The sequence below is a fragment of the Bacteroides gallinaceum genome (assembly GCF_030373775.1).
GTDB classification, from domain to species: Bacteria; Bacteroidota; Bacteroidia; order Bacteroidales; family Bacteroidaceae; genus Phocaeicola; species Phocaeicola excrementipullorum.
Window position 1 is genome coordinate 173,015 of the sequence record NZ_JAUDEN010000001.1, and the last position, 115,343, is coordinate 288,357.

The following is a 115,343-nucleotide window of genomic DNA, read 5'->3' on the forward strand; positions in this document are numbered from 1 at the left end:
AACCGTTTCCGAAAGCGATGACCGCAAGACCTACACACGTAATGCCCAAGAACAAAGGCAGGTTAGATACAGGCGTCGGCGTAGGAATGGCAATGATCAGATAACCGAAAGCCATCAGAACCAGTCCGGCAAGAATGGTACCCTTGAAATTTTTCGTCTTGTCGGCGATGATTCCCCCTACCAGAGCCAGAATGTAAATAGACGCGTAGAACGCAGAATAAATATATCCGGTTGTCGTTTCCGACAAGCCGAACTTAGCAGAAATAAACAGGGTCAGGATTGCCATCATGATGTAAAAGCCGAAACGCTCGCCCATATTTGCCAGCGCAGCGGCAACCAACCCCTTTGGATGTTTGTTGAACATAAGTTAATGAAGATTTTAATAATTAATTTAATAATACACTTGTCGCAAAGATACAATAAATCTACGAACATCCAAACAGAATGTATCATTCTGCCAGCTTCGGAATCCTTCTTCGTGCTCCGCGCTCCATCACCCGCTCAAAATCGCGGACAATTGCCTGCCCCATATTCACCCGCGTGCTGTCGACCTTCCGGATAGCCACCGGCGTTACGGCATCCTTGTATTTCGCTCTGCCGATACGGATCTTCATCTTGTCCAGGTTTCCGGAAATATTCACTCCTGCCTTGAAAGGAAGCGGAGATCTCAGGATGGATATGTGATACTGGAAATTCATGTCCAGCCCCTGAGTGCCTCCGACAGCCGCCTTGTACCGGTCGATCTGAACAACAAACGGATAAACAGTGACGTTACCGTCCTTTACTGTCAGATCTACGGATATGCTGTCGAACACATTCCGCTTCTTGTTTTTGAACATAAGCTTCTTGGATATCTCAGCAAAAGTTTCTCCGTCCATCAGCACCAGACTGTCGCCCCTGATATGGACAGCCGCACGCAAAGAAGGAACCTTTATGTTCAGGTTCGAATCGAGAACTGCTTCGGCTGCCGCATCGAAATCAACCATCCCCTTGAACGAACGGAGCATCGGCACGATCGAATCGAGGGAAGGAACAAAATCAACCAGCTTGCCGATATTGACTTTCCTGAGCTTAAAGTCGAATCCGGCATAGCCGCGTTCCCTGCGGCTCGCATGATAAACCACAGTCGTGTTCAGGTCCGCATCCAGCCCGCGCATGGAAAGGTGTTTCAAGTGAACGGCCTGGTTGCGGATATCAACCGCTCCCCGCACATTCTCGAACTTCATTTTGCCGTAGGTAACCTTTTTCAGACTGGTCTGAAGCTCAAAGTCCACATTCCTGGGGATGACAAACAACCTGAGAGCCGCCGCTGTATCTTCTTTTTCTTCACTCGCCTCCAGCAAAGTGTCTTCGGGAAAATTCAAGGCACTTATCAGCTGATTGCTGTCAAGATTATAAGAAGAGATGTCCAGATTAGCTTTCAGCATCCCGCCTTTCTTCAGCACTTCGTAAAGCCTGTGAACCTCTCCCGAAGCGGTCAGATCAGAATGCCCGATACGTACGCTCGCATTCTTCAGTGCAATGCGCCGGTTTCCTACCGTAACAGCCGTCTTTCTCATATACACCGGCAAAGCAAACTGCGGGACATTCAGTTTCAGACGATTGAACCCGATGATTCCATGCGGATTCCACACCGAATCTCTTACTTTTTCGGCATCAACGGCAAAACCTCCTTTATCCATTCCCATACGCATATTACCCATCCGGCAGAACAGCGTATCCGTTTCCAACGAAAGATTAATCCGAGGCATCGACGGGTTCTTCTTCCCCGGCTGCAAGCGGACCGTGGCTTGCGTATGTTTGCTGAACACGTTCAAAGAATCCCCCATGGCACCTTTCAAACGGTTCATCTCCAGTTTGCATTCCAAGTCGACTATGCGGGTAGAATCCTGAGGATTCGTTGATCTGACTGTCGCTTTCAGCTGCTTCATATCGGCATACAGACCTGAAGCACGCAGCAGCATGCTGCTGATCTCCGCCCGTGCCGACAGCGAATTGTCACCGACAAAAGCCAGCGACGCATCACCCGTAAAGTCAAAGTTCTTCTTCGCATCACGCAAAAACACTTTCTCAAGTTCCAGACGGCCACCCAGCAGGATCCTGCCCAGATCCTGTTTCTTGAGGGACGACAAGCGGCACCTCACACCGATATCAGCGTCAAGCTTTCCGCCCATCGACACGCCTTCCTGCAAAGGAAATGTCTGTGCCAGCGCAGTAAGGTCTACTTCAGACCTGGTCTTGAACGAAATGTTCGGATCACCCAGCAGATCGCTGACCTTTCCTTCTGCATAAATATCGGTATGCGCTCCCTGGAAACGAAGAATCTTCAGATCGGCAAACGAAAGATTGTTGCGCATCAAATCGACATAAGCGTCAAGTTCCGCCGTAAAATGATCCACCCCATACGGCAACTTGTCGTATTTGGCCGAGGCGTCCGTTATCCCCATGTGCAAGGTCACTTCCGGCATATTTTTCTTGCCATACTTGCCTTTCACCGTACCTCCAAGCTCCACCTTTCCAGCCACCGAAACACTCTCACGTTTCAGGACACTTTCCGGAACCATCCGAAGAACAGTTTCGAGCGACGGCGCATGCAGCCCATACTTCAAGTCAACGAGAGCCGCATGCTCCAGCGTGTCACGCGTCAACGTGCCGTGCAAATCAAGAGCCACGCCATTGACCGCCAAACGGGTATCTTCCAACGTCAGCGTATGAGAGGCACGGTCGAGAGCAACGTCTGTATTTATTTCAGCTGCGATGTGGTTCAACAGCAATTGACCGTCCTGCCAGAACAGAATGTTCTCATTCTTAAAATTCAAAGACAGCACCGAATGCCCTTTGCGGAGCCTTGCCCTCAGATCCAGATCTGCATTTTTCAGACTGGCATAAACACGGGTATCGCGGTCATCAAAAACAACATTCGCATGTTTCAAAGACACGCGGTTGATCTCTATTTCACCGATTGAAGGAGAAGCAGAGGCTGCTGTATCAGCCTGTACCGCCGCAGTATCGGCAAGGGCTATATCCCAATTCGCCCTGCCGTCTGCACTTTTAAACGCATAGACAGATGCCCCTTCTATCCCCAGATAGCGGAGATTGATTTTCTGCTTTCTCAGGTAATCAAGGGGATTTACTACGACCACACATTTCCGAAACGAAAGCAGCGAGTCCGTATGCTGCCACAGCGTGTCGCGTACAGCCTTCGACACCAGCGAACCGTCAGTCAGTTCAAGTCCAAAACGGGGAAATGTAGAGAAAAAAGTGAGTTCAACTCTCTTCATGTCCAGACGTGCGTCAAGCGAACGGTTCGCCACATCCAGCACAACCGGAGTTAGCTTTTCGGGAGTAAAAACAAAATGAATGGCGACTGCTATTACCGCCAGAACAAGCGCCGCCGCCGAAACAATGGTAACGGCAGCCACTTTCAATGTCTTACGCAATTTCATATTTTCCATAATCACCTTCTGTCTGCAGAACGGACGCAATAGGTACAAACAAAATCCGGATGAACAAAATAATGGATCAGGCACGAAGTTCCGTCAGCAGAGCAAAATTCTTCACCCACAAATTCACCCTCGGGAGAAAGTTTGAAAGGACGTATGCGCAAATGGGTACGGAAGTCAACATCAAGACAACCAAGCAACTTATACAAGGTTTCTTTTGCCGACCAATGCAGCAGAAGCTGAAAAAGACTTTCTTCACCGGTCATCTGTTCCCGACCGGGCATTTCATCCGCACGTATAAAGCGGGAAGCCACTCTTCTCACCTTCTCGCCCACCTGCTCGATATCCATGCCTGGAACCGCTTCGCCATGAATGCCCACAGCCACATAGCCCTTGGTATGAGATATCGTAATCCGACGCGGATCGCCTTCAAGAAACGGCTTGCCCGAGTCTTCATGCAAGATACGCTTCTCTTCTCCCAGCAAGTCCTTCAGCAAGACACAGACTCCTAAAATCTCCAGCCTCCTTTTCGGCACCTTTATACCTGCAAGCCTGCCGGCAAACAGCGACTTGTCTGCCAGCAAAGCCATAAGGCCATCTTCTGTTTCCGTAACATGCCAGATACCCCACAAGCCTCCATCCTTTTCCCAACGACGCAGCAACGGCATAATCAATTCTTTTCTTCAGGATCGGCTTCACCGTCTTCGGAAGACGAAACCGTAACCTTGACCTTTAAAATCCGCCGGCTGTTCATCTCAAGCACTTCAAACCTGAAATTCCTGTATTCAAGCGTTTCATGCAAGACAGGAAATTCTCCCTTCAGTTCCAACAGAAGTCCGGCAAGTGTGTCCGAATCGCCCGCCGCCTCTTCAAAATCATCGGGATCTACCTTCAGAATCTTATAAAAATCAGAAAGAAGCGTCTTTGCTTCAAACACATAGACATTTTCAGCCAGTTTCACATACGAACGTTCGTCTTCGTCGTATTCGTCATTGATCTCACCTACGATTTCTTCAATCAGATCTTCCATAGTCACAATGCCCGACGTCCCTCCGAACTCGTCTACGACAATAGCGATGTGAATCTTGTTTGCCTGAAAATCACGGAGCAGGTCATCAATCATCTTTGTTTCGGGAACAAACAAGGCAGGCCGCACCAGATTCTGCCAGTGAAACTCATCTCCCTTCCCGAGAAAAGGAAGCAAATCCTTGATATACAGTATGCCTTTGATGTTATCACGCGAATCTTCATAAACAGGTATGCGGGAATATCCGTTATCAACCACACATTGAAGCACTTGCGTAAACGGTGTCTTTATCTCAAGATCCACCATGTCAAGACGCGGGGTCATCACTTCCTTTGCCGTTTCTTCGCCAAAACGGATAATCCCTTCAAGCATGTTGCTTTCCTCAGGCGTATCGTTGATATCAGTCAGTTCAAGGGCTTGCGAAAGCTCGTCTACAGACAGGTTGCGCGACACCCTGTTATGCTGAGCCACCTTGTTGATGACAAAAGAAGAACGGACAAGAACAGACGACAGCGGACGGAAAAGCGACCGCAACACACACATCATAGGAGCCGCCCTCCGGACAAACGCAAGCGAATGCTGGGTTGAATATATTTTCGGCATGATCTCGCCGAAAAGCAAAAGCAGAAAAACAAGCACAACGGCCACCGCCACAAATTCAAGCGCTTTGGCCGAGCCGAAATCAACAACCGTAACGAAAAAGTAGTTCAGCAGTACGGCTACAGCCACATTTGCAAAATTATTGGAGATGAGAATAGTGGCAAACAGACGCTCGGAATCATCCAACAATGATCTGACGCGCCTGTCCGACGGATGATCTTCCTCTTCTACCTCCTCTTTTTCAGAAGGGGTAAGCGAGAAGAAAGCGATTTCCGATGCAGACACAAGGCCAGAAATATACAGAAGCACAAGCGCAGAAAGCAATGCAATCAAAGCACCTGCAGAAAGTGGAGCGAAAGTCACTCCGTCAAAACAATCCGCCCAGCGGCATAAAAACGAGTCAGGGTCCATTCAATAATTTATTGTTAAACAATGCGAGGACATGTCCGGTTCATTGAAAACCGCAACACATCCTCTCTTATCATTCTCTCAAAACGGCAAAACGTCCGAAGCGGGTGATTCCTGCTGCTGCACCGGCGACTGCATCTGCTGGCTTTGAACATTAGCAGCAGCCTGCTGCGGTGCGGATGCCTGAACCGTACGCGGAGTAAGCATCTCCATATTATCACCGAAGATCTCTACGACATAACGCTTCACGCCGTTCTGGTCGTCATAGGAGCGCGAACGGATTTTGCCTTCGATATACAGTTTGTCACCTTTATGCACATACTTTTCGGCTGTTTCAGCAAGCCCTCTCCAAAGAACGATGTTGTGCCACTCCGTGCGTTCGGGAACCTGCGTTCCGTTAGGAAGAGTATAAGCCCGGTCGGTCGTGGCCAAAGAAAATGTTGCAACCGCCACTCCACTGTCCAGATACCTCACTTCAGGCTCTTTGCCTACATTACCTATCAATTGTACTTTATTCAATGACATAAAATATACTTTTTTTAAATTTCAGACCCCAAAACTAAAGAAAAAAAACGAGAAATCAAACGTGGAACAGGGAATTTATCAAAATCACCGGCCAATATGCGGATAAATCCGGGCAATTCCGCCGCAGAATCTGACAATCTTATTTCAAAACAAGAAGCATGGATCACCTGATGCGACAGCACATGCTTCACACCCGGCTTGACGAGGCGGACAGATTCCACCTGCAAGCCGCCAAACAAAGAACGGAATTCCGGACAGGACGGCAGATCCTCCTCACGCAACTCACCGGAAGTTTCGAGCAGGGGAAATTCATACAGGTTGCGCCAAATGTCTTTCCCCTCGCGGCGGCGAATAAAAGTGTACGCACCTGCGCGCACATACATATAAGAAAAATAACGGGAAGACACCTTTGTCTTATGCTTCTTCAAAGGCAGAACATCCACCGTTCCTTTCTGCAAGGCAGCGCAGCTCCCGGAAAAGATACACGCGCTGCAATCGGGCGATGAAGGCACGCACTGCATGGCTCCGAAATCCATGATGGCCTGATTGTATTCGGCCGGGCGGTTCTTGTCGATCAGCTCGTCTGCCAAAGACGCGAACGTTTTCTTTCCGGCCGCCGTATCCACAAATTCATCCAGGCCAAAATACCGGGACAAAACCCGGTAAACATTCCCGTCGACCACCGCGCAGGGAAGGCCGTAGGCAAACGAACAGATGGCCGCAGCCGTATAGTCGCCCACCCCCTTCAGGGTCTTCACCTCCTCCGGCAGTACAGGAAAGCATCCGCGCGCAACGATATCCTTTGCCGCCGCATGGAGATTCCGGGCCCGCGAATAATAGCCCAGCCCCTGCCAAAGCCTCATAACCTCATCTTCTTCCGCACGGGCCAGCGCACCGACATCAGGAAAACGGGAGATGAAGCGCAAGTAATAGGCATATCCCTGCGCCACACGTGTCTGCTGAAGTATCGTTTCAGACACCCATATTTTATAAGGATCCTTCGTTTCGCGCCACGGAAGGCTGCGTCCGTTTTTGCGATACCAGGCGATCAGCTTTTCTGAAAAGTCATTCATAATGTCCGTTATTTTCCCGCAAAAATAATGCTTTCGACCGACAATCACCAGCCTTTTGCACACGTCAAGCCACAAAATAGTGGCGGCGCAGAGCATAAAAACGCATAAAACTAGGACTTTCCACAAAAAATGTAGCTGATAAATTTTCTAGAGAGCGAGAAAAGCTATATATTTGCAATCCAAAAAATTAAGAACTAGGTATAACAATAATTATTAGCGAAATGACAAAAGCAGATATTGTAAACGAAATTGCCAAAAATACAGGAATTGACAAGGCAACAGTATTGGCTACCCTGGAAGCGTTCATGGAATCAGTAAAGGAATCTTTGTCAAAAGATGAAAATGTCTATCTCCGCGGTTTCGGTAGTTTCATCGTGAAGAAAAGAGCGCAGAAAACTGCTCGCAACATTTCTAAAAATACAACGATCATCATTCCGGAACACAATATTCCGGCATTCAAGCCAGCAAAGACGTTTACTCTTTCAGTGAAAAAATAATTAACTTTAGTATTAACCCATAAAAAATTTGAAGCTATGCCAAGCGGAAAGAAAAGAAAAAGACATAAAATGTCTACTCACAAACGTAAAAAAAGACTGAGAAAGAACAGACATAAAAGTAAAAAATAATTGTTAGTCTGTCCGACTTCAATAAAGAACAAACTTGCAAAGTGCTTCCAAATAGTCTTTCAGGTTTGTTCTTTGTGTATTGTGCATAACGCAGAAACTACACAGCTGCGTTTCAACTGATTTTATAAACCCAATAAAACCAAGTGATCAAGTGACAAGCGAATTAGTAGTAGACGTACAGCCCAAAGAAATATCCATCGCTCTCATGGAAGACAAGAACCTGGTGGAGTTTCAGAAAGAAGAAAGAAACCTTTCTTTTACGGTGGGCAACATGTATGTGGGAAGGGTGAAAAAACTCATGCCCGGACTCAACGCCTGCTTCGTTGACGTAGGCTTTGAAAAAGACGCTTTCCTTCACTACTTAGACTTGGGACCACAATTTCATTCGTACGAGAAATACCTGAAACAAGTAACCAGCGACCGAAAAAAGCTTTTTCCCATGTCGAAGGCTTCAATGCTTCCCGACATCGAAAAAGAAGGCGCCATATCAAACGTACTCAAGCAGGGACAAGAGGTCATCGTGCAGATTGTAAAAGAGCCGATTTCTACCAAAGGACCGCGTCTGACCTGTGAACTGTCGTTTGCCGGACGCTATCTGGTCCTTATCCCGTTCAACGACAAGGTATCGGTTTCACAGAAAATAAAATCGAGCGAAGAGCGCGCACGGCTCAAACAACTCCTGCAAAGCATAAAGCCGAAGAACTTCGGCGTAATCGTACGGACTGTAGCCGAAGGAAAAAGAGTCGCGGAACTCGATACCGAACTGAAGGTATTGCTGAAACACTGGGAAGAAACCATCGCCAAAGTACAGAAGGCAACCAAACTGCCTTCACTGGTTTATGAAGAAACAAGCCGCACGGTTGCAATGCTGCGGGACCTGTTTAACCCTTCATACGAAAACATTTACGTGAACGACGAAGAGGTCTACAACGAAGTAAGAAATTATGTGGCTCTTATTGCTCCCGAACGGGTAGGAATAGTAAAGCGCTACATCGGCAAACTTCCCATCTTCGACAATTTCGGCATTACCAAACAAATCAAGTCGTCGTTCGGACGGACCGTTTCCTACAAAAGCGGGGCTTACCTGATTATAGAACATACGGAAGCGCTGCATGTGGTTGACGTGAACAGCGGAAACCGCTCGAAATCGGCTAACGGACAGGAAGCCAATGCGCTGGATGTCAATCTGGGAGCAGCTGACGAGCTGGCACGCCAGTTAAGACTGAGGGATATGGGAGGCATCATTGTGGTTGACTTCATCGACATGAATCTGGCAGAAAACCGGCAGAAACTCTATGAGCGGATGTGCCAGAACATGCAGAAAGACCGCGCCAAACACAACATCCTTCCGCTAAGCAAATTCGGGCTGATGCAGATCACGCGCCAGCGTGTACGCCCGGCCATTGATGTGACAACGGACGAAGACTGCCCCACTTGTTTCGGTAAAGGAAAAATAAAGCCGTCAATCTTGTTCACCGACTCGCTGGAAAGCAAGATCGACTATATGGTCAACAAGTTGAGAGTGAAGAAATTTACCCTACACATACATCCTTATGTTGCCGCATACATCAACCAGGGCATTGTTTCTCTGAAGAGAAAATGGCAGATGAAATACGGATTCGGCATCCGGATCATTCCGGACCAAAGTCTGGCCTTCCTGCAATACAAGTTCTTCGACACCCACGGACAAGAACTCGACATGAAAGAGGAACTGGAAATGAAATAAAACGGCAACAAACAACCGGATTGCAAAAAGAGATGCTTATCTTTGCAGTGGATAAGCATCTCTTTTTTACACTATGAAAGCTGAACATTATATTCCGATTCTGGAAGACGCAGGCATTCGCCCTACCTCCACCCGCCTCCTTATATATGACGCCATCTGCAAGAAAAGCGACACCTTCAGCCTTACCTCGCTTGAAGATGAACTGCAAAGCATCGACAAGTCCGTCATATTCCGGACTCTTTCGCTCTTCCACGAGCGGCATCTCATCCATAGCGTCGACGATGGAAGCGGACTTCACAAGTACTGCCTGTGCCACAACCACGGACATTGCAGTTCGGAGGAAGCACACTGCCACTTTTTCTGCGAGAAATGCCGGAAGACCTATTGCCTCAGCGAAGACTCCATTCCTCCCGTCCATATCCCGGAAGGTTTCATCGCCAACAAGACAAACTATATCGTCAAAGGAATCTGCGCACAATGTGCAAAAAAAACATCCCAACATCTGAAGTAAAATGTCCCGTCATCTTCATCAGGATGTTGGGACATTTTAATCAAGATGACGGGACATTTTTTTCAAGCCATCCAATGGCATCATTTATCCCCCACCAGCTGCATCACATAACTGTAAGCATACTTTTTCTCCAACAGGCGGTACTCGTTATGGGGAAGCATCCCCCAACTGTTATCGCCTCCCAGTCCGCGCTGTTTCAAGTCAACATGCAAGAAAACATTTTTCCGGGGAACCACGTCTACCTGATGCTGCATCTTGCGTGTCAGCCCCGGATCAAGGTCCTCAGGAGCAAAGTGCAGAGCAGAGAACGACAAAGGCTGCATTCCGGTAATTTTCAAGCCGAAACCGTCCTTGTCCAACAGAGAAAGCCAACGCACGTCCGTTTTGTTGCCCGTTTCCTGCGGACGTATGTAAGGATAATACTGCTCCGCCACTTTACTTTCATAACACCCTATCAGAGTGTTGGCGCATCGGTCTATGTAGTTTTCCTGCGGCCCCCTGCCATAATAAGCCAAGTTATCATAACCACTCTTCAGCTCTACGCGCATCCCAAAGCGGGGCAGTTCCGGAAGTTTCTTCCCTTCCATGTTGATACTTCCCGTCACCTTGACCGAACCGTCGTTCCGAATCAGATATTCCACAGTGTAGGGTACCTGAATGTCCGTCAGCATCCACTCTACCGTTACGCAAACCCCATCAGCAGTCTTCTCTCCCACCGAAACGTTTCGCACTTCCCGATTTACATGGGCCGTGCGCCATACATTAGAGCGCAAAGGCAGCTTGTTTCCGAAATCATTGTCCGTCGGGGCACGCCAGAAAGACGGCTCCGGATATTGCACGAACGGTGATTTTCCATCCAATGCATAGTCGCACAACACACCTCTTTTCAAATCAATTTTGCCCGACACCTTGCCGGATGTAAACAAGAACATGTTTCCCTCTACCTGACAAGCCAGTTGTCCGGAAACACCTTCTTGAGAAATAAAGAAATCACTCTTTCCTATCTTCAGCTGCTCTTTCGCCACTTCATACCGGGCCGGAACCAAATCTGTAGCAGTACGCGTATAAGCATACAGATTAAGAAAATATTCATTCCCGTCTTCAGGCACATCCGGCAGACTCAGCTTTACATCTTTCGACTGATGCGGTTTCAGATTTACCGAGAAACGGCCCGAATCAGCAGGCTCTCCGTTCTTCACCAACACCCAACGAAAATCATAGTCTGCAAGATCCGTAAAGTCATACAGGTTGCGAACCGTAACGATGCCTTCCGGCAAATCCTTTTCTTTAAAATGAATGTACTGATAGACTTTTTTCACTTCGTATGCCTGAGGCTTGGGAGTACCGTCCGCCGAAATGATTCCATCCGTTCCGGTATTCAGTTCGCCTTCCTTATCTTCCAGCCACCGGTGCGCTCCCAGTTTTCCGTTGTACATCCAGTACGTCCTTCCGTCCTGCGCATCGGCACGCATTTTAATGCCTTGATCCATAAAATCCCAAATGAATCCTCCCTGCAGGTTAGGGCTGTCATAAATCAAATCCCATAAGTCCTTGAAATTTCCGTTGCTGTTTCCTTGGGCATGGGCATATTCGCACATGATGAACGGGCGTGTCTTTCCCGAATTACGATACTCTTCCATCCAACTCACACGCGGATACATCGGACATACAATATCAGTATTCCAATCCTCCCATGCCTGCTCAAACTGAACAAAACGGTCGGGATCATATGCCTTCAGCCGTCTATACTCGTCATGAAACACCTTCCCGTTCCCGCATTCATTGCCCAACGACCATCCTATGACGCATGCATGGTTCTTGTCGCGTTCAACCATCCGCGAGATACGGTCGACATGCGCATCGTACCATTCCGGACGGTAAGCCGGATGAGGTATCGTATCTTTGAAATAAGGAACAGATCCCATCCCATGATTTTCAATGTTCGCCTCATCCACCACATAAATGCCATATTTGTCACAAAGCTTGTAGAACATCGGATGGTTGGGATAATGGCATGTGCGCACCGCATTCATGTTCAGACGCTTTATCATTTTCAAATCATGCTCGATGATTTCCCGTGTCTGCACATGCCCCAGCGTGTCGTTGTGTTCGTGACGGTTTACACCTTTTATATATACAGGAACTCCGTTCACGTGAAGTTTCGAGTCCTTGATTTCTATTTTGCGGAAACCAACCTTGCACGATGTCAATGCAAGCTCGCGGCCCGAAGAATCAGACAAAGACAATACACAATCGTACAGATAAGGCCGTTCAGCATTCCATTTCTCCACGTTCTTCACCATACCTGAGAACGCCACATTTGCTTCCTCTTCCAGATCAAACGGCTCTGTTCGGGAAAAAACTGTTTTTCCGTTTGCATCCAGCAAATCCAACCTTGCTTGCCCGCGCTTCATCTCATTGCCGCTGAATTCACGCAAATTCACTGTTCCATGAAACACACCGTGACGGTAATCTCTGTCCAAGCCAGGCCTCAAGAAAAAGTCCCAAATGGTCAGTTTCGGATAAGCCTGAAGATAAACATCACGCTCAATACCGGTCAACCTCCAGAAGTCCTGATCCTCCATGTAGCTTCCGTCATGCCAGCGGTATACCTGCACAGCCAGCAGATTCTCTCCTTCCTTCACACAGGAAGTGACGTTAAACTCTGCGGGAGTTTTCGAAGCCTTGGTCATTCCCACCTGTTTTCCGTTTACATAGACACGTGCATAACCTGTTATCGATCCGAAATGAAGCATCACCTCCCTGCCTTTCCACTCCGAAGGAACGGTGAAACGAGTGCGGTAAGTCCCCACCGGATTGTCCACATCTATGTAAGGCGGATTCGGCGAAAAGACATACTGGATGTTGCGGATAATCGGTTCGCCATAACCTTGCAGTTCCCAGTTGGAGGGCACTCGAATCTCATCCCAGTCCCTGTCGGACAAGTCCGTGCGATAGAAATCTTTCACACTCGCCTCTATCGAAGGAGCGTAACGGAACTTCCACGTCCCGTTGAGCGACTTGTACCAGGGAGAACGGCTGTAATCCTCAGTCCGCGCATCTCCAACCGACTCGTAGAGCGCAAAGCACGCATGAGGCTTCTCCTTGTTCCATTCAAACCGTGTGGGGTCTTCCCATTCGTTCTGCTGGGCGAGTGCTATGACCGGCACACATAACAACATTCCCAATATCGCAATTCTATTCATCTTAAAATCATGCTTTTACTGTATTCAAACGATGTCTGAAAATTACCCCGCAGCAGTTGTCTGATTACTACGGGGTAAACTGCCATCTGCTCAGGGGTAGTTTCACATTTATCCTTAAGTAGTTTCTCAATCCAAATCATTGAACAGCAGCGGACCAAAGCTCGGATGACCGCCGTCATACTCGTCTTCCACGTATGTTTCCAGCAACTCCGCCGTATAGGGCATACTCAATCCTCTGCGGTTCACATAATGATTATATGCCATATAGAATACGGGCTGCCAGCATTGTCCGCGTTCCGTGTCCACCCCATCGTTTTCACCTTTCGTCACAGCAGAAATTTCTGTCCAGTTGGAATACTTCCCCGTAACGTCCGTCCATGTCTTGAACGGTACATCGTAACCGAGGTTGTATTTCACCGTATACTCATACCCTTTCAGCACACGGTTGTCGTAAGCCGAATAGAGATCGTTCCCCTGCTTCCACGCAATTTCACAAATGGCCGACAAAGCCCCGATTCCCAATACAGTATGCTGCTGGTCACGCCCTGATTCCTGGCATTGTCCGGTATCTCCGTCAATATAGTGCGCAATAGTACCGTTGTCATAAGCATAAAGATAAAAGTTCACGCACTTCCGGTACATCTCCACATCATCCCACAAAATGGCAGCCGCCATATATGACTTCGTAACATGAAGCCCCCAGTTTCCATTCGTATTGGGATCGCTTGCGTAAAACTCTTCCCACACAGGCAGGAAGACGTTGCGGAGCATTGTGCTGATCCGCTCAATCTGTTCGTCAGTTATTCCGTCAGGATACTTTTCCGACTGATGATAAGTGTGCGACAGCATTTCAAGCCCGTATACAATCTTGATACCTTCCAGCCCGGCCATCAACGCCGTATCATTCCCGTCAATGTCTTTCAGCGTACCGGCATAGGCAAGCATGATTTCGAGTGCCTTCCTCGCATGTGCCTCATCCTGAGTTATCATCCACATCACCGAGTTAAGATAAATCGCATCGAAGTCCCGTTCTGCATTTACCTTATTGGCCGCATAAGCCCCGTCACGGGCAATCACTTCGTAAGGGCCGTTCATCGAATAGTCTGACTTGGCTTTCCAGTCTTCTCTCATTTTGAGAAAGATGCCGTAGGCCGGCTCTTTCTGCCGGTCCACCAGGTCACGGATATGCTCTATATCCTCCTGCGTATGAAGTACACCCGGATGAACCAGACTTGGTGTATATTCCGCACCCACTTCCCAAGAGTCGATATCGTTCACCCCGTTCTCAAATTCCGCCTTGCATCCCATTGTCAGAACGGACAGGGCGCAGGCCGCAAACATTTGTATATAATTCAGTTTCATACTACTTATCTTTTATTCCGTTTCAAATAAATCCTGAAAACAATCGATTACCTTTATTATAAACTTGCCACATCCATTACCGGATACCGCTTTCCGAAGCTATAAGCGCATCCAACTCTTCTTCCGACCTGAATGTTTTCACCCAGTCGATTTTGATCGTTCCATCCAGCGGAACACCGGCATCATACCACAGCTTCCACCACTGGAATTCTACATTCTCCATATTAATAGCCGATGAAGGAAGAAACTCATTGGACGCCCCAAGTCCCTTTCTCGTAAAATCAGCCACATACACCTTATAGTCGCCACAATCTTTTACTTCCATCTGATTCTTGCCCTTGTCTGTATTTTCACCATACTTTCCGGCAGGTGTTTGTCCTTTGGTCCAGATATCAAGATAATATTCCATCTTATCAGACTCCGCTACAACATCACCTGGCATCCATACTTTGACAGCAAGAATAGGATAATTTCCTGCATGAAAATTGACTCCCCCGGTTCTTGCTATGCGAACCGCCTTATAGTTCTTATCATCTCCCGGGGTGAGCACAAGTTCACTGTCTTCAATCCCTACAACCATTCCAACATTGTTAAAAATAGCCCAGGGGGCTGTATAGTCGAACGTATCATTCACCTTGCCTTCCACAACCTGTGCATCCAGCGCAGCAGAAACTGAACTGCCTCCATATTCTGCCGATGCGGTAATGGTCACAGAGCCATAATCATGCACGGTCATCACACCGTCTTCGTCAAAACTCACAACTGAAGGGTTCGAACTTTCCCAAACCAAAGTAGAAACCGTAGCGTTCTCCGGAGTCACTTTCACGTTCAATTTCGACACCTCACCGATGGCCAGCTCGCTTTGAGATTCATCTATTTCGAGCGACTCTATCGGTATCACAGGCATCACAGCTATTTCAAACACCTTCGAGAAATGCCGGCTGTCAGTAGCCGTTGCCCGGATCTGCGCCGTTCCTGCTGCAACGCCTCTCACAAGCCCCGATTCTGAAACGGTAGCGACTTCCGGAGTAAGGCTTTCCCACTTCAGTCCCGGATAGGTAGGTTCCTCAGGAAGAGTTCTCCACGCCAACTGAAGAGATGCCGTCGCATAAACCGACAGCTCGTCTTCCGGATTTGTCAGAACGATATCATCTATAAATACGATGTGATCTATAACCTCTACCGTAACGGATGCTGCCGTGGCATATCCCCACTCAGGCGAAACCGTGACAACAGCAGTGCCGAGTGCATGAGCTGATATACGTCCATCCTCCGAAACGCTGGCAATTTCCGGATTGGCAGAAGTCCATATCACATTCTTGTTTGTCGCTTCTTCCGGCAAGACCTCCCATGTCATCAGCGAATCCGTATTAATCAGCAACGGGAGATTTGGAGTTACTCCTACATTTATTTCTGAGATGAGCACCTTTTCGTCTAATGCGGGAGAAACAGTTTCGTCATCACAAGAGCAAAATCCCATGGACATTCCTCCACATACGAGAAACATCCCGATTATATTCGCAAATATGTTTCGTTTCATCATTTCCTTAACTTTAATATTCTGTTCGTCATTCGTCCCAACCCGGATTCTGCTTCAGATTCGGATTCAATTGCAACTGGTCGACCGGCAGCGGATACAAATAATTTTTTTCCTGCCATACACGCCCAGACTCCATGAGCAAGCAGCCTTCGGCATCCTTACTTGCCGATGCAGCAGACGACCATGTAGTTTCGTATTCAGTGCCCGTCCATTTGATGCCAGTCAGATTCATCGGCATCTCAGTTTCCGCCGTTTTCCAACGCTTCAGGTCATCCAACCGGAAACATTCGTCAAACAGCTCCACTGTACGTTCTCTGCGGATTTCAGTCCGCATGTTCAAGCCATTCGAAGAAACAAAATCATTTGTAAGATCAGGCATATCCGGGTTAACGCGCTTGCGCACCAGGTTGAGCGATTTTGCCAGATCCTGATCTTCTATCTTGTCGTCGCGTTCAAACACCGCTTCCGCATAGTTCAGAAGCACTTCCGCGTAGCGGATAACCGGATAGTCGTATCCTTCACTGCGGTTAGCCACCCCGTCACGCTCACAACACCATTTGTGCATGGAATACCCTGTTCCGTGCCCCGGAACAAATTCACGGATTGTTGCGTTCGCCACTTCTTCCGCACTTCCACTCCAGTCAATCCGGCCTCCCCCGTTGCTCCAGTAAGTTTCTCCCGGAACCATCAGCGTATTCTTCATACGGTTGTCACGGTTCTGATATTCGGAAGCCATCGTACTGTAATCCCATGCGGACGGATCGACAGGCAAGCCATTGCTCTGAAGATACATGTTCGCCAGCTTACGGGTTATACGAGTGACATCATTGTTAAAGCGCCCCTCCGTTATGTTAGTTCCGACGGGATTAATCACGCCGTCATGCCTTTTTGCAAAAATATATTCCCGGTTCGCGCTTTTGTTGATGCCTGCCGGATTAGACTTCTCGTTTTCCAGAACAAACAGATACTTGTATGCGAAATCCCCCAATTCCGCCGGCTTGAAAAGTTCAAAATTCCGGCTCATTATCACTTCATCAGCAGCCTTGGCAGCAATATCCAGCAGTTGGCGAGAACGTTCCGTATTTTGGCCGTTTCCATCATGAAACTTCTGCCAAGTCCCTTCATAAAGAGCAACTCTTGAGAGAAACGCATAAGCAGCCTCGCTTGACACTCTCCCTTCGTCCGAAGAAGCTATTTCGTTGAAACCGGGAAGCGCTTCCGCCGCTTCCTGCAAGTCCTGCACTATAAAGTCAATCACCTCCCCACGCGGATCGCGTCCCTGCTGCATCTCCGGATCATCCACATCCAGCGGCCTGTCCACAATGATTACATCTCCATAAAGCTGCACCAGATCAAAGAAACAATAAGCTCTGAAGAATTTGGCCTCGCCCACATAAACAGCAATATCCTCAGGAGTACCATAGGATTCCGCCCGTTGCAGAAGAATATTTGCCTGACGAATCCGATTATAGTTGTCCGTATAGTTATTGTCTGATGTAGGAACGGTATTCGTTCCGTTACTGTAAAGGTCCAGTGTTGTGCTTGTCTTCAGATCCGAACGTCCGTCGCTATGCGGACTACTATCCAGGCGCCGGAAATCAAGCGGCCACCCGTAAAACTGCGTAGCAAATAACTTGAACTGGTCGGGAGTAGACCAATAGTTCGTATCGGCAAGCTGTGTCTTCGGATCAAAGTCCAGACAAGAAGGAAAAGCCAGTGCTGCCGCCAATCCCAAAATGATATGTAGTTTAAGCTTTTTCATTGTATCAATTGTTTAGAATGTTGCGTTTATACCTACCGTAAATGTTCTGTTGAACGGATAGCGGTCTTTGTCATCAACCTCTCTCGTCGCTTCCGGATCCCATCCGTCATGAATATAAGTCTTCTCCCAAATATCGGCTCCGGCTACATAAATTCTCAAATTCGTCATGAAGTTGCCCATCTTTTTCAGCACCGACTTGGGCAGTGTATATCCCAGCACAATGTCCTTCAAGCGCAGATAAGCACCGTTATCAACGGACCATGTAGACGAAATGTAGTTGTAATTGTTGATAGAGCCGGTATTCGAATAGCTCGGATAATAGTTATCAGGCGTTTCCGGACTCCACACATTGCCCACAGACTGGTTGGAAGTATTCAGCCAAATGGCTGAGAATGGCACTTTCCACGCGTCAATGCCACGATAGATGGTACGTTTGCCGACTCCCTGGAATACTGCAGAGAAATCAAGACCTTTCCATTCAAACCCGAAATTGAACGAGAATGAAAGTTTCGGATCGTCAGAACCCAAGAAGACCAAGTCGTCCTGCGTCAGCCTGCCATCCTTATTCACGTCCTCATACATATGATCACCCAGACGCAGCAGATTGCTCGGCATGTCTATCGTATTGTTTCCTCCATACCTCTGTGTGTACTTCATCAACTGTTCTTCGTTCTGGATTTTTCCGATATAGCGGTAACCGAAAATTGAATTCAACGGATATCCGTTCAAAGCTGCATTATATCCGGCAACCTTCACTGTTTCACCTCCATCAATCAATTCGTTGGTCATATAGGTCAACGTACCTCCGACATGATAGCTGAAATCCTTAATCCGGTCACGCCATGTCAGACTTCCGTCATAACCCTTCGCCTCGAACTTTCCGCTGTTCATATCAGGCGCGCTTCCTCCCAATATGCCCGGATAAAGCCTTTCAACCAGCATATTGTTGTTCTTTTTCATAAAAAGTTCGAAACTGCCGGAAAGACGTCCGTTCAAGAAGCCGAAATCCAAACCGACATTATAATTATAGATGCGTTCCCAGGTACGTTCCGTACTGACCAGACCGGCAGACTCCACATAAGTCGCATTCGAACTTCCCAGATATGCACCCGAACCTGCCCGATAGTTATACAATTGAATACCGTCATAACGCCCGATACCGCTTTGGTTGCCGACCTCGCCGTACGAAACCCTCAGTTTCAGTTCATTGACATAATCCTTTATATTTTCCATGAACGCCTCCTCTGTTATTCGCCATCCTCCAGAGAAACCATAGAAAAAAGCCCAACGATTTTCAGGAAGGAATTTGGAAGAACCGTCATAGCGCGCATTCGCTTCGAGCAGGTATTTTTCTTTGAAATTGTAGTTTACACGACCGAAATAAGAAAGGATGGCCTCCTCCCATTTATCGACTTTATCAATGTAAACTTCACCCTGTCCGTTCAACGCATCCAAGGAAGGCTCCACATTCTCTGCCTTTGTCGCGCTGTAATCGTATGCCCCATAATCATACTGGACACCTGCCATAACCGTCAAATCATGCTTCTGACCAAACAACTTCGAATAAGTAAGGAATGCAGATGCTGTGGCATTGTCTGTACGAGATGAGCTTCTCATATACGAAGAGTCTTCCTGCCTGGGATAAGGACTGTTTTCGTTGCGAATCAGCGTTCCGTCATAAGAATACCAGTCGATAGGCAGATACTCTTCATCACGGAAAGCAGTATTCGTGCTGTATCCCAAGGTTGCATTGAAGTTCAATCCGTCAATGATTTTCCACTTCAGCACCTCATTGATGCTCATGGAAGTGACCACCAGTCTATTGTCACCTCCCAGTTCACATAACCAGTTCGGCGTATGTATTCCTCCCCATGCGTACGGTTTTCCGTCAATTGTGGAAACAGGCAAGCCCGGCTGGGGAACGCTTCTCCCCAATGCTCCTCCAATCTGTGTCGGAGCGACTTGATGCTGACGGCTGGCAGAAATGTTCGAGTCAACACTGAAGTTGTCTGTTATATTAAAGGTATTTGAAAGGCGTACATTAAAACGTTCGTTCGAATTGTTTCCCCACTGCAAGGTTCCCTGATCATACAAATATCCGAGCGACAAACGGTAAGTGGCCTTATCCGAACCTCCTGAAATACTCAAGTCGTGCTGAGTGGAATTAGCGTTCCCCCACAACACATCCGTCCAGTTCATGTCGTGAAATACGAAATCTGCTACACCCGTATATGCTCCCGGTATCGGAGCGACTCCGCCTCCCCCGTCCGCTTTAAACCAACTGCCTTTCATCTGTTTGGCCATTGTGGCATAACGTATCCATTGGTCATCTTCCGGACGTCCGTCATTCCGGCGCGCCTGAATCACTCCGTCCGCCCATTCGTCCAGACTCATCAGACGAGGCTGAAGCCCGACTATCTTGCGGGTATACGAACCGTTGTATTCTACCCTGGTCTTTCCCTTTTCCGCACGCTTCGTTGTGACAAGAATCACACCGCCCGCAGCTTTCGAACCATAGATGGCTGCAGAGGCATCCTTCAGAAAGTTAATCGACTCAATATCGGCGGCATTCAGCTGCGCCATCTCGCTTACTCCGCTTGCCGGCACACCGTCGATAATCAGCAAAGGTTCTGTCGTGTTTCTGGAAACGGCTCCACGAATCGAGATGCCCCATCCTTCTTCACCCGGAGCTGCGGAAGAACGAGTGATGCGAAGTCCCGGCACCTGTCCCTGCATAGCCTGCAAAGGATTGGCCACCGTGCCCTTGTCCTTGAACATTTCCGGTCCCACAACTGCCACAGAACCGGTCAGCGTTTCCTTTTTCTGTGCGCCGTATCCAACAACGACCACCTCTTCCAGCATCTCCGAATCTTCTTTTAAAGTTACCGACAACACCTTCTTCTCTGCAGAAACTTCCGTCGTTCTGTAACCTATATAAGAAATGACAATCACCGACCGAGGCGAAGCCACATTCAATGAAAATTTGCCGTCCAAATCGGTAACCGATCCGTTGGACGTGCCTTTTTCCATTACGGTTGCACCGATAACCGGCTCACCGTTCGGGTCGAGCACCACGCCCGACACCTTTGTTTTCTGCATCACCGAACGTATCTCCGCCACATCTGCACGCAAGGGCAAAACGCTCTCTCCCAACAGGGCGGCAGATACAAAGAACGCAGAAAACAAAATTCTTTTGGAAGGGAATTTCAAGAATTCATTCTTCATAACCTACAAATTTTAAAATTAACAATCACTCATTTTTGCATCCGTTTTCTTTCCTCACCAGCCAAAAGAGGCATCGGACACATTGCAAATGTAGATTAAAAGGAACAAGAAGAAGAATCTTTTCACCCTTGAGATGTCTATCTTCGCCCGATAAGACCGCGCACAAGACAACATTCTATAAAACAGCGGTTTAACAACAAAAAAGTCAGTCTTATTTAATTGAATAAGACTCTTTGGAAGGCTTTTGTTTTCCTTTTTCACGCAACAGGGGGAATTATAGCAAGTGTCCGCACGCTTCAACCGAAACGTACGGACACTTGCAAAGGAAAGCCTAGCGGATCAGCTCACTGATTAGACTGTTTTATGTATTCATTCGGAGTAATACCCGTCTTATTCTTAAAGCAACGGAAGAAAGAAGCGCGTGAACCGAATCCGCATTTCTCTATCAAAGTATTCAGCGTATATTTTGCATGTGCTTTCCGAGCTATCAGCTCCTTGAACTCTTCTATCCGCCAATCATTGACATAATCATAATAACTTTTCTTCAGATATTGATTGAACAGATAAGACAAGGTATGTGAGGAAACACCGATAATCTCCGCCAGATCCATAAGCTTCAGGTCAGGACTCGCGTAAAGCTTCTTCTCTGACATCGCATTCTCCAGCTTGCGGACAAGCTGTCTGCATTCGGAATCCGACAAGTTGCTGGTCCGGTATTTTTCTTTCGGTGCCTCGAGCTTCTTCCGCTCCTTTCTTTTTCTCCCAACATAAACGAAGAAAGAACACACCATTGCAATACAGCACAAGACTATTCCTATAGTCCAGGCCTTCCAGTTCGTCGGCGAAAGCACTTTGACGGCCATGCCGGTTTCCGTATCCGGCTCACCCATACGGCGGACCTTGAATACATATGCACCCGGCTCAAGATTATAGTATACCGCTTCCGATTTCCCCACCAATCTCTTCCAATCGTTCTCCAAGCCTTCCAGCTTATATTCATATGCCGCATAAGCCGGATCGGTAAAGGCAAATCCGGAAAAACGGAAAGTCACATTATTCTGCTCGGGATCCAATATGACCTTACCGTATGTTCCAGCACCGCCTTTCATCGGAAACGGAACGGATTTCCCGTTTACATAAACTTCTGTCACATGCATCGTATAAGGCAAGCCGCGCCTTTGCCGCTTCCAATTCTCCGGAAGATAAAGCAGGCCCTCATTATTAGCGAACCATATTCTCCCGTCCTTGCCTCTAACCGGCTCACAAGGGAGAAAGTTCGGATCGGGAATGCCGCTCACAAAATTATAGGGAACAAAACTGTTTTTCTTATCATAATAGAACAGACCGCTCCCCGTACCAATCCAAAGACAGCTGTCTTTGTCTTCCGTAACGAATCTGATTTCCTTTCCTTCCAGCGGAGTGCCCGGCCCTATTTCATAGACCTTGCTCATTGCCAGATCTGAAACGAAAAGATTTCCTTTATACGGAACAAAGTAAAGCTTATGCTCCGAATCCTCAAACATGGAACCGACCTTTGCCTTGTCCGGAAAATGTTCCGGAAAAACATTCTTCTTGATCGTTTTTGAGGCCGGATCCCAAATGGCTATTCCTGTTTCCGTACAGATCCATCCCTTGCGCATGGAATCAAAAAACACAACATAGACATTCCCCTCCGGCAGCGGAGAGTTTTTATGATCAAAATGATGCAAGAGCGAATTTCCTTTATAGCAATACACACCCGTTGATGCACCTATCCACAAACGCCCCTCTTCATCTGAGGAAAAACAAAAAACGCTGTTATGCCTGAACGCCTCAGAACCGTCGGCATCAAAATCTAGAATTTTCCCGGAATCAAGCTCAAACACATACATTCCTCCTCCGTATGTACCGATATAAACTTTGCCGAGAAAAGCATAACACGTGAGAATTATGTTGGACCGCAGCGAAGGAGTTCCGAAACGCACAACCGACTGCTTCTGCTCATCAATGCAATACAGTCCGTTACGCGAACCGATCAGTTTTTTCCCGGAACCAATGTAAATGCTGCGCACCGGAATGTGTTCGGAAGTGAAATACGGAGTCTTATAAACAGCAAATAACGGTTCCTGATGCACAGTATAGTCAACCCCCGTCTGATAAAGCCCTACCCATACCAAACTGTCCCTGTCGACCAAAAGTGAATAGACGGAATTGGAACGCAGCCCCGGCTCTTCCTTTCTCTCCGGATCATTCCGGAAAGAGCGCACGATCCTCCGTTCGCGTACAGACACGAAATGCACGCCGTTGCCGTCTGTCCCCACATAGAGCATATCGTTCCCATCATCCGACAAGGACATTATTACATCGCATCCCACATCAACATACCGGGAGAAAGCTGCTGTTTTCATATCAAACCGCAGGATTCCGTGATTCATTGTCCCGATATACAAAACAGAATCAAGGCACGTCATCGTCCGATAGGAGCATTCGCTTTCCTCTTTGAAAAGGCTGTTCGGATAGTGAGTTGTCTTTCCATTCTTCAGATTCATGGCATACAGACCGTTGCGCGTGATCATCCACAGACTGCCGCCCGCCTTGTCCAGATAAAGGCTGATGACAAAATTACCGGAAGAAAGGATGTTTGAGTCAACCTGACGGAATTCAAAAGCCCCGTCCCGGCAAATGTACAATCCTGTTTCGCTGCCTATATATAATGTTCCGTCATCACCCTGGCAAATAGACCGCACGCCGTGAGCAATTACATCCGGAGCGACCCGCCGCAACGAATCACCGTCCACCTGCCAGAGTCCCATGTCATTTCCCATCCAAATCCGATTGTCCGAGGTTTCTACAATCGTATTCACCCATTTCAGCTTTTCATTTTCACCGGGTATCGGATAATGCTTCAAGTGTATTCCGTCAAAACGCTCCACAGAAGTGGAAGTTCCCATCCACATATATCCGCACGAATCCTTATACAAAGCGCAGACCGTCAGGTCGGAAAGGCCGTCTGAACCCGTCAGCCCACGAAATGTGAAGGGAGCGGACATTGCAGAAAGAAAAGAAAGGAAAAGAAGGCATACAGCCAGGTATATAGTTCTCATAGTCAGTCGTCATTACGGTATGATACCGCAAAGATAGCAAAAAAACTCATAAACAAAAGCAGAAACCGACCAACCGCATCCGAAATTGCGGCCGCCTCAGAATTCGCATCCATCCGCTTCTCCTTTTCACCCCGACAAAGAGTCATGTCTGCCGCGGCATTTTTTATATTCCACAACGTGGAATATACGGTCCACAATCTGGAATGTACATTCCAAAGGCTGGAATGTACGTTCCACGACGTGGAATATAGAACCGTTCACGGCATTCGGAAAATACATGCACAAACAAGCAACAAACATTTTCACAGAAACTGCTTCATATATGTACGTATTTCCTTGCGTCCGGCCAACAAATGATTCTCTACCGTTCTTTTGGAGAGATTCATCTTTTCCGCAATATCCGCAGAACTTCTCCCCCGGAAGTGACTCTGCATGTATACTTCACGACGGCGTACGGGCAGCTCCGAAAGTTTGCGCCACAGCAGACACCTCAACTCATCCATAATAACACGGCTTTCTGTCCCCGCACAGAAGCTCTCTTCCGCCCCGCCTACATATTCCATCACCTCCTGCCACCTGTAAAACCTCCTCAGATAGTCTGTAACCAGATTCCGGGCTATCGTATAAAGCAATCGCTTGAGCGTGTCTTCACTCAAAGGCCTGCCAGCACTCCAAAGGCGGAGAAAAGTGTCTTGCACCAAGTCTTCCGCATCCTCTTTCCTGCCTATCCTGCCATAAACGTAAAAGAAAACATCATGTCTGTATTTCCGATAAGCATCGCCCACCAAACCACTAAATTCTGTCATTGTATCATTCATGGATTTATCTTTGAATATTTATATATGCTCCACAAATATAAACCTCAAGGTTATTTACAGAAAAGAATAAAAATCCTGATTGATACAACTACACGTAACAAAACTCAAACCGTGGAACTCTGCTGAAAATCAAACAGATAATTCAAAATTAATCTGTATCATTCAATAATATAAGACTCAAACCGGGCCCGACAGGCACAACAAACTTCAAGGGCATCGGAAACATCTTAAAAACAAGATCTCCCGATGCCCTTGAAACCGGCCGCTGAAAAACAGCTTGTTTATTCAGCCTTTTCTTCGCTTTCTTCTTCTACAAACTCCGTTTCTCCGTTGGCTACAAGCAGATTGTACCACTGTACAAGTTTCTTGATGTCACTTGTATGCACACGGTCACGGTCGTAATTCGGAAGCACCTCTGCCATGAAAGCATGGAGTTCTTCGTTGGAAGCCTTCTTGTAATTGAAAGAGATCTCGCCTCCATTTTCCTTTTTCTTGATCGACTCAAGAACTGTACCCAGCGGAACTTCGTCCGCATCGGTATACATGGCGATATCTCCCAACGAAATCACCTTGTCGCTGCCATAAATAGGCATTCTTTTCTTCTCAGCACTCACCGACTCAACAATCAGCATATTTTTTGCCTGTGATACCAACTTATACAAACCGGGCTTGCCGGAAATTGCCAAAATAGTCTTTAACATAGCTCGTCTAAATAATGTCTTAAAAAAATTAGTTGTCTTTCGGTTGACAAAAATACAATCCTCAGACGAAATACACAAACTATCCGATATCTTTTCTGCCGATGAGCGCAATAAGAAGGTTGTCAATCTGGGGTTCAAGAGAAGAAATCCCGTCATTCAAGATAACAAAGTCCGATTTCTTCCTTTTCTCCTCATCTCCCATCTGCGCCTTCATCCGCGAAAGCACCTGGCGTTCGCTCATTCCGTCACGCTGCATAACGCGGCGGATACGCAAGGCTTCCGGAGCGTATACCATCACGGTCTTGTCGACTCCTTTGTTGAATCCGGACTCAAACAGTATGGCACTTTCCATACCCACCAGACGGCATCCCTCGCTTCGCATTCTCTCCGCCCACAAAAGGAAATCATCAAACACGCAGGGATGAATGATCGAATTGACTCTCCGGGCATTTTCTTCACCGGCAAACAGATAGGAGGCAAGCAACGGCTTGTTGAGGGATCCGTCCGGAGCATAGACACCGGCTCCCAGCAGTGCCGTCAGTCCGTCACGTATTTCCGGCGAATCTACAGTCAGCATCTTTGCCCTGCTGTCTGTGTCATACAACGGCACTCCCCGCTTTTCAAGCAGAGAAGACACATACGACTTTCCGCTGCCTATCCCTCCCGTTATTCCCAGTTTAATCATCTATAGAATCTGCTTTAAGATCTTCGGGCTGCTGCTCTATCAGATAATCCACCGCAGCCGGAACAATGCGGATATGATTGACGAAATCCGGCGACTTCTTTACCGACAATTCAATCTTGTCCGACTTGTTTTTTACAAGCTCTTCGTAAGAAACTCCAATAAAGAAATCGTTTTCCGAGACAAGCTTGAAGTTTTTCAGGCCCACTTGAAATGTCACGCGGACTTTCGAAGGAAAGGTGCGCAACACCTTTCCCGGAGGAAAGTTCAAGCCAACGACCGGTATTTCAATCGTTTTTTCTGAATACATGTCTGTGCATACCGTCAGATCGGCCGATGCAGGCACGAACTTGACACCGCGGATCTTCTGCAACGGAAGATGACGCCTCACGGTATCCGTGATATTCTCTATCGTGAAAGGAGCGGTGTAGGCAACAGAAAGAGTTTCAAGCAAGTTTTTCGGCGCGTAGACCGTTACGGAATCCGGAGAAAGATACATATTGTTCACATAATACTGCATCCCGGCCAGCACGGTTCCGTTTATAGCGACAGGCACCTGCTTAGCCTCCCCCTGCGAATAAATAAAGTCGATCGTATCGGGATGCACAGAAACGATCCGCGTGGTATTGTTCAGTTGCGAGGATATTCTTTTCATGACTTCAGCCGTCGGGATATGCACGCAGCCTCCCTTATCCTTATAATCGTCGAAATTGAACACCACAGGAAAGAACGTGCGCCCCAGCATGTAGTTCAAAAGCACAGTTCCCCTGTCCTCCACCTTCACTCTAAGCTGTCCGGGGATTTCGGAAGTCATTACAACATCTTCCGGAATCCCTTTCAGGCGCAAGGGTATTTTGAATTCGGCACGATATTCGTCGTTCATTGTCTGCAGAAGCCAGAAGCAGAATGACACGAACACAAAAAACAAAAAAATCAGAAACTCCCTGCTCTTGTCGCTTAGCAGGAAGTTTCTGATCCTTCTGTAAACAATTGGAATATATCTTCTTATGTTCTTCTTGGCGAACATCTTAAGTCAGACTTAATTTATTTGGAAGCCTGCGACTGCGCGTCAGGGTAAATCGAGTTCTTGTCGATTTTAATTTTTACGCTCGGAGCGATTTCAACGATCACAGCGTTGTCTTCTATTTCTTTAATCTTGCCATAAATGCCGCCGGCCGTAATTACAGACTGACCCACCTCAAGACCTTTGCGGAACTTCTGTATTTCCTTCTGCTTCTTGTTCTGCGGACGAATCATAAAGAAATACATGATTACGAAGATGGCTACCATCATAATGAGGAAAGAGTAGTCGGCTCCCCCCTGTGCCTGCAACATAACAGTTAACAAATTCATACTTTTTCTTGATTTAGATTTTGATTAATACTATTCTCAGTTCTTTGTCAGTTTATTGTCCTTCTTCAACTGCTTCACGATGCCGTCGAGCGTACCGTTGATGAAAGCCCCGCTTTTAGGCGTGCTGTACAGTTTGGCAATCTCAACGTATTCGTTCAACGAAACACTGATCGGTATGTTCGGGAAGCTGAGTATTTCTGCCAGAGCGATCTGCATGATCACCATATCCATCACCGCCACACGGTTCAAATCCCAGTTCCGCGAATTTTCGCTTATCAGATGGCGATAGTAATCCGCATTCAGAATCGAACGGCGGAAAAGACGGCGGGCAAAGTCCTGATCCTCCTCATCCTTGAATTCCGGAAGCAGCTCCTGCTTTTCCCCGTTCTTCGGATCAAAGCGCTTGATGGTTTTCAGCACAAACGTATCCACAATTTCCTTGTCATCGTTCCAATACAGACTCTGGTCTTCAAGCACATCATCCAAAGCCTGATTGTTGAACACCATCTTCTTGTAAAGCTTTCTCCACAGTTCGCGGTCTTCATCATACGAAGAAGTTTCGCTGGCCATATATTCCTTATATATATCGCTCTGCATAATCTGTTCGCAGAGGCCTTTAACGAATTCACTTTCATTCTCCCATGTCCGTTTTTGGGAAGCCATAAACTCATTCAGCTGAACATTTGATTCGAGCTGCGCGATAAAACGGTTTTCAACGAATTTCATGTTGGGCGACAAGTCTTCCTTCGTAGGAGCCAGTTTGTGTTTGGCTGCATCAATTCGTTTTGCAGCATACCGCGTCACCTCAACCATCAACAAGAGAAGATAGTTGTACAGATCATACGCTTTCGACAAGCTGAAAAACAATTCTTTCTCAGCCGTATCCAAGTTTTTACCACCATTCTGATAATATGCGTATATTATCTGAACTATCTTAAGACGAATAAGAACTCTATTAATCATATTAATTATACAAATTTCAGGTTTGCAAAAGTAATCAAATTTCTCAAACCAGACATCACTGCAGGGCATATTTTTTCTTTTTTTTAGAGATTTGTTTTTTTTATCCTGCCAGCCCTTTGCAATTTACAAAAAAATCAGCAATTTTGAAGCGGTTTTATAAGTATTGTGAACTATGGAAGAACTGAAAAAGAAAACAACAGCTAGTGAAGCAGACAAAGAAATCGTCTTCTCCAAAGCAATCAAAGCGGGGAAACGCATTTATTATCTTGATGTCAAGAGAAACAGAAAAGATGAAATGTTTTTAGCCATAACCGAAAGCAAAAAAATCGTACTCGGCGAAGGAAACGATTCTCAAGTGAACTTTGAAAAGCATAAGATCTTTCTTTACAAAGAAGATTTCGAGAAATTCATGGACGGATTAAAGCAGGCCATTCAGTTCATCGAACAGGAACAGGGTCCGGTTTACGGACAGACACACATAGCCGACACAAACAATTTGGGAAAGAATGCGCTTACGCCAGACGCCAATGAAATAAAAATAGACATTGATTTCTAATTTTTCGGGGAAAAGTTGGTCAAAAAGGAGAAAAAGGCTATCTTTGCACCGCTTTTAAAAAATCATCGTGTGCAAACACACAGTGTGATGGTGAATTAAGCAGCAAATCAACTTAATTTAGAGTAACACAAAAATTTTAAGTAATGAAATCAATTGAAGTAAAAGGTTCTTTAAGAACAGAAACAGGAAAGAAAGCAACTCACGAACTGCGCAAGAACGATTCTATCCCATGCGTGCTTTACGGATCACAGAAAGATGAAAACGGGAATATCATCGACACACACTTCGCCGTAACAAACGAAGCCGTAAGAAAACTGGTTTATACTCCGCATATTTATGTTGTAGACCTGAACATCGATGGCAAAATCGTCAATGCGGTCATGAAAGACATTCAGTTCCACCCGGTAACTGACAAGATTCTTCACATCGACTTTTATCAGATTGACGAATCCAACCCGATCGTAATGGAAGTTCCCGTTCAGCTTGAAGGATTGGCTGAAGGTGTGAAAGCCGGCGGTAAATTGTCACTTCAGATGCGCAAGCTGAAAGTTAAAGCACTTTATAACGTCATTCCGGAACGTCTGGTTATCAACGTTTCTAACTTGGGACTGGGCAAAACAATCAAAGTTGGCGAACTGAGCTACGAAGGTCTGGAACTGCTGAACGCAAAAGACGCTGTTGTCTGCGCAGTTAAACTGACTCGTGCGGCTCGTGGTGCACAAGCTAACGCTGGCAAATAATAAAAACTGACAATCCTTTTCAATGAAATACTTGATAGCCGGACTGGGGAATATCGGTGAAGAATACCGGAATACCCGTCACAATATAGGATTTATGGTATTGGACGCCCTTGCTAAGGCGTCCAATATTGTTTTTAGCGACAAGCGATACGGTGCAGTGGCAAACATGTCAGTCAAAGGACAACAACTGGTCCTGCTCAAACCTTCCACCTACATGAACCTGAGCGGAAATGCTGTGCGCTATTGGATGCAGCAGGAAAAGATTCCGCTGGAAAACCTGCTGGTAGTAGTGGACGATCTGGCACTTCCCTTCGGAACGCTGAGGCTGAAAGGAAAAGGAAGCGATGCCGGACACAACGGACTGAAGCACATCGCCGCTACATTAGGGACTCAGAATTACGCCCGCCTGCGCTTCGGCATCGGAAACGACTTTCCGAGAGGAGGACAGATAGACTATGTGCTCGGACATTTCAGCGAAGAAGACATGAAACTCATGCCCGAACGGCTGGAAATGGCTGGCGAAGCCGTCAAAATGTTTTGCCTGGCAGGACTGAACAATGCAATGAACCAATTCAACAACAAATGATTTTGTAAGAAAACTATGCCTGAAGCTAGAATAGACAAATGGATGTGGGCTGCACGAATTTTCAAGACACGGACAATAGCGGCGGAAGCATGCAAAAAAGGACGTGTATCCATAAACGGAGCCCAAGCAAAACCGGCAAGGATGATCAAGCCTGGCGATGTAATACAGGTAAGGAAACCGCCGGTAACCTACTCTTTTAAAGTGCTGCAGGCTATCGAAAAAAGGGTAGGTGCCAAACTGGTACCTGAAATCATGGAGAATGTAACCACTCCAGACCAGTACGAACTGCTGGAAATGAACAGAATCAGCGGATTCGTAAACAGAGCCAAAGGGACAGGACGCCCGACAAAAAAAGACAGGCGCGACCTCGACGAGTTCTTCACTCCCGAATACAGCGACAATTTCGATTTTGACTTCGACTTTGAGGACGAAGAAGACGAATGATCAGATATTGAAGCAGAAGGGCCGTATCATTTTCTCTGCCTGAAAATGATACGGCTCTTTTGTTATCGATAGAGATACCCCTCTTTCAATTTAGTCAAAATAGGACCGGGAAAAACAAGCGCAGGCACTCATTCTTCGTCCACATCATTCTTTCGCTCCTCCGGCTGGTTTACAGCGAAGAGCGCCGCCAGATTATCTTTTTCTCCCACAACCCAAAGAATATCACCTTCATTAAGCGGAAGGTTCACATCGGGCTTATGAAGGGAATCTCCGGTGGTCAGCTCGATACCGACAACAAGGCAGTGATACTTGTTGCGCACGCCGCACTCTCTTATCGTACGCTTGCAGAATGGAGAACCCGCCACTATGACAAACTGCTTCAGATACATTTCACGCTTCTCAAAATCATCATCCGAATGATAGTCTGAAACCTTTTCTGCCTGAGTCGTAAAAACAGACAACTGATCATCTGTCCCTATGACCTGCAACGTATCGCCCGGATAAATCCGGTTTTCTCCTCCCGGTATATTCAACCGGTGCTTTCCGCGGATAATAGAAGCCACATGCACCCCGTATTTCTTCCCTAAATCCAGCTCCTTCAACGTCTTGCCGCCCCACAGCGAATCTGCCGGAACAGTGAAGTCAGACAAGTGCAAGTCCCTGTCGAGCAGACGGCCCGCATATTCCGGACGCTTCTCTCCCAAATAGACCTTATGGACATCTTTCGAACGAAGGTTCTGCACAAAAGTCCGCTCCAACCCGATCGACTGCTTTTTCAGGAAACGCGAAAAGATCATCAGCACAACCAGCACCAGCGCTATGCCGACAACCAAGGCCGTCGAAGTCTGGAAAAGATACTCTACGATATATACAACAAACCCGATGCCAAGGATGATGCGAAGCAATATTACCGAAATCAGCGGCGCATGATTGTAACGGTTGTCAGCCCACAATGCCTTGAACTCGATGGAGTGGTTCTTCTTCATGATCATGGCCCGCAAAAACGGAGCCACCAGCACGATTGTCACGGCAGCCCCCGCCACCTTTCCCCAAAAGTCGCCCAAGGCGGAAACAAGCAGGGGAAGGAACAGATTGAACGACAAGACCATAACAGCCACACACAAGACCGAATAGACCAATACGATACGAAGAATAGCCGTCAGCAGCTTCTTCCAGTTGTTCTGATGGTTTATGGTGCTGGTTCCTGCGGAATAACGGCGGAGAAGCTCTTTCCAGAACCGGGGCAGATGAGCGTCCACCAGGCGATAGGCAGGACCGGAAAGCCGTATCATATAAGGAGTGAAGAAAGTGGTGATGACCGAAACGGCAACCACGATGGGGTAAAGGAAATGGCTCGTCACATTCAGGCTCACTCCAAGCGACGCGATGATGAATGCAAACTCACCGATCTGGGTCAGACTGAACCCGCACTGAACGGCAATCTTCAACGGCTGTCCGGAAAGCAGCACGCCGCCCGTACCGAAAACAGTCTGGCCGACCAGAATCGCCAGCACGATTACAATAATCGGGCCGATATACTCTACAATCATAGCCGGGTCTACCATCATCCCTACCGATACAAAGAAGATGGCTCCAAACAAATCCTTGACCGGATTGACCAGATGCTCAATACGCTCCGAATCGATGGTTTCAGACAAGATAGAGCCCATCACAAAGGCACCGAAAGCCGGCGAGAAGCCTACCTTGGCCGCAAGAACCACCATACCGAAACACAGCGCCAAAGACACGATGAGCAATGTTTCGTTACTCATCAGCCTGCGTACCCGGCGGAGGAACAGCGGAATCAGATAAATGCCTACCACAAACCACAGCACCAGAAAGAAAACCAGCTTGACAATGCTGTAGGCCATCTCCCCTCCTTCAAAATTCTTGCTAACCGCCAGCGTGGTCAGCATCACCATCAGCACGATCGCCAGAATGTCCTCAAGCACCAGAATGCTTAACACGATGCCCGCAAAACGCTGTTGCCTCAGGCCCATGTCGTCGAACGCCTTGTAAATGATGGTGGTCGACGACATCGCGAGCATACCCCCCAGAAACATACAGTCCATCTGCTTCCAGCCGAACAGCCATCCCACAAACATCCCGATCAGAATCATGCAGAAAATGATGGTACAGGCGGCGATTACCGTTGACGAACCTGATTTAAGCATCTTCTTGAAACTGAAATCCAGCCCCAGCGCAAACAGAAGAAAGATGACGCCGATTTCAGACCATATCTGCATGTTCACCTCATCCGCAACCGAAGGCGTAAACTGGAAATGCGGACTGCAAAGGAAGCCGGCCACGATGTAGCCCAACACCAAAGGCTGCTTCAGTTTCTTGAATATGAGGGTGGTAATTCCGGCACAAATCAGTATCAATGCCAGATCGCTGATAAGAGGAGTCAGATGGGACATAATTTCTGCAAGGTTTTATTTTTGCAAAAGTAACGATTTACGGCCAAAACCTTTACAGATATTTTGTATTTTTGCGGCAATGCAGAAAAAGAATCAAAATGGATAAACAGCAAACGATAAAAAAGACATTTCCCGTACTGGAAATGAGCTGCGCCGCCTGTGCAGCAAGGGTGGACAAAACACTGAACAGGCAGCCGGGCGTATGCCGGGCAAGCGTAAACTATGCGGCCGCTACCGCAACCGTCGAATACGAGCCGGACCTCTGTTCGCCGGAGAAGCTGAAAGAGGCTGTCGTTGCCGCAGGATATGACCTGGTCATTGAAACAAACGAAGACAAGCGCAAGCAAGAGGTGGAAGATGCCCACGAAAGCAAATACAGAAAACTGAAGTTCCGCACCATGTGGGCCGTCATCCTGTCGGTTCCGCTGATGATTATCGGAATATTCTTTGCAGGAAAGCCTTATACAGACTACATCATGTGGCTGCTTGCCACGCCGGTTGTATGCTGGCTGGGAAGAGATTTCTACATCAATGCATGGAAACAACTGAAACACCGCACGTCAAACATGGATACGCTGGTAGCGAACAGCACGGGAATAGCCTACCTGTTCAGCCTGTTCAACCTGTTTTTCCCTGAGTTCTGGCTGGAAAGAGGAATCGAACCGCACGTCTATTTCGATGCTTCCAGCGGCATCATTGCCTTTATCCTGCTCGGACGGCTGCTGGAAGAACGGGCCAAAGGAAGCACGTCGGCAGCAATCAGGAAGCTGATGGGGCTGCAGCCGCAAACAGTTACCCTGCTCTGTGCCGACGGAACGCAAAAGAAAGTGAAGGTGGAACAGGTGAGCATCGGCGACCGCCTGCTGGTAAAGCCCGGAGAAAGGATTGCCGTTGACGGAACTGTAACCGAAGGCACCTCGTATGTAGACGAAAGCATGCTGAGCGGAGAGCCGGTGGCAGTGCTGAAGAACGAAGGAGCCAAGGTATTTGCCGGCACCATCAACCAGAAGGGCAGCTTCCGGTTTACGGCTGAGAAAGTGGGAACGGAAACCGTACTGGCGCACATCATCCGCATGGTGCAGGATGCTCAAGGGAGCAAGGCCCCCGTACAAAAGCTGGTCGACCGCATCGCAGCCGTTTTCGTGCCGACAATCATAGGCATTGCACTTCTTTCATTTGCAGGCTGGCTCATATTCGCTCCTTCCAACGGATTCACGCACGGACTTCTGGCCGCCGTGACCGTACTCATCATCGCCTGCCCCTGTGCTTTGGGACTGGCAACCCCGACGGCCATCATGGTGGGAATAGGAAAAGGAGCCGAACTCGGGATTCTGATAAAAGATGCGGAAAGTCTTGAAACGGCCCGCAAGGTGAATGCCATCGTACTTGACAAGACCGGCACCGTGACCGAAGGAAAACCGACCGTGACAGACTTGTCCGGAAGTCTGGAGGAGGACGGCCTGAAAAACATTTTCTACAGCCTCGAGAAGATGTCCGAACATCCCTTGGCCGAAGCGATCGCCGAACGGCTTCAGGGACAAAGCCTTCCGATCGAGAACTTCAAGAGCATCACCGGAAAAGGAATAAGCGGAACCGTAAACGGGACGGTCTATTTTGCCGGAAACTCCCGCCTGCTCGCAGAAAACCACATCGCCGTTTCCGGCGAACTGAAGAAAGAAGCCGAAAGGCTGGAAAGCGAAGCGAAAACAGTCATCTGGTTTGCCGATGAGAAACAAGCTTACGGACTGGCTGCCATCACCGACCGCATCAAGACAACGTCACAGGCGGCCGTCCGACAATTAAAGGATATGGGCATTGATGTCTATATGCTGACAGGCGACAATGAAGGAACCGCACGCTACATAGCCCGACAGGCAGGCATCACTCACTTCAAGGCAGGCGTACTCCCCGAACAGAAGGCTGCATTCATCAAATCGCTTCAAGCAGAAGGGAAAATCGCGGCAATGGTGGGCGACGGAATCAATGACAGTGCCGCCCTGGCGCAATCCGACCTCAGCATCGCCATGGGACGCGGAAGCGACATCGCCATGGACGTGGCCAAGATGACCATCATTTCGTCCGACCTGAACAAGATCGCCGATGCCATCCGGCTTTCAAGAATGACGGTGCTCACCATCCGCGAAAATCTGTTCTGGGCATTCATATACAACCTGATAGGCGTTCCGATAGCAGCCGGCCTGCTCTACCCCGTCAACGGCTTCCTGCTCAACCCGATGATAGCCGGAGCGGCCATGGCAATGAGCAGCGTGAGCGTGGTGACCAACAGCCTGCGCCTGCGCAAGAAAAAATTAGGCAGCACGGCCGCAAGGCCCGCAGCCGGGGCAAGACACATTGCGCCCGAAAAAGAAAAGGAGGATGCAGAACCTACAGCCGGGAAAATAAGGCAAGTCTACTCGGTAGACGGAATGATGTGCAACCATTGCCGCACCCGTGTGGAAAAAGTGCTGAATTCAATCGAAGGAATCTCGGCCGAGGTAACTCTCACTCCGCCCGAAGCAACGGTAACATTTGCGAACGAGAAACTTCCGCTGGAGCAGATTCAGAGAACAATTACAGAAAAAGCAGGCGACTATACACTGAAAGAGATATGACCAAACTGATGCTGATGGTTTTTCTGGGAGGCGGCATCGGCAGCATGCTGCGGTATGCCGTCCAACTGCTGTTTGCCGGACGCATCACGCCCGGTTCGTTCCCATGGAGCACATTCGCCGTAAACCTGGCAGGCAGCTTCCTTATCGGACTGTTCTATGCCCTGGCCGGGCGTTTCAATCTTTCCGCCGAATCGAAGCTTTTCCTTACAACCGGCATATGCGGAGGCTTCACCACATTCTCCACCTTCAGCTACGAGGGAGTCAGCCTGCTCAGACAGGGACTCTACGGCACATTCTTTGCCTATGTCGCGGGCAGCGTAATTTTCGGGCTGGGCACGGCCTTTGCCGGAGCGTACTGCGGCAAACTTTTCATGGGCAAATAAACCGCCGAAAACTTGTTGGGAAAAACTCATCGACTTGTTGGGAAAGATTGATTGACTTGTTGGGATATTTTAAATGACTTAACGGGACATTTTTCGCGCCATACGAGAAACAACTTTTTACGGCGTTCCTTTTGATTTTGGACAAAAAATTGTACTTTTGAAAACTAACATTATATCAGACACAAATGAGCAACAAACAAACTTTTATCCTTGCCGCCTTTTCGGCTGCGGCCATCTCACTTGCATCATGCAGCAGCGACGACTATAATCCCATCTATCTGGTTGAAGCGGAAACTCAAACCGCGCTCGAAGGGAACCAGCTGCAAATCAGCATATTCAACAATGAAGGAGAGAAATACCTCATCCGCGGAGGGAAAGGAAACTATACGGTTTCCATAACCGACAAGAGCATCGCCGACTTCCGCTATGACGGGGACACGCTGACTTACCTGCCCGTAAGCGCGGGAACAACCGAATCCATCATTGCCGACCGGTCGGGAAACAGTTATCAGTTGAGCGTAAACGTAGGGAATCCGCAGAGCATATTCACCGTAACAGGCATCGACGCCACTGTAATCGGAGGGGAACTGACACAGAACCAGACACAGGCACTGCAGAACGAAATCACCCAGAACAGTCCCGTAAAAATCGGCGGACGCTTTGAACTGACCTATGCCGACAAGGAACTGTCTTCGGGGGACATCAAAATCTATCCCGAAGCGACAGGGGGATACAGCGTGGGAATCTTTGAGCAGAGCAGAAAGTACAACGAGAATACGGGTGCCGGACAGGTCTGCATCGAAGCGACCATGGCAGGAACCTCGGCACAAACCTACACTTTCTTCGTGACTTATCTCCAACAGAAAACATACAGATTCCAGGAAGACGTAACCAACCAATACAAGGGAACTTATCCTGCGCTGGAAGAGGCATACCGGATTTATGAACTGAAGGTGGAACAATAAGAAAGAAACGACTTTGGAGAGCCACCGCATCAAACTGCAATCTTTCGACCTGTTCGACCGTATCGAACGTATCCACCGCCAACCGACTGCAAGCCCGGAGAATATCCGGGCTAAATATATCCTGCTCTACAAGGTGCTGGAAGAAGCCGCCTATGAACTGACGGCTGCTTCTACCCTGAACTTCGCCAACCTTTTCTCACGGATCGACTATATCGGAAAGGAAAAGAAGATGACCCCTTCCGACCGTTACGCGATCCAGACCATGAGGCGCAACTGCAACAAGGCGATGGGCGACCGTTTCCAGCCGGACATGAAAGAGTATCTCTATGACCTCCGCGCGCTGGTACGCTTCGTGTCGCTGGGATTCGAAGAAGATATTCCCGCATCACTGCTGCCCGAAATCCCCCACTCCAACCGTCCCTATCCGGGAACAAGGCTTTCGCTCGTTCCCTACATACGAGCGTATGTGACCAGCTGGAACGATTCGCAGATCTTCGCTTCCTGCGACAGCGAGGAAGAGCCTTTCATCATCATCAATTACGAAAAAGCGGGATACGAAGGCGACCAGCTTTATATCCGGGAACTCCTGAGGGAAAACCTGCCGCTGAACCTGCTTGACGTAAAGGTGGACGAGGAAAACCATTATATACCGAAACTCATAGTCGCTTATCCCGACTACCTCATCGATGTCAGCGCACTGTCAAGATGCTTCCGCGAATACGGACACCATCCGCTGAACTACTTCATGGACAAGATTCTGCCGAGAGCCAACTCGGCTCCCATTCTGATGGGTAACCTGGCCAGCCAGCTGCTGGACGACTTCATAAACGAAAACCCGGACATGCCTGTCAGCTATGCCGGCTCGGTAAACAAGTTTTTCTCTTCCGCCGCGCTCGACTTCTGCACATGCAGCCTGCCTGCTGATTTTCACGCCCAGGCACAAAGCCAGATGATGAACATCCGCTCATTTATACATGACATGCTTCCGCGCAACATCTCCGGCTTCGACAGACAGAACACACTGCTCGAGGCTTCGTTCATCTGCGAACGCCTCGGACTGCAGGGACGTGTCGACATGCTTCAGAAGGACTTCAAGATTCTCATCGAACAGAAGGCCGGAAAACGTGACGAACGGAAGAACCGGCATAAGGAAGAACACTTCGTCCAGATGATGCTGTATCAGGGCGTGCTGATGTATAACTTCGGACAGCAGGCAAAAGACATGCAGACTTTCCTGCTCTATTCAAAGTACAAGGACGGACTGATCCTGGAGCATTTCTCTGAAAAACTGTTCCGCGAAAGCATACGCCTCAGAAACTGCATCGCAGCGCAGGAAATGAACTTCGCGGAAGGAGGAGTCACCAAAGCCATCGAGGACCTGAACACCGACCTGCTCAATGAAATGCAGACGCACGAAAGGCTCTGGACTGACTTCCAGGAGCCTCAGCTACAGGCTGCCATCAACACGCTGAAACGCTGCACTCCCCTTGAAAGGGCGTACTTCGACCGCTTCTTCACGTTCGTGTCGAAGGAAATGCTGCTCAACAAGACGGGAGGGAACGACGACCCGTCCAGGGGATTCGCAGCTACATGGCACAATCCGACAAAAGAAAAGATGGAGGCAGGAAACATCCTGACAGGACTTACCGTGGCGGACAAGAAGAAAAGCAGCCCGGAAAAAGGATATGACTGGCTGGAGCTGAACATACCACAGCAGGAGGATGACTTCCTGCCGAACTTCAGAGCCGGCGACATGGTGATTCTTTACTCCTGTCAGGGTGAACCGGATGTGCGCAGCCAGATTCTGATGAAAGGAAACATCGTAGACCTGTCGCACGACAAGCTGACATTGCAGCTGCGCAACGGACAGCAGAACAAGGACATCATCGGAAACGAAAACGAAACGTACTGCATCGAGCACGACTCTTCCGACATGTCGCCGGCCAACGCACTGAAAGGCCTTTTCCAGTTTCTGAATGCTACCGACTTGCGCAAGCAGCTGCTGCTGGGCAGAAGAATGCCAACATCTGACCCGACAAAAAAGCTGAACGGGCATTATGGGGCTTTCGACAGCCTGGTGCTGCAGGAAAAGCAGGCCAACGACTACTTTCTGCTCGTAGGTCCTCCGGGCACGGGAAAGACATCGTGCGCTCTCAGATACATGGTCGAAGAGGCACTGACGGAACCGGAAGCTTCTATCCTGCTTCTCTCATACACGAACAGGGCTGTAGACGAAATATGCAGCATGCTCACCGAATCGGGCATCTCCGGAAAAACGCCCTTTATCCGGATAGGCCATGAGCTTTCATGCGACAAGCGTTTCAGGACTTATCTGCTGAAGAACAGCCTGACTGACTGCCCCAAACTGGCGGACATCAAACGGAAAATAGCGGAAACGCGGATTTTCGTCGGCACAACAACTGCTTTCGCAAGCCGTCCGCATTTCTTCAACATCAAACGCTTTGAAACCGCTTTCATCGACGAGGCCTCACAGATTCTGGAACCGGACCTTATCGGCCTGCTTTCGGCACGCCACAACGGGAAAAATGCCATCGAAAAGTTTGTACTGATAGGCGACTACAAGCAACTGCCTGCCATAGCGCTTCAGAACGGAACGGAAGCTGCAGTCACAAACCCGCTGCTGAACGGAATCGGACTATATGACTGCCGCAACTCTCTGTTTGAAAGGCTGTACGGCCAATGCCCTGCGGACTTCAAGAATGTGCTGCAAAAACAAGGGCGGATGCATCCGGCCGTTTCTGAATTTCCCAATCATGCGTTTTACTTCCACGAACACCTGGAGCCCGTCCCGCTGGAACATCAGAAGGAAGCATATCCCTATAATCCGTCAGCTGGAACCGACAGCGCCACCGAGCGTCTGCTGATGAACCGGCGCATGATATTCATTCCGGCCGGCACTCCCGAAGAATCGGCCACGCTTTCAGACAAGACAAATATCAACGAAGCACGCATTGTGGCTTCTGTGCTTGAACACGTATATCGGCTTACGGCAGACTCGTTCAATCCCGACAAAACAGTCGGCGTAATCGTTCCTTACCGGAATCAGATTGCCATGATCCGGAAAGAAATCAGCAAGCTCAACATACCGGCATTGTCCGGCATATCAATCGATACGGTAGAACGTTACCAGGGAAGCCAACGTGACGTCATCATCTATTCGTTCACTGTCCGAAACTTCAGCCAGTTGAATTTCTTGACCTCAAATACGTTCAGCGAAAACGGTTTTCTGATCGACAGGAAACTGAACGTAGCCATCACGAGAGCCAGAAAGCAGCTCATCCTCACGGGAAACCCGCAAATACTCGGAGCAAACGTCACTTTCTATAAGCTGATGGAATATATCCGGATGCATAACGGATACATCGAAGCTTCGGTCAGCGAATTTCTCGAAGGCAGGTTTCTGCTGCCGGAATACGACCGGCAATGGGATTTGAAAGACTCCGCCTATAATCTGCCGGAAGAAATGAGCCGCCTCTATGCAGAATACATCGGAAACGGACAGGGACAGGAAACCACGGAAACGGATACGGAATGCAGAGAATCTACTGCCTACGGACGCATAGACTTCCGAAAGGTGCCGCAAGAAAGAATACACGACTGCATACAGACCTACAACCGCTATTATATGCGCAAACAATACATGGCGGCAAGGACTGCCTTTGAGATTTGCGGAAACTGGCTGCGGCAGGCCATCAGAAACGTATCCGGACGGACTGTGTTCTGCGACTTCTCGTTCGAAGCGGGTTCTTCTGCCCTCGCCTTCGCCGAAACCTGCCGGAACATCCGGCACTGCGACCTGAACATGCTTTGCATTTATCCGGCGGATGAACTGACACAAACGGCAAGACTTTTCCTTCAGAAGCTATTTCCGGAAGCAAACGCAAGTTTTCCTCCCAGCCTGTCAGCCGTAAAGAATGAGTTCTGGACAACCCACTCAAGGCTTTCCGAACTGATAATCTTCCACTTCGGGAATGTCTTCGACAGGATATCCGAGGACGAAGCCAGAGGTCTTGCACTGCAAATAAACCAGCTGGTACATTCCAGGCCGCTTAATCACTATGCGGTATTCTACAGAGATGATGCAGGAAAGCGTGCTCATACGCATCCGTACAGAACATTCTGCAAGCATCTGACCAAAGAACTGCATCCGCTTCAACCGCAAATGCCTTTCTACGGCAGACTGATTTATCCGCAGAACAAAGACATACGGACTCCAGCCTGCGAGGATTTCTTATACGAAGTCAGAACAAACATACAATAACTTGCCACATGAAACAGATGCAAAACAAACGTGCCGTCATCATCGGCGCCACTTCCGGAATCGGATATGAAACAGCCGTTCGCCTGGTAGAGAAGGGATGGACTGTAGGTGTAGCCGGAAGAAGAACCGAAAAGTTGACAGAAATACAGAACATGGCTCCGGAGAAGATTCATACAAGAAGGATTGACATCCGGAATCACAATGCAGGCGATGAACTGCTGGCATTGGTCAATGAGATGGGAGGAATGGAACTGTTTATCCAATGTGCCGGAATCGGGTTTCAGAACAGGGAACTGAAAGCTGAAACCGAACTGGAAACGGTAGGGACCAATGCCGAAGGATTCGTCCGCATGATGGATGCGGCCTTCCGCTACTTCACGGAAAAAGGCGGCGGACACATCTGCGCAGTCAGCTCAATAGCAGGCACCAAAGGACTGGGAGCAGCACCGGCTTATTCGGCAACAAAACGTTTTCAGAACATTTACATCGACTGCCTGGAACAACTGGCATATATGCAAAGATGTCCGATAAAGTTCACGGATATCAGACCTGGCTTCGTTGCTACCAGCCTGCTGAATGACGGAAAACATTATCCGCTGCTAATGGACGCGAAAACGGTGGCCCGGAAAATCGTATCTGCAATCGAACGCCGGCGCCGCGTGGAAATCATCGACTGGCGGTATAAAATACTGGTATTCTTCTGGCGGATGATTCCCCGCCAAGTGTGGAAAAGGCTTCCTGTCAGCAACTGATTTCATGACAAAACACGTTCTTTGGCGACAATGAGGTGCAGGCGACGGTAAACATAGATAAAAGCCGGAACCAGAAACAGGTTGGCAAACAGCCAGGCGGTCGGATCGCCGAAACATACGCCCCAGAAGCCCCAAAGAGGAACAACCACCACACTGACCAATACGCGGGCTACCATCTCGGATACGCCGGAAAACATGGCCAGCTTCGTATAGCCGGCTCCCTGAATGGAATAGCGCAAGATACTCAACGAACCCAAAAGAATAAAGAATGACACATTAATGTGCAGAAACAATGCCGTATCGGCGATAATCTCTGTTTCATCGGGAGATATGAAAAGAAGTGCAAACTTCTCGGCAGCCAGCCAGATTACTAAAGCCACAGCCAGCGAATAGACAACCATCATCAGTGCAGCCGACTTGATTCCTGCCCAAATGCGGTCAGGCTTGCCGGCACCATAGTTCTGCCCCGAATAAGTTGCCATAGCCATACCCAGACTGTCAAGCGGACACATCACAAACATCTTGATACGCATGGCCGCAGTAAATGCAGCCACACAAGCTGTTCCCAACGCATTGTTCGCACTTTGCAGCATGATGCTTCCAATGGCGGTGATAGAAAACTGAAGTCCCATGGGAACTCCGATATAAAGCAACTGCTGCGCCAGCTCCGGGCGGAAACGGCGGTCGGAGCCTTGGGGCTTGAGCACATCAAACTTGCGGTACATATAAAAATAACAAAGCACAGCTGAAACGCCCTGAGAGAAAACAGTAGCAATGGCAGCTCCTGCCACTCCCCATTCAAGCACCAGAATGCAGAACAAATCAAGCAAGATATTCAGTACGGCTGAAAAAAGCAGAAACCAAAATGGAGTCTTGCTGTCGCCAAGCGCACGTATGATGCTGGAAAGAAGATTATAGAAGAATGTGCAGGGTACACCGGCAAAAGTTATCAGCAGATAGATATAGGCTCCGTCAAATATATTGGCAGGAGTACGCATGGTACGCAGAATCAAAGCACACAACAGGCTGGTAATTACGGCTATCAGCACAGACATCACAGCCGCCAGCTTCAGACTGACAGACACGTAACGGCGAAGAGTGACATAGTCGCGTGCGCCGAACTTCTGGGCAACAGGAATGCTGAATCCGCCGCAGCATCCGTTGCAAAAGCCAAGAATGAGAAAAACGACCGAAGTGCTTGCACCCACAGAAGCTAAAGCATCGATGCCAAGAAACTTGCCGACAATAGCAGCATCAGCCAGCGAATAGGTTTGCTGCAAAACATTTCCTAACAGCAAGGGAAAAGTGAAATTCAGAATCAAAGGCAGGCTGGGGCCTGAAGTCATTTCTTTTGTAGTCTGTGTCATAACATTACCCGTTAAAGTCGGGCAAAGTTACAGCAAAGCTTTAAAACGGCAGGATGAACAGCATGTTAATTCGTGCTACAGCAAATATTTTCTTGCTTTATGTCAAGAACAAAAAAACTGTTCCCCGACTCACGTCGAAGAACAGCCACAACACAAACACAAAATAAAACACGACAAAACTACTATGCATTCGTACTATTCTCTCCCCTTGCGGGAAAAGACGACGCATCATATATATTCACACACCTATAATCCGCCATAAGTACGCCGCATTCATAAAACGTGTAAAACACGTCTTATGTTTTACCAATTTACAAAATATAAATTACATAATACCTTTTTCACGCAGATGAACCTGCCACTTCCATGCAGAACGCAACGTGTCTTCCAGTGTAGCCTCAGCCTTCCATCCCAACTCCGTGTTGGCATAAGCCGGATCAGCCCACACTTTCACGATATCCCCTGCACGGCGGCCCGTTATCTGATAGTTCAATTTCACGCCAGTAGCTTCTTCGAACTTATTGATCAGTTCGAGCACAGAAACTCCGCGTCCGGTACCTACATTGAACACCTCAACTTTGTCTTTCTGCTTGTCTTCCAGGATACGGTTCATGGCAATCACATGAGCCTTGGCCAGATCCACTACATAAATATAGTCGCGGATGCAGGAGCCGTCAGGAGTATCATAGTCATCACCGAACACGCTCAACTTTTCGCGGATGCCCATTGCGGTTTGAGTAAGATACGGAATCAGGTTCTGCGGTACGCCGTTAGGCAATTCGCCGATCAAAGCTGTAGGATGCGCACCGATCGGGTTAAAGTAACGAAGCATGATAGCATGGATCGGAGAACCCGAAGCAACCGTATCACGGATAATTTCTTCGTTAATCTGCTTCGTGTTGCCATAAGGAGATTCAGCTTTCTTGATCGGAGCATCTTCAGTTACAGGCAGCTTGTCGGGCTGGCCATAAACCGTGCATGAAGAAGAGAATATGATTCCCTTTACGTTGTGCTTGGGCATCAGCTCAAGTATATTAATCAAAGATACCAGGTTGTTGCGGTAATATAACAGCGGTTTCTGAACAGACTCGCCGACAGCTTTGCTGGCTGCAAAATGGATGATGCCCTGAATGCCCGGATATTTGGCGAAAACGTTGTCAAGCCCTTCATAATCCAGACAGTCAACTTTTTCAAAAGCCGGACGAATACCGGTAATCTGTTCGATACTGTCTACGACATCCGCACGCGAATTAGACAAGTTATCCACGATTACTACATCGTATCCGCTATTTTGCAGTTCAACTACAGTATGCGAACCGATATATCCAGTTCCGCCAGTTACAAGAATTCTTTTTTTCATGACCAAAGTTTTTTTTGTATATTGTGTATTATAATGAGTTTTTTATTTATGTTAGAGCAAATATAAGAAAAAGGATTGAGAAAACCGCCTGATTAATAAAAAAAGTGAGTTGAATATAGTTTATTTAAGTTTCAGACAGCGTTTCAATCCTCCCTCTGTTTTTCAGGCCATTCAGCCAAGCCCGAACAATACGGCAAGCCCCTTGTCTACACCGGAGAACCCCATAAAGGCCATAGCCAGCAATCCCGCGGTTATCAATGCGATAGACATGCCTTGCATTCCTTTCGGTATGTTCACCAGACTGAGCTGCTCGCGGATACCGGCAAACACAATCAGTGCAAGAGCAAAGCCCAAGGCCGTGGAGAAAGCATAGACAACACCTGTAAGCAGATCAAAGTCCTTTTGAATGACCAGAATCGCCACGCCCAGGATGCAGCAGTTCGTAGTGATCAGCGGCAGAAAGACTCCCAAAGCCTGATACAGCGCAGGGGACACTTTCTTGAGAATAATCTCCACCATCTGCACCAGTGCGGCTATCACAAGAATAAAGGCTATCGTCTGCATATAAGCAAGTCCGAACGGATCGAGCACAAACTTCTGTATCACATACGTGACGATAGTCGACAGGGTAAGCACGAAAGCCACCGCCGCTCCCATTCCCATTGCCGTCTGCACTTTCTTCGATACGCCCAGAAACGGACAAATGCCAAGAAACTGCGACAGGACAATGTTGTTTACAAATATTGCGGTAATAAATATCAGTACGTATTCCATAATGCAACGTTTTTAAGTCAGGATTTTCTCAAACGGTTCACGATGGCTATCAGATAGCCCAAAGCAATGAAAGCACCCGGAGCCAGCACAAAAATCAGCATTCCATAACTTTCGGGAACAATCGCCAGGCCGAACACTTTGCCCGTGCCGAGAAATTCACGCACGCTTCCAAGAAGAGTCAGAGCGACGGTAAAGCCCAGGCCTATGCCCAGCCCGTCGAAGAAAGAAGCCACCGGACCATTCTTGCAGGCAAAAGCTTCGGCACGTCCCAGCAGGATGCAGTTGACCACAATCAGGGGAATGAACAAGCCAAGCGTAGCATACAGTCCGGGCACATAGGCCTGCATCACCATCTGCAGTATCGTTACAAATGCGGCTATCACCACCACGAAAATAGGAATGCGGACCATATCCGGCACCAGATTCTTGATGGCAGATATCACCACATTCGAGCAGATAAGCACAAACATCGTGGCCAGTCCCATCCCCATGCCATTAAGAGCAGACGATGTGGTTCCCAGCGTAGGACACATACCCAGTAAAAGGACGAATGTAGGATTCTCCTTAATCATCCCATTGAGCAAGACTTTCAGATTATTCATGGCTGCCTCCTTTCTGTTCTGAAGTTATCGGATCATGGCCTTCCGACGGCTCGGCATACAAAGTTGCTCCGCTCGAAGCATCCGCTCCCTTGCCGGTTCCGGCACCGCCTTCCGCCTGCTGCGTCGCTCCGCTCGAAGCGTCTGTATCTGCTTCCGTTTCTACAGGCTCCTCAACCTGGCCCGAAGCTCCGCTTGAGGCATCCACCTCTCCTTTCATATACACAGTGTATGCGTTGTTTACAGCCTGAAGAAAGGCACGCGAAGTAATGGTAGAAGCAGTTATGGCATCAACATCTCCGCCATCCTTTGTTACCTTGAGCGGAGATTCTCCCGGATTCTTCCCCGTGATGTCACCCTTTCCACCTTTCTTGAACCAGTCGGCAGCTTTCGATCCCAGCCCCGGAGTTTCCGAATGAGCCAGCAGCGAATAGTCGATGATGTTTCCTTCGGCATCAAACCCGACTAGCACCGTCAGGGCACCTCCGAAACCGCCGGCCGACGCTTCTACCGCCGCACCGATAAAGTTTCCGTCTTTCGTAGCGCGGTATATCTTATACATTGTCCCTCCGACTTCCACCTCTTCAGGCGATTCGGCAGGGTTATTGTCAAAGCCTGGCACAACCAGAGCGATGGCATCGCTCAGTGCCTTGGCATTGGCCTGGGCAATAGGACCTGCGGTCACATTGTTGACCCAGCCCAGCAACGCCCCCGCGACCACAGAAAAACCGGTCAGCGACAGGAGCATGTTTTTCAGTGAGGAATCAAGCTTTTTCATTTTTTCACTACCTCCCCAAAACGTTTAGGTTTACAGAATGTATTGATCAGCGGAGTGAAAGCGTTCATGATAAAGATCGCGAACGACATTCCTTCCGGATAAGAGCCGAACAAACGGATAACCACGGTAAGAAAGCCGATGGCTATGCCATAGATTACCATCCCCTTACGGGTCATGGGAGAAGTCACATAGTCGGTTGCCATGAAGATGGCTCCCAGCATCAGTCCTCCGGTAAACAGATGAGCCCAGGGCGAGGCGTAAGTCGTCGGGTCAGCCAAATGCATCAGCCCCGTAAAGACAAACACCGTTGCCAGAATCGACACCGGAATGTGCCAGGTGATAATCTTCTTCCAAAGCATATAGGCCAGGCCCAGCAGCAGGGCAAGCGCGCTTATCTCGCCGATGCATCCCGGATTGTTTCCCAAGAACAGATCCAAGCTGTCCGGCAGCTGGGCCAACGCGCCGGCATTGCCATGAACCGCCTGCTTCATCAGCGAAAGCGGAGTGGCGGCAGTTTCGGCGTCGGTATAGCTGGCAAGCTGGCCGGGCACAGGCCACGACGTCATCTGCACGGGGAACGAAATAAGCAGAAAGATACGTCCCGCCAGAGCCGGATTGAAAGGATTGCAGCCCAGTCCGCCGAACGTCATCTTGGCTATGCCGATAGCCACCAAAGCACCGACAACAATGATCCACAAAGGGATGTTTGAAGGAAGATTGAATGCCAGCAGGATTCCTGTCACCGCAGCCGACCCGTCCATTATCGTGGTCCGCTCACGCTTCAGAATGAACTTCGTTATTGCCCACTCAAAGAATATGCACGCCATGACTGATGTCAGCGTAACGATTACAGCTCCCAGCCCGAACATATAGAATGACACCAGCAAGGCAGGCACCAAGGCTATGAGCACGCCGTACATATTTTTCTGTACGCTGTCGCCGCCATGCACGTGGGGAGATAAAGATACGATCAATTTATTTGCCATAAGATTCTTCTATTATTTTTTCGCATTGCGTGCGCGGATGATTCCGCCCACCTTTCCTTTTCCCAGCCGGATATAGTCGAGCATCGGACGGTGGGAAGGACAAGTAAACTGACACGACCCGCACTCGATGCACGACATTATCATTTCGTGTTCCACACGCTCCCAGTCGCCATGCGCCGAACACGTAGCCAGCAAATAAGGCTCCAGCCCCATCGGGCACGCGCTGACACACTTGGCGCACCGTATGCAAGGCTGCGGAGCCGTCCGTCCGGCCTCTTTCCGGTTCATTATCAAAACGCCCGAACTGCCCTTACATACAGGGACTTCAATTGTGGCAAGCGCCTTTCCCATCATCGGACCGCCTCCGATAACCTTTCCCGTATCTTCCGGAAGTCCGCCTGCCGCATCAATCAGCAGGCTCATCGGCGTGCCGAGCCGCGTCAGGAAGTTAGAAGGTTCGGCCAGCGATTTGCCGGTCACCGTCACAACACGTTCGATCAGCGGCTTGTTCTTCTGCACCGCTTCATACACGGCGAAAGCCGTACCCACATTCTGCACCACCGCCCCGACATTGACGGGAATTGCAGGAGGTGCAGGAACCTGCCGGCGGATGACGGCATCTATCAGCTGCTTCTCTCCTCCCTGAGGATACTTCACTTTCAAGGGAACAACCTCTATGCCCGGATAGCCGGCCGCCTTTTCAGTCATAATCCGGATTGCGTCGGGCTTGTTGCCTTCAATCCCTATATAAGCCTTGTCCACTTTCACGGCCTTCATCAGGATGCTCACCCCTACCAGCACTTCGTCTGTCTTTTCGAGCATCAGCCGATGGTCGGCGGTGAGATACGGTTCGCATTCAACGCCATTGATTATCACATACTCTGCCTTGCATCCCGGAGGAGGAGTGAGCTTGACATGAGTCGGGAAGCATGCGCCGCCCATACCGACCACTCCCGCATTCTTTATCTTTGCAACGATTTCTTCAGCCGAAAGGCTGCATTCCCTGACCAGCGCAGAGCTTCGGTCGATGCCTTCCTCCCATTCGTCGCCTTCCACATCAATGACAATGGCAGGCTTGCGGTAACCGCTCGCGTCAACCACATTATCGATTCTGTTCACTTTTCCGGAAACCGACGAAAAGATTGCAGCCGAAACAAAGCCTCCCGCTTCGGCTATCTTCGTGCCTACCTTCACCGCATCGCCTTTCTTCACGACGGGCACAGCCGGAGCGCCGATGTGCTGCGACAGAGGAAAGACAGCCTGTCCGGGAAGCCCTGCCTCACGGATGGCCTTGCCTGCCGACAGCTTGTTTTCCGCCGGATGAACTCCGCCTATTCTAAATGTTTTCACAGTTATTCTTGTTTAAATTCTTGATTCAGTTTACTTGCGCTTTTTCTGCCTGGCCGGGCGCGTCTTCTGCCGCAGCCTTCGCTTTGCGCGGAGGGAAATTAACAGCAACAATCGCTCCCTGCGGACATTCCATCTCGCACTTGCGGCACGACTTGCACTTGGCCGGATCGATGTACGCCAGGTTGTTCTCCAGCGTAATGGCCTCAAAAGGACAAACCTTGACACATTTTCCGCAACCGATACAAGCCGCCGCACAAGCCTTTCTGGCTACAGCCCCTTTGTCTTTGTTGACACAACGGACATACACCCGCCGGCTGTTCTTCCCCTTCGGCCGAAGCTCGATGATGCTGCGCGGGCAAGCCTTGACACAGGCTCCGCAAGCGGTGCACTTCGCTTCGTCCACTTCGGGCAAGCCCGTTTCAGCGTTCATCCGGATGGCTCCGAACTGGCATGCCGCAACGCAATCGCCGCATCCCAAACAGCCGAACGTGCATCCGGTTTCCCCGCCGTAAGTCGAGCTGGCCACCGCACACGAGCGCACACCGTCATATACCGTCAGCCTGGGACGGTTGGCACATGTCCCGTTACACCTCACTACAGCCACCTTGGCTTCTGCGGCCACAGCTTCCAGTCCGAGGATAGCCGCAACCTTCTCCATTGTAGCCTGCCCTCCGACCGGACACAGTTTTCCCTCCAGCGAACCGGCCTTCACACAAGCTGAAGCGAATCCGGAACATCCCGGATAGCCGCATCCGCCACAATTGGCCTGCGGCAACACTTCAGCAACCTTGCCTATTCGAGGATCTTCATACACGGCAAACTTCTTGGAAGCCACATACAAGACGACCGCAGAAACCAGTCCTATAGCGCCCAATGAAATCACTGCCACCAAAATCAGATTCATAGATAGTTAGTTTATTAATTGATTATTGACTCTAAGGTAAAAACGAAAGTCCGCTTCAGACGGTTCCGGAAGAAATAAAGCCCTGCATAATAAGGTGCAAGCATCCCCAAAGCCACCAAAGCCGACAACGGCTCATTGCCTCCACTGAAATTCATGGCCGCAAACAGCGAAACAAGCATAACCAGAAAAGGACAGACAAAAGCCCATGCCACAGCCTTCAGTCCCAGCGACGACGCTCCTTCAATCATAACCTGCTGGCCTACACGACATTCCATCTGCTTGTCATTGATAACGTCGACCGACTTCTCTTTCGCATCGGCCGCGCTGCAATGCCCTCTCACGCCGCATGATCCGCACGCAGATGTATGCACGATTCTTACCTTCAGGCAAGAGCCATTTATGTTTTCCACAATACCGAGATGTTTTATCTTGTCAGCCATTTTGCAAACCGTACATTACAATGCAGGAGCAAATGTAACATAAAAATTGTTTCGTTGGTAACGTTCACGGAGAAAATCGAATTAAAAACTGCTAAAACAAGCGGAACACGATGGACAATATGCCAAACAGCAGATTACTTAAATATGGAATCGGCAGAAATACAGGCCCCGCTTAATACGCCGGCAGTTCCAAGCAGAAACCGGACAAAAGCCAGACAGAATCTCTGCCTTTCCGGCGCAAAGCCGGTCCTTGCACAAACGAAACTGGAAACCACAATGTGGAATGCAGAAACCACGATGCCGTTTATACAAACCACACCGCGGAATGCAGAAACCGCATTGCAAAACATATTGTCCAACAAGAAAAAACAAACAAAACACCATGGCAGCGAAGTATACGATGCAGGAGATGAAGAATCTCAGGAAAGAAGGAGAAACCTTGCTTTATCCGAAAATGGTCATGCAGGATTGCTGCGGAACCGACGAACTGGCCAGAATGATAGCCGGAGAAACCACGTTCAGCACGGGAGAGATACGGGGAATCATCGGCCAGCTTGCCCAGAGAATGGCCAGAGAAATGGCTGGCGGACACGCGGTGAAACTCGAAGGAATCGGCACGTTCACTCCCTCGCTGACTCTGAAAAAAGGCAAGGAAAGGGAAACGCCCGATGGAGAAGGGACACGAAGAAATGCGGAAAGCATTGAAATAAGGTCGGTAAACTTCAGGCCGGCAAAAGAACTGGTTCAAGAAACAAGCCTGCACTGCCGACTGGAACGGGCGCCGAAGAAGTCGAAGCTCCATGTTTCTGAATATACGCCCGAGCAACGGCTGGATATGGCGAAGCGGTTTCTCTCCGAACATGCCATGATGACCGTAAGCGACTATGCCAGACTGGTGGGGCTGAGCCGGACCACAGCCAGCAAGGAACTGCGCAAATGGCTCGAAACAAACAGAAAAGACATCGGAACCAAAGGGAAAGGCTCCCACCGGATTTATGTAAAGGCTCCCGGAGCAGAAGGAAAGCAGGCATAAAAAAGGGAGCGGCGGCATTCAAAAAGCCAGGCGCGGGGACACAGCGTTCATGCACAAAAGCTGAACACACGGTTCCCGGACCTGGCCTTTCAACTACGTCGCTCCCCTAAAAAGACTTGTACGGCTCTTCAGCGGAAAGACATTCAGTTCTGAAGTCCCGGATTGGCATCGATGGCGTCTTGGGGAATGCGCAGCGTATAGCGCGAGTCGTTCTCCTCCAGCACATACGATTTGCCGCCGATTTCCTTTTCAATCCTCGGGCGCGAAGTGCGTCGCAGGTCAAACCAATAATGGCCTTCGAAAGCGAGTTCACGCATGCGCTCGTCCAGTATTTCCTGAACCAGCTCCTCCTGGCCCATCGCTTCTGCCGCCTTCGCTTTCTCTTCATAGCCGGCCTGCGTGTAGCGGTTCTTCACCAGCTGGAGCAAGCGTTCGCGGGCTTCGGGCAACTTGCCAAGGCGCGCAGCCGCTTCAGCCGCATTCAGATAAAGCTCGCCGGTGCGGAAAGAGCATTTGTACTGCGATTTTCCTCCCCTCACCGAGATGTAATTGCCGTTATCGTTTTGCGAGAAGTACGTTGCCCGGCGGAGATCCTTCCCGTTTTCATACCGCTCCACAAAAGCAGGAGCCACCTTTATTGAAGGAGCATTCGATTCGCCGCAGATAATCTCGTAGGCGTTGATCATTTCGGCCGAATCAAATTCGCCGGGAAGCTTCGGCGTTTCTCCGCCCGAAGCGTTCAGGTCAACCAGGTCAGCCTTCACTTTCAGCACCTGTTCCGCAGCCTGGTATGCTTTTTCCCATTCGCCCATATAAAGGTATACCCTCGATTCAAGAGCCTCGGCCGCCAGCGAAGAAAAGCGGTAAATATACTGGGTTTCCCATATATCCTTGCTCATCAGCGTCTTCGCGCGCGCTATGTCCGAAAGCACCGCATCATAGATTTCTTTCACCGTGACACGTCCGGGCGTTCCCTCCAGATCCATGTCCCACTTCAAGGGAACGGCCTTGCTTTCGGGTCCTCCCGCTTTCGTATAAGGCTCTCCGTAAAGATTGACCAGCAGGAAATGCATGTATCCGCGCATCATATAGGCTTCTCCCACCAGCTGGTTCACGTCTTCAGGGCTTCCGTCAGCAATTTCGTCCTGCTTGGAAATGATTGCATTCGCATAATAGATGTTGCTGTAATAATCCGACCAGCCGAACTGGCGGGTGCTTGCTCCCGGATTCACATCGTTCCAAATTTCGATATCCTGGTAGATATTGACATCATAACTGCTGCTGGCAGATACGAAAGCGGCATCAGTGCGCAGCTCACAAACGCCCCGGTCGCTCATTTTCTTGTCGTAAGCCGTGGCAAGCAGCGCACGGTAATCTTCGAGCGTGCTCGGAATGACCTTCCCTACCGGCTGTATATCAAGATAAGAGTCGCAGGCAGGCAATGAAAACAGGCATCCGGCCAAGAATGCTGTCTGGTATAGTTTCTTCATCATAATGATCATACGTTAAAAGTTAAGATTCAAATTAAAAGTCACAGACTTCGGTATCGGTGTGGAATACAGGTTGCCCATCGATTCCGGATCCATATAATTGCTGTAGTCACTGCTGATGACAAACAGGTTGCGCGCCTCGATCGCAACGGTTGCATCGCCGATGCGCAGCTTGTGAGTCCATTCGGAAGGAAGGCGGTAAGCCAGGCGCAGGTTCTGCAAGCGGGCGTAGTTCAGTTTCTTCACCCAGATATCCAGCGAATTATAGATGTCCCTTCTCGAATTGAACAGGTAATAGTCGGCCGGATTCGTTCTTTGTGTTGCCAGCGCAGGCAGCGTGCCGTTCGGATTTTCCGGCGTCCAGCGGTCGAGAATATCCCGGTTTACGTTGCGCCCCAGGTCAAAGTCTGTGATGGAATAGCTGGGAGAAGTGCGTACATGCGCCCCGAAGTTGAACGAGAAGTTGATGTTCAGCTCCCAGTTCTTGTACGACAATGTATTCAGGAATCCGCCCGTATACGGCGCGTCTGTCGTTCCTGCATAGGTATACATATCCCTCTGCTCTTCCACGGTAGCTCCAATGTTGTATGAAGCGTCACCCGCTCCGGTATCCGTCATCTTGAACATTTCTTCCACGGTCACGGCATTTCCCTGCTTGTCTTCCAGCAGAATCTGCCCTGTTTCCTTGTCGATTCCTTTCGTTTTCAAGGCAAAAATCGCTCCTACCGGATAGCCTTCCAGACTCGGCGTTGTCTGATCTTTCTCCGTAATCACTTTCAGCACCTCGTTCTGGTTGTATGCGAAGTTGAAGGTCGTGTACCATGAGAAGTCTTTCGTTGCAATGTTCCGTGTCTGCAGGTTCACTTCCACACCTTCGTTGCGCATACTTGCCCAGTTTATGGTCATGGTGCTGAACCCGTTTTCAAGAGGCAGCATTTTCGATCCGATCAGATCCGTTCCTTTCCGGTGATAATAGTCTACGCTCAGGTTGATCGCCTGGTTCAGCACAGAGAAGTCCAGCCCCACATTATACGTGGCGGTCTTTTCCCATCTCAGCTTGCTGTTCGGCGCACTGTTGATGGCAATGGACTGCTCGCTTCCAAATCCGGGCAGCAGACTCACATTGTCGTAAATGCCCACAAGGAAAGGCGACGTGTTCTTGTCGATGTTTCCCTGCAGACCGTATGAAAAGCGCAGGGCCAGATTGTCCAGCCATTTCGCTTCCTGCATGAAAGTTTCGTTGGAGATTCTCCACAGAGCACTGGCCGAATAGATGGGAAGGAAGCGATACTTCTTGTCCACCCCGAAGAGGTCAGAGCCATCCAGACGGACGCTGGCCCCGAACGTATAGCGGTTCATGAGCGTATACGAACCATTGGCGTAGAACGAAGCGAAAGCATTCTCCTGATAGCTTTTGCTTTTCAGCTTCCAGTCGTTTGCACGGCTCTCGTCGGGGAACACGATGTTCTGGAACGTCAACGTCTTCGGATCATAGCCATACCCGGTTGATGCCGTGTTCTCCAGCCAGTTCTTGCGGATTTCCGAACCGGCCATCACCTGCACGTCATGAATGTTTCCGAACGTATTCTTGTATTCTCCCTGAAGCTTCCAGGTAATCTGCGAAGTCGTGCTGGATGTATTCCGCAGCATTCCTCCTTCCGGTATGAGGTAGATGCGCGTCCCGTTCTTATAGTAAGTGTTGTTTTCACGCTGGTTGCGCATGTTGTATGTATTTTTGCCCACATACTCCTCTTTCGCAAGCTGGTCCCACTGAACGCCTACCTGCGACGACACCTTCCACTGGTCATTGAAGCGCAAGTCTACATTGAAGATCGAGTTGATGGCAGTAGTCACCGACTCGTTTCCGGTATTGGCCCGCTCCTCAAAGATATTGAATCCTTGCTTCTCGTCACGCTCGCTGCCCTCCAGCACATCGTAGTCGTACAGATAATTTCCTTCCTTGTCGAACGGCTGGAAATAAGGGCTGGCTATACGCGAATAATACACCGGATTGATCAGTCCGTACGTATCCGACACGAAAGAAGTGTTTTTCCGCCGGTTGGCAAACACCGAGATTCCCAGCCTCAAGATCTTGTTCACCTGATAGGAAGTCTTGCTGGTCAGATTGAAACGCTTCATGCTCACGCCCGGCACATTTCCGTTCTCTATGGTATATCCCAGCGAGTTATAATACGTCACCTTTTCGGTTCCGCCCGAAATGCTGAAGTTATATTCCTGCGTAACGGCATCACGGAAAAGGATGTCGTTCCAGTCTGTGTTTATTCCCCTCAGCCGGTTGATCGCCTCCTGCGTTTCAGGGCTCAGCGCGTCCCATCCCTGTTCGCGGTAGAGCGCAAGCTCGTCGTTCGCCTTCAGGATAGCGGCCACCTCGCCCTTTTCCCTGAATACGGGATATTCTATAATGTCCCACATCAGGAAAGGTTTTTCTTTCATAAGCTGCAGCTCCAGATTTACCTTTTCATCGGCATTCAGCAGATTCAATCGCGAAGTGTCGAGATTCGGCGTATAGGTCAGCTTGGTATTGAAGTTGACGACAGGCTTGCCGGTCCGTCCTCTCTTCGTCGTGATTATGATGACACCGTTTGCCGCACGCGCTCCATAAATGGCCGTAGCGGCTGCATCTTTCAAGATAGTGATGTTCTCGATGTCGTTCGGGCTCAAGCCGGCAACAGACGACTGGCCGATATTGACAATATCGTTGGCATTGTTCGCGTCCATGGCCGGGATGTCCGTTCCTTCCAGCGGAATGCCGTCCAACACCCAAAGCGGGTCTTGGGTTCCGTTCAGCGAGGCCGTACCGCGGATACGTATGCGGGCCGGCGCTCCCGGAGCGCCCGAAACGCTGGTCACCGACACACCGGCAATCTGACCGGCCAGTGCCTGGTCAATGCTTGTAGAAGCTCCCACCATCGACTCGGTCACTTCCACCTTTGAAATGGCGGCCGTCAGTTTGCGCCGTTCCAACTCTTGGTATCCCGTAACCACAACGTCTTCCAACATGTGCGACATTGGCTGCAAGATTACCCGATAATCGTTTTTGTCTTCCTTCAGCTTTATATGCAGATCTTCAAATCCGATATACTTGAAACCTAATCCAGTCACCTTATCCGGCACAGACAGAGAAAACTTTCCGTCAATATCGGTTATAGTAGCTACAACCGTCCGGTTATCACCCACTCTCTTCAGCTCCTCTGCAGGCACATAAACAGATGCACCTACCAGCGGCTGGTCATCCTCACCGGAAATCACCACTCCGGTCACAATACGGTCGCCGGCATACGCCCTGGCGAACAAGTTGATCAGAAGGCATAATGAAATGCCAAAAAGTTTTTTAGTCATAAATTTATCAAGCAGTTAAAGAAAAAAAATAATCAGTTGATACCCAACGCCGTATTGATGCGCAGAATCATATCCTCATAATGATAGCGCACCGCCATATCCGATGTTCCAAGGCGTTTCTGCAACAGTTTCCTGATGCGCAGCAATTCTCCGCGCTTCACCGATATCGCATCCGAGATCCGCGTAAGCTGGCTTCCGTAGAAATTAAGCACGCGGGGAGCACCCATCCGTTCATCGCTCTCTCCATTTGAACACTCTGCTTCACCGCAAGCAAACAGGCAGTGGCCTCCAGCCAGCTTCTTGTTGATTTTCACGGCCTCCGGTTCGGCGGCGGCAGTCATCAGGGCATCGAGGAAATTCTTCTGCAACGAACGTTCCATCACATCCGGATTTCCCCCTCTCTCAGTCACTCCAAACAAGCTTCTATGAAGTTCATCCATCATTTCAACCACGGTAAACGCATCCTTTCCGTTTTCATACTCATTCTCAATCATACGCATCAGCCTGTTATTCCCCAGCAAGTCCCAAAGAATATATGCCTGGGCATTCTTCAGAATCTGTGCGGGCGCGTTTTCCTGCACTCCGTTCGGCGTGTCACGAAGCAGGTAGGTATATTGCCCCACTTCCGTGTCAAAGAGCCATGCCGGATAAGTCAGCACCTGATCAATCAGAAAACGAAGCGCCTCTTTCTGACGGCTTTTCTCCACAAACGTATACGTCTTCACTCCGTCGCCTACCGTCGTGTTCTCGATATAGATGCCGCCGATATTGGCCAGCACATGATACAAATAATTGTTCCATTGGTTTATGACGGCATAATAAAGCCGGGAAGCATCCTCGTATGTCTGGCCCTTCTCTCCGGTAGTCGTCCATTTCAATATCTCCGGAACGATTCGTTTCAGGTTAGCGATTCCATACAAAGAAGAACGCACCGGATCATCTCCCAAGTCTTCATTCTGCGCACGGGGATCTACTGCATCCCTCACGTCCTGTGCTTCGCTGTATTTGTAGAGTTTTCCACTATATTTGCCCAACAGGTCATACAAGAGGTCTTTTTCCTCTTCCGGAGAGTTCTTCCCGTACCAGCGGTAACCATACTCTATCGCAAACTTGTCATAAGGACCGATATGAGGCGAAAGCACCTTTACGCCATCTCCCGGCTGCGCCACATAATTGAAACGGGCGTAGTCCATGATGGAAGAAGATGTTGAGTTCATCCGCGAAGTGAATGTGGCAGACCGCAAAGAATCGGTCGGGAAGGCAGCCGACGCCATCATGTTATGACGCAGTCCCAAAGAGTGGCCCACTTCATGACAAGCCACAAAACGGATAGCGTCGCCCATCAGCGAGTCCGGCAACTGTACGTTTCTCGCTGCCGGACAAACGGCTCCTGTCTGCACCGTTATCCATTCGCGCACCATCGACAACACATTATGCCACCACATAATGTCAGCTTCAAGAATCTCTCCCGAACGCGGGTCCAGTATCGACGGTCCCATCGCATTCTTCTTTTCAGATGCCGCGTATGTCACCACAGAGTAGTTCACATCATCTGCGTCAATAGCAATGCTGTCTGACATCTCCCTGGCCTGAATCGCATTCTTGAATCCTGCCTGCTCAAAAGCAGCCTGCCACTCCTCGATTCCTTTCTTTATATAAGGACGCCACTGATAAGGCGTAGAATTGTCAATATAAAAAACAATCGGTCTGGCCGGCTCCACCAACTGGCCGGAAAGATAAGCCTCGCGGTCTTCCGGCTTCGGCTCCAGCCGCCAGCGAGTGATGAAATGCTTTTTGTCCGTTCCCTGCTGGCGGTCGCTGAAACTCAACAGCGGATTTGTGAAATACCCCACCTTCTGATTGTCAAAACGTCCCTGCATCGGCACATCCGGCAATAACATCAACGACGAACTTACCTCAACCGTCACATAAACACTGGTTGTCCCCTCGGTCACCTTGGTTGTCAGTTCGGATGTGGCGACCACATTGTTCGCAAACGACTTGATCGACAAGATCCGCGAAAGATTCTTGATGGCAGAAGTTCCCAGATTAATATTGGTAAACACATTGTTGATGCTGGTTTCCGTGCCGTCGTAAATATCATTCACCTTAATGACCACCGCTGTAGAATCTTCATTGACAGCTTCAACCTTAAAGCCCGCAATCAGCGGAGAAATAAAATTGTCTTTCACAGACTGGCTGATCGCATCTTCGGGAGAAACAAGAGGAAGCGGACGGCGCTGGCGAAACATAAGCTTATTGTCCGCCTTATTCCACTCGATACTTACCATTTGATTTTCATAGTTCACTCCACGATTCACACCCGCCTCATTCAACTCAGAAGGCACACGCTGCAATTTGTTCACCACCAGCATTTCTTTTCCGAGCAAGGAAACCGGGACTTCAAAATAATAGTCATTCCCTTTCTGGTACACCGAAAACATTCCTTTTGAAACCTTGCTGCCTTTCACAAGATCCTCGTAGGGAGATGCCTTCTGTACCTGTTCCGTCGACTCCTTCTTTTTCTTCTTAAACCATCCCAACTGACCGGCTGCAACTGTGGAAGGAAATGCAAATCCTTCCGCCATGCCAACGACCAGCATTAAAATTACTACCTTACAAACTCTCATATCTTTAGTTTTATTAAAAAGTCCACAAAAATATAACATAGGAAGCAGACAATTTTCATTGTGAACAACAACAAAGAAATATTAATATATTTTACGAAAATACAATTTATGCCCAAACAGGCGGCAGAATGTTTAAAAAAGGGAAACAGCATCCTCATGCTGAGCTAATTCCACCGAAGTTCTCCACGAAGAGAAAAGCCGGAGCGCTACTCTTCCAAAAGGGCAGAGGCGCAACACTCTACCCGCAATTCCTCACAGCACACCGCTGCCCATAAAGACAGCAACCTCAATGCTGCAATGATTGTGCGCATCCTGAATTATCTGCATTGATTCAAAGCCAACAAGATTCCGTACCAGACATTGAAAAACAAGAAACCCGCCGGCAGAGTTAAATACGCATTCATTTAACTCCACCAACGGGCAACCCTGTATTTTATGCCTTTTACGCTTAAGAAGCGTTTCACGCACTTTTTTATCAAACGACTAATCCAGCTTCAGCACCGCCAAGAACGCCTTTTGAGGCACCTCCACCGTACCGATCTGCTTCATGCGCTTCTTTCCGCGCTTCTGCTTTTCGAGCAACTTGCGCTTGCGGCTTACGTCGCCTCCGTAACATTTGGCCGTCACGTCCTTACGCACAGCCTTGATGGTTTCGCGGGCAATGATTTTCGAGCCGATGGCCGCCTGAATAGCAATCTCAAACTGCTGGCGCGGTATCAGTTCTTTCAGTTTTTCACACATCTTGCGTCCCAAATCATAGGCATTGTCAAAATGAGTAAGCGTAGAAAGCGCATCTACCGATTCGCCGTTGAGCAGGATATCGAGCTTGACCAGCTTCGACGGACGGAAACCAGCCTGATGATAGTCGAATGAGGCGTATCCCTTTGAGATGCTTTTCAGCTTGTCGTAGAAGTCAATGACAATTTCTCCCAGCGGCATCTTATAGTGCAGTTCCACACGGTTGCCCGAAATATAGTCCTGACGGACCAGTTCGCCGCGTTTGCCCAGACACAGCGTCATGATAGGCCCGATGTAGTCGGTAGTCGTGATGATGGAAGCGTCGATATAAGGTTCCTCGATACGGTCTATCAATGTCGGGTCTGGCATTCCGCCCGGATTATGCACTTCCTGCACGCCGCCCTGCTTGTCATACACCATATACGACACGTTCGGCACGGTAGTAATGACACTCATGTCGAATTCACGGTCAAGACGCTCCTGAATGATCTCCATATGAAGCAGTCCCAAAAAGCCGCAGCGGAAACCGAATCCCAAAGCCAAGGACGATTCCGGCTGGAAAGTCAATGAAGCATCGTTCAACTGGAGTTTCTCAAGCGAAGCCCGAAGATTCTCGTAATCATCCGCCTCTATCGGATAAAGACCGGCAAACACCATCGGCTTCACCTCTTCAAATCCGGCGATTGCTTCCGCACACGGACGGTCGACGTGCGTAATCGTATCGCCCACCTTCACTTCCCTCGAGCTTTTGATACCCGAAATGATATAACCTACGTCCCCCGTACGCAACTCCTTCCGCGGAACCATGTCCATCTTTAGCACGCCCACCTCATCAGCATCATATTCCTTGCCCGTGTTGAAAAACTTCACATGGTCGCCTGTGCGGATGACTCCGTTTTCTACCTTAAAATATGCGATGATTCCGCGGAACGAATTGAAGACCGAATCAAAGATCAATGCCTGTAACGGAGCATTCTCGTCCCCCGTCGGACAAGGGATGCGTTCCACAACAGCTTTCAATATGTCTTCCACCCCCATTCCTGTCTTTCCGGAAGCACGGATAATGTCTTCCCTCTTGCAGCCCAGCAAGTCGATGATTTCGTCCTCCACCTCATCGGGCATCGCACTGTCCATGTCACACTTGTTCATCACCGGAATGATTTCCAGATCGTGCTCAAGTGCCATATAAAGATTCGAGATGGTCTGAGCCTGCACACCCTGCGAAGCATCAACCACAAGCAATGCGCCTTCACAGGCCGCTATCGAGCGTGAAACCTCATACGAAAAGTCCACATGCCCCGGAGTATCGATCAGATTCAGAATGTACTTTTCACCGTTGTAGGTATATTCCATCTGAATGGCATGACTTTTGATTGTGATGCCTCGCTCGCGCTCCAGATCCATGTCGTCGAGCATCTGACCTTCGGTTATCTTAATCGTTTTCGTGTACTCCAGCAAACGGTCGGCCAACGTCGACTTGCCATGATCAATATGGGCAATAATGCAAAAATTCCTTATATTCTTCATATATAGTATAGCAACATTCTAATTTTAGCGGCAAAGGTATGAAAAAAATGAGATTTTTATGTATGTTTGCCAACGAAACTAATATTCATACATATGAAAAAGAAATGGATTACCCCTATCATTATCGCAGCAGTCCTCATCATGCTGGTTGCGTGGTGTGCGTCTGCCTATAATTCGCTCGTCACCCAGGAAGAGGTTGTCAACACGGCATGGAGCAACGTGGAAAATCAGTACCAGCGGCGTTCTGACCTTATTCCCAACCTGGTGAACACAGTAAAGGGATATGCCGCACACGAAAAGGAAACGCTTGACGCTGTGGTGTCTGCGCGTGCCAAAGCCACACAGACACACATCGACATAGACAATCTCACGCCTGAAAGCATGGCAGCCTACCAACAAGCGCAAGGCGCGGTAGGAAGTGCGCTGAGCCGTCTGCTCGTCACCGTGGAGAAGTATCCGGACCTGAAAGCGAACGAAAACTTCAAGGAACTTCAGGCGCAACTGGAAGGAACTGAAAACCGCATCAGTGTAGAACGTCGGAAATTCAACGAAGCGGCACGCGGATTCAACACCACCATCAGACACTTCCCCAAAAACATCATTGCAGGCATGTTCGGATTTGAAAAGCATCCTTATTTTGAAGCAGAAGAAGGAAGCGAGAAAGCCCCCGAAGTGAAGTTCTAACCAGCAGGGATTATGAAACGGTTGACATTCATCGGACTGTGGTGCTGCCTGTGCGTGTGGTGCTGCCTTCCTCTTGCCGCAAAAGAATATACGGTAAAGGAGATACCGATGGTGCATCTGCAGAACAAGATGCGCTACGTCAGCAACCCCGACCGCGTATTGTCGGATCATGCTGTGGCCGTCATGGACACCATGCTCTATGCCCTGGAACAACAGACAGGCATCCAAGTGCTTGCAGTGGCCGTAGAACAGATAGCGGGAGGCGACTGCTTTGAGTTCGCCTACCAATTAGGACGCACCAACGGTGTAGGACAAAAAGGAAAAGACAACGGACTGGTGGTGCTCCTGGTCACCGGCGAACGCTGCATCCAGTTCGCCACCGGCTACGGACTGGAAGGAATTCTCCCTGATGCTCTCTGCAAACGCATCCAAGACCGCTACATGCTGCCGGCATTCGGCAAAGGCGACTGGGACGAAGGAATGGTTGCAGGCATACAGGCCGTGAGGCAGGTGCTGCCAGACGAAGAAGGCGCACCGACTCCTGCCGAAGAAAATTCTGACAACGTGCTGCTGCTTGTCGCTTTAGCATTCTGCTTTGCCGGCGTTCCCATCCTGCTGTGGTTTACTATCCGCCAGCGCAGGAAATGTCCGAAATGCCGTCATTACAAGCTGCGCCAGGTGTCTTCGCGCACCGTTTCGCGCATCGCCGGAATAAGGACAGTAGAAACAGTATACCGCTGCGCCCACTGCGGATACATACACCGGGTACAGGAGCAGAAAGACGACAATGACCTCGGCCACCGTGGAGGCGGGGGCGGTCCGTTTATCGGAGGCCCGTTCTTCGGAGGTTTCGGAGGCGGACGCGGCAGCGGAGGAAGCTTTGGAGGAGGAAGTTTCGGAGGAGGCGACTTCGGAGGAGGAGGAGCCGGAAGCCGGTTCTGAAAGGAAAGCAGATAAACATTATTACTACAAACAACTTTAAAAACGTGAATACATTTGGAAATATATTCCGTCTGACCAGCTTCGGCGAATCACACGGAAAAGCAATAGGAGGCGTTATCGACGGATTCCCCGCGGGAATAGCCATTGACATGGATTTTATCCAAAACGAACTGGCGCGCCGGCGTCCGGGACAATCAGCCATCACCACGGCACGCAAGGAAGCAGATGCCGTAGAGTTTCTTTCCGGCATATACGAGGGCGTATCTACAGGATGCCCCATCGGTTTCGTGGTATGGAACACAAACCAGCACTCAAACGACTACGACAACATGAAGGAGGTGTTCCGCCCTTCGCATTCCGACTATACCTATACGCAGAAATATGGAATCCGTGACCATCGGGGCGGAGGACGCTCGTCGGCACGCGAAACCATCGCGAGGGTCGTTGGCGGAGCGTTGGCCAAACTTGCCCTCAGGCAGTTGGGCATCCGCATTACAGCATTCACCTCACAAGTGGGTCCGTTCAAGCTCGACAAAGACTACACGGCCTACGACCTCGAACGGATTGAAGACAATCCGGTGCGCTGCCCTGACCAGGAGCTGGCGAAAGAAATGGCAGACTATATCTTCAAGATCAAAGGGGAAGGAAACACCATTGGAGGAGTTGTCAGCTGTGTAGTGAAAGGATGTCCCATAGGACTGGGCGAACCGGTGTTCGGAAAACTCCACGCCGCTCTGGGACAAGCCATGCTGAGCATCAATGCGGTCAAGGGATTCGAGTATGGCCGGGGATTCGGCGACATGGAGATGAAGGGCAGCGAACAGAACGACATATTCTATAACGACAACGGGCATATCAGGCTGCGCACCAACCGCTCGGGAGGTATCCAGGGAGGCATCAGCAACGGAGAAGACATCTATTTCCGCGTAGCATTCAAGCCCGTGGCAACCGTACTGATGGAACAGCCAACAGTAGACATCAACGGAAACGAAACCATACTGAAGGCCCGCGGACGCCATGACCCGTGCGTGCTGCCACGCGCAGTGCCCATCGTGGAAGCCATGACTGCCATGACTCTGCTCGACTTCTACCTGCTGAACAAGACCACACATCTATAATTACCATGGACATCAAAGAATACATCAGAGAAAACGAAAGCCGGTTTCTGGACGAGCTTTTCAGCCTCATCCGCATTCCGAGCGTCAGTGCCGAACCCAAACACAAAGAAGATATGCTGGCGTGCGCCGAGCGCTGGCGCCAACTCTTGCTTGAAGCCGGAGCGGACGAGGCGATGGTCATGCCTTCGCAAGGAAATCCGCTGGTATATGCCGAAAAGCGGGTAAGCCCCGACGCGCCGACCGTACTCATCTACGGACATTACGACGTGATGCCCGCCGAACCGCTGGAACTTTGGAAGAGCCGGCCTTTTGAACCGGAAGTGCGTGACGGGCATATATGGGCGCGGGGAGCCGATGACGACAAGGGGCAGTCGATGATACAGGCAAAGGCGTTCGAATACCTGGTCCGCGAAAACCTGCTCAGACACAATGTGAAATTCATCCTTGAAGGAGAAGAAGAAATCGGATCGCCGAGCCTCAACGCTTTTCTGCATGAACATAAGGACATGCTGAAGGCCGACGTAATCCTGGTATCAGACACAAGCATGCTGGGAGCCGACCTGCCGTCGCTGACCACAGGGCTTCGCGGACTCGCCTACTGGGAGATTGAAGTGACAGGGCCGAACCGCGACCTGCACTCGGGACATTTCGGAGGCGCCGTAGCCAACCCCATCAATGTACTGTGCGGACTGATAGATCAGATTACGGACGAAGACGGACGCATCACTGTCCCTCATTTTTACGACGATGTGGAGGAAGTGTCCGAAGCCGAACGCGAAATGATTGCCAGCATTCCCTTCGATGAGCAGAAATACATGGACGCTATCGGAGTAAAGGCTCTGAAAGGTGAAAAAGGCTATTCCACGCTGGAACGGAACAGCTGCCGCCCGTCGTTCGACGTGTGCGGAATATGGGGAGGATACACGGGAGAAGGTTCCAAGACCGTGCTTCCCTCGAAGGCGTATGCCAAAGTATCGTGCCGGCTGGTTCCCCATCAGGAGCACGAAAAGATATCAAAGCTGTTTGCCGAACATATACGCTCGATCGCTCCTGAATCTGTAACCGTAAGCGTAACTCCCATGCATGGAGGCGAAGGCTACGTCTGCCCGATCAGCCACCCGGCTTACCGCGCTGCGGAAAAAGGATTCGCACAGGCTTTCGGGAAGAAACCGCTGGCCGTGCGCCGCGGAGGAAGCATCCCCATCATCAGCGACTTTGAGCACATTCTGGGCATCAAGACCATCCTGATGGGATTCGGCCTGGAGAGCAATGCCATCCACTCTCCCAACGAAAACTTTCCGCTCGACATCTTCCGGAAAGGAATTGAGGCCGTAACGGTATTCCACCGGGAGTTCGACAATGCTATCCGGCAATGAATTCCTGAGCAAAATCCTGCTCGAACTTATTGAACCCTCCGGGATAGATACGATTGATCTTGTCAAACACCGATGATTTGTCTGCCCGGTTACGCAAGTCCCTGATGAGTTGGCCGAACAATTCTTCAGGGACTTTCTCTACCCAGAAGGTTGTCAGCGCATGAGCCAGAATGTAGGCATAGCCTTCGTCTGTCATCTGGCTTTTCATGAACATGCTGAGATTGCAGTCCACAAAATCTTTCAGCGTCACTTCGCCCAGCATATACATGGTGCGTATCCTGCCAATTTCATAAGACGTAAGCGCATGCTTCAGCCTGCCTTTCTTGATTTCGCAATGTTCGAAATACTCGGCAAGCCCTTCCATAAGCCATGCCGGCGGACGGTTGTCCGTCACCTGCAGCGTGAGGTGATGGCTCAGTTCGTGGTAAATGACAGACAGGCTGCGCTTCTTTCCCTTCTCCCTGCCAAACAAGATTGCTTCTTTCCGCTTCTTGCTATACACTCCGTTCACGCTCTGCAAGGGCATCTTCGGAGACATGCCTATGCTGGCAGCGTATTTCATGGCATCTTTGCGGCGTTCGAATACCGTAAGTTTCATGGACAGTGTATCGGGCAGCCCGAAACGGCTATAAAAAGCCACCTCACACTTCAAAAACGCTTCAATCTCTTTCTGTTCCTTCTCCTCAAGCGGGTCGCCTGCATAATCCACATGGATGTATTGCGCTCTGGCAGAAGAAGCCAGGAGGAAAAAGCACAGCAGCCATACCCGGTTCGTTTTCATAAAGATTCGGAAAGGTTTCATTTCTTGTTCTTCAAGTATTTCTTCTGCTCGCGCTTGCTCATCTCCTGCATGATAAGGGCATCGTCGGTGACCGCCTTGTAGGTCTTGTTTTCTTCCATGCGGACATCTCCTTCGCTTGTCCGGAACACCGGCATATAATGCGAGTAAGGATAGCCCGATGCCAGTCCCCCTTCAAACTTGTTCTCGTCGAGAAAGAAGAAAGAAACCGATACGCCGCTTGGTCCGGCCACCCCGACAGGCTCTCCGGCAAGGACTTCCGTACCGGGATCCACAAGCTTCTTCTCCAGCATCAGATAGGCGGCAAAGGTATAGTCGGAATGATACACCAGCACCTGCCGTTCGTTGTTGGTCATGCACACCGTTCCGCCGCGAACGGCATAGACGGTATCTCCCTGACGGACGGAAAAGTTCAGCGTCTTGAACGGCTCGCGCAGATCCGTTTTCCACGACACCTCCGCCCCGTTCTTTACCGGAAGCGCGTATGGAAAGGCTACGTTGAACTTTTTCGGGAAACGCCCGCGGAAATAGGAATAGTAGGTGGCATTCTTGAAGGGATTGTCGAACGCTTCGTTTTCGCGGATTGTGAAGATGGTGTTTTTCCCCGGCGACAAGTCATACGACGTGTCCTGCTGGCGATACAGATAGTAGTCACAAAAATCCTTGTTGTAATAGTTCAGTTCCTGATTGCCGTTGATGCTGTTGATTTCCCATTTAGACTCGACAACATCAAACGGCATCCGCATCAGGGATTTGAGCGACTGGGCTGAAACAGAAGGCAAGGAAACGGACATCAGGAAAAAAGCCGCTGCCGCCTTGAACCGAATATTTTTCATAATAAAATCTTTTTCTGACTAACAACCGCAAATATAAGAAAATATTATATAACGCATCGCCCCGGAAATCAAAAAACATTTCCGTTCATCCGTTTTTCCTGCCCTCCAGCTTCTTCCACCATTTGGTATAGCGGCGGGTCAGCCTGTAGAAGACATACGTCCCGGCATAGAGCCAGACGATGCTGCAAAACAACTGCCATCCTCTGTGTCCTTCAAGCAGCGGATAGAACGTGAGGAAACATACAAGCTCCAGCACCACCAGTGCGGCGAGATAGGACATTACCAGATAAACCGCCGCCATCACTTTCGAATAATTGCTTTTCGGTTCCATAAGCCTCGGAATATTTTACAGGGTCAGTTCATTTTCTTCCTTGTTCTTTTCAGTGCCAGCCGCGGCATGCCATGTCATCTGACGCGGCACCAGACGCGCCTTGACAAGCCAGACGCAGAGAACGGTCAGCGCTACCCCCGCCAGCGCAAGTCCCGCAGCCCCATAAGTCCCGAGCGACTCGGCCATGGTTTCGTCCGAACCGCCCGAAAGGTGATAGAGCAGCACCGACGAGCCGTTGTTGATGAAGTGCATCAGCATCCCCGGCAAGAGGCTTCCCGTGCGGCAGTACATCCATCCCAGCGCAACTCCCGTGAGAAACGCAAAGAAAATCTGCACCGGATTGCCGTGCATCAGTCCGAATATCAGCGACGAAAGCACGATCGCCCACGCCGGATTCTTCCATATCCGCATAAGATGCCCCTGTATGGCTCCACGGAGCAGAAGCTCTTCGACCACCGGCGCCAGGAAAACAATCGAAACGATGCCCGCCGGATGGTTCATCGACATTTCAAACACAGCCTTCAGATTGTCGGGAAGCCGGGTCAGTTCGGTGAGATAATTCGTCCAGAACCCCATGCCGACAATGAATACGGCTGCAACCAGCATCACCTTGCCTGCATTGGGGAAGTTCAGCTTCAGGTCATCGCTCCTCACATAGCCCCACACCAGCAGATGGATCCCCACCGCCAGCGTTGCGAGCAGCTGGGCCCACACGCTCAGATTGAAGAAAGCAGGGTCCGTGACCGGAGGCATTTCAAGCGTGCGGTGCGCTATCATGTATCCGCCATAAAACAACCACCCGATGCCGAAAGTATATGCAAGATAATAGATCAGAAGTTTGATTACACGTTTCATATGCCACTTTTGATTTTTATGCGTTTCTGAAACACAAAGATACAAAGAAAGTTTATAAATCCCATCACATATCAATCTGACATTTTGATTTTCCGGCCGGATGAGAATCGGATATTCAGGAGCGGCGTCCGCCTCCACCCTAAAAAACACGCTCACGGCAATCTGCCCGAAAGCGAAATGCAAGCATTCCGGCAGCGCAGGCAGACAAACGGCAGAGCTACCTCCCCGTTACGGAACACTGTTTCCTCCTGTCCTCTTCATCCCGACAAAAAGACAGGCGGAAGATGACGGCAGACAGAAGACAACTGGAAAAAATCCGCCGCAGAATGCCGTCCGAAAACCCGTTTCCCTCACCGATTCCAGCGGATGACGGGACATTTTCAATCGCATGACGGGACATTCCATGCAAAATAACAGCTCATTCTTGGCAAAACAAGCCGTCATTTTCCGGCCGATTTCCTCTTTTTGACTGGTCACGAAGGGGGAAAACCAACGAAAATCAGGCTTCAGCACCCTCCGGAAGGAACGGAACGGAAACAAGGCCGGTCGTCAGAAAGAGCAATAACCGGACAAAAAGAAAGCACAGGGCACAATTACCCGACCAAAAGTCAATCCAGCATTCCGCACCGCACAGAGGCTTTTCCTTTCCCCACCCGTAATTCTTCGACGGAAGTCCGGTTTCAGCGGACTTATTCTATCTTTGCAGATACAAAAGAAGACCGACACTATGAGAACAGGATATCGGACAGAAATGCTGCTGCTATTGCTCGGAACGGCAGGCTCAGCGCAGACAAGCCGCAAGAACATCTATCACGACGGATGGACAGACCTCAACAAGAACGGCAATCATACCAAAGCCATCAACGCCATCCAACGCTGGGCTATACCAATGTATACGCATCCATCCTCGACGTGGTGCGCGACCCGCGCTGGGGACGCACGCTTGAATGTTAGCTCAGGGAAGAATACGGGTTCGACGGATATGTGGCAAGCGGCAGCCTCACTCCGGAAGACCTGCAACTGCTCGACCGGCACATGGAAAAATAAATAAAATCTACGGTTGATATGACAGAAGAAGAAAAGATAAATATTAAGGAACAATTCAATTACATTGTCAAAAACGGCATCGCTCCTCTTTTGAAATCCGCAGGGTTTAGGAAGAAAGGCAATAATTTTCATGCTCATGCAGGAGAATTAGATTGGTGTATCAATATACAAAAAGACGGGTGGGGATTTAATCGTTATTTCAATCAATGGGATTTTACAATCAATATTGGTGTAACTTGGAGCGATTATGCAATCTGCTTGTTTAACAAAGTCAGTGATTTCCCTTTGGAAGGTTATTGTCCGATAAGAGCTCGTATAGGGACTATTATAGGTAAAGGTGATTATTGGTTCACATTGCGCCCCTATCAGAATTGTTCACCGGTAAAAGACTTGATTTGCTCCACAATAAAGGAGAAAGTCCTGCCATTATTAAACGACATCAAATGCTTGAATGATTTATGGGATTTAATAAAGGACAATCAATCAATGCACAGTTTTCTGATTGAACTGTTTCATGTCAGGTCTAAACAAAAAGTCTTTTGGGCTACTCCAATCGGCTTGTATGTGTTGTGTCTTGCGACAGGAAAAACGAAAAAGGCAAAATCATTGAGAAGCAAAATGGAGCAACGAAAGGCAAACATTTCATTATTAGACAAAATAGACGAAATGTATAAAAGCAGGGGGATTAGCCCATAATCCTTTAAATAAGAAAACGCCCGACTTTACATTTTTGGGCGTAAAATCGGGCGTTTATTCTGTAAAACATTGATTTTCAATGTTTATTGCGGTGCGTACGGGACTCGAACCCGTGACCCCATGCGTGACAGGCATGTATTCTAACCAACTGAACTAACGCACCATTAAGTTTTGATTTTGCTGCTTTCTCTCTCGATTGCGGTTGCAAAGGTACAACTATTTTTCGTATCTGCAATATTTTTGGCATTATTTTTTCCGGAAAATCACTCTTTTCTTTCTTCCCGCAAACAGCAAGCCAGCTTTTTTGTCAAAACAAACGGATTTAAATCAAACTTTATGTCATAAATATTAGCACATTAATTATAATTCGTTATTTTTGCAACCATATTTATTTTAATAAGGAAAGTCGACCAACTATGAAGGTAGCTATCATAAAATACAATGCCGGAAATCTGTTTTCTGTAGACTATGCGCTGAAAAGACTGGGCATAGAACCAACGATTACAGCAGACAAAGAAACGCTGCGAGGAGCAGACAAAGTGATTTTTCCCGGAGTAGGTGAAGCAGAAACAACCATGAAGCATTTGAAGGCAACCGGACTGGATCAGCTCATCAAAGACTTGAAACAACCGGTACTGGGAATATGCCTGGGCATGCAGCTGCTTTGCCGGCACTCAGAGGAAGGAAACACAGACTGCTTGGGGCTGTTCGACATTGACGTGAAAAAGTTCCAGTCGCAAAGACACGAAGATAAAGTTCCGCACATGGGATGGAACACGATTCAAGACACAGGCAGCGATTTGTTCAAAGGCTTCGACAAAGAAGAGTTTGTATATTTCGTGCACAGCTATTATGTACCGCTCAACGCATATACGGCTGCAACCACCCAATACATCCTTCCATTCAGCGCCGCATTGCACAAGGACAATTTCTATGCCACCCAATTTCATCCGGAAAAGAGCGGGACGGCGGGGGCAAGAATATTGGCCAACTTTCTGAATCTTTAAACAACCACCTAAAATCCGCACAACATGATTGAACTGATACCTGCCATTGACATCATCGACGGAAAATGCGTCCGCCTTTCCAAAGGAGAATACGACTCAAAAAAAGTCTACAACGAAAATCCGCTGGAAGTGGCAAAAGAATTTGAAGCGAACGGCCTGAAACGTCTTCACGTGGTAGATCTGGACGGAGCCGCCTCAAAACATATAGTCAACTACCGGACACTGGAACAATTGGCCGGACACACGTCACTGACTATCGACTTTGGAGGAGGAATCAAAACCGATGACGACCTGCACATCGCTTTCGATTCGGGAGCACAAATGGTCACGCTTGGAAGCATTGCCATAAAGAACCCGGAACTCTTTGAAAGATGGCTCAAGACATACGGAAACGAACGCATTATCTTGGGAGCAGATGCAAAAAACGGCAAAATTGCCGTAAGCGGATGGAAAGAGGAAAGCGAAACGGAACTGATGGATTTTCTTGCCCGGTACATCACCAAAGGAGTAAGCAAGGTCCTTTGCACAGATATCAGCCGGGACGGCATGATGGAAGGCCCCGCAACCGACCTCTACCGCGAAATCATGCAAGCTCATCCTGACATCCACCTGATAGCAAGCGGCGGAGTGAGCAACATTGATGATATATACAGACTGGACGAGGCGGGAATCCCTGCCGTCGTGTTCGGAAAAGCAATTTATGAGGGACGGATCCGGCTGAAGGAACTGACCTCTCTCCTATTATAATATAAAACCGGCCATGCTAGCAAAACGCATTATCCCATGCCTGGACATCAAGGATGGACAGACAGTGAAAGGGACCAACTTCGTCAATCTGCGCCAGGCAGGCGATCCGGTGGAACTCGGAAAAGCTTACAGCGCACAAGGTGCCGACGAACTGGTTTATCTGGACATAACAGCCAGTCATGAAGGCAGAAAGACCTTCACGGAACTGGTCAAACGGATCGCTTCGGAAATTGACATCCCGTTCACCGTAGGAGGAGGGATTAACGAACTTGCCGACGTAGACCGGCTTCTGAATGCCGGAGCCGACAAAGTATCGGTCAATTCAGCCGCTATCCGTTCTCCGCAGCTTATAGACGAAATCGCCAAACATTTCGGCTCGCAAGTGTGCGTCGTGGCCATTGATGCCCGACAAACCCCACAAGGATGGAAATGTTACCTCAACGGGGGACGGGTTGAAACCGAACGGCAGCTTTTCGAATGGGCGCACGAAGCCAACGACCGCGGGGCTGGAGAAATACTTTTCACCAGCATGGACCATGACGGAGTGAAAACAGGATACGCCAACGAAGCCTTGGCAAAACTTTCTGATTTGCTCACAATACCTGTCATCGCATCAGGAGGAGCCGGAAAAATGGAACACTTCCGCGACGCTTTCTCAAAAGGAAAAGCCGATGCGGCACTGGCTGCAAGCGTTTTTCACTTCGGAGAAATTCCAATACCCGAACTAAAAAAGTATCTTTGCCGTGAAGGCATCAACATAAGAATATAATTAAAAAACAGAACATATATGATGGAACTAGATTTCGATAAAATGGACGGCCTGATTCCGGCCATAATCCAGGACAACAGCACACAGAAAGTACTGATGCTGGGATTCATGAATAAAGAAGCTTACGAAAAGACTGTCGAAACAGGCAAAGTAACCTTTTTCAGCCGCACGAAAAAACGCCTCTGGACCAAGGGGGAAGAAAGCGGAAACTTTCTGAACGTCGTGTCCATCAAAGCCGACTGCGACAACGACACCCTGCTGGTCATGGCAAATCCGTGCGGACCGGTCTGCCACAAGGGAACGGATACATGCTGGGGAGAAAAAAATGAGCAGGACATCATGTTTCTGAAAGAACTGCAAGACTTCATAGACAAACGCCACGAAGAAATGCCTGAAAACTCATACACAACCAGCCTTTTCAAGTCGGGCGTAAACAAAATGGCACAGAAAGTTGGCGAAGAAGCCGTGGAAACAATCATCGAAGCATGCAACGGCACAGACGAACGGCTTATTTATGAAGGAGCAGATCTGCTTTACCACCTGATCGTGCTGCTCACCTCGAAAGGCTACCGCATCGAAGACCTGGCACGGGAACTGAAAGAACGCCACAGTGCAACCTGGAAAAAACATTGATTCGGGTGTGAATATGGAGAACCAGACAATCATATCGTATAAAAATGTAGAAATCGAACTTCAAGGCCAGATTATCCTGACAGGAATCGACTTCGAACTGAAACAAGGAGAATTCGTCTATCTGATCGGAAAAGTGGGAAGCGGAAAGTCTACATTCCTCAAAACCATCTATGGAGAAGTAGAGATAAAGCAGGGCGAGGCCAACGTGCTGGGACACGACATGCAGAGCATCAGACAAAAAGACATCCCCTCCCTCCGAAGAAGGCTGGGAATCGTTTTCCAGGATTTCCAACTGCTGACAGACCGGACTGTGTATGAAAACCTGAAGTTCGTTCTGAAAGCGACCGGATGGAAAAACAAGATGGAAATCGAAAACCGGATTCAGGAAGTGCTGACACAAGTAGGCATGGAAACCAAAGGATACAAAATGCCAAACGAGCTGTCGGGAGGAGAACAGCAGCGCATTGTCATTGCGCGGGCGATACTCAACAGGCCGGACATTATTCTCGCTGATGAACCGACCGGCAATCTGGATGCGGAAACCGGACGGAAAATCGTGGAACTGCTGAAAGAAATATGCAGCCAGGGATCGGCCATCATCATGACGACCCACAACCTGAATCTGCTGAACGAATTTCCAGGGAAAGTATACCGGTGCGAACAACACCGCTTCAATCCAATGCACAATTCATAAAAAAGACAAAGCAGGAAATGATTTTTACCCGAAAAAACCGGCAATCAGCAATTTATTCGTAAATTTGCGGCAAATTATATTCACAAACAATTAAATTCGAAACGTAAAATGAAAGTTTTAAAGTTTGGAGGAACATCGGTAGGTTCTGCACAAAGAATGAAAGATGTTGCCAAATTAATTACTGACGGCGAACAGAAAATTGTAGTTCTTTCCGCCATGTCGGGAACAACCAACACACTAGTTGAAATTTCGGATTATCTGTACAAGAAAAATCCAGAGGGCGCGAATGAAATCATCAACAGACTGGAGGCCAAATACAAACAGCATATTGATGAGTTATATTCTACGGAAGAATATAAACAGAAGACCCTGGAATTTGTCAAAGCTGTATTCGACTATATTCGCTCATACACCAAAGATATCTTCACTTTGTTCGAAGAAAAAGTAATCCTGGCTCAAGGAGAAATAATCTCTACGAACATGGTTACCAACTACCTGTGCGAACAGGGAGTGAAAGCCGTACTGATTCCGGCGCTTGAGTTCATGCGCACGGACAAGAACGGCGAACCTGACCTGACTTATATCCGCGAAAAGCTTGACGCGCAGCTAGAAGCGAACGCCGGATATGAAATATACATTACACAAGGATTCATCTGCCGCAACGCTTATGGAGAAATCGACAACCTGCAGCGCGGCGGAAGCGACTATACCGCCTCACTTATCGGAGCGGCAATCAATGCTTCTGAAATCCAGATCTGGACTGACATCGACGGCATGCATGACAACGATCCGCGTATCGTGGACAAAACGTCGCCGGTACGCCAGCTTCATTTTGAAGAAGCTGCAGAACTGGCCTATTTCGGAGCAAAAATCCTGCATCCCACTTGTGTACAGCCAGCCAAATATGCAAATATCCCTGTACGCCTGCTCAACACGATGGAACCGTCGGCTCCGGGAACGCTGATTTCAAACGACACAGAAAAGGGAAAGATCAAGGCTGTTGCCGCCAAGGACAACATCACGGCAATTAAAATCAAGTCAAGCCGTATGCTGCTTGCACACGGATTCCTCCGCAAGGTCTTTGAGATATTCGAAAGCTACCAGACAGCCATTGATATGGTCTGCACTTCCGAGGTGGGTGTGTCGATGTCGATAGACAACACCAAACACCTGAATGAAATCGTAAACGACCTGAAAAAATACGGAACAGTTACGGTAGACGATGACATGTGCATTGTCTGCGTCGTGGGTGATTTAGAATGGGAAAATGTCGGCTTCGAAGCCAAAGCGCTTGATGCCATGCGCGATATTCCGGTGCGCATGATTTCATACGGAGGTAGCAACTACAATATTTCGTTCCTGATCCGTGAGTCGGACAAGCAACGTGCACTCCAGTCATTAAGCGACGTGCTTTTCAATCACAAATAAACCACTCACATGATGTGACATGCGGAGCGGATGAAACGGTTGACTGCCGCATCATCCGCTCTTTTTGCAAAGCCTCCTTTTCAACGGCTAGAAATTACGCCGGACCAGACACAAAGCAACGGAGCCAATAAAACATCCGTTTTACTGCGAACAAGCGGCAACGCGTTCTGACTTATAGCAATACATTATACAAAACAAGTAAATTTAAAGACATATGAAAGGAACATTCCCCGTAAACAAATTCCGCGAACTGGAAACTCCGTTTTATTACTACGACACGAACTTGCTGCGCAATACGCTCAAGACCATCAGTTCCGAAGCCGGGAAATATGGCAAATATCACGTGCATTATGCCGTGAAAGCAAACGCAAATCCAAAAATCCTTAGCATCATACGCGAAAGCGGACTGGGTGCCGACTGCGTAAGCGGAGGAGAAATCAAGGCGGCCATCAAAGCCGGATTCCCTGCCGGCAAGATTGTCTTTGCCGGAGTGGGCAAAACAGACAAGGAGATTAACCTTGCACTTGATTACGATATCTTCTGCTTCAACGTAGAGTCTGTTCCCGAACTGGAAGTCATCAACGAACTTGCAGCAGCTAAAAACAAGACGGCGCGCATCGCTTTCCGGATCAATCCGGACGTAGGAGCACACACACATGCCAACATCACAACCGGACTGGCGGAAAACAAGTTCGGAATCAGCATGAAAGACATGGATTACGTCATCGACCGTGCGCTGGAAATGAAGAACGTCAAATTCTGCGGGCTGCACTTCCATATTGGCTCGCAAATCATGGATATGGGGGATTTCATCGCTCTCTGCAACCGCATAAACGAACTTCAGGAGAAGCTTTATGCACGCCAGATCATTGTAGAACACATCAATGTGGGAGGAGGTCTGGGTATCGACTATATGCATCCGAACCGACAGGCTGTCCCTGCTTTTGCCGAATATTTCGAAACATACCACAAACACCTGCGGCTGCGTCCGCAACAGACGCTGCACTTCGAACTGGGACGATCGGTTGTAGGCCAATGCGGAAGCCTGATTACAAAAGTAATCTACGTAAAGCAAGGGACAAACAAACAGTTTGCCATCGTTGATGCAGGCATGACGGACCTCATCCGCCCGGCACTGTACCAGGCATACCATAAAATCGAAAACATCACATCGGAAGAGCCCGCAGAGGCATACGATGTCGTGGGGCCGATCTGCGAATCATCCGATGTATTCGGAAAGGCCATCGACCTGAACAAGGCCCGCCGCGGCGACCTTTTCGCCATCCGCTCGGCCGGTGCCTACGGGGAAATCATGGCATCAGGATACAACTGCCGCCCGCTGCCTCAAAGCTATACATCCGATGAACTGGTATAATCCCGGCATCATCTGTTATTGTCATTGAACAGTTCAAAGGTAAATTTGCATCCTACAGATGTAAATTTACCTTTTTCATTTCCGATAAAGATACCGGCATCGAATATATGCGTGGCAAAGCCGTATCCGAATTCCAAATAAGGATTCAGATGAGGCATGAAAAGAACGCCCGCATAGATGCGCTCCTTCTGCACAAACGAAAGCAGCTTGCTCACTGGATAAAGAAGAATAAACGGAGCCTCATAAGTAAAGTTTCCCCGTATATAATGGCTTGAAGCGTTATACCAGCGGCCATCAAGCGTCTGAAAAGTTCCTCCGATGTCATCATTCCACCCCTGAGGAAGATTCAGATTGGAGAAATGCGCATAATCGACGAAATACATATCCGACTGGTCTGTAAACATACCCCCACCTACATGATACGAAAGTGAGCGCACATTGCGCAAACGGATATTCTGCTCAATGGAAAGTTCTATCCGCTCGTATGTTCCCGAGTTCTTCAACAGACGGATGCCCCTTTCATAGTCCAGCATGAAAGTCGGATAAAGAGAGCCGACATTGATTTTCCGCTTTCCGTTCATATAGTAATACATGCCCGGAGTCCATTCCACACGGATGCGGGGAGCGAAACTGTTGTATTTGGAACGGACCCGCGTTTCCACTTCCGGCGTGCTTTTCGTATAACGCCAGTGCATCGAAAGTCCGGTCCACAGACGAAGGCCGTTGACAATCTCGAAGTTGTGCGACACGTCCACATAGATGTCCTTGAAATAGTCAAGTTCAAGTCCGTCAAAAGAAAACGTACTGTCAGGCATCTGCTCCAGCTGGTCAAGCACCACACTGCTGTAAATCCGGTTACCGTTTCCGGCATGAAGCTCAAAGGCACCGTGTCTTGCCGGATTGTACACATACTCCACATCCACCTTTCCATACAATTCCTTCTTCGTAAAGTTGAAGCCTATTTGCGGAGCAATACGCAGAAGCTTGCCGTCATGAAACAGTTTATTGTACTTAAACACTTGCCGGTAGGAGATTCCATTGCGGTGGCTGTAGCTCACGAGCAGGGGATTGATGATAGGCGAACAGGATATGTTGCCCACCTTCGAGAGGTCTACGTTATAGCTGCTGATGAGGGCATCTCCGATCTGTCCCCAGAATACAAAACTTTTCTTCAGCGGCCCTTCGGCTTTAGAGGAATCAGCCTTGTGCGTCCGCAGCCTGTAATCCAGGCTTTTGTACAGCGAATCCTCCGCCGCTTCCAAAGGAATGGGACGGATACGGTCGAACGAATCTCTCGACATGACCAGACTGCTGGTGTCAGAAGTCAGCGTGTAAGAAGCGGTCAAGTCATAATCACTTTTGTTTTTCCGCGGTATAATTTCTTCGCCCGGCTTGCGGAACACTACCTCCGTATATTTCATCCATCCCGTATAGCGCATTTCAAGGTGATTGCGGAGAAACTTGAAATGCAGGTCAAGATCCATCACAGCCGGCAGATACCTGGTCTTTTCCGTATTGCCCATTTGCATCGCTACCCGAAATCCAACCAGATCATATTTCCCCGACAAATCCAGATAACGGATGGTCCAGTCGGCCGACGAAACCCATATCACCCCTTCAACCAGCTGCGTGCTCTTGTACCGCGGAGTAACCCTGATCTTGTAGACAGGTCCGCCAGCCTGATACACCACATCCTCCAACGCATAGCGATAATGCATCCGCGCTTCACGATTGAACGGCGATATAAGGCGGTCGCCCATAAGCGAAGGCGCATAGATATTGAAGCGCATATAGTCGATGATGTCAAAAGCCTCTCCGCGCACGCTGGGAAACGTGGTAGACACGGCCCTCACCTTCCGGTCTATAATATTCGGAGCCGTGAAATGCAGGTCGCTGACCGATTCATAAAGATACTCCTTCACGCCCTTTTCAAGGCGGAACATCGACGGCAAATATTTGATTATCCGATTCTGCTTATGCACTTTCAGGTTGCCTTTAAGATACAACTCGCTCTTATAGCTTTTCACCTTCGAGGCATGTTCCGCAGCGGCGTCAAATATATGGTTCAACACCGAATCGGGTGTAATCCGGGAATTATTGTTCCCGCTGCCAAACGTTCCCCCTCTCGCCGGAACGGCAATGAAGCCAAACGCCAGCGCTGCCACCAAAGCCAATATGTTAAAAATTCTGATTCGGCACATAATCAGTGACAAATATATAACAAAGCCACATTTTAAAGGCATTTTTTACAATGAAAAAAGAATATTTTAAAGATATTCTTACTACCTTTGTGCCATATAACATGGTTTTGTAACATCTTATGGTAAAAAAGGAACTAACAGAAACTGAAATTGCCGAAAGCATACCCGATTTATGGCAACCTTTGACGCAAGCTCAAAAAGAGTTGCTCGCAAAGAACTTTACAATTCAAAAATACAAAAAAAACGAAACGATTTATTGCGAGGGGGAAACGCCGGAAAACTTGATGTGCCTGCTGAGCGGAAAAGTAAAAATATACAAAGACGGAGTAGGCGGGAGAAGCCAGATTATCCGCGTCATCAAGAACAAGGAGTATTTCGCCTATCGGGCGTATTTTGCCAAAGAAAATTTCGTAACTGCCGCGGCTGCATTCGAGCCGTGCACCATCTGTCTGATTCCTATGCCTGTCATTGTCGAACTCATACTCGACAATGCCCAGCTGGCCATGTTCTTCATCAAACAACTGTCGAAAGATTTGGGCATTTCTGACGAACGGACAGTCAACCTTACCCAAAAACACATTCGCGGACGTCTGGCTGAATCGCTGCTGTTCCTGAAAGAAACATACGGTGTAGAAGAAGACCAATGCACGCTCAGCATCTACCTCTCAAGAGAAGATCTCGCCAACCTGTCGAACATGACAACGTCCAACGCCATACGCACCTTGTCGAACTTTGCGTCGGAAAAGCTCATCACCATCGACGGCCGTAAAATAAAAATCATCGATGAAGAAAAGCTGAAAAAAATAAGCAAGATCGGCTGATACATCCTTCTTCAGACAAACCATCAGAACACATAAAAACGAACGCAAAGGCACAAAGCCGCAGGAAACGCAAACAAGCTGTTCCAGTAAAAATACGCCGAACTTTGTGCCCTTGTGTCCGAAAGCCTCACCTGCGTCACCGGCCTTCGTCCAATGCACACTGGCGCAAAGCCTTGCAAAGCTGGTCGGGGCATGAAGTTTCTTTGTTTCCGCAACGAATCCCATCCAGGCGCCTGACCACTTCATCTACAGGCATCCCTTTGACCAGCTCACTTATTCCTTTCAGATTTCCATTGCAGCCTCCCGTATAACGGACATCCTTCACGATGCCGTTTTCTACTTCCACATCAATGCATGTGCTGCAAGTTCCCTGAGTTTTATAGCTTATCTTCATCTCTGCCAATTATACGATTCAACATTTGTCTTTGCCAATCACGAACCGGAATATGACAAAAGCTGCTTCAAATCATTTTCACGCATTTGAAACAGCTCCTGCCTATCGGTTATCCAACAAAAATCACTCTTCGTCTTCTTCCGGCTTCATGTTTGTATAAACAGTCTGCACATCATCAAACTCTTCCAGGCGTTCAACCATCTTATTGATTGTTTCGCGCTGTTCCGGAGTCACATCTTTCTGGTCATTGGGAATGTACGTAAACTCACCGCCGACATCCTCAAAACCGCTTTCCTCGAGATGCTTCTGTATGGCAGCATAACTCTTCGGATCGCCGTAGATCGTGATAGTGCCTTCTTCCGGATCCTCGTCATATTCATCCTCAACGCCGTAATCGATCAGGTCCAGAATCAGTTCTTCCATATCAATGCCTTCCTTCTTCTTGAAAGTGAACACACACTTATGGTCGAACAGGAAAGCCAAAGAACCTGTGGTACCCAGGTTTCCGCCGAACTTGTTGAATACAGAACGCACATCGGCAACCGTACGTGTCGTGTTGTCTGTCAGCGTATCAACAAACACAGCCACACCGTGAGGGCCGTACCCTTCGTAAGTCATTCCTTTGTATTCGCTCTGATCCTTGCCCATCGCATTCTTGATGGCACGCTCAATGTTGTCCTTCGGCATATTCTCGCGCTTGCAAGTGGCGATAACCGAACGCAAAGTCGGATTGTTTTCCGGTTCCGGTCCTCCAGCCTTCACTGCAATAGCGATTTGCTTGCCCAGACGAGTAAATGTTTTGGCCATGTGGCCCCATCTTTTCAGTTTTGTAGCTTTTCTATATTCAAACGCTCTTCCCATTGGATTTTATTTTTTATTATTTTTTGAAGTTATAGTTTCTTCCGGTTGTTTCAGCTGCGGGCCACCGTTTATCTCAGTTTGGCATCCAGCTTATTTTCAAGATTCTGAACCAGTTTCTGCATGAACTTGTCGATCTGCTTGTCGTTCAGAGTCGCATTTTCGTCCTGAAGCACGAAACTTACGGCATAGCTCTTCTTGCCCGCTTCCAGATTCTTGCCCTCATAAACGTCAAACAGTTCCACGCTCTTCAGCAGCTTCCTGTCGGTTTCGTAAGCAATCTTCTCGATCTCCGCAAATTGCGTTTTCTTGTCGATCAGCAGGGCCAGGTCACGTTTCACGGCCGGGAATTTGGATATTTCCTTATAAGCAACCGCATTGTTTCTGACAGCCTTCATCAGTTCCGTCCAGTTCAGGTCGGCATAATATACTTCGTTGTCGATGTCGAACTTCTTCTGTATCTTCTTGTGGAGCACGCCCAGCGTAGCGAGCAGCTTTCCTCCGCGCGTATGCACGGACAAGGCAGCCGAATAGATATCATCCGCCAGATTGCCGAACACCACAGTTCCGAAGTTTACACCCAAACGGCGGAAGATGTTCAGCACATAAGCCTTCAGTTCGTATACTGAAGAATCTTCGTCCGGATGAGCCCACGAATTGCTAACCCGCTTGCCGGTCACCCACAGGCCGAGATGGAATTCTTCAGAATAAGGAGCCAATGCCTTTTCAGAATTCCTTTTCTCTGCATGATAATGGTAGCAGTTTCCAAACTCGAAGAACTTCAGGTCCGCATTCTTGCGGTTCGCGTTATGGCAGATGCTTTCCAGTCCGCCGAAAAGAAGGGTAGCGCGCAGCACGTTCAGGTCATTGCTCAGCGGATTCATCACATGAACCAGGTTTTCCGGACTGTAAGTTTCCAGACCCTCATAATAAGCGGAAGCCGTCAGCGAGTTGTTCAGAATCTCATTGAAGCCGCAACCGACAAGCTGTTCCGAAATCAGGTTCTGCAGCTTGTTTGACTTGTCGTATTCGCCTTTTACGTTCAGGCTCGACTTCAACGCAGTCGGAATCTCCACGTTGTTATATCCATAGATACGCAGAATATCTTCAACCACATCGCAAGGGCGGTTTACGTCTACACGGTAAGGAGGAACCAACAACGACAAGCCCTCTTCCGTTTCCCCGGCAATTTTCATCTCAAGGCTCGATACGATACGTTTGACCGTATCTTTCGGAATATCTTTACCGATCAACCCGTTTACATAGGCATATGTCAGCTCTACGGGGAAGTCGGCAATCGGAGCCGGATAATTGTCCTTGATTTCAGAGGCGATTTCTCCTCCCGCCAGTTCTTTCACCAGCAGAGCTGCCTCCTTCAGGGCATAAATCGTGGCGTTAGGATCGATGCCGCGCTCAAAGCGGAACGAAGAGTCGGTGCTCAGTCCATGACGGCGGGCGGTCTTACGCACCCAGGTAGGATGGAAATAGGCACTTTCGAGGAACACATCTTTAGTCTGTTCGGTCGTGCCCGAATCCAGTCCGCCGAAAACTCCGGCGATGCACATCGGCTCTTCCGCGTTGCATATCATCAGGTCACGGTCGGAAAGCGTCCGCTCCACCTCGTCCAGCGTAACGAACTTGGTTCCTTGGGGAACGGTCTTGACAACAATCTTGCCGCCTTTTATCTTGTCGGCGTCAAAACAGTGCATCGGCTGTCCGTAGGCATGCAGAATATAGTTTGTGATGTCCACAATGTTGTTGATCGGACGCAAACCGATTGTACGCAATTTCGTCTGCAGCCACTCCGGACTTTCCTTCACCGTAACGTTTTTAATGGCGACTCCGGCATATCTCGGACAGGCTTCGGCATTTTCTACAACAATGTCGATATCCATGTCATGGCTGTCTACCTTGAAGGTATCCACCGACGGGCGTTTCAACGTAGCCTGACGCCCGTTCTGAATCAGCCAGGCATACAGGTCGCGGGCCACGCCGTAATGCGAGCAGGCATCGGCACGGTTCGGCGTGATATCCACCTCCAGCACGTAGTCGCTTTTTATGTTATAGTAATCTTTGGCCGGCGTTCCCGGAACAACGTCTTCCGGAAGCACGATGATACCTTCGTGGCTCGTGCCCACTCCTATTTCATCCTCGGCACAGATCATTCCGTTTGACTCCACGCCGCGCAGCTTGGACTTTTTGATGGTGAAGCATTCATCGCCGTCGTAAAGCTTGGTCCCGATTGTAGCAACGACAACCTTCTGTCCGGCAGCCACATTCGCAGCTCCGCACACGATCTGGACAGGCTCTCCCCCACCCAGGTTAACGGTTGTAATGTGCATGTGGTCAGAATTGGGATGCGGCACACAAGTCAGAACTTCTCCGACCACAAGGCCCTCCAGACCTCCTTTTATTGATTGTATTTCTTCTACCCCGCCGGTTTCCAGACCGATGGATGTAAGAGCGGCTGCCACTTCATCGGGAGTCAGGTCAAAATCGACGTACTCTTTCAGCCAATTATAAGAAATGTTCATATCTGTAACGTTTTATATAATTCACGATTGATGCGCAAAGTTACAATATTTCTCCGGAATAAACGAAAAAAACGCACAAATTGAAGCAGGCAAATTAAAGCGGACTGAAACCGCTGACATTCAACAGATCCGATTTCGCAGAAGAGTGCAGGCTGCTTTACGGGCAGACAAACTTAAAACGTCCGGTACAATTATCTGTCTTCAGCTTGAAGACATGCATCTTCAGGCTGAAGATTTGCATCTCCAGGCTAAAGATATAAATCTCCAGTCTGGAGATAAGGAATCGGTCCCCACAAAGGCATATTCCGGACACGGCAGCCCGCAAGAAACGGCACAAAAGCAGACACAATGCTTCATGCCGCTTGCCGCAATGCCGCACTGCGCCTTGCCTCCGAATCAGGCAACAGCTTTTCAGTAGTATGTTTCGTGATACGTGCCGAAGTGCAAGATTCCGTTCCGATAAGAAACGGTTATTTTGTCTTCACGGGCCAGCCAGCCGACAGCACACGCCAGTTCGAGCGGATTCAAGCCCGTATGCCTCAGAAGTTCTTCCCAAGAAAACGTATTGTCATGCAGTGTACGCCATACAATACCTGCATTTTCTCCAATCGTACTTTTATCCATAAGCTATGCTATCAAAAAGATCCTACATTGCAGTGCACCATGCGATAGATTCTGGGCGACATGCCTTTATGCGCCTTAAAGAATTTGCCGAAGTTCGAAAGGTTCGAGAATCCCAATTCGTAGACAATTTCTTTGATGGAAGCCCGGGTATGACAGAGCATGTATTCTATTTCCCTTACGGTCGTTTCGTTTATCCACTCTGTCGGTGTTTTTCCGCTCGTCTTCTTGACGATGCAGCACAAGTATTTGGGAGTGATACACAACCGTGAGGCATAGAACGCCACGCTGCGTCTTTTCCCGTGATGGGCAAACAGCAAATCCATGAAGCGTTCATACAGAACGTCACCGCTGGACTTATAACAGTATGTCCCTTCGTCCAGATGATTCAGGCGCATCAGTATGCGGTTTTCTTTCGCCAAGGCTTCAACGACAGAAAACAATTCGATGGCTTCCATCCCGGTCGTTTCTTTCAGACCATAAAAATCAATGTTCCCTTCGCTTTTCTGTATCGCATCGAGAACCGTCTGTTTCTTCTGTTCCATTTTTTTATATGATTGATTGTCCATACACTGTAGTTTATGTTCTTTCTTTTTGGTGATAAGACATCAGCAGCCCCGCAAAGGTGCTGCCCAAACAAATCCATATCGTAGATCCGGTGATGTCTTTCATAGCCACCAGCGTGGCTTGCAGCGAAACCTGCCCCTTCATCAGAACGGATGCCAGGCGGGAAGCTTCTACCTCGTCTTTCCCTTGCTGTTTCCCCAAACGGGATGCCTGCATGAACCGGGCAGCGAACTGCGGACTATCGCTCCGGACATCCTGTGCCAGGCGAGTGATATAGTGCTGCTGCCGTTCCTGAAGCCAGTTGCCATACACAGAAGTTCCGACAGCTGGAGCTGCCACATTGCGTACCGCCACCATCAGAAACAGCCACGTAGCGAAATAGCGTACGGGCAGATGCTTCATGGCAAAAGCGCAGGTCACGGAATACAGCACAAGCATACCGGAGTAATGAAGCAGTGTCGGAGGTATGATATGTCCGTACACGCCCATCGTCTGGTAATGGAAATACATATACAGATTGGCACCCAGCATCAGCAGAAAACCTGCTGCATAGATGTAACGGAAATGCACGCCCCGGAACACGCATACCAGCGTAAAGACGAGTCCCGCCACGCAGCCCGGAATCGCCCAGCAGGAAACAGCGGCACTCCCCAGGTTGCCGGAAGCGGTAGACATTTTCAGATAGGCGGTAACGAACAGGGTGCTGCTGTTGACCAGCATCAGCAGGAGAAAAATGCCGATGCCGTACCACGTGTAACGGTAGCGGAAGATGCCCAGCTCCAGCACCCGTTTCTGACGCACAGCCGCAGAAAGCCACAAGAACGCACCTCCGCCGACAAGCATCACTGCCCATGCCACGCGCATCGACCGGTGATCGAACCAGTCATAGGTTTTTCCGAATACCATGATATAGCAGAACGCTCCCATCGCCACCGTCAGCAACAGAGCGTCCGGCAGCAAACGCCACGGCAAATGATAGCGGTGCGTAGGAGCCGGACAAAAGGTGAACGACACCAGAAATACGGCGGCCAGCATCATGCCTGCCACCAGCAGATAGGTGTACTCCCAGCGGAACTCGTATGCCATCCATGCCGACACGTAGTTGCTGAACTGCACGATGCAGAGGATGTAGCAGTAGAGCACAGGCATCAGCAACGTCCGGGCATGGTCGTTTTTAAAGGCGTTCTCCGGCGAATCCGGCTCATACAGAAACATGTCGAGTGTCTGTATGCCCAGCAGGTAAGGAGCTATGACAAAAGTGGTATTCAAAACCAGTGCCACGCGGATGAATCCTATCAGAAAACAGCACACCGCCAGCAGCGGAATGCTCTGGACAATGGCACACACTCCGTTGAGCAATGCCAGCAGGATGTATCCTCCCAAGTAGACGTGCTTCACGTTGCGTGCCTGCAAATAAGGCAGCATGAAAGGAAACACCATCGACATGCCGATGCTTGCACACAGGCTAAGGAACTGGAAATTCTCGGTCAGCACACCCATGCCGCCCGCCATTTCGTTTATGTTGCTCAGGTATGTTCCGCCCGAAAAAAACAGCGGAACAAACAACATCAGCAGCACAAGCACGCCGAGCGGCCTGGGCATCCAACCGTAAAAAGGATAATTTGTTTTCATAATCACAAAGCGAAAGAAGTCAGAGGTTTGCCTTCACCACACACATCATCCCGGCAGCCAGCCGTGCATTATCTTCATCGGAAATGTCCGTCAGTTCGATACGCACCGGAACACGCTGCTGGATTTTTACAAAGTTTCCCGCCGAGTTGTCCGTAGGAACCATCGAGTATTTTGAACCGGTGGCGGAACTGATGGCGGCGATACGTCCCTTAAATGTCTTTCCTTCGAAAGCATCTACCGCGACTTCCACTTCCTGTCCCACGGCCAACGAAGATATTTGGGTTTCCTTATAATTGGCAACCACCCATTTGCGGGTATCGGGAATAATGGAAGTGAGGGTCTGTCCGGCATTGACCAGCTGCCCCTCTTCGATGGAACGCCGCCCCAGACAGCCGTCGCAGGGAGCTGTCACCACCGTGTACGACAAGTTCAGCCCGGCCAGCTCCATTGCAGCTTCGGCGCGCTTGACGGCAGCTTCAGCATTTTCCTGACGCTGGTCCACTTCGGTTACGGACGAGCGGGCGGCTTCGCGCTGCCGCTTCAAGGCCGCCACACGGGCACGCGCCATTTCCAACTGCGTCTGATACTGTTCTACCGCGACGGGGGGCGCGGCGTTTTTCTCCAGCAGAGCACTGTATCTCTGGTAATCTTTTTCCAACTGCGCAACACGATATTGCGCCTCGGCAATGGAAGCGTCGTATGCAGAAGCTGAGCTGGAAGCCGTGTTCAATGTATTTGCCGCCACCTTGCGTCCGCTCCGCGCGTCCATCAAGGCTGCCTCCGCCTGTTTCAGGCGGATACGGTATTCATCGTCTTCCAGAACAACAAGGGTATCTCCCTTACACACATGCTGATGCTCGGTAAAGTAAATCTTCCTGATATACCCCGACACACGGATATTGACAGGCGAAAGATATTGTTCCACCTGAGCGTCGTCAGTTGTTTCGCTGGATTTATAATCTGCAAAAAGGGAGATGATTGTCCATAATCCCCAGGCCGCGAGGCAAAGTCCTGCAATGCCGGCCGCCTTTTTCATCGTGAATCTTTTTCCGGATTCTTGTTTTCGGGTATTCGCTGTTGTTTCCATATAAATCGTATCTATTTGTTTTGTTTTCAGAACATCCAATATTTTGCCGCCTCACCGGGTAAGACAGTCCAGACTTCCAGCGAGTTTCAGCAGGGCAAGCTGGGCCATGTTACACTGACAATGCGCCTGCACACAGGCCGACTGTGCGGCATGGAGCCGCATCTCGTCTTGCAGCAGTTCCGTCATGGACGCCACTCCTTCCCTGTATTTTTCTTTAGTAACGGCATATACATCTTCCGCCTGACGGTAACTGTCTTTTTGGGTGCGGAAAACCTCCAGGTTATGACGGAGCAGCCGCGATGCGTCAGCGTATTCCTTCTCCAGCTGCTTGCGCTGCATATCAAAGGAAGTTTCCGCCTGCTGCCTGTCGTACCGGTACTGGCGCACTTTCAGCCGTTTGTCATTGGCGTCGAATATTGGGATGTGCACCGACAGAGCAAGGTACGTGTTGCCGAACCAGTTGTGGGTTTCGCCCGACGTATGAAAATAATGGTGAAGCTTTTCCTGATAGCCTACTGCTCCCAACTGTCCGCCCAACGAGATGGAAGGGATATATCCGGCACGTACCGCCTTGATTTGCCGATCCGCCAGTTTTTGCCTGGCAGACAGCAACCGCAGTTCCGGCAGGGAACGGCTGATGCCCGCCGTATGAAGCAAGACCACCTCAGAAGGCATGGAACTGACCTCCAGCGGCGCCTCGGGAGGAAGGTCGAGCAGGAAACGGAGCAGATTCAATTGCTGTTCGTGAAGCGTAACGCACTGGTCGTGCTGCGCCGCAAGGCTTTTCAGACTGATTTGCACACGAGTCAAATCTACCTCCAGCACAACTCCGCCCTTATACAGTTCTTCAGCAATGGTGCAAAGCTTCTCCATCCGGCGGATATTTTCGTCCAGCAGATTTTGCTGTTCCAAGGAAGCTTGCGCCAAATAATAAACATTGCCAATCTTGTACGGTCAGGTCTTCCACGGCTTTCTCGTACGACAAGGTACTGATTTCCTGAACCGTACGGGCAACCTTCGCGGCTGAAAGCACCGTCTGGTTATAGAGAGGCATACCGAACTGAATCCCTGCTGTCATGGCATACTGCATACTCTGGATTTTCTGCCACGTCGGATCGTCGGGAAAATCATTGCCCAGCAGTGTGCCGGTGGTCACATTGGCAGGTTTCATCAGGTAGTCCGCCATTCGAAAATCAGCAGACAATACAGGGAGCAGCCGGGAACGGCTTTGGGTTAAAGCCGTTTTGCTTTTCAGCACAGACAACCGGCTGTTTTTCAACGAAAGGTTGTTGCGGATCCCTGTTTCCACACATTCTTTCAACAAATACGTCTTTGTCTGCCCGTAAACATCCGGCAAACAAAAGAACAAACATACCAATAAAAGCAGATACTTCATGACTTTACATTTTCTTGTTGTTTGCAGGCAAAGTTAGTCCGGTTTACAGCTGCAAGGAGGTGCAATTTATGGGAGCAATTGTGCAATTTCAACGATAAAAGAAAATATAAACGATGAAAAATAACGGATATATCAATCTTATTGGTTAATTTGCGTACAAATAAAAAAAATCGTCATGGAACAGACAGCCTATCAGATGCTGGACATAGGACAGCTTTTGGCAAATGATGCTACCGTATCGCAAAACAAATACGGCTTCTTCTTATGCCGGAAAGGAGAAGCCGACATACTGCTGGACAATCACAGCTTTCACATTGAAGCAGGCGTACTGTGCCTCTACACCCCTTATACATTTATACGCATCATACGCCATACGGATAATATCGAAGGATGCCTCATGGAAGGAGAGCTGGATACAATTCAGTCTGCCTTGTCAAACATACCCGCGGCAGAACGTTTCGCCATCCGCTCTCATCCCTGCGTGAAACTGGGAACGGCCGAATGTCAAAGGCTGGAGCAGGCTGTGGAGATGCTGACTGCACGCACCGAACTGCTTCGGAAAGCCGAGAAGCCGCGTTCTGTCCGATTGCTTCATACACTGGTGCAGGCTCTGCTGCAAGCCCTTTGCCTTGAGGTGCTCGAAATTTATTTCAACTGCACGACAATAGAAGAACTTCCCCAAAACCGTGAAGAAAAGATATTCAACCGCTTTCTTATGTCTGTCTTCCGCAACTGCAATGAAGAGCGTTCCGTAACCTTTTATGCAAGAGAGCAGCACCTCTCGCCCAACTATCTTTCCACAATTGTCAAAAATCAGTCAGGACGCACCGCTATTCAGTGGATAGAAACATTCACCCTGCTGCAAGCACAACACTACTTGCTGCAGACCAGACTCAGCATCAAGGAAATTGCCTATCAGCTGCACTTTCCCGACCAGTCGGTCTTCGGACGCTATTTCAAGAAACACTGCGGAGTTTCGCCAACCGATTACAGAAACAGAAAACGGATATGACAGACTGCCGACAGTCAGTGAAGTTAAGAAACAAAATCCTATCTTTGCATACATAATTCCACAAACACAAAGGAAAGCCGGCAGCATTAGAGCCTGTCCGTTTAAATGCCGCTCAGGTTATTGGAAAATTTAAAACAACGGCTCTTACGTAACAGAAAAATTTAAACCAACTAAGTTTGTATATAAAATAGTCAAAACATGAAAACAATCCGTCTGATCTATCCACAATGGCAAGGAGGAGATATCACCCGCTGGATTCCGGAAATAAGCGATCCCGGCCTTGCGGCACGCGGTTATTTTCTGGGTGCGCAGATATTGGATTTTCTCGTTCCAGGACAAAAACAAGAAACGTTTACCGTTCCCGTAACAACTGAACTCATTGAGCGAAAAGTGACAGAAGGCATAATGGACCGTGACATTATCTCCATACAGACACAGGCCGCTCTCGATATCCTGAACATTCAGAATCCCGACAAAATTGTCACACTTGGAGGAGAGTGCTCGGCAAGCGTTGTACCATTCACTTACCTGGCAAACAAATACCCCAACGACGTAGCCATGATCTGGATCGACGCACATCCCGACATCACACTCCCAGGGGACGCCTACTCGGGATACCATGCCATGGCCGTAACCGCATGCATGGGAATCGGTGACCGGAAAATTCTTTCCAGACTTCCGGCTCAGATAAGCCCGTCAAAAATCCTGTTTGTCGGACTCCGCGACTGGGAAAGGGACGAAATAAAAGAAAGACAAAAGCAATACGGCATCAAACACCTCACACCGGAAGAAACGAAAGAGAACAGCGATGAAATACGCAAATGGCTGAATGCGTGCAACGCATCCAAAATCGTCATCCATTTTGACATGGATGTGCTCGACCCGGCAGAAATTGTCGCGGCAGTAGGCATTATACCCGGCGGAATGAAAATGACGGAAGTGGTGCGCGTCATAAATGACATTGCGAAGGAAAAAGAAGTGGTCGGACTCACCGTAGCCGAACCCATGCCACGCACAGCCATACGCATCAAACAAATGCTCGAACAACTTCCGCTGATACAGGAATAAAAAAGAGGTGCGCCTTCACACCTGGCGCACCTCCACTAAAATTATGTTTACAATTAACAGAGTTTGCGAGAACCGTCGCTGATGACCACATCATAAACTTTCGGACTGCGGCCGAATTTTTCTTTATATCTTTCTTTAGCCGTAGAAATGAATGTTTCATACAGTTCGTTCTTCACGAGATTGATTGTACAACCACCGAAGCCGCCGCCCATTACGCGCGATCCGGTTACACCGCAATCAAAAGCAACATCATTCAAGAAGTCAAGTTCTTCACAGCTCACTTCATACAGTTTGCTCATGCCATGATGCGTTTCATACATTTTTTGTCCGACCGTTTCATAGTCGCCTCTTTCCAATGCATCACAAACATCGAGCACACGCTGAATTTCTTCAATCACATATTCAGCACGCATATAATCCTCTTCCGAGATCTGGGCTTTCACCTCATTCAGCATCTCCATGTTGCAATCTCTCAGATACTCTACATGCGGATGAATCTTCTGCACGGCAGCAACGACATTTTCACAGCTCTGACGGCGTTTGTTGTAGGCAGACGAAGCCAACTCATGTTTCACTACAGAGTCAACCAGAACCAAACGGTAGCCATCCGGTTTAAACGGGAAATACTGATATTCCAACGAACGGCAGTCCAAACGGATCAAATGGCCTTCCTTGCCGAATACAGAAGCAAACTGATCCATAATGCCACAGTTTACACCACAATAGTTATGCTCTGTAGCCTGTCCCACCTTAGCCAGTTCAAATTTATCAATCTTATTGTCACCGAACAGATCGTTCAAGGCATAAGCATAAGTCGATTCCAAAGCGGCAGACGAAGACATTCCCGCACCCAGAGGCACATCACCGGAGAATGCTGTATTGAATCCCTTCACATCTACTCCGCGCTTGATCATTTCACGGCACACGCCAAAGATGTAGCGTGCCCAGCTTGCGTTGGGAGCGTCTTCCTCATTCAGTCCGAACTCAACATAATCCTTCAGGTCGATTGAATAAGCACGAACTTTGTCTGTTCCGTTCGGCTTGATTTCAGCAACCATGCCTTTGTCCACTGCTCCCGGAAAAACGAAGCCACCGTTATAGTCAGTATGCTCACCAATCAGATTAATACGTCCCGGAGATGTGTATACTGAACCCGTCGTGCCGTCGAAATGTTTGATAAAACGACTTCTTACATATTCTATGTCCATAATGATAAAAAATTAAAGGTTAATATTTCATATAAAACAAAATGACGGAGTCCGGAATAACCGTCCGTCCCCCATCATTTCATATTTTTCAATCCACCGGTATGTCTTTGTTCACATTCTTGCATCCCACCAGTCCGTAGAACAACAAGTAAGCCAATGCAAAAATGATTACCCAATAGCTGTTCATGAAACCGGCCATATCAGCCAGCCATCCCTGAATGACAGGAAGTATACCGCCGCCGCAAACCAACACCATAAACACTCCGGAAGCTGCAGCAAGGTATTTGCCCAATCCTTCAACCGCAAGGTTGAATATTCCTCCCCACATGATGGAAGTACACAAGCCAACAAGCACCAGGAACATCGCGTTGATAGGAACTTCAGCCATACCGAACGACAAGCCTCCCGTTGAGCTTTGCTGCAACACCGGCAAATTCACCAATGAAGCGGTAGAAGAGAATATGGCAAGGAATACCAATATCAGACCTAATCCGGAAGTGAAGATCATCATAACGCGGCTCGACACCTTAGCTCCCAATGAAGCTCCCAGAAGACGGCCGACAAGCATCAGCAACCAATACGTGCCGACAACAAAACCGGATATTGTGGAACTGATTCCAGCTCCTCCTTTTTCTACAGGGTCCGTAAGGAACAGGTTCAATGTGCCCGGCACGCCAACTTCAATTCCGACATACACGAAGATGGCAATGGCACCCAGCACAAAATGACGGAATCTAAGCACTCCTTTTATCAGCACGCCGATAGGCTCGGATGATTCAGACGTCTTCGGTTCGGGAATCTTCACAAACAGAAGAACGAAGAAAGCAAACGCGAATACCGCCATCGCCGTATACATGACAGGGAAAATCTGAGAAATGGTAGCCTTTTCAACCGAACCGGCAATCAGAATACCTACGAACATCGGAGTGATGGTAGCCATTACAGAGTTGAACGATCCTCCGACCTGAATGAGCTGGTTACCCTTGTTTCCTTCACCGCCCAGTTTGTTCAGCATCGGATTTACAACCGTATTGAGCAAGCACATGGAAAATCCCGACACAAAAGCTCCTATCAAATAAACGGCAAAAGCGGAAGACGGGCTGGCATGTCCGGAAAGATACTGTATGCCCACACCGATAAAGCCGACGGCAACTGCAATGAGGGCGGTCTTCTTATACCCCACCTTTGTCAATAAAATACCGCTGGGGATTCCCATTACCGCATATGCAATGAAGTTACCTAAATTACCCAACATTCCAAGCGCGTTGGATACAGAAAACTGATTTTTCAATACGATTCCCATTGGGGCAGCAAGATTAGTAACAAATGCAATCATACCGAAAAGGAAAATCATAGTGACGATTGCGATGACCTTGCCATTTTGCTTTTGTTGATTCATGATTTGTTTAAGAATTTAAGTGTAATGAATTTTGTTTTATAATCAAAAGGAAATTATTTTTCAACTCCGAATTTATAGACGGTTACCTGATGGTACATATCCCCGGCGTCAAGAACAACGGAAGGGAAATGTCCTTTATTTGGCGAGTCCGGAAAATGCTGCGCTTCGAAACAGATTGCACTGCGCGCCGGGAAAGTGGCCCCGTGATAGCCTTCAAAGCCATTATGCCAGTTCGCCGTATATACCTGCACTCCCGGTTCGGTTGTGAACACCTCCAGCGAACGCCCGCTCACAGGCTCCACACATTTTGCAGCAAAGACCAGTTCACCCGGTTCTTTTTTATTCAAGACATAGCAATGGTCATACCCCGCTCCGAACACCAGTTGCTGGAAAGGTTCATTGATGCGGCTTCCTACCGTATGCGGCGTGCGGAAATCCATCGGCATACCTTCCACCTTTGCAATCTCGCCGGTCGTAATGGAAACTTCATCCATCGGCGTATAGAAGTCCGCATTCAAAGTGAGGAGATTATTGTCTACAGTAGGAGTAGGATTCGCCAAACCAGCAAGACTAAAGAACGCATGATGTGTCAGGTTTACAATCGTCTTTTTGTCTGTTGTGGCATTGTAGGTCAGTATCAGTTCATTCTCGTCGGTGAACGTATAAGTCACAGTCACATCCAAATTTCCCGGAAAACCTTCTTCCCCGTCTTTTGAAAGGTAATGCAGCGTAAGGCTTTGCCGGCTGGTCTGTTCGGCATCCCACACCCGGCTGTGAAAGCCGGTCGGTCCGCCATGCAGCGAATTGGGACCGTTGTTAATAGCCAACTGATATTCTTTTCCGTCAAGAGTAAACTTTCCCTTGGCAATGCGGTTGCCGTAACGTCCGATAAGCGTACTCAAAAAAGGCTCATGACTGTTGATGACATGATCAATGCTGTCATGTCCTTGAACTACATTCGCCAGCTTGCCGTCTTTATCAGGCACCATTACCGCCAGCAGTGCACCCCCATAATTCGTAACGGCGACCTCAGCCCCCGAATTGTTCGACAAGATAAACAAGTCTGTTTCCTTTCCCTCTATTACTTTTTGAAAATCAGACCTTTTTAAACCGCTTAAATTGTCTTCTTTGTAAAATGTGTCATTCATATATTAAAAATCTTTTATTCACATATCCAAAACACTATGCAAATAAAAAGATTTTCTTCATAAAACCCAAACTTTTCTACTAAAAGATGAACGGTTATTTGTTTAAAGAAAGTAAATCGGCCACAATAAAACTGCTTCCTCCGACAAAAATGAAGTCATCCGGAGCTGCCTCTGCAAGCGCCGCACTGTATGCACTCCCGACATCTGAAAAAACGTTTCCCTTCAATCCGTATCCGGAAGCCAACTCTTCAACCTTTTCAGCCGGAAGCGCTCTTTTCACACTGGCCTGCGTAAAATAATACTGCGCATTCCTGGGAAGCATCGACAGCACTCCGGTAATGTCTTTATCATTTACCATCCCTATCACAATGCGCAACGTACGACAACGCTGCATGGCAAGCTGTTTCACCACATAAGATATGCCGCCCACATTATGACCGGTGTCACACACCACAGCGGGCTGCTCACGCAACTTCTGCCAACGCCCCATCAGCCCCGTCAGCTCGCAAACCTGCGAGAAACCCTTCCTGACATCCGCATCACCGATCCGATAGCCCGACTTGATGAGCAGGCGCAAAGCTGCCAGCAAGGTATTCGTATTCTTTTCCTGACATAATCCGCGAAGCTCTCCCTTCAGATTCTTATAATATCTGGTCTGATACAGATAAGCACCGTCATCGGCACGCTCCGTCTTTTCCAAAAGCTGCTCGTCTTCCGCAAAAAAAACAGGAGCCTCGACCGCTCTGGCTTTTTCTTCGAAAACCGGCCTTGTTTCAGGTGTCGTTTCCCCTATTACTACGGGAATCCCCGTCTTGATTATTCCTGCCTTTTCCGCAGCAATCTTGGGCAGTGTATCTCCCAAGAACTGCATATGGTCGAAACTGATATTGGTAATGACACATAAGTCGGGACGAATAATATTCGTGCAGTCCAGTCTTCCACCCAACCCCACTTCGATTACAGCCACGTCTACTTTCTCGCGGGCAAAATAATCGAATGCCATGGCAGTAGTCAGTTCAAAGAAAGAAGGGTGCAAAGGCTCGAAAAAGCTACGATGCTTTTCCACGAAATCCACCACAAATTCTTCTTCTACCGGCCTGCCGTTTACACGGATGCGCTCACGGAAGTCTACCAAATGCGGCGAAGTATAAAGTCCAGTCTTGTAACCGGCAGCTTGAAGAATGGCCGCCAACGTATGCGAACAAGAACCTTTACCGTTCGTCCCCGCCACATGAATGGTGTGGAACCGAGCATGAGGATGTCCCAAATGCTCGTCAAGAGCAAACGTATTTTCCAGTCCTTCCTTATAAGCCGCCTTCCCGACCTGCTGAAAAAGCGGCGCGCTATTATATAGATAAGCGATTGTTTCCTGATAGTTCATTATGTAAGTTGATTAAGTCAAAACACCATTGATACAAACAATAAAAACATGAAGCTATAAACCATTTATTTCTATTCGAGTTTCAGAAACATGTCTTTCAGATTAATAACCACACAGTCAAACGGATTAATCAGATCCATCCCGATAATGCCCATGTCTTCTGCCGGCTTCGTGCCATGATTCTTAACATCCACAATCAAATCAGTCAATGTCACAGGTTTGCCCCCGACCTTTATTTCAAAAGCGGGAATACGCAACACCTCCCTCTTGTTTAGACGATTGAAGCTGCCGCCTGTAACCGTTTCACGCTTGCCGGCAGATTCAAGCGCAGACTTATGAGTTTCGTAATATAAATAGTTCAGCCCGGCAGTTGAGCAGCCAGTGTCAAAATGGAGCAACAATTCCTCGCCGTTTTTTCCTGCTTTTAATTTCAATGTCCGGTCCATCTTTATCAGATTACGGCCAGAAGAAGGCAAATCAGACGCAATGGCAGGAAAAACGACCTCTTTCCTCTTCGGACAAATCCGAATCTCGTCAAACAATCCTATAAAATCCATACCCAGAACGGCATCCACTCTCAAGACAGAATCCAACGCATTAGGCGGCAATAAGGTAACAAGCGAATTGTAAAAACTCATTTCTCCTATCTTCATGCTGTCCAGCACTCCCATTTTTCCAACCATGGAGCCTGGAACATCGGGATTTATCATCACCGAATCATTCAGAACACGCACTCCCATTTCTTTTGCCATATGCTCAGACACGGCACTGGTCCCTGCTCCCGTATCAAATATAAAACGATAAGTTTTCCCATTAACCACAACCGGCATCAGAATAATTGTGCCCCGCCATCCCTCAGGCTCAAAATCATCCGGCAACATCACCCTTTCAATGCCGACAGGAATTACTACATCTTCTTGCGGACGGGATATGCTTGGAGGAGGCACGTCTTTCAACCGACTATAAAAAGAATGAATGCTTTCAAGCGCTGTACACATTTCTTCTCCACCGCCCTGCCGTTTAAGCTGTCCCATAATATCCTGCGCATCTTGTGCTGCCTCAGCATACATTCCTTCCATTCCTTTTAACATGCAAGACAGGACAGCCATATTAACGGCATTCTGACCTCCAATCTCAGGCTGATGGCTCACCAGCAATTTTTCGATACTTTCCAAAGCCTCAGCCGGACGATTAAAATAATATCCGATGAAGGCTTCCGACATCAGTTTCAAGAAATCAGCCTGCATAGAATCCTTCACTGCCGGATAAGTTTTTTCCAACTCAAACCAATCCGAGCGGTTCAATATGACTCCAATGCGCTCGTCTGCAGATTGAGAGAAAGATGAAACAGACACAAAAACCAGCAGCAACCAGACGATTCCCTTCATACAACAAAAAAATGAAATTACCACCAATAATAACCGTTCGGATACCTTACACCCTCCACGCCAAAGCTAATGGAACTGCTTTCACCCAACTTGAAATTGACCATGCCGCCTAAGCGGTCGGGAGCAAAATCAGGCAGCGGATAATACAATGCTGATCGTTTGGGCATGAACGACTTGTTTCCATAAGCATAAAGGCTGACGCGCTCGTTCACCTTAAAGGCCGCCACTGCCGCAAAGCCCACGTTGCGGTAATCAATGAAGCCCCAATTGAAATTGTTGGCATAAATACCTGCCGCCACACTCAGTCTGTCCGTCACGGGAACGGCATACATAAACGCCGCGTTCTGGCCGAAACCGGCACCGGACGGTGCATATCTGCTGGGACTGAACGTTACATTCAGCCCGACGGAAGCATTGAAGCCTTTATGAAGCTCCCATGCCGTATAAGCATAATCAAAAGGAGTTATACCGTACATGCTGAACGGAACAGTCCCTGCGGACAAAACAGGCGCTTTCAGAGGAACACTGAGCGTATCGCTTTCCAATCTTTCCCGAGCGGGCAAGGAATCTGCCTTCACACGCGTAACGGATTCCTGCGCATTCAGACAAACCGCAAACGAAGAAATGACAGCCATCAATAAAAACGTTCTCATAAAACAGGTTTTGTAACACTTTTCAAAGATACGAAATATTCCCCAATGATGTTTTTCTGCATCCGGCATTTTAATATTATTCAACGGAGCCGGAGCCTGCGACAATAAATACGGAATCTGCACATAAACAGAAACCGCCTGAACAATCTCGGCTTTTGCACCAAGGTTCAGGCGGTTTTTCGCTCTATATTCGTTCAAACATTTAAGACTCTTTCCGTTCTCAATCGAACAAGCTTTTGAACTTTTTGAATATCTTTTCCTTCAGACTCATATTCGGCTTAAAATTCTCAGCTTCCTGCCATTTTTCAAGAGCCTGACGTTCTTCTTTCGTCAGGTTTTCAGGAATATATACGCTTACATTTACCAGCAAGTCACCTTTCCCTGTACTGTAACCGTAACTGTTTATGTTCGGCAGTCCTTTTCCGCGCAGACGGAGCACCTTGCCGGGCTGTGTTCCCGGTTCAATCTTTATCTTTGCCTTGCCTTCTATAGTGGGTATCTCAACAGTACCTCCCAATGCTGCGGTCGGCACACTCAGCAACAAATTGTAGATCAAATCACTTTCGTCACGAATCAGTTCCGGATGATTCTCTTCTTCAATCAGCACCAGCAAGTCGCCCGAAACGCCGTTGTGCTTGCCGGCGTTTCCCTTTCCGTTGATAGTGACCTGCATGCCTTCAGCCACTCCCGCAGGAATCTTCACTGTCACAACTTCTTCGCCATAAACGATGCCCTCACCGTTGCATTCCTTACATTTGTTCTTGATAATCTTGCCTTCTCCCCCACACTGCGGGCACACGGTCTGAGTCTGCACCATACCGAATATGCTGTGCTGTGTGCGTGTCACACTGCCCGTTCCATGACAAGTAGGACACGTTTCAATGGCTCCGTCGCCTTCAGCTCCGGTGCCATGACAGTGAGAACAGGGTACATATTTTTTCAGTTTGAACTTCTTTTCTACTCCCGTAGAGATTTCTTTCAGTGTCAGCTTTACTTTCACGCGTAAATCAGAACCGCGGAACTTGCGCTGACGCGCCTGAGCGCCTCCGCCGCCGAAACCGCCAAATCCTCCATGACCGCCGAATATATCGCCAAACATCGAGAATATATCATCCATTGACATTCCTGCTCCGCCGAAGCCGCCGAACCCTCCGGAGCCTGCCGCTCCGTCAACGCCGGCAAACCCAAACTGGTCGTATCTGGCACGTTTGTCAGGATTGCTCAACACTTCGTACGCTTCTGCCGCTTCCTTGAACTTTTCTTCGGCCTCCTTGTCTCCCGGATTTCTGTCCGGATGATACTGAATGGCTTTCTTGCGGTACGCCTTCTTTATCTCATCTGCTGTGGCGGTCTTTTCCACGCCCAACACCTCATAGTAATCTCTTTTCGCCATAACTATACAGATTTAGACTTTCTACCTTAATTACTGTCCTACAACTACTTTCGCGTGACGAATCACTTTATCATTCAGCTTATACCCCGTCTGCACACAGTCGAGCACCTTTCCCTTCTGTTCTTCACTCTGTGCCGGAACCAAGGCTATAGCCTCGTGATAATCGGTATCAAAGTCCGCACCTACAGGCTCCATCTTCTCCAAGCCTTCCTGATGAAGGTTTTTCAAAAACTTCTGATAAATCAGATTCACTCCGTCATATATTGCTTTCACATCCTCCGTCTTCTCCATATTCTGCAAGGCCCGTTCCAAATCATCCAGCACCGGAAGCACAGCATTGATAGCCTTTTCACCTCCATTCTTTATCAGTTCGGCCTTTTCCTTCATCGTACGCTTGCGGAAATTGTCAAACTCGGCGGAAAGGCGCAAATACTTGTCCTTTTGTTCTTCAATGGCACGCTGCGCCTTTTCCAGCTCTTCCGTCAGTTTTTCTTCCGGAGTCAGTTCTCTCTTTTCTTCTTCCTGTTCCTCGACCTTCGCCTTTGCTTCTTCCATATCAGCATTGGCAGTTTCTGCTTCCTGAGTCTGTGACTTCAGTTCCTCTTCGTTCTGTTTCTGATTTTCCTTATCCATATCTATAGCTTTTTTATATCTGATTTAATGTTTATCCTCCGCACAACAAATTCCGTGCCTCAAGAGGAGATGTCCCCAAAAATGCGGCAAAAATAATAAAATTCTGTCACACTGACATAAAAACAGGACATCCGCTTTGTTGCAGCCCTGTTGCACCAATTGAAACAAGATGATGGAGAACACGCTTCATGATGTCATCTTCATTTTGCGGGAAGCAGCAAAAAAAGAACGGGAAGATAGTCTTTCAATGCTGCGTATAATAACTTCAGCGCTTGTCCGATACGGTAATTCACTGTCTGTACAGAAACATTCAATTCTCCGGCAATTTCTTTGTAAGTCATATCCTTGAAACGATGCATAACAAAAGACTCCCTATAATTGTCTGGCAGATTACGAATAGCCTCCCTCAATTTACGACTCAAATCATTTATTTCGCACAAATCAGATTCTTCCAAAACATTCTCACAAATTTCCTGATAAAAACAAGTTTCTGCATTCAGCTTCACCTGTTCTTGCTCAATACGGTTCAGCGACTTCCGATAAACCGTCCGCAACAAATATTTTACCAATGAAAAACGGATAATATTCTCTTCACGGTGCTCCCACAGCCACAGCATAGTGTCTTGAGCTATCTCTTCGGCAATTTCCTCACGAACGAATTTGCAACCGTAAGCACAAAGCAGAGGATAGTATTTTCGGAAGAGAGCGTCAAAAGCCTTCATATCCCCTCTTTTCAACCTGTCCAGCAGAATCGAATCCATTATATGCTAACACTTTATTCACATTTATTGCGGCAAAAATAATCTTTTTAATTCTAAAAAGAGATTTTTCTTTTCAAATCTTATTTCATCGGCAATTACCAAACCGACCGTGTGTTAATTAAGTTTAAACTCTTAGTTTCCTTTAGAAACTGTTTTGAATTTATCGTGTGCTGATTTGGGATGAGTTTTTGAGGCATTTCCGTTTGTGTGATGAGGAAGATAGCGGGCTATCTGACGAAGAACAGAAGCGGAAAAGACCAAAAAATAGCCCAAAGCACACACGAAAACGAATACATCAAGCCAAGAAAAACTTTTTGGAGAAATTCAAAACAGTTTCTTAGTGAGTTTCCTTTCCGGGCTGTCATTTAAGAAAAACAGCTTATGAACAGACAAATGTCAGACTTGGAACAACAGTTAATTGATTACTACAACAACAAACTCAACGAAGAACAACGGCGTAAAATTGAGTCATGGATTAACGCTTCTGAAGAGAATCGCCAGACAGCGCGCCGTATATTCTCCTTTATGTTAGCCATAGAGGTACAACGCATGCACAAAAAGACAAACACTGAAGAAGCACTGGCGAAAACCAAAAATAAGATAAAGAACAAACGAAGAACAATTTGGCTGCGGTGGACACAGCGGTCTGCCGCTGCCTTACTTATACTGCTAACTGTTTTCATGCTATGGCGGCATCCCCAGTCAAATGACCAAGACACGACAGCAGAAATAATTGAAGTCCAAACAGTTTCCGGAATGACAATACGGCTGACACTACCCGATTCTACATATGTCTGCCTGAATTCGGAATCAACCTTAAAATATCCTTCCCGCTTTGTAAAAGGTACCCGATCAGTCTATCTGTCCGGAGAGGCCTACTTTGAAGTGGCTAAAGATCCGAACCGCCGTTTCATTGTACACACTCCACAACAAACCGCAGTAGAAGTCTACGGAACCCACTTCAATGTCGAAGCCTACCCCAATGCTCCGCTCATTACAGCCACGCTGACCGAAGGCAGCATCAAATTCCGCTATCAGGAAGGAACGGAAGTGAAATACATGCCATTGAATCCGGGACAAAAGGCAATCTACAATACGGCCACCCAAGAAGTATCGCGTCACCCAACCTCAGGCATCTCCGAACTAGCCTGGACTGAGGGAAAAATTATCTTCGACAACACCCCTTTGCAAGAGGCTCTGCATATGCTCAGCAAACGGTTCGGGACAGACTTCATCGTGACAAACCCGGACCTATGCAACAACAGATTTACCGGTTCTTTCAGCACAGAACAGATAGAAAAGATTCTGAAACATTTTGAAATATCCTCGGAAATTCATTGGCGGTATTTGAATAAGAAGGATGCCAGCCAAAAGAAAAAGACAATAGAGATTTATTAAATACTCCTTTGAGATTATTAACCCTAAATATCATTGCCATGGAATACAAACCACCATAATGAAATGCGGGAAAGCTAAGCCTTCTCCATGAAAAAATCGTACAGAAAAACTCATTTACACTTAATTCCGTAATAACATCATGAAAAACAATCGTAATCTACACATGAAAGGAAGATCGCCGCACACTTCCGGCCAAAAAATTCCTTTAGCAATGAAACTGCTCTTCTTCTATCTGTTCTGTTCCGCAGGCATTCTACCAGCGGCAGGAAGTTATGCCCAAAGTGCCCAAATCACGCTTGAAGCAGAAGAAGCAACAGTAGCCGAAGTGCTCAAGCAAATCGAAGAAAACTCAGATTTCAACTTTTTCTACAACAATGCGCACGTAGATCTGGAACGCAGCGTTTCCATTTCTGCAAAAAACAGTGATATCTTCACAGTACTTGATGAAGTGTTCGCCAACACAGATGTGCATTATACAGTGCTTGACAAAAAAATCATTCTGTCCAACAAAGCGGAAAGTCAATCGACAACCCAGCAGAAAAAAGTGATACAAGGAAAAGTGACTGACGCCAACGGAGAAGCCGTTATCGGAGCTAATGTCCGCGAAGCAGGAACAAATAACGGTGTCATTACAGATATGGATGGAAATTTCAAGCTGACTGTATCGAGCGGAAGCGAAGTGCAAGTCAGCTATATCGGATTTGCAGACAAAACATTCCGTGTCAAAGACGATACAAGCAACTACAACATCACTCTGGAAGAGGACAATAAAATGCTGGATGAAGTGGTGGTGGTAGGCTATGGCACACAGAAAAAGGTAAACCTGACCGGATCTGTGGCCTCCATCAGTACGGACGAGATCAAAGACCGTGTACAGACCGATGTCCTTTCATCCATACAAGGTACAGTGCCCGGAGTCACTATCATCTCACGACCGGGATCAACACCCAGCATCAATTTCCGAGGCCGAGGCAATTTAGGCACTTCGGAGCCGCTCTATGTAATAGACGGAGCCATTGCCGACGCAACCTTCTTCTCCAACCTTGACCCCAACAGCATCGAATCCATATCCTTTTTAAAAGACGCAGCTTCATCGGCCATCTACGGTTCGCGTGCTGCCTACGGTGTTGTCTTGGTCACGACCAAAGCAGGCAAGGAAGAAAAGACCAGTGTTTCTTACAGCGGCTTCGTAGGCGTAAAGATGCCTACATATCTGCCAGACCTTGTCAACTCGGCAGAATATGCTACTCTATTGAATGAAGCAATGTACAACCGCAACCCTTCGGGAGGATGGAACCAAGCATACACAGATGAAGAAATCGGCTGGTTCCGCGACGGAAGCCGCCCGGACTACTATCCGAATACAGACTGGATTGACTTAACTATGGACAAGCATGTACTTACCACGCAGCACTCCATCAATGTAAGTGGAGGAACAAAGAAACTGCGCTATTATATCGGAGGAGGCTATCTGTATGACGACAAGTTCACACGCGGACAAGACAGCCGACGTTATAACCTGAACATGAATGTCACCTCAGACGTAACAGACTGGCTGTCCGTTTCCGGAGGAATGAAGTATATCCGCAACGAAAACAAGACAGAACATGGCGTACCTTCTATCATAAACTACCTGCTGGTGCCTTCCACCATGGTAGCACAGCAGTCTGACGGAAACTGGGGCAGTATCGCTGGCGGAAAGCAAGCCACAATTTCATTCATCAGAGGCAATCCTCTGCGCGCCATGAACTCGGACAACTGGAACAATTCTTCCTTTGAAAATTCCATGTATAACCTGAGCATCGACATCAAGCCGGTAAAAGGACTGACCATCACCGGAGCCGGAAGCTACAAGCGGTATGAATACAAATACAAGTCATATACAGCCTTACAGGATGAAGTGCCTCTTTTCGGATCCGGTGATCTGATCAGCGGCACAGGCAATGCCGTCAACCAGATGAGCATGAGCTGGAACAGCAGTTCTGTACTGCAAACCCAACTGACAGCGCATTATGATTATACATATGACGAACATGACTTCACGCTGCTTGCCGGTACTTCATACGAGCACTATCAAGGCCAGTCGCTAAACGGAAGCCGCAAGAATTTCCCTTCTGACTCGTTTCAGGATATGAGCGGCGGCTCAGCTGCCGGCACAGACATCACCAACGGATCTGCCATGAGCGAATACAAGATGATGTCCTATTTCGCACGTCTAAACTACAGTTTTAAAGACCGTTACCTCTTTGAAGCCAACGTTCGCGCTGACGGCTCTTCACGATTCCATCCAGACAATCGCTGGGGCGTATTTCCATCATTCTCGGCAGGCTGGAGAATCAGTGAAGAATCCTTTATGGACAAGCTCACATGGGTAGACAACCTGAAAATCCGCGCTTCATACGGAACCCTGGGAAACATCAACAACGTAGGCTACTATGACTATTTCCAGCTCTACGACATCGGCAGTTACTACACATTTGACGAATCGTTAGTTTCCGGCATCTATGAGTCACGCCCCGCCAATACGGAGTTGAGTTGGGAACGGGTGGCCATCACTGACATCGGATTGGACGCAGACCTGTTCAACGGACGATTAAGCCTGGTAGCCGACTATTATATCAAAAACACCAGTGACATCCTGCTGGCATATAATGTGCCCGCCGAAACCGGAATCTCCACTGCGCCTTCCCAAAATCTCGGTAAGGTACGCAACAAGGGTTTCGAACTGGCCTTGACCTATCGGGACAAGATCGGCAGCGACTTCCATTTCAGCATTGGAGGAAACATCGCTTTCAACAACAATGAAATTACCGACCTTGCCGGTTCGGACAACATGATTCAATCCGGAGGCGACAAAATAAGATATATACTGAAAGAAGGAGAAGCCATCGGTTCATATTATGGCTTCAAAACCGACGGACTCTACACGCAAGAAGAGATTGATGCCGGACATTATTATACGTTTGGCCGCGTGCCTAATGCTGGTGACATCAAGTACGTACCTCAGCGCGAAGGAGTTAAATGGGGAGATCCCATCACGGACGATGACCGGACCATTATAGGCTGCGATGTTCCGAAGTTTACGTATGGAATCAATCTGAATCTAAATTACAAAGACTTTGAACTCTCATTGTTCGGTCAGGGAACATCAGGAACCAATGTGGCTTTCGAATCAGAACAGGTATGGGCATTTTTCCTGAACTCCAATCCGCGCAAGTACCACTTGAACCGCTGGACTGAAAGCAACCCCAATCCCAATTCGCTTTATCCGCGCATCTACGGAGGCTCCTCGCTTGACGACTACAACCAGAACTTCTCTGACTTCCAGATATTCGATGCCGACTATTTCCGCATCAAGACCATCACTTTGGGCTATCAGCTCCCCAAAGACATCATCAACAGATGGGGAATCAGCGCACTGAAGTTCTTCGTTACAGGCGAGAACCTGTTTACTTTCCGCGAAGACCATAAGATGAAGGATTTTGATCCCGAGTCTGTATCCGGACGTTCGGTAAACGCCTTCGGAACAAAATCTGTTGCTTTCGGCGTCAACTTATCTTTCTAACCTCACATTTTAACAAAAGGATTACATTATGAAAATAAATATCATTAAATCAATCGCCTGGGTGGGCTTATTCTCCGTGTCCGTTTCGTCCTGCGACCTGGATGTCATACCACCTGATTCTATGGCTTCCGAAAGTTTCTGGAAGACAGAAAAGAACGCTTGGTACGCCCTCAATGAAATATATGCCCGCATGCCCGACTTCATAGACGGCATGAGTTATGAAATGTATACCGACAACGCCCACAGCCACAAGCCGTGGGAAGGGGCCTGGGAAGCATTCCAACAAGGAGGAATCACAGCCGGGCAATCCAGCGGCTACGATTACAGCGTCATTCGCCTTGTTAACGACTTTCTGGAAAAAGCCGACAACTGCGAAATGGACGACAACCTGCGCAAACGCATGAAAGCAGAAGCCAGATTTTTCCGTGCATGGGCTTATCAGGAAATGATTGTCAAGTTCGGCGGCGTACCTTTAGTAACAACGGTACTTGCCTACGATGCTCCTAATGTCAAACGGGACGACATAGAAACTGTACGTACATTCATATTGACAGAACTGCAAGAAGTAGCCGACATACTGCCGGACAGTTATGACGGCGGAGAAATGTATGAAACCGGACGTGTGAGCCGGGCAGCCGCTTTAGCCTTGCGCGCACGAGCAGCTCTTTATGGAGGCAATTATCCAGAAGCTGAAGCCTCAGCCAGTGCCGTCATCAACGAAGGACACCATTCCCTGTTCAAGGTGACGGAACTGAACAGTGCCCAACAGCAAGAAGCCGATGAAATGGAACAATGGGTTGACTTCAATACACTGGGAATCGACAAAACGAATTTCATGAAAGGTATTTTCAGTTACGAAGGCATCTGGCAGGATGACAACGGAGCCGTACGCAACAATCCCGAAGTCCTGCTCAGCCACGAACACATGTATGACTCCAATGTCACCGACTTGGCCAGATACCAATATGCCCGCCCGTCACAGTTAGTCCGCGGCTATTCATCCTACGAACCGCTGCCCGATCTGGTACAGGCTTACTGGAAAAGTGACGGAAAGACACTGCCGGACAAAGTAGACCCCGACACGGACGCTTCCAACTATGCAGCTCTCTACGCAAAAGTGCAAAACAACGGATCTTCCATCAGCCAGCAGGAATACATCGAGAAAGTACCCACATTAGATCTGAAGTCAGAAGCGTATATACAACAATTCCGGAATCGTGACAGCCGACTGTACGCTTCCATTCTGTTGCCGTTCAAGGGATGGCATGTCACAGACTTCGGCACGTTCTACTACCGATGGTTCCCGGAAAAGGCTGGAAGTGAAGACGGCAATGAATCATGGACAGGATTCAGCTGGCGGAAACTGGTAGCATTGCGCGGATATGACTCAGGAAGCGAGAACTACAGCTATGACGATTTCCCCGTATTGCGTTACGCTGAAGTTCTGCTGACGGCTGCCGAAGCCCACGTTCAGAACACAGGCTACGATGCTACAGTCACAGGCTGGCTAAATCAACTGCGCGAACGTTGCGGCATGCCTGACGTACCCGCATCCTTCGCATCAAAGGACGAAGCCCTCAATTTTATCCGCAACGAACGCCGCATCGAACTGGCAGGCGAAGGACAACGCTTTGCCGATATGCGCCGCTATGGTAACGACTATTGCAAACAAGTGATGACAGGTCCTTCCTACGCTCCCGGATCGCCCGGCGGCGGAAAATACACAATCGTAGACAAACAATGGAATGACCGCGGAATGCTGCTGCCTATCCCCACCAGCGCCATGGACTATAACCCGCTGCTGGAACAGAATCCTGGATACTGATACAGACCAATCCGCAACATAATATATGCTGAAAAGACGGATGACCACAGATTGCCATAAAATATCCGCGGCCATCCGTCTTTCTTTTTCGCTCAAAAAGAAGATATGTTCTCAAAAAAACGTTTTATTTGCATTCCTTACTAAAAATGCACTGTTATGATAAAAAGACTACGCACATCCATCGCCCTGATGCTCTTCTGCACAGGGCTGTATGCTCAACAGACTATTGACGCGACCCGCTATGGCATCCGTCCGGACACTCATTCCGACGTATCGCCCCGCGTGCAGAAATTATTGAAACAAGTCCGCAGACTGGCAGATAAAGGAGAAGAAGAAATCATCATCCGCTTCGCTCCGGGAAGGTACGACTTCTACCCGGACAAAGCCGCCGAACGGGAATATTACATATCCAATCATGATCAGGATAACCCCAAACGGGTGGGAATTCCGCTTGAAGAACTGAAAAGAGTGACTCTGGATGGAGGGGGCGCCCGGTTCGTCTTTCACGGACGGATGCTTCCGGTATCCCTCTTGCACTCGGAGAAATGTACCTTGAAAAACTTCAGCATCGACTTCGAGAATCCCCATATAGCCCAAGTGCGCATCATAGAAAGCGACACCGTGCGAGGCACCACCTTTGCACCTGAAAAATGGGTGCGCTGGCGTATCACACCAGACTCGGCATTCGAAGCCTACGGCCGCGGATGGACCGTCAAGCACAGTTGGGGGGTAGTATTCGAAGCAAACACCAAACGGCTGGTATATAATACAGGCGACCGTTCCTGCCCTACGAAAGGAGCTTATCTGACCGCCTCAGGATACGTGCATGCACCGCATTGGAAAGATGCGGCACTGAAACCCGGCATGCGCTTTGTCATGCGGGGATGGGGACGCCCGGCACCCGGCATCTTTCTTTACGGCAATACGGACACGCATCTGGAAAACATACAAGTGCATTATGCCGAAGGCATGGGACTGCTGGCACAACTTTGCCAAAATATCACCCTGAATAAATTCAACGTATGCTTGAAAGGGGAAGACGATGCGCGATGCTTCACTACACAAGCCGATGCCACACATTTTTCAGGCTGCAAGGGAGTAATCAATTCGTGCGACGGCTTATATGAAGGAATGATGGACGATGCAATCAATGTGCATGGCACATACCTGAAAGTTATACGCCGCATAGATGACCGCACTTTAGTCGGGCGTTACATGCACGACCAGAGTTGGGGATTCCGCTGGGGAGAACCAGGCGACTCGGTGCAGTTTATCCGGGCCAATACCATGGAACTGACCGGCAACGTCAACCGGATCGACTCTATCCGCCCCTACGACCGGGCAACGGAAAAAGGCGCACGGGAATTTCTGATTACATTCCGCAATCCCATAGCCAACGAAATCAGCGAAAACGGCGCTTACGGTATCGAGAACCTGACATGGACGCCGGAAGTGCTTTTCGCACGGAATACCATACGCAACAACCGCGCCCGGGGCGCACTGTTCAGCACACCGCGCCGCACAACAGTGGAAGATAACTTCTTCGACCACACTTCGGGCACCGCCATCCTGCTTTGCGGCGACTGCAACGGCTGGTATGAAACGGGAGCCTGCCGCGACGTCCTGATCCGGCGGAACCGTTTTGTAAACGCACTTACCAGCCTGTACCAGTTCACCAATGCCGTTATCTCCATTTACCCTGAAATACCGGAACTGGACAAACAGCAGCAATATTTTCATGGAGGCAAAGGCAAAGGAATCGTCATCGAAGACAACGAGTTCGACATGTTTGACGCACCGCTGCTCTATGCCAAATCGGTAGACGGCCTATGGTTCCGCCGGAACATCATCCGGAAAAACACCGCCTATCCCCCATTCCATTTCAATAAAGACATGTTCTGGCTGGAACGGGTGACAAACGTACATTTGTCGGAATGACGCAGTCATCTGAAAAACACACAGACTGCTCTGATACCTTATGGACTAGCCGTTAAAACGCAAAGGCGCAATGCCTCAAAAAACAGCGGAGTGCCGTCATCAGACGCATGACGCTGCGTGAAATTCTATATCTCTAGCCTAGAGATATAAATCTCCAGCCTGAAGATGCACATCTTTAACCTGAAGATATGTATCCTTAAGCTGGAGATTGTTTTTTCATGTCCGCCGGAAACGTTTGTTACGGCTTCTTGCCCCCAAAAAATCACGGAAAAAGTATCTGCCATGACCTGCATACAATGGCATTCGCCATTTCCGCCAGGCAACTTTGAGTGACCGGCCACGTTTTGCAATGGAAAGATGGGGCAGTATTTCGTTTTTTATCGTATCTTTGCCACCTGAAAGGATAATAACAAACAACTCAATAGAAAATCAAATGATTACAGTTTCAAACGTAGCCGTTCAATTTGGTAAAAGGATTTTATACAACGATGTGAACATGAAGTTCACCAACGGAAACATTTATGGTGTCATCGGTGCAAACGGGGCCGGAAAATCAACATTTCTGAAAGTCATATCCGGAGAACTGGAACCGACCAAAGGAACTGTCACACTGGGACCGGGCGAACGCTTGTCTGTACTGAGTCAGGACCACTTCAAATTCGACGCACATACCGTACTCGATACCGTACTCATGGGACATACCGTACTGTGGGACATCATGAAACAGCGCGAAGCCTTGTATGCAAAAGAAGACTTCACCGATGAAGACGGAATCAAGGCGGCCGAACTGGAAGAAAAGTTTGCTGAAATGGAAGGATGGAACGCGGAAAGCGACGCAGCCATCCTGCTGAGCGGACTGGGCATCAAGGAAGACAAGCACCAGATGCTGATGGGCGATCTCAGCGGAAAAGAAAAGGTCCGCGTGATGCTGGCACAGGCCCTGTTCGGAAATCCGGACAATCTGCTGCTTGACGAGCCGACAAACGACCTCGACATGGACACGGTGACATGGCTGGAAGAATATCTCTCGAACTTTGAACATACCGTGCTGGTGGTAAGCCACGACCGTCACTTCCTCGACTCCGTATGTACGCATACGGTAGACATCGATTTCGGAAAAGTGAACCTCTTTGCCGGAAACTACAGCTTCTGGTACGAATCGAGCCAGCTTGCGCTCCGCCAGCAGCAAAACCAGAAAGCCAAAGCGGAAGAAAAGCGCAAGGAACTGGAAGAATTTATCCGCCGTTTCTCGGCCAACGTAGCTAAATCAAAACAGACTACCAGCCGCAAGAAGATGCTGGAAAAACTGAACGTGGACGAAATCAAGCCTTCATCACGCAAATATCCGGGCATCATTTTCACAATGGACCGCGAACCGGGAAACCAGATTCTGGAGGTTTCGGGACTGCGTGCCGTAACGGATGACGGCGTTGTTCTCTTCAACGACGTGAACTTCAATGTGGAAAAAGGTGACAAGATCGTTTTCCTGAGCCGGGATCCGCGCGCCATGACGGCCCTGTTTGAAATCATCAACGGCAACCGCAAGCCGCAGGCAGGACACTACAGCTGGGGGGTAACTATCACAACGGCTTATCTGCCGCTTGACAATACGGATTATTTCAACAGCGATCTGAACCTCGTAGACTGGCTGAGCCAATACGGTGACGGAAATGAAGTATACATGAAAGGCTTCCTCGGCCGCATGCTGTTCTCCGGCGAGGAAGTGCTCAAGAAAGTGAACGTGCTTTCAGGAGGCGAAAAAATGCGGTGCATGATTGCGCGCATGCAACTCCGGAACGCCAACTGCCTGATTCTGGACACTCCGACCAACCACCTGGACCTGGAGTCAATACAGGCATTCAACAACAATCTGAAAACGTACAAAGGAAACGTACTGTTCTCTTCGCACGACCATGAATTCATCGAAACCGTTGCCAACCGGATCATCGAACTGACTCCCAATGGCATCATTGACAAGATGATGGAATACGATGAATACATCACGTCCGACCACATCAAGGAAATGCGTGCACGCATGTACGGAGAATGACACGTCTCTCAAACGGGCAAGCTGAGAGTTCTTAATGCAGTCCAGCCATCTGCAAAAAATACTCAAGGGAGTAGGATCTCGACAACATAAGATAATGTATGCGAGATTCCTCACTCCCCTGAACAACAAAAGAAAATCCGGTTCCTATCTTTTCACATACCGCCCAAAGCTTCCCGTCTCACCGTATCAGTCACCACGATAATAGTACAGCAGAAAACAACGGGCTATGAAATCGGCATTTTCAGCCACAAGTTCTTTCCGTCCTGTCTTGGGATAGCTCGCATCAGAAAGATAGCCGTTCTCGATGCAATAAGCCAGAAGGTCAGGCGGACACAGTGTTTCCTCCACCAGCAAACGGAAGGCGTGATGTTCTGCCTCTACCTTATTATATAAAGGATTCAGCGGGTCAGCAATATATTCGCACACATCCTTGGCCAGCAGAATACCCTTTTCCGGTTCTGCCATCAGTACAAAGTTCCGGTTCTGCTTCATCTGAGGCAATGTATGCCCTTCGTCATCCGGCCATTTCAGCACTCCTGTCAAGAAAGTTTTCAAGTTGTCATAACCATCCAGATAAACGATGCGCCTGCCGTTTGTACCTTCCATGAAATTGCGGTACATCTCTTCATTTCTTGCACGAACATCTTCGGGCACTTCCGGCTCTTTCCAATAAAGTCCCTCAACCTGTTTCCACACCGCATTGTTTTCGCCTGCCAGCAAGTCAATCCACTCATGAAGGAACAAGGCCAGCGGTCCTGCAGGCACAATCAGCTGTTCAGCAAAAGAAATGTCATCAACATATGCAGACATTGACGGGTTGGTCAAATAGGTCAGCCCGAAGAGCCATTCCAATTTCCGGACCGCATCTTCCTCTCCCTCAAAGCTTCCAAAAAAGTTTTCCAGCAACGGATTTTCCGGAGCATCATCATATACCTCGTCCAATATGCCATACAACTTGTCTGCCTCTGCCAAGATTTCAACTGAGAGCGGATCCAGGTAAAGCCCGCGCTTCATCTTTTTCTGATATGTATACCAAATAATGAAACGCACATCCTCCACGTTGATGCAGCCGCATTCATAGCTTTCGTCTGTATCATAGAAAGGAAGATTACGCCCGTAAAGCCGCCGATGCTCTTCGACAAAAGCATTCCACAATCCCAAACCGGATATGACATCTTCCAGATATGCTGCCACAAAAAGCCCAATGTCTATACGGACATCTTCAGGGACATGCTCATCCAATTCTCCGAACAGACGGTTGGCGAGTTTTACAAAATAAAAGTCTGAAGGCAAGGCACTGACATACGGATGTATGTCCAGCCAGTCATTCAGAAAAATGTACTGTTTCTTCATAATTCATCATCATTCAATGTTTTGTAAATAGAGTAATAACCAACGAAATGCCGGCCAGACAAATGCCTGTGCAGGTTACGCCCGCCCAACCGAATGAGTGCCAGAAGGTTCCGGCAAACAATGTTCCCAAGGCACCGCCGACAAAATAAGTAGTCATGAATATGGTGTTGATACGGTTGGACGCATGCATGTCAAGCGAAAGCGCACAAGTCTGATTGCTGATTTGGACACATTGCATACCGATATCAATCACGACAATTCCAACAATATATCCGGCGTAACAATCCTGAAGAAAGTACATGAACACCCATGCAAGAATCATCAGCGAAGCTCCCAGATAATTGAAGAAACGGACGCCCATCCTGCGGACGTAAGCTCCCACAACCGACGCGGTCAACGCACCAGCTATGCCGCAAAGACCAAGCATGCCGATAACATTGTTGCCCGCGTGAAAAGGCTCGCCGCTCAGCTTGAAAGCCAGACAAGCCCACAAAGCCAGGAAACTGCCGAAACAGAGGCCCGCCCGGACAGACACGAGCCGCAGCGTAGGCCTGGCGGCATAGAGCGTTCCGAGCGACTTCATCAGTCCGGCATAAGTTCCCTTGAAATTGGAAGGCATATCAGGCAAGGCACGCAGGATGACAAAGATGCACAGAAACATGATGACGGCAGCCACATAATACATGGTACGCCATCCGAAATACTCTCCGACAATACCGCTGACAACACGGGAGCCCAGAATGCCGGTCAACAGTCCGCTAAGCATAAGCCCCACATTGCGCGCCTTGTTCTGCGGAACCGAGAACTGCGACACCAGCGGAATAAATATCTGCGGTATGACCGAACAGATTCCGGTGACCAGCGAAGCCGCCAATATATAATGGATGCCGGGAGAAACCGCTATGCAGCAAGTTGCCGCAGTCAGCAGCAAAAAATTGACGACTATGATTTTCCGCCGGCTATAAAGGTCGCCCAAAGGAATGATGAACAACAAGCCCAAGGCGTACCCGATTTGTGTAGTCATCGGAATAAGGTTCGCCGTAAACTCCGACACACCCAGATCAGCGCTTATACGGTTCAGCAAAGGCTGGTTGTAATACAGATTTGCGACAGACAGTGCCGCAATCACGGCAAGCAGCCAAAGCAATGAAGCGGGGACACCGCCATTCTCAACCAATTTTTGTTTCATTTTCACTTTTAGTTTTCTGATGCAAAAATACGGAGAAAAACGAAACTCTTCCTTCCCCAGATTACATTTATGAAAAAATCCGGTTACAAACACATGCCTGTTCCGAACCCGGCAAAATATTTTTGCAACAAATTTACAAAAAGCAACGACTTTTTGTTTATTATTCCTAAATTTGCACCAGAAAAGACAAACAGGAAACCGATAAAAACTAAACGAAAGACTACCAATCAGAAAACTACTGGATAGAAACTAAAAATAGCTTTTACTAACAATTTATTTTTATGGTACAACAAATCAAAGTCTTCTCCGCGACGGTAATGGCATCAGCCTTGACTATTGCCGCAAGTGCGCAAGTAACTACATCTGCCATCAGCGGAAAAATCATCGACGAAATGAACGAGCCTGTTATCGGTGCCACAGTGACAGCCGTGCATGAACCATCAGGTACTCTCTATGGAGCCGTCACCAACATTGACGGACGTTACACGATTCAAGGTATGCGTACCGGCGGACCGTACAAGGTAGAAATCACCTACATCGGCTATCAGAAAGCAACTTATACAGGCATCTATCTTGAACTGGGAAATACATTCTCCCTGAACGGAGATATGAAACCGGCTTCCGAACTGCTTGATGAAGTTGTGGTAGTGGCTGATGCAAGACCGAACGGAGGAGCTTCAAAGAACTTCTCAACGTCTTCCATCGAAAATACGCCGACGGTAGACCGCAATGTGTACGACATTGTAAAGAATATGCCGATGGCCATGACCTCAAAAAACGGAGGCATCACATTTGCCGGTTCAAACAACAGATACAACAGTTT

The 115,343-nt window shown here is 48.6% G+C and carries 92 protein-coding genes and 1 tRNA gene (2 of these 93 running past the window's edge); 35 read left to right on the top strand and 58 right to left on the bottom strand.

All coding sequences use genetic code 11. From position 1 onward, the window contains the following. The 6 genes from QUW60_RS00635 to mutY all read right to left on the bottom strand — a co-directional run. Positions 1 to 364: the start of a peptide MFS transporter gene (locus QUW60_RS00635; RefSeq protein WP_289558089.1), read on the bottom strand. Its footprint begins 1,199 nt before the window's first position; the window shows 364 of its 1,563 coding nt (coding positions 1-364); it begins with the start codon at positions 362 to 364; its stop codon lies off the left edge, out of view. An 85-nt stretch (positions 365 to 449) separates the two neighbouring features. Beyond that, positions 450 to 3,455: an AsmA family protein gene (locus QUW60_RS00640; RefSeq protein WP_289558090.1), complete on the bottom strand. Its 3,006-nt coding sequence runs from the start codon at positions 3,453 to 3,455 to the stop codon at positions 450 to 452. 2 nt (positions 3,456 to 3,457) lie between these two features. Then, on the bottom strand, positions 3,458 to 4,111 hold the full coding sequence (locus QUW60_RS00645; RefSeq protein WP_289558091.1) for a 4'-phosphopantetheinyl transferase family protein: 654 nt from the start codon (positions 4,109 to 4,111) through the stop codon (positions 3,458 to 3,460). A gap of 2 nt (positions 4,112 to 4,113) precedes the next feature. Then, complete coding sequence (gldE, locus tag QUW60_RS00650; RefSeq protein ID WP_289558092.1) at positions 4,114 to 5,481, bottom strand: gliding motility-associated protein GldE; 1,368 nt, start codon at positions 5,479 to 5,481, stop codon at positions 4,114 to 4,116. A gap of 78 nt (positions 5,482 to 5,559) precedes the next feature. Then, entirely contained in the window at positions 5,560 to 6,003 is a 444-nt protein-coding gene (locus QUW60_RS00655) for a single-stranded DNA-binding protein (protein WP_258336838.1), read from the bottom strand. Positions 6,004 to 6,017: 14 nt separating this feature from the next. Further along, positions 6,018 to 7,076 (bottom strand): A/G-specific adenine glycosylase, encoded by a 1,059-nt coding sequence (mutY, locus tag QUW60_RS00660; RefSeq protein WP_289558093.1) that lies wholly within the window; start codon positions 7,074 to 7,076, stop codon positions 6,018 to 6,020. Between the two features lie 221 nt (positions 7,077 to 7,297). Here mutY and QUW60_RS00665 point away from each other — a divergent pair, with 221 nt between their 5' ends. From QUW60_RS00665 to QUW60_RS00675, 3 genes are all read left to right on the top strand, one after another. After that, positions 7,298 to 7,573, top strand: coding sequence for an HU family DNA-binding protein (locus tag QUW60_RS00665; RefSeq protein WP_258336840.1), 276 nt, complete (start codon positions 7,298 to 7,300; stop codon positions 7,571 to 7,573). A 280-nt stretch (positions 7,574 to 7,853) separates the two neighbouring features. Beyond that, positions 7,854 to 9,428 carry an Rne/Rng family ribonuclease gene (locus tag QUW60_RS00670; RefSeq protein ID WP_258336841.1) on the top strand — a complete coding sequence of 525 codons (1,575 nt, stop codon included), beginning with the start codon at positions 7,854 to 7,856 and terminating at the stop codon, positions 9,426 to 9,428. Between the two features lie 73 nt (positions 9,429 to 9,501). Then, positions 9,502 to 9,939 (top strand): Fur family transcriptional regulator, encoded by a 438-nt coding sequence (locus QUW60_RS00675; protein WP_289558094.1) that lies wholly within the window; start codon positions 9,502 to 9,504, stop codon positions 9,937 to 9,939. 80 nt (positions 9,940 to 10,019) lie between these two features. On the opposite strand, the gene QUW60_RS00680 is transcribed toward QUW60_RS00675, so the two are convergent. The 12 genes from QUW60_RS00680 to nusB all read right to left on the bottom strand — a co-directional run bounded on the left by QUW60_RS00680 (position 10,020) and on the right by nusB (position 28,634). Continuing rightward, on the bottom strand, positions 10,020 to 13,145 hold the full coding sequence (locus QUW60_RS00680; RefSeq protein ID WP_289558095.1) for a glycoside hydrolase family 2 TIM barrel-domain containing protein: 3,126 nt from the start codon (positions 13,143 to 13,145) through the stop codon (positions 10,020 to 10,022). A gap of 126 nt (positions 13,146 to 13,271) precedes the next feature. Next, positions 13,272 to 14,507 carry an alginate lyase family protein gene (locus QUW60_RS00685; RefSeq protein ID WP_258336844.1) on the bottom strand — a complete coding sequence of 412 codons (1,236 nt, stop codon included), beginning with the start codon at positions 14,505 to 14,507 and terminating at the stop codon, positions 13,272 to 13,274. Positions 14,508 to 14,583: 76 nt separating this feature from the next. After that, complete coding sequence (locus QUW60_RS00690; protein ID WP_289558096.1) at positions 14,584 to 16,050, bottom strand: Ig-like domain-containing protein; 1,467 nt, start codon at positions 16,048 to 16,050, stop codon at positions 14,584 to 14,586. A gap of 25 nt (positions 16,051 to 16,075) precedes the next feature. Continuing rightward, positions 16,076 to 17,809, bottom strand: a complete 1,734-nt coding sequence (locus QUW60_RS00695; RefSeq protein ID WP_289558097.1) for a RagB/SusD family nutrient uptake outer membrane protein — start codon at positions 17,807 to 17,809, stop codon at positions 16,076 to 16,078. Positions 17,810 to 17,821: 12 nt separating this feature from the next. Beyond that, on the bottom strand, positions 17,822 to 21,034 hold the full coding sequence (locus QUW60_RS00700) for a SusC/RagA family TonB-linked outer membrane protein (RefSeq protein ID WP_289558098.1): 3,213 nt from the start codon (positions 21,032 to 21,034) through the stop codon (positions 17,822 to 17,824). A 344-nt stretch (positions 21,035 to 21,378) separates the two neighbouring features. Continuing rightward, the gene (locus tag QUW60_RS00705) at positions 21,379 to 24,117 is read right to left on the bottom strand and encodes a two-component regulator propeller domain-containing protein (RefSeq protein WP_289558099.1); all 2,739 of its coding nucleotides are present in this window, start codon (positions 24,115 to 24,117) and stop codon (positions 21,379 to 21,381) included. 302 nt (positions 24,118 to 24,419) lie between these two features. Continuing rightward, positions 24,420 to 24,935 (bottom strand): RNA polymerase sigma factor, encoded by a 516-nt coding sequence (locus QUW60_RS00710; RefSeq protein ID WP_289558100.1) that lies wholly within the window; start codon positions 24,933 to 24,935, stop codon positions 24,420 to 24,422. A 281-nt stretch (positions 24,936 to 25,216) separates the two neighbouring features. Continuing rightward, a complete protein-coding gene (locus QUW60_RS00715; protein ID WP_258336850.1) occupies positions 25,217 to 25,636 on the bottom strand; it encodes a DUF5606 family protein in 420 nt (139 codons plus the stop codon). A 79-nt stretch (positions 25,637 to 25,715) separates the two neighbouring features. Beyond that, complete coding sequence (coaE, locus tag QUW60_RS00720; protein ID WP_289558101.1) at positions 25,716 to 26,321, bottom strand: dephospho-CoA kinase; 606 nt, start codon at positions 26,319 to 26,321, stop codon at positions 25,716 to 25,718. Further along, the gene (locus QUW60_RS00725) at positions 26,314 to 27,345 is read right to left on the bottom strand and encodes a CdaR family protein (protein ID WP_289558102.1); all 1,032 of its coding nucleotides are present in this window, start codon (positions 27,343 to 27,345) and stop codon (positions 26,314 to 26,316) included. The genes coaE and QUW60_RS00725 overlap by 8 nt, the downstream gene beginning before the upstream one ends. A 17-nt stretch (positions 27,346 to 27,362) precedes the next feature. Continuing rightward, entirely contained in the window at positions 27,363 to 27,671 is a 309-nt protein-coding gene (gene yajC, locus QUW60_RS00730) for a preprotein translocase subunit YajC (protein WP_258336853.1), read from the bottom strand. Between the two features lie 36 nt (positions 27,672 to 27,707). Further along, complete coding sequence (gene nusB, locus QUW60_RS00735; RefSeq protein WP_258336854.1) at positions 27,708 to 28,634, bottom strand: transcription antitermination factor NusB; 927 nt, start codon at positions 28,632 to 28,634, stop codon at positions 27,708 to 27,710. Positions 28,635 to 28,806: 172 nt separating this feature from the next. Between nusB and QUW60_RS00740 the strand changes: the two genes are divergently transcribed. The 4 genes from QUW60_RS00740 to QUW60_RS00755 all read left to right on the top strand — a co-directional run bounded on the left by QUW60_RS00740 (position 28,807) and on the right by QUW60_RS00755 (position 30,960). Beyond that, complete coding sequence (locus QUW60_RS00740; RefSeq protein WP_258336855.1) at positions 28,807 to 29,190, top strand: PUR family DNA/RNA-binding protein; 384 nt, start codon at positions 28,807 to 28,809, stop codon at positions 29,188 to 29,190. A 143-nt stretch (positions 29,191 to 29,333) separates the two neighbouring features. Then, positions 29,334 to 29,930 carry a 50S ribosomal protein L25/general stress protein Ctc gene (locus tag QUW60_RS00745; protein ID WP_258336856.1) on the top strand — a complete coding sequence of 199 codons (597 nt, stop codon included), beginning with the start codon at positions 29,334 to 29,336 and terminating at the stop codon, positions 29,928 to 29,930. Positions 29,931 to 29,952: 22 nt separating this feature from the next. Further along, positions 29,953 to 30,516 (top strand): aminoacyl-tRNA hydrolase, encoded by a 564-nt coding sequence (gene pth, locus QUW60_RS00750; protein ID WP_258336857.1) that lies wholly within the window; start codon positions 29,953 to 29,955, stop codon positions 30,514 to 30,516. A 15-nt stretch (positions 30,517 to 30,531) separates the two neighbouring features. Next, positions 30,532 to 30,960, top strand: coding sequence for an RNA-binding S4 domain-containing protein (locus QUW60_RS00755; RefSeq protein ID WP_258336858.1), 429 nt, complete (start codon positions 30,532 to 30,534; stop codon positions 30,958 to 30,960). 128 nt (positions 30,961 to 31,088) lie between these two features. Here the strand turns inward: QUW60_RS00755 and QUW60_RS00760 are convergent, their stop codons facing one another. Then, complete coding sequence (locus QUW60_RS00760) at positions 31,089 to 33,380, bottom strand: cation:proton antiporter (protein ID WP_258336859.1); 2,292 nt, start codon at positions 33,378 to 33,380, stop codon at positions 31,089 to 31,091. A 98-nt stretch (positions 33,381 to 33,478) separates the two neighbouring features. On the opposite strand from QUW60_RS00760, the gene QUW60_RS00765 reads away from it, so the two are divergent. The 5 genes from QUW60_RS00765 to QUW60_RS00785 all read left to right on the top strand — a co-directional run bounded on the left by QUW60_RS00765 (position 33,479) and on the right by QUW60_RS00785 (position 42,374). Continuing rightward, entirely contained in the window at positions 33,479 to 35,992 is a 2,514-nt protein-coding gene (locus QUW60_RS00765; protein WP_289558103.1) for a heavy metal translocating P-type ATPase, read from the top strand. Further along, positions 35,989 to 36,375, top strand: a complete 387-nt coding sequence (crcB, locus tag QUW60_RS00770; RefSeq protein WP_258336861.1) for a fluoride efflux transporter CrcB — start codon at positions 35,989 to 35,991, stop codon at positions 36,373 to 36,375. Before QUW60_RS00765 ends, crcB begins: the two co-directional genes overlap by 4 nt. Before the next feature lie 185 nt (positions 36,376 to 36,560). Continuing rightward, positions 36,561 to 37,340 (top strand): hypothetical protein, encoded by a 780-nt coding sequence (locus QUW60_RS00775; RefSeq protein ID WP_289558104.1) that lies wholly within the window; start codon positions 36,561 to 36,563, stop codon positions 37,338 to 37,340. Positions 37,341 to 37,353: 13 nt separating this feature from the next. Further along, on the top strand, positions 37,354 to 41,622 hold the full coding sequence (locus tag QUW60_RS00780; protein ID WP_289558105.1) for an AAA domain-containing protein: 4,269 nt from the start codon (positions 37,354 to 37,356) through the stop codon (positions 41,620 to 41,622). Positions 41,623 to 41,630: 8 nt separating this feature from the next. Next, on the top strand, positions 41,631 to 42,374 hold the full coding sequence (locus tag QUW60_RS00785; RefSeq protein WP_289558106.1) for an SDR family NAD(P)-dependent oxidoreductase: 744 nt from the start codon (positions 41,631 to 41,633) through the stop codon (positions 42,372 to 42,374). Between the two features lie 2 nt (positions 42,375 to 42,376). Here QUW60_RS00785 and QUW60_RS00790 read toward each other — a convergent pair whose 3' ends face one another. The 9 genes from QUW60_RS00790 to QUW60_RS00830 form a co-directional block, all read right to left on the bottom strand. Then, complete coding sequence (locus QUW60_RS00790) at positions 42,377 to 43,741, bottom strand: MATE family efflux transporter (protein ID WP_289558107.1); 1,365 nt, start codon at positions 43,739 to 43,741, stop codon at positions 42,377 to 42,379. Between the two features lie 325 nt (positions 43,742 to 44,066). Further along, the gene (gene galE, locus QUW60_RS00795) at positions 44,067 to 45,101 is read right to left on the bottom strand and encodes a UDP-glucose 4-epimerase GalE (protein ID WP_289558108.1); all 1,035 of its coding nucleotides are present in this window, start codon (positions 45,099 to 45,101) and stop codon (positions 44,067 to 44,069) included. Positions 45,102 to 45,272: 171 nt separating this feature from the next. Beyond that, on the bottom strand, positions 45,273 to 45,875 hold the full coding sequence (gene rsxA / locus QUW60_RS00800; protein WP_258336867.1) for an electron transport complex subunit RsxA: 603 nt from the start codon (positions 45,873 to 45,875) through the stop codon (positions 45,273 to 45,275). 17 nt (positions 45,876 to 45,892) lie between these two features. Next, the gene (gene rsxE / locus QUW60_RS00805; RefSeq protein ID WP_258336868.1) at positions 45,893 to 46,477 is read right to left on the bottom strand and encodes an electron transport complex subunit RsxE; all 585 of its coding nucleotides are present in this window, start codon (positions 46,475 to 46,477) and stop codon (positions 45,893 to 45,895) included. Next, positions 46,470 to 47,252: an RnfABCDGE type electron transport complex subunit G gene (locus QUW60_RS00810; protein WP_289558109.1), complete on the bottom strand. Its 783-nt coding sequence runs from the start codon at positions 47,250 to 47,252 to the stop codon at positions 46,470 to 46,472. Before QUW60_RS00810 ends, rsxE begins: the two co-directional genes overlap by 8 nt. Next, positions 47,249 to 48,238 (bottom strand): RnfABCDGE type electron transport complex subunit D, encoded by a 990-nt coding sequence (locus QUW60_RS00815; RefSeq protein ID WP_258336870.1) that lies wholly within the window; start codon positions 48,236 to 48,238, stop codon positions 47,249 to 47,251. Before QUW60_RS00815 ends, QUW60_RS00810 begins: the two co-directional genes overlap by 4 nt. A gap of 12 nt (positions 48,239 to 48,250) precedes the next feature. Further along, positions 48,251 to 49,588 carry an electron transport complex subunit RsxC gene (gene rsxC / locus QUW60_RS00820; RefSeq protein ID WP_289558110.1) on the bottom strand — a complete coding sequence of 446 codons (1,338 nt, stop codon included), beginning with the start codon at positions 49,586 to 49,588 and terminating at the stop codon, positions 48,251 to 48,253. Positions 49,589 to 49,613: 25 nt separating this feature from the next. Then, a complete protein-coding gene (locus QUW60_RS00825; RefSeq protein ID WP_289558111.1) occupies positions 49,614 to 50,492 on the bottom strand; it encodes a Fe-S cluster domain-containing protein in 879 nt (292 codons plus the stop codon). A 14-nt stretch (positions 50,493 to 50,506) separates the two neighbouring features. Further along, a complete protein-coding gene (locus QUW60_RS00830; RefSeq protein ID WP_434736823.1) occupies positions 50,507 to 50,902 on the bottom strand; it encodes a SoxR reducing system RseC family protein in 396 nt (131 codons plus the stop codon). Positions 50,903 to 51,314: 412 nt separating this feature from the next. Here QUW60_RS00830 and QUW60_RS00835 point away from each other — a divergent pair, with 412 nt between their 5' ends. Next, positions 51,315 to 51,965 carry an HU family DNA-binding protein gene (locus QUW60_RS00835; RefSeq protein ID WP_289558113.1) on the top strand — a complete coding sequence of 217 codons (651 nt, stop codon included), beginning with the start codon at positions 51,315 to 51,317 and terminating at the stop codon, positions 51,963 to 51,965. A 143-nt stretch (positions 51,966 to 52,108) separates the two neighbouring features. Here the strand turns inward: QUW60_RS00835 and QUW60_RS00840 are convergent, their stop codons facing one another. The 4 genes from QUW60_RS00840 to lepA all read right to left on the bottom strand — a co-directional run bounded on the left by QUW60_RS00840 (position 52,109) and on the right by lepA (position 61,710). Beyond that, positions 52,109 to 53,458 (bottom strand): RagB/SusD family nutrient uptake outer membrane protein, encoded by a 1,350-nt coding sequence (locus QUW60_RS00840; protein ID WP_289558114.1) that lies wholly within the window; start codon positions 53,456 to 53,458, stop codon positions 52,109 to 52,111. A gap of 12 nt (positions 53,459 to 53,470) precedes the next feature. Continuing rightward, complete coding sequence (locus QUW60_RS00845; protein ID WP_289558115.1) at positions 53,471 to 56,815, bottom strand: SusC/RagA family TonB-linked outer membrane protein; 3,345 nt, start codon at positions 56,813 to 56,815, stop codon at positions 53,471 to 53,473. 32 nt (positions 56,816 to 56,847) lie between these two features. Next, positions 56,848 to 59,403, bottom strand: a complete 2,556-nt coding sequence (locus QUW60_RS00850) for a zinc-dependent metalloprotease (RefSeq protein WP_434736826.1) — start codon at positions 59,401 to 59,403, stop codon at positions 56,848 to 56,850. Positions 59,404 to 59,928: 525 nt separating this feature from the next. Then, complete coding sequence (gene lepA / locus QUW60_RS00855; protein ID WP_289558116.1) at positions 59,929 to 61,710, bottom strand: translation elongation factor 4; 1,782 nt, start codon at positions 61,708 to 61,710, stop codon at positions 59,929 to 59,931. 93 nt (positions 61,711 to 61,803) lie between these two features. Here lepA and QUW60_RS00860 point away from each other — a divergent pair, with 93 nt between their 5' ends. Genes QUW60_RS00860 through QUW60_RS00875 form a run of 4 tightly spaced genes read left to right on the top strand, consistent with a single transcriptional unit; the run spans position 61,804 to position 65,830 of the window. After that, complete coding sequence (locus QUW60_RS00860; protein ID WP_258336878.1) at positions 61,804 to 62,394, top strand: LemA family protein; 591 nt, start codon at positions 61,804 to 61,806, stop codon at positions 62,392 to 62,394. A 12-nt stretch (positions 62,395 to 62,406) separates the two neighbouring features. Continuing rightward, positions 62,407 to 63,336 carry a TPM domain-containing protein gene (locus QUW60_RS00865; RefSeq protein ID WP_289558117.1) on the top strand — a complete coding sequence of 310 codons (930 nt, stop codon included), beginning with the start codon at positions 62,407 to 62,409 and terminating at the stop codon, positions 63,334 to 63,336. A 44-nt stretch (positions 63,337 to 63,380) separates the two neighbouring features. After that, positions 63,381 to 64,454, top strand: a complete 1,074-nt coding sequence (gene aroC / locus QUW60_RS00870; protein ID WP_289558118.1) for a chorismate synthase — start codon at positions 63,381 to 63,383, stop codon at positions 64,452 to 64,454. 5 nt (positions 64,455 to 64,459) lie between these two features. Further along, entirely contained in the window at positions 64,460 to 65,830 is a 1,371-nt protein-coding gene (locus QUW60_RS00875) for a dipeptidase (RefSeq protein ID WP_289558119.1), read from the top strand. Here the strand turns inward: QUW60_RS00875 and QUW60_RS00880 are convergent. The 4 genes from QUW60_RS00880 to QUW60_RS00895 all read right to left on the bottom strand — a co-directional run bounded on the left by QUW60_RS00880 (position 65,817) and on the right by QUW60_RS00895 (position 68,651). Then, complete coding sequence (locus QUW60_RS00880) at positions 65,817 to 66,611, bottom strand: DUF1570 domain-containing protein (RefSeq protein WP_289558120.1); 795 nt, start codon at positions 66,609 to 66,611, stop codon at positions 65,817 to 65,819. The genes QUW60_RS00875 and QUW60_RS00880 overlap by 14 nt on opposite strands. A gap of 17 nt (positions 66,612 to 66,628) precedes the next feature. Beyond that, positions 66,629 to 67,465: a M23 family metallopeptidase gene (locus QUW60_RS00885; RefSeq protein ID WP_289558121.1), complete on the bottom strand. Its 837-nt coding sequence runs from the start codon at positions 67,463 to 67,465 to the stop codon at positions 66,629 to 66,631. Positions 67,466 to 67,550: 85 nt separating this feature from the next. Next, positions 67,551 to 67,796, bottom strand: a complete 246-nt coding sequence (locus QUW60_RS00890; protein ID WP_289558122.1) for a hypothetical protein — start codon at positions 67,794 to 67,796, stop codon at positions 67,551 to 67,553. 15 nt (positions 67,797 to 67,811) lie between these two features. Beyond that, complete coding sequence (locus QUW60_RS00895; protein WP_289558123.1) at positions 67,812 to 68,651, bottom strand: CPBP family intramembrane glutamic endopeptidase; 840 nt, start codon at positions 68,649 to 68,651, stop codon at positions 67,812 to 67,814. Positions 68,652 to 69,378: 727 nt separating this feature from the next. Here QUW60_RS00895 and QUW60_RS00900 point away from each other — a divergent pair. Together QUW60_RS00900 and QUW60_RS00905 are read left to right on the top strand one after the other, a co-directional pair. Beyond that, complete coding sequence (locus QUW60_RS00900; RefSeq protein ID WP_289558124.1) at positions 69,379 to 69,702, top strand: hypothetical protein; 324 nt, start codon at positions 69,379 to 69,381, stop codon at positions 69,700 to 69,702. Positions 69,703 to 69,716: 14 nt separating this feature from the next. Next, entirely contained in the window at positions 69,717 to 70,394 is a 678-nt protein-coding gene (locus QUW60_RS00905; protein WP_289558125.1) for a DUF4304 domain-containing protein, read from the top strand. 89 nt (positions 70,395 to 70,483) lie between these two features. Here QUW60_RS00905 and QUW60_RS00910 read toward each other — a convergent pair. Beyond that, positions 70,484 to 70,557: transfer RNA gene (locus QUW60_RS00910), tRNA-Asp, on the bottom strand. Between the two features lie 253 nt (positions 70,558 to 70,810). Between QUW60_RS00910 and hisH the strand changes: the two genes are divergently transcribed. From hisH to lysA, 7 genes are all read left to right on the top strand, one after another. Next, positions 70,811 to 71,401, top strand: coding sequence for an imidazole glycerol phosphate synthase subunit HisH (hisH, locus tag QUW60_RS00915; protein WP_258336888.1), 591 nt, complete (start codon positions 70,811 to 70,813; stop codon positions 71,399 to 71,401). 24 nt (positions 71,402 to 71,425) lie between these two features. After that, entirely contained in the window at positions 71,426 to 72,148 is a 723-nt protein-coding gene (hisA, locus tag QUW60_RS00920) for a 1-(5-phosphoribosyl)-5-[(5-phosphoribosylamino)methylideneamino]imidazole-4-carboxamide isomerase (RefSeq protein ID WP_258336889.1), read from the top strand. A gap of 13 nt (positions 72,149 to 72,161) precedes the next feature. Then, the gene (gene hisF / locus QUW60_RS00925) at positions 72,162 to 72,917 is read left to right on the top strand and encodes an imidazole glycerol phosphate synthase subunit HisF (RefSeq protein ID WP_258336890.1); all 756 of its coding nucleotides are present in this window, start codon (positions 72,162 to 72,164) and stop codon (positions 72,915 to 72,917) included. A 21-nt stretch (positions 72,918 to 72,938) separates the two neighbouring features. Further along, positions 72,939 to 73,550: a bifunctional phosphoribosyl-AMP cyclohydrolase/phosphoribosyl-ATP diphosphatase HisIE gene (hisIE, locus tag QUW60_RS00930; RefSeq protein ID WP_289558179.1), complete on the top strand. Its 612-nt coding sequence runs from the start codon at positions 72,939 to 72,941 to the stop codon at positions 73,548 to 73,550. Positions 73,551 to 73,563: 13 nt separating this feature from the next. Beyond that, on the top strand, positions 73,564 to 74,244 hold the full coding sequence (locus QUW60_RS00935) for a cell division ATP-binding protein FtsE (RefSeq protein ID WP_258336891.1): 681 nt from the start codon (positions 73,564 to 73,566) through the stop codon (positions 74,242 to 74,244). Between the two features lie 108 nt (positions 74,245 to 74,352). Next, positions 74,353 to 75,672, top strand: a complete 1,320-nt coding sequence (locus QUW60_RS00940) for an aspartate kinase (RefSeq protein WP_258336892.1) — start codon at positions 74,353 to 74,355, stop codon at positions 75,670 to 75,672. 214 nt (positions 75,673 to 75,886) lie between these two features. Further along, positions 75,887 to 77,047: a diaminopimelate decarboxylase gene (lysA, locus tag QUW60_RS00945; RefSeq protein ID WP_289558126.1), complete on the top strand. Its 1,161-nt coding sequence runs from the start codon at positions 75,887 to 75,889 to the stop codon at positions 77,045 to 77,047. A gap of 8 nt (positions 77,048 to 77,055) precedes the next feature. Here lysA and QUW60_RS00950 read toward each other — a convergent pair whose 3' ends face one another. Further along, the gene (locus QUW60_RS00950; RefSeq protein ID WP_289558127.1) at positions 77,056 to 79,248 is read right to left on the bottom strand and encodes a DUF5686 family protein; all 2,193 of its coding nucleotides are present in this window, start codon (positions 79,246 to 79,248) and stop codon (positions 77,056 to 77,058) included. A gap of 119 nt (positions 79,249 to 79,367) precedes the next feature. Here QUW60_RS00950 and QUW60_RS00955 point away from each other — a divergent pair, with 119 nt between their 5' ends. Next, positions 79,368 to 80,069 (top strand): Crp/Fnr family transcriptional regulator, encoded by a 702-nt coding sequence (locus QUW60_RS00955; RefSeq protein WP_258336895.1) that lies wholly within the window; start codon positions 79,368 to 79,370, stop codon positions 80,067 to 80,069. A gap of 136 nt (positions 80,070 to 80,205) precedes the next feature. Here the strand turns inward: QUW60_RS00955 and QUW60_RS00960 are convergent, their stop codons facing one another. The 9 genes from QUW60_RS00960 to QUW60_RS01000 form a co-directional block, all read right to left on the bottom strand. Beyond that, entirely contained in the window at positions 80,206 to 80,463 is a 258-nt protein-coding gene (locus QUW60_RS00960) for a TIGR03905 family TSCPD domain-containing protein (protein WP_289558128.1), read from the bottom strand. 123 nt (positions 80,464 to 80,586) lie between these two features. Then, positions 80,587 to 81,324, bottom strand: coding sequence for a YebC/PmpR family DNA-binding transcriptional regulator (locus QUW60_RS00965; protein ID WP_289558129.1), 738 nt, complete (start codon positions 81,322 to 81,324; stop codon positions 80,587 to 80,589). Between the two features lie 68 nt (positions 81,325 to 81,392). After that, positions 81,393 to 83,855: a phenylalanine--tRNA ligase subunit beta gene (pheT, locus tag QUW60_RS00970; RefSeq protein ID WP_289558130.1), complete on the bottom strand. Its 2,463-nt coding sequence runs from the start codon at positions 83,853 to 83,855 to the stop codon at positions 81,393 to 81,395. 411 nt (positions 83,856 to 84,266) lie between these two features. Next, positions 84,267 to 84,479: a winged helix-turn-helix domain-containing protein gene (locus QUW60_RS00975; RefSeq protein ID WP_258336899.1), complete on the bottom strand. Its 213-nt coding sequence runs from the start codon at positions 84,477 to 84,479 to the stop codon at positions 84,267 to 84,269. 11 nt (positions 84,480 to 84,490) lie between these two features. Then, a complete protein-coding gene (locus tag QUW60_RS00980) occupies positions 84,491 to 85,021 on the bottom strand; it encodes a helix-turn-helix domain-containing protein (protein ID WP_289558131.1) in 531 nt (176 codons plus the stop codon). A 34-nt stretch (positions 85,022 to 85,055) separates the two neighbouring features. Beyond that, positions 85,056 to 86,675 carry a hypothetical protein gene (locus QUW60_RS00985; protein ID WP_289558132.1) on the bottom strand — a complete coding sequence of 540 codons (1,620 nt, stop codon included), beginning with the start codon at positions 86,673 to 86,675 and terminating at the stop codon, positions 85,056 to 85,058. Positions 86,676 to 86,694: 19 nt separating this feature from the next. Continuing rightward, positions 86,695 to 87,762 (bottom strand): HlyD family secretion protein, encoded by a 1,068-nt coding sequence (locus QUW60_RS00990; RefSeq protein WP_434736824.1) that lies wholly within the window; start codon positions 87,760 to 87,762, stop codon positions 86,695 to 86,697. A gap of 51 nt (positions 87,763 to 87,813) precedes the next feature. Then, positions 87,814 to 88,635: a TolC family protein gene (locus tag QUW60_RS00995; RefSeq protein WP_289558134.1), complete on the bottom strand. Its 822-nt coding sequence runs from the start codon at positions 88,633 to 88,635 to the stop codon at positions 87,814 to 87,816. Next, the gene (locus tag QUW60_RS01000) at positions 88,610 to 89,158 is read right to left on the bottom strand and encodes a TolC family protein (RefSeq protein WP_289558135.1); all 549 of its coding nucleotides are present in this window, start codon (positions 89,156 to 89,158) and stop codon (positions 88,610 to 88,612) included. Before QUW60_RS01000 ends, QUW60_RS00995 begins: the two co-directional genes overlap by 26 nt. A 175-nt stretch (positions 89,159 to 89,333) precedes the next feature. Between QUW60_RS01000 and QUW60_RS01005 the strand changes: the two genes are divergently transcribed. After that, positions 89,334 to 90,170 (top strand): helix-turn-helix domain-containing protein, encoded by an 837-nt coding sequence (locus tag QUW60_RS01005; RefSeq protein WP_289558136.1) that lies wholly within the window; start codon positions 89,334 to 89,336, stop codon positions 90,168 to 90,170. Between the two features lie 198 nt (positions 90,171 to 90,368). Continuing rightward, on the top strand, positions 90,369 to 91,238 hold the full coding sequence (locus tag QUW60_RS01010) for an arginase family protein (RefSeq protein WP_289558137.1): 870 nt from the start codon (positions 90,369 to 90,371) through the stop codon (positions 91,236 to 91,238). 53 nt (positions 91,239 to 91,291) lie between these two features. Here the strand turns inward: QUW60_RS01010 and galK are convergent, their stop codons facing one another. From galK to QUW60_RS01055, 9 genes are all read right to left on the bottom strand, one after another. Then, positions 91,292 to 92,446 carry a galactokinase gene (gene galK / locus QUW60_RS01015; RefSeq protein ID WP_258336906.1) on the bottom strand — a complete coding sequence of 385 codons (1,155 nt, stop codon included), beginning with the start codon at positions 92,444 to 92,446 and terminating at the stop codon, positions 91,292 to 91,294. Positions 92,447 to 92,534: 88 nt separating this feature from the next. After that, on the bottom strand, positions 92,535 to 93,845 hold the full coding sequence (locus QUW60_RS01020; RefSeq protein ID WP_289558138.1) for an MFS transporter: 1,311 nt from the start codon (positions 93,843 to 93,845) through the stop codon (positions 92,535 to 92,537). Positions 93,846 to 93,898: 53 nt separating this feature from the next. Beyond that, complete coding sequence (locus QUW60_RS01025) at positions 93,899 to 94,993, bottom strand: aldose epimerase family protein (protein ID WP_289558139.1); 1,095 nt, start codon at positions 94,991 to 94,993, stop codon at positions 93,899 to 93,901. Between the two features lie 94 nt (positions 94,994 to 95,087). Further along, the gene (locus QUW60_RS01030; RefSeq protein WP_289558140.1) at positions 95,088 to 96,374 is read right to left on the bottom strand and encodes a bifunctional folylpolyglutamate synthase/dihydrofolate synthase; all 1,287 of its coding nucleotides are present in this window, start codon (positions 96,372 to 96,374) and stop codon (positions 95,088 to 95,090) included. A 71-nt stretch (positions 96,375 to 96,445) separates the two neighbouring features. After that, the gene (locus QUW60_RS01035; protein ID WP_289558141.1) at positions 96,446 to 97,762 is read right to left on the bottom strand and encodes a retropepsin-like aspartic protease; all 1,317 of its coding nucleotides are present in this window, start codon (positions 97,760 to 97,762) and stop codon (positions 96,446 to 96,448) included. Between the two features lie 17 nt (positions 97,763 to 97,779). Then, entirely contained in the window at positions 97,780 to 98,415 is a 636-nt protein-coding gene (locus QUW60_RS01040; protein ID WP_289558142.1) for a hypothetical protein, read from the bottom strand. A gap of 220 nt (positions 98,416 to 98,635) precedes the next feature. Beyond that, on the bottom strand, positions 98,636 to 99,808 hold the full coding sequence (dnaJ, locus tag QUW60_RS01045; RefSeq protein ID WP_289558143.1) for a molecular chaperone DnaJ: 1,173 nt from the start codon (positions 99,806 to 99,808) through the stop codon (positions 98,636 to 98,638). A 30-nt stretch (positions 99,809 to 99,838) separates the two neighbouring features. Further along, entirely contained in the window at positions 99,839 to 100,441 is a 603-nt protein-coding gene (locus QUW60_RS01050) for a nucleotide exchange factor GrpE (protein WP_258336913.1), read from the bottom strand. A 200-nt stretch (positions 100,442 to 100,641) separates the two neighbouring features. Then, complete coding sequence (locus QUW60_RS01055) at positions 100,642 to 101,202, bottom strand: RNA polymerase sigma-70 factor (protein WP_258336914.1); 561 nt, start codon at positions 101,200 to 101,202, stop codon at positions 100,642 to 100,644. A 681-nt stretch (positions 101,203 to 101,883) separates the two neighbouring features. On the opposite strand from QUW60_RS01055, the gene QUW60_RS01060 reads away from it, so the two are divergent. The 5 genes from QUW60_RS01060 to QUW60_RS01080 all read left to right on the top strand — a co-directional run bounded on the left by QUW60_RS01060 (position 101,884) and on the right by QUW60_RS01080 (position 111,978). Then, on the top strand, positions 101,884 to 102,600 hold the full coding sequence (locus QUW60_RS01060; protein WP_258336916.1) for a FecR family protein: 717 nt from the start codon (positions 101,884 to 101,886) through the stop codon (positions 102,598 to 102,600). Between the two features lie 211 nt (positions 102,601 to 102,811). After that, positions 102,812 to 106,165: a TonB-dependent receptor gene (locus QUW60_RS01065; RefSeq protein WP_289558144.1), complete on the top strand. Its 3,354-nt coding sequence runs from the start codon at positions 102,812 to 102,814 to the stop codon at positions 106,163 to 106,165. Between the two features lie 28 nt (positions 106,166 to 106,193). Continuing rightward, a complete protein-coding gene (locus QUW60_RS01070) occupies positions 106,194 to 107,990 on the top strand; it encodes a RagB/SusD family nutrient uptake outer membrane protein (RefSeq protein ID WP_289558145.1) in 1,797 nt (598 codons plus the stop codon). 156 nt (positions 107,991 to 108,146) lie between these two features. Next, entirely contained in the window at positions 108,147 to 109,928 is a 1,782-nt protein-coding gene (locus tag QUW60_RS01075) for an alpha-1,3-galactosidase-related protein (protein WP_434736825.1), read from the top strand. Between the two features lie 433 nt (positions 109,929 to 110,361). After that, positions 110,362 to 111,978 carry an ABC-F family ATP-binding cassette domain-containing protein gene (locus tag QUW60_RS01080; protein WP_258336931.1) on the top strand — a complete coding sequence of 539 codons (1,617 nt, stop codon included), beginning with the start codon at positions 110,362 to 110,364 and terminating at the stop codon, positions 111,976 to 111,978. Between the two features lie 186 nt (positions 111,979 to 112,164). Here the strand turns inward: QUW60_RS01080 and QUW60_RS01085 are convergent, their stop codons facing one another. Then, positions 112,165 to 113,331: a DUF3843 family protein gene (locus tag QUW60_RS01085; RefSeq protein WP_289558146.1), complete on the bottom strand. Its 1,167-nt coding sequence runs from the start codon at positions 113,329 to 113,331 to the stop codon at positions 112,165 to 112,167. Between the two features lie 13 nt (positions 113,332 to 113,344). Further along, positions 113,345 to 114,520, bottom strand: coding sequence for an MFS transporter (locus QUW60_RS01090; RefSeq protein ID WP_258336933.1), 1,176 nt, complete (start codon positions 114,518 to 114,520; stop codon positions 113,345 to 113,347). 281 nt (positions 114,521 to 114,801) lie between these two features. Between QUW60_RS01090 and QUW60_RS01095 the strand changes: the two genes are divergently transcribed. Then, a protein-coding gene (locus tag QUW60_RS01095; protein ID WP_289558147.1) for a TonB-dependent receptor crosses the window boundary here: on the top strand, positions 114,802 to 115,343 show its 5' portion. The gene runs 2,671 nt beyond the window's last position; only the first 542 of its 3,213 coding nucleotides appear in the window; it begins with the start codon at positions 114,802 to 114,804; its stop codon lies off the right edge, out of view.

Coding starts and splice junctions, on each gene's coding strand:
- QUW60_RS00640 (WP_289558090.1), bottom strand. CDS start 3,455: ATGGAAAATATGAAATTGCGTAAGACATTGAAAGTGGCTGCCGTTACC.
- QUW60_RS00645 (WP_289558091.1), bottom strand. CDS start 4,111: ATGCCGTTGCTGCGTCGTTGGGAAAAGGATGGAGGCTTGTGGGGTATC.
- gldE (WP_289558092.1), bottom strand. CDS start 5,481: ATGGACCCTGACTCGTTTTTATGCCGCTGGGCGGATTGTTTTGACGGA.
- QUW60_RS00655 (WP_258336838.1), bottom strand. CDS start 6,003: ATGTCATTGAATAAAGTACAATTGATAGGTAATGTAGGCAAAGAGCCT.
- mutY (WP_289558093.1), bottom strand. CDS start 7,076: ATGAATGACTTTTCAGAAAAGCTGATCGCCTGGTATCGCAAAAACGGA.
- QUW60_RS00665 (WP_258336840.1), top strand. CDS start 7,298: ATGACAAAAGCAGATATTGTAAACGAAATTGCCAAAAATACAGGAATT.
- QUW60_RS00675 (WP_289558094.1), top strand. CDS start 9,502: ATGAAAGCTGAACATTATATTCCGATTCTGGAAGACGCAGGCATTCGC.
- QUW60_RS00680 (WP_289558095.1), bottom strand. CDS start 13,145: ATGAATAGAATTGCGATATTGGGAATGTTGTTATGTGTGCCGGTCATA.
- QUW60_RS00685 (WP_258336844.1), bottom strand. CDS start 14,507: ATGAAACTGAATTATATACAAATGTTTGCGGCCTGCGCCCTGTCCGTT.
- QUW60_RS00690 (WP_289558096.1), bottom strand. CDS start 16,050: ATGATGAAACGAAACATATTTGCGAATATAATCGGGATGTTTCTCGTA.
- QUW60_RS00695 (WP_289558097.1), bottom strand. CDS start 17,809: ATGAAAAAGCTTAAACTACATATCATTTTGGGATTGGCGGCAGCACTG.
- QUW60_RS00700 (WP_289558098.1), bottom strand. CDS start 21,034: ATGAAGAATGAATTCTTGAAATTCCCTTCCAAAAGAATTTTGTTTTCT.
- QUW60_RS00705 (WP_289558099.1), bottom strand. CDS start 24,117: ATGAGAACTATATACCTGGCTGTATGCCTTCTTTTCCTTTCTTTTCTT.
- QUW60_RS00710 (WP_289558100.1), bottom strand. CDS start 24,935: ATGAATGATACAATGACAGAATTTAGTGGTTTGGTGGGCGATGCTTAT.
- QUW60_RS00715 (WP_258336850.1), bottom strand. CDS start 25,636: ATGTTAAAGACTATTTTGGCAATTTCCGGCAAGCCCGGTTTGTATAAG.
- coaE (WP_289558101.1), bottom strand. CDS start 26,321: ATGATTAAACTGGGAATAACGGGAGGGATAGGCAGCGGAAAGTCGTAT.
- QUW60_RS00725 (WP_289558102.1), bottom strand. CDS start 27,345: ATGTTCGCCAAGAAGAACATAAGAAGATATATTCCAATTGTTTACAGA.
- yajC (WP_258336853.1), bottom strand. CDS start 27,671: ATGAATTTGTTAACTGTTATGTTGCAGGCACAGGGGGGAGCCGACTAC.
- nusB (WP_258336854.1), bottom strand. CDS start 28,634: ATGATTAATAGAGTTCTTATTCGTCTTAAGATAGTTCAGATAATATAC.
- QUW60_RS00740 (WP_258336855.1), top strand. CDS start 28,807: ATGGAAGAACTGAAAAAGAAAACAACAGCTAGTGAAGCAGACAAAGAA.
- QUW60_RS00745 (WP_258336856.1), top strand. CDS start 29,334: ATGAAATCAATTGAAGTAAAAGGTTCTTTAAGAACAGAAACAGGAAAG.
- pth (WP_258336857.1), top strand. CDS start 29,953: ATGAAATACTTGATAGCCGGACTGGGGAATATCGGTGAAGAATACCGG.
- QUW60_RS00755 (WP_258336858.1), top strand. CDS start 30,532: ATGCCTGAAGCTAGAATAGACAAATGGATGTGGGCTGCACGAATTTTC.
- QUW60_RS00760 (WP_258336859.1), bottom strand. CDS start 33,380: ATGTCCCATCTGACTCCTCTTATCAGCGATCTGGCATTGATACTGATT.
- QUW60_RS00765 (WP_289558103.1), top strand. CDS start 33,479: ATGGATAAACAGCAAACGATAAAAAAGACATTTCCCGTACTGGAAATG.
- crcB (WP_258336861.1), top strand. CDS start 35,989: ATGACCAAACTGATGCTGATGGTTTTTCTGGGAGGCGGCATCGGCAGC.
- QUW60_RS00775 (WP_289558104.1), top strand. CDS start 36,561: ATGAGCAACAAACAAACTTTTATCCTTGCCGCCTTTTCGGCTGCGGCC.
- QUW60_RS00785 (WP_289558106.1), top strand. CDS start 41,631: ATGAAACAGATGCAAAACAAACGTGCCGTCATCATCGGCGCCACTTCC.
- QUW60_RS00790 (WP_289558107.1), bottom strand. CDS start 43,741: ATGACACAGACTACAAAAGAAATGACTTCAGGCCCCAGCCTGCCTTTG.
- galE (WP_289558108.1), bottom strand. CDS start 45,101: ATGAAAAAAAGAATTCTTGTAACTGGCGGAACTGGATATATCGGTTCG.
- rsxA (WP_258336867.1), bottom strand. CDS start 45,875: ATGGAATACGTACTGATATTTATTACCGCAATATTTGTAAACAACATT.
- rsxE (WP_258336868.1), bottom strand. CDS start 46,477: ATGAATAATCTGAAAGTCTTGCTCAATGGGATGATTAAGGAGAATCCT.
- QUW60_RS00810 (WP_289558109.1), bottom strand. CDS start 47,252: ATGAAAAAGCTTGATTCCTCACTGAAAAACATGCTCCTGTCGCTGACC.
- QUW60_RS00815 (WP_258336870.1), bottom strand. CDS start 48,238: ATGGCAAATAAATTGATCGTATCTTTATCTCCCCACGTGCATGGCGGC.
- QUW60_RS00825 (WP_289558111.1), bottom strand. CDS start 50,492: ATGAATCTGATTTTGGTGGCAGTGATTTCATTGGGCGCTATAGGACTG.
- QUW60_RS00835 (WP_289558113.1), top strand. CDS start 51,315: ATGGCAGCGAAGTATACGATGCAGGAGATGAAGAATCTCAGGAAAGAA.
- QUW60_RS00840 (WP_289558114.1), bottom strand. CDS start 53,458: ATGATGAAGAAACTATACCAGACAGCATTCTTGGCCGGATGCCTGTTT.
- QUW60_RS00845 (WP_289558115.1), bottom strand. CDS start 56,815: ATGACTAAAAAACTTTTTGGCATTTCATTATGCCTTCTGATCAACTTG.
- QUW60_RS00850 (WP_434736826.1), bottom strand. CDS start 59,403: ATGGCGGAAGGATTTGCATTTCCTTCCACAGTTGCAGCCGGTCAGTTG.
- lepA (WP_289558116.1), bottom strand. CDS start 61,710: ATGAAGAATATAAGGAATTTTTGCATTATTGCCCATATTGATCATGGC.
- QUW60_RS00860 (WP_258336878.1), top strand. CDS start 61,804: ATGAAAAAGAAATGGATTACCCCTATCATTATCGCAGCAGTCCTCATC.
- QUW60_RS00865 (WP_289558117.1), top strand. CDS start 62,407: ATGAAACGGTTGACATTCATCGGACTGTGGTGCTGCCTGTGCGTGTGG.
- QUW60_RS00875 (WP_289558119.1), top strand. CDS start 64,460: ATGGACATCAAAGAATACATCAGAGAAAACGAAAGCCGGTTTCTGGAC.
- QUW60_RS00880 (WP_289558120.1), bottom strand. CDS start 66,611: ATGAAAACGAACCGGGTATGGCTGCTGTGCTTTTTCCTCCTGGCTTCT.
- QUW60_RS00885 (WP_289558121.1), bottom strand. CDS start 67,465: ATGAAAAATATTCGGTTCAAGGCGGCAGCGGCTTTTTTCCTGATGTCC.
- QUW60_RS00890 (WP_289558122.1), bottom strand. CDS start 67,796: ATGGAACCGAAAAGCAATTATTCGAAAGTGATGGCGGCGGTTTATCTG.
- QUW60_RS00895 (WP_289558123.1), bottom strand. CDS start 68,651: ATGAAACGTGTAATCAAACTTCTGATCTATTATCTTGCATATACTTTC.
- QUW60_RS00900 (WP_289558124.1), top strand. CDS start 69,379: ATGAGAACAGGATATCGGACAGAAATGCTGCTGCTATTGCTCGGAACG.
- QUW60_RS00905 (WP_289558125.1), top strand. CDS start 69,717: ATGACAGAAGAAGAAAAGATAAATATTAAGGAACAATTCAATTACATT.
- hisH (WP_258336888.1), top strand. CDS start 70,811: ATGAAGGTAGCTATCATAAAATACAATGCCGGAAATCTGTTTTCTGTA.
- hisA (WP_258336889.1), top strand. CDS start 71,426: ATGATTGAACTGATACCTGCCATTGACATCATCGACGGAAAATGCGTC.
- hisF (WP_258336890.1), top strand. CDS start 72,162: ATGCTAGCAAAACGCATTATCCCATGCCTGGACATCAAGGATGGACAG.
- hisIE (WP_289558179.1), top strand. CDS start 72,939: ATGGAACTAGATTTCGATAAAATGGACGGCCTGATTCCGGCCATAATC.
- QUW60_RS00935 (WP_258336891.1), top strand. CDS start 73,564: ATGGAGAACCAGACAATCATATCGTATAAAAATGTAGAAATCGAACTT.
- QUW60_RS00940 (WP_258336892.1), top strand. CDS start 74,353: ATGAAAGTTTTAAAGTTTGGAGGAACATCGGTAGGTTCTGCACAAAGA.
- lysA (WP_289558126.1), top strand. CDS start 75,887: ATGAAAGGAACATTCCCCGTAAACAAATTCCGCGAACTGGAAACTCCG.
- QUW60_RS00950 (WP_289558127.1), bottom strand. CDS start 79,248: ATGTGCCGAATCAGAATTTTTAACATATTGGCTTTGGTGGCAGCGCTG.
- QUW60_RS00955 (WP_258336895.1), top strand. CDS start 79,368: ATGGTAAAAAAGGAACTAACAGAAACTGAAATTGCCGAAAGCATACCC.
- QUW60_RS00960 (WP_289558128.1), bottom strand. CDS start 80,463: ATGAAGATAAGCTATAAAACTCAGGGAACTTGCAGCACATGCATTGAT.
- QUW60_RS00965 (WP_289558129.1), bottom strand. CDS start 81,324: ATGGGAAGAGCGTTTGAATATAGAAAAGCTACAAAACTGAAAAGATGG.
- pheT (WP_289558130.1), bottom strand. CDS start 83,855: ATGAACATTTCTTATAATTGGCTGAAAGAGTACGTCGATTTTGACCTG.
- QUW60_RS00975 (WP_258336899.1), bottom strand. CDS start 84,479: ATGGATAAAAGTACGATTGGAGAAAATGCAGGTATTGTATGGCGTACA.
- QUW60_RS00980 (WP_289558131.1), bottom strand. CDS start 85,021: ATGGAACAGAAGAAACAGACGGTTCTCGATGCGATACAGAAAAGCGAA.
- QUW60_RS00985 (WP_289558132.1), bottom strand. CDS start 86,675: ATGAAAACAAATTATCCTTTTTACGGTTGGATGCCCAGGCCGCTCGGC.
- QUW60_RS00990 (WP_434736824.1), bottom strand. CDS start 87,762: ATGGAAACAACAGCGAATACCCGAAAACAAGAATCCGGAAAAAGATTC.
- QUW60_RS00995 (WP_289558134.1), bottom strand. CDS start 88,635: ATGGAGAAGCTTTGCACCATTGCTGAAGAACTGTATAAGGGCGGAGTT.
- QUW60_RS01000 (WP_289558135.1), bottom strand. CDS start 89,158: ATGAAGTATCTGCTTTTATTGGTATGTTTGTTCTTTTGTTTGCCGGAT.
- QUW60_RS01005 (WP_289558136.1), top strand. CDS start 89,334: ATGGAACAGACAGCCTATCAGATGCTGGACATAGGACAGCTTTTGGCA.
- QUW60_RS01010 (WP_289558137.1), top strand. CDS start 90,369: ATGAAAACAATCCGTCTGATCTATCCACAATGGCAAGGAGGAGATATC.
- galK (WP_258336906.1), bottom strand. CDS start 92,446: ATGGACATAGAATATGTAAGAAGTCGTTTTATCAAACATTTCGACGGC.
- QUW60_RS01020 (WP_289558138.1), bottom strand. CDS start 93,845: ATGAATCAACAAAAGCAAAATGGCAAGGTCATCGCAATCGTCACTATG.
- QUW60_RS01025 (WP_289558139.1), bottom strand. CDS start 94,993: ATGAATGACACATTTTACAAAGAAGACAATTTAAGCGGTTTAAAAAGG.
- QUW60_RS01030 (WP_289558140.1), bottom strand. CDS start 96,374: ATGAACTATCAGGAAACAATCGCTTATCTATATAATAGCGCGCCGCTT.
- QUW60_RS01035 (WP_289558141.1), bottom strand. CDS start 97,762: ATGAAGGGAATCGTCTGGTTGCTGCTGGTTTTTGTGTCTGTTTCATCT.
- QUW60_RS01040 (WP_289558142.1), bottom strand. CDS start 98,415: ATGAGAACGTTTTTATTGATGGCTGTCATTTCTTCGTTTGCGGTTTGT.
- dnaJ (WP_289558143.1), bottom strand. CDS start 99,808: ATGGCGAAAAGAGATTACTATGAGGTGTTGGGCGTGGAAAAGACCGCC.
- QUW60_RS01050 (WP_258336913.1), bottom strand. CDS start 100,441: ATGGATAAGGAAAATCAGAAACAGAACGAAGAGGAACTGAAGTCACAG.
- QUW60_RS01055 (WP_258336914.1), bottom strand. CDS start 101,202: ATGGATTCGATTCTGCTGGACAGGTTGAAAAGAGGGGATATGAAGGCT.
- QUW60_RS01060 (WP_258336916.1), top strand. CDS start 101,884: ATGCTATGGCGGCATCCCCAGTCAAATGACCAAGACACGACAGCAGAA.
- QUW60_RS01065 (WP_289558144.1), top strand. CDS start 102,812: ATGAAACTGCTCTTCTTCTATCTGTTCTGTTCCGCAGGCATTCTACCA.
- QUW60_RS01070 (WP_289558145.1), top strand. CDS start 106,194: ATGAAAATAAATATCATTAAATCAATCGCCTGGGTGGGCTTATTCTCC.
- QUW60_RS01075 (WP_434736825.1), top strand. CDS start 108,147: ATGATAAAAAGACTACGCACATCCATCGCCCTGATGCTCTTCTGCACA.
- QUW60_RS01080 (WP_258336931.1), top strand. CDS start 110,362: ATGATTACAGTTTCAAACGTAGCCGTTCAATTTGGTAAAAGGATTTTA.
- QUW60_RS01085 (WP_289558146.1), bottom strand. CDS start 113,331: ATGAAGAAACAGTACATTTTTCTGAATGACTGGCTGGACATACATCCG.
- QUW60_RS01090 (WP_258336933.1), bottom strand. CDS start 114,520: ATGAAACAAAAATTGGTTGAGAATGGCGGTGTCCCCGCTTCATTGCTT.